This window comes from Rhizobium leucaenae USDA 9039 (assembly GCF_000426285.1).
Taxonomy (GTDB): Bacteria; Pseudomonadota; Alphaproteobacteria; order Rhizobiales; family Rhizobiaceae; genus Rhizobium; species Rhizobium leucaenae.
Genome location: NZ_AUFB01000008.1, coordinates 113,479 through 228,821, shown reverse-complemented (window position 1 = coordinate 228,821; position 115,343 = coordinate 113,479). Strand labels below are relative to the sequence as shown.

Here is a 115,343-nt window from a genome sequence, read left to right as displayed (position 1 = left end):
ATCTTAGCAGTGACGCGGAAACGCGCGCCATCGCGGATCAAGTCAACGGGATCGGTCGTATGAACGCAGTCATCCACAATGCCGGCATCTATCTTGAGAGAAACCGAGGAGACACCGCCGAAGGCCATGCGAAGACCTTGGCGGTCAATACGCTCGCCCCTTACCTGCTCACCGCATTGATCGAACGACCCGATCGCCTGATCTACTTGAGCAGCGGCATGCACCAGAGCGGCGGAGGGCCTATCGATGATATCGATTGGAAACAACGCTCCTGGAATGCAAGCCGCGCCTATTCCGAAAGCAAGCTGCATGTCGCGACCATCGCAGCCGCCGTTGCGCGACACTGGCCGGAAGTCCTCAGCAATGCGGTGGATCCCGGCTGGGTTCCCACAAAAATGGGCGGCGCCGGAGCGCCTGACGATCTTCAGATGGGTCATCAAACCCAGACCTGGCTGGCGACCAGCAACGATGAAGCCGCGAAGACCAGCGGTGCTTACTGGTACCACCGCCAACGACGCCAGCCCGCCGCGGAGGTCACCGATCCCGCGTACCAGGATAGCCTCATGAACAAGCTGGCCGACATGACGGGTGTAAAGCTCTTCGAGGCGTAGCTTGTAGAGGCGTGAGCAGTCCGCCGGCGATGGTCCGCGCAAGTTCCGCGCCTCACTTTGAGCGTCTCGACGTAGAGGTCCGAATATTTCCGATTATTCGAAAAGATCTCACTTTGTTTCAAACACGTGATCAAACTCCCACCGATTACGCCGCGACGGCCCAAGTTTGGCCGGATTCGCTCGTGCACCCTCGTAAAGTTGCTCGTTGGTTCATCGGTGCGAGGCCGCAAAGATGAACAATAGACGCAAGCGACACAGCATCGGGAGTGGCGCGTCAAAGAGAGTGTCCCACAAGACTGAAAGCGGGGGTGTCGATGGCGAACATACGCGACCGCCAATTGGACGGGCTGAGAACTGTTGCCGTCAGCATGGTGCTGTATGCACACTTTTTTGCAGCCGACAGGTCCATCTGGGGCCATCTCGGAGTTCGCCTCTTTTTCGTGCTCAGCGGCTTTCTGATAACGCGGCTGTTGCTGCAGGCGCGAGCCGATGCCCGATACCAGCCGGTCACGGCATTTAAAGCCTTCTATATCCGCCGCGTGTTACGCATATTTCCTCCCTATTTTGCCATGCTGGCCTTCGTCTATTTCCTCGACCTCGAAGGAGCTCGCGGCAACGTCAAATGGCACGCGCTCTATCTGTCGAACTATTGGTATGCGCTGCGCGGCGAATGGACGCCTTGGGTGCTCTGCCATACCTGGAGCCTCAGCATCGAGGAACAATTCTATATCGCCTGGCCGCTGGTGATCCTGCTCGCGCCGCGCCGGCTGACCGAACGAATCTGTATCGCTGTCATCGCATGCTCGCTTGCCTACCGCCTCTGTTGGCCGCTGACGTGGACTCCCTCCCTGATGCGAGACCTGCTCCCTTCGGCCTCGATGGATGCGCTGGCGGGCGGCGCCTTGCTCGCAGCCTATCGCGAACGAACGCAGGGCTGGCCGCAATGGATGCGACAGAGCTGGATGCCGCTGGCCGCCGCTGCTGCCGTGGCGCTATGGCTGCGGCCCGATCCCATCACACCGACGCTTGACTGGGTGATCTGGATAGGCTCGGAGGTTTTCCCGCTCGTGCCGCTCGTCATGCTTGTAGGCTGCGGCGCCTCGGGTTTTCGATCCCTCTTTGGCCGATTGCTCGAATCCCCCCCGATAGCGGCCACCGGCCGGATAAGCTACGGCATCTACCTCTTCCATCCAATCGTCCTTTCGCTGATCGTCAAGGCGCAAACCTGGATTCCGGTCAATGTCTCGGAACAAGGCCTTGGGCGCTTGATCGTCGGAAGCGTCGCGACACTGATGCTGGCCTCGATTTCCTGGCTGGTTTTCGAGAAGCCTTTGAACAACCTCAAACGCTACTTCCCTTATGCGGCCCGCGGCCATCAGCCCGCTGTCCCATCGATCGCAATCGCGAGCGAACCGGGGGAGCATGGACACGGCTCCAAGGCCTACAACACGGCGCTCTCCCACCGCAATGAGGGCATTCGTGGGGGCGCCGTCCAAACATCTGATTTACAATAGCTGACGAGTTGAAGAATGTCCGGCCCACTGATCTCTGTCGTGCTGCCTGTCTATAACGGCGAACCCTATCTCGCCGCCGCCATCGAGAGCATCCTGCGGCAGGATTACAAGCGCCTTGATGTCATCGCCATCGACGATGGTTCCACCGATCGCTCGCTGGACATCCTGCAACGCCACCAGGAGGCCGACGGCCGGCTCCGTATCGTCTCGCGCGAGAACCGCGGGCTTATCGCGACCCTCAACGAAGGCATTGCCATGGCGAATGGCGAGCTTGTCGCCAGGATGGATGCCGACGATATCGCCTATCCGACCCGCTTTTCCCGCCAGATCGCCCTGTTCCAAGAGCGGCCTCGATTGGCGATCTGCGGCACGGGCGTCGATCGGCTCATCGGCAATCGCGTCGTGCGTGGCACGCCCAATCCGATCCATCAATCGGCCGACTGGCATGTCTTGTCGATGTTCTACACCGTCTTCATGCATTCGACCGTAATATACAATCGCAACATCATTCCCGCGGACATGCTGGCATACGATGCGACCTATGTGCATGCGGAGGATTTCGATGTGTTCCGGCGCATCACGCGCGAATTTCCCGCCGCCATGATCGACGACAGCCTCGTTGCCTACCGGGTTCACGACGAGAGCGTCACCAACAAGCACAAATGGCCGATGCGCCGGACGCATCTGAAGATCGCGGCAGAAAATCTCCAACGGGAATCCCTGATCGACGATGCCGATGCTCTGCACGCTATCGGCGCGGCGGTGACGCCGGATACGGTTCGACGTGCTGCCGACTGTCTCCTCGCCATCGAAGAAAAGATCGCCGCGCGCGGCATGCAGACCTCTGCGAGCCATAAGGAAGGCTTCATGTGCTTCTTCTATTTCGTCTATCAGCTCATCGCCGACGAGAAGCAGCCGCAGCTTACGCATCAGTTCCTGACGCAAACCGGGAAATGGCATACAATTCGGCGCCAGGAACGGTATGGCCTGCGCGCCGCCGCCTACGCGCCCTGGTGCAGCCGCATCTGGGGCAATGCGAGCGTCCGCCTCGATGCGCTGGCGAGATACAGGCAATCGGTACCGATAAAGAACGTGCCGCCGCTGCAGGGGCTTGCCTGAGATGGCCGCGGAGCGTGCCGAAATCCTGCGCAAGTGTGCGCAGCCATCCGCAGAGCCCCCGAAGGCTTCCAGCGGTCGTGATCCCGCGGCGAGTTTCATCGTCTGCACCCGCAACCGCGCGGAAGCGCTCGAGGCGTGCATCCGATCGATCGAGGCGACCTGTCGTTCGCATGCCTCGATGACCAGCGAACTGGTGGTCGTCGACAATGGCTCGACCGATGATACCGCCGAGCGACTGGCCCGCATCGCCACAACCTCGGGCATGACGATCACACCGGTGTTGGAACATCGCCGCGGCCTTGCCGCAGCCCGCAATGCGGGGATGGAGCGATCTCGCGGGCGTATCCTGATTTTCATCGACGACGATTGCGAAGTGGGGCTGCATTACCTGCGGGATCTGGAGCGGCACTATCTGAGCGATGAAGGCTGCATCATCCGCGGCGGCCGCGTCGAACTGGGCAATGCGCTCGATCTGCCGTTTACCATCAAGCGATCGCTACAAAGGGCTCGCTTTACCCCCGACATCCATCCAGGCGGCTTCATTCTGGGCTGCAACATGACAATGCATAGGGAGGTTGCCCTGCGGGTCGGCTATTTCGACGAACGCTTCGGCGCCGGCAGCTTTCTGCAATCGGCCGAGGATACCGACTATATCGTCCGCGCCTTTCAACTCGGCATCCCCATTGAATATGTGCCCGACATGAGCGTTCTGCATTATCATGGACGCAATACACGGGAGGCCATCGAGCGGCTTCACCGCAACTACAGCCTCGGAAACGGCGGTCTTTGCCTAAAGCATCTGTTCAAGGCACCGTGGCTCCTGCGGCATTTCTACTGGACTTTTCGCTCGGCCTGTCGGGAATCGTGGGGCGGAGACCGCTTCGATCCGGAAGTCTCCTTGTCCCACTGGCCGATCGTGTCCATGAATTTGCTGGGCGCGGTCGAGTTTGCGGGCCTTGCCGTGACAGGTCGACACCGGCAGCCGGAATTGGACAAGATCAAACAGGCAACACGCTCTTTGGGGTAATCCGCCATGCTGAAACTCCTCCTGCCCGGCCTGCAGATTCTGCGCCAGGCGCTTGGCCGGCAGATGCGCCTCCTGCCCGTCGTCGTCGTTTTCGGCCTGATCGGCGCCGTGCTCGAAGGCACCGGCATCGGACTCATCATCCCGATGCTGAGCATCATCGGCGGTCAAAAGGACCAGACGGGGCTTGGCGGATTTTCGGCGCTCTTCCAGCAGGTGGGTTCGGGCCTGGATGATCAGCAGCGGCTGATGGCCATCGCCGCCTGCATCCTTGCACTGATCACGTTGAAGAACATTCTTGCCTTCACCAACACGGCGCTCACCAACTTCATCTACGGAAAGGCTGGTCATGCAATCCGCAGCGCGCTCGCCGATCAACTCCTGAAGATCGGATATCCCTTTTTCCTGAAGGAAAGTCCCGGTCGGCTGCTGAACATCATTTCGAACGAATCCTGGCGGGCGTCGGATGCGATACAGACAGTGCTTGGCGCGATCGTGAACGCATCGGCGGCGATTATCCTGCTGACATTCCTGCTGCTGCTTTCATGGCAAATGACGTTCTGCGTCACGATCGGCCTCATCCTCATTCAGATTGCGCATGCCGTCCTCTCCTCCACCCTGAGAATGCCGAGCCGCGACGTCACGTCCTTCAATAACGAGCTCGCCAGCAGAATGCTGCATCTCGTCCATGCCGGCCGGCTGATCCGCGCCTTCGGCCAGGAGGCGCGCGAAAAAGCGATCTTCGACGGGGCTTCGAACGCCGTTCGCAAAGCGAGCTTCATTCTGCAGACCCGTCAGGGCGCCCTGCCTCCGCTGACCGAGGTTATGCATTCCGCCCTTTTCCTTGCGGTCGTGGTGAGCGCATGGGCTTGGGGTGTCAGTTTTCCGATCATAGTGGCCTTCGTCGTCCTGCTCTATCGGCTGCAGCCACACGTGCGTGCCCTGCAGCAGGCATGGAGCCAGGTGTTAGGCTGGAGCGGATCGCTGGAGGAGGTGCGCTGGCTGCTGGATTCCACCGGCAAGCCGAGACCGCCGTCTGGAAATGAGCCGGCGCATGGGCTGCATGGAGAAATCAAGTTCGATGGCGTGAGCTTCAAATACCCCGGCTCGGCTTCCCGGCCCACGGTACTGCGCTCCGCCAGCTTCGAAATCCGTCACGGCCGCTCCACCGCGATCGTCGGCCGCTCCGGCGCGGGAAAAACGACGATCGTCAATCTTCTCTGCCGCTTTGTCGAACCCGACGAGGGCAACATTCTCATCGACGGGTCACTGCTCCACCGCATGGATCCCGCCCAATGGCGCAACCGGATCGCCCTCGCCAGCCAGGACCTGGAACTGGTGGACGGCACTATTCTCGAAAACATCGCCTATGGGCAGAGTGCTTCGCTCGCCGAGGCAGAACGTGCCGCCAGACTTGCCGAGGCGCATGAATTCATCGAGAAGCTGCCGGATGGATATGAAACGATTGTCGGCTATCGGGGTGCAAGCCTGTCGGCCGGGCAGCGGCAGCGGATCGCGCTAGCAAGAGCGCTTGTGCGAGATCCCGACATCCTCATCCTCGATGAAGCGACCAATGCCATGGACGGCTTATCGGAAGCGGCGATCGTCGAAACTTTGAAATCGCGAGCCGGGCGCCGAACGACGATCGTGATCAGCCATCATCGCAGCACGATCTCCTTCTGCGACGATGTCGTCATCCTCTCCGGCGGGCGGGTCCGCAATCAAACCTCCTTCGCCGCCGTCGCATCCCTCAGCATGGATCAGCTTTACGAGCATGAGGTGCTTGAAAAGCATTGAGTTCGGGCGTGCCGCTTCCCGATTTCCTCAGGCGGCGAGCGCTCGCAACAGCCTGGGGAAGTTACCCGGCCGCCGCAGCCGCGGACAGGGCTATTTAGCCGACTTCAGTGCAGCCCGAACGCATTCAACAATTGTTCGCGAAACTTGACGAAGCGTGCCTCGCTGCGGTTGCGTGGCCGCGGGAGGTCGATGTCGATCTCGCGGGTGCGACCACCCTTCTCCTTGGAAAGGATAAGAACGCGGTCAGCAAGATAGACCGCCTCCTCCAAATCGTGGGTGACGAGGATCATCGTCACATTTTCCTCGCGCCAGATGCGAGCAAGCTCTTCCTGCATGGTGATCTTGGTCATGGCGTCGAGTGCGCCGAACGGCTCGTCGAGCAGTAGGATTTCAGGCTTCACCGCGAGTGCCCTCGCAATGCCGACGCGCTGCGCCATGCCGCCCGAAAGCTGCGAGGGCAGGGCGTCGGCAAAATCTGAGAGGCCCACGAGCTGGACATAGTGGCGCGCACGCGCCCTCGCCTCGGCCTTCCTCAGGCCCTGATTTTCAAGAGGGAACGCGACGTTGTCGAGCACCGTCAGCCAGGGCAGAAGCCTCGGCTCCTGGAAGATCACCGCGCGATCCGCGCCGACCCCCCGAACGGGCTGGCCGTCGATCAACACATCGCCGCGATCCGCATCCTCAAGCCCGGCGAGCACCCTGAGCAGAGTCGTCTTGCCGGAACCCGAAGCTCCCACGATCGCCAGGCTTTCACCGGCGCGAATGTGGTTGCTGACGCCCTGCAGCACATTGAGATGGCGGCCGTTGATCGAGTAGGATTTGGAGAGGTTCTTGATCGTCACCTCTCCGCGCAAGGTCAGTTCAGCAACCGCCATTGGCCCACTCCTTCTCAGTTGCCGGCGACGGCGAAATTCGCCGGATCGTAGAGAATGTCTTCCGCCTTGAGCTGTCCCGGTTTCAGAACGCCGCCGCGAGCGAGGATATCGATCCAGAATTGCAGGTCGCGCGGCACGGCCTTGCCACCTTCGCGCACGCCATAGCCGGTGAAATATTGCGCAATGTCGGCATTTTCGCCGCGCGAGGCGAGAACCTTGGCAATGACCGCTTTGGTTTCCTCGGGATGAACACGAGCATATTCGAGCGCAACCTGCGACTTCTCAATGAAGATCTTGGCCGCCTGCGGGTGTTGCTTGATCCAATCGCGACGCAGCACCGTAAAGCCGCCGGCGATTTCGCCGAGCACGTCGGTGTCGCCGAAGATTTTCTGGAGACCACCGCTTTTCAGAGCGACGCCTTCATAGGTTTTCTGCCAGTAGCCGAAGGCTGAGACATCAACCTGCTTAGAACGCAGAACTTGCTCGAGTTGCGGACCTGGAACGACGACGAGCTTGGCCGAATTTTCCGGCAGGCCGACGGAATGCAGAGCCTCGCGCACGGTATAATCGAGATGGGCACCAAGCGTATTGACGGCGATCGTCTTGCCGGCCAGATCCTTGATCGATTTGATCGGGCTGCCGTCAAGCGAATAGAAGATACTCTCGGTTGTCTTGTCGATGCCGTTCGAAGGATAGGCTGCAACGAAATCGTTGCCGCCGGCGATCGAGTTCAGCACCGCCGCAGTGGCAGCACCTCCGACTTCGACATTGCCAGACGCCAGCGCAAAGAGAGAGGCCGGACCGCCCGGAGCATAGCCGACATCCTTTACGGTCACACCCGTATCCTTGAAATAACCGAGCGCATCGGCAAGTTCATGGGCAGAAAGCCCGCCTTGGCTTGAGAGATAGCGGATGGTGACCTGATCTGTCTCGGCAGCGAAGGTAGCGCTTGCCGGCGCAGTTAGAAGCATGCCGGCTGCGACTGCGGCGATGGCGAAAGAACGACGCGAAATCTGCATGTGAACTCCATTGATCGGATGAGATGAAAATGGTGGCGCGTTTCAGCCTTCAGTCCTTGGGGTTGGCCCAACGGCAGAGCCGGGCCTGCAATGCCGCAAGAATGAAGTTGGCCGACAATCCCAGAAGTGCGAGCAGCAGAATTGCCGCGAACATCAGCGGGATCTGGAAATTGTACTGCGCATTCATCACCTGAAACCCGACGCCGGAATTGGCGCCGATCATTTCTGCGGCGATGAGCAGCAGAAGCGCAGTGGTGGCACTCAGCCGCAAGCCAATGAATATCTGCGGCAGGGCAGCCGGCAGGACGACGCGGCGAAACACGGTAAGCGGTTTGGCACCGTAGACACGCGCCATTTCCAAGAGCTTCGGGTCCACCTGTTTGACGCCCCCGATGGTGGCGAGAAGCGTCGGAAACAGCGTTGCCCAGAAAATCACGAAGATCTTCGACGCCTCGCCGAGACCGAGCAACAAGATGAATACCGGATAGAGCGCGAGTGCGGAGGTCTGCCGGAACAGTTGCAGGATCGGATCGAGGCTGCGCTCGATAATTCGGATCTGCCCCATGAAGAGCCCGAGCGGAATGCCGACACCGACCGCTGCGCTAAATGCGATGCCGGCGCGCTGGAGGCTGATGGCGATATCGCCCAGCAGCGGGCCGCCGCTGATCCCGTTCAAGAGCGCTCGCAGGATTGCATCCGGTGGCGGCAGGACCGCGGGGTTGCTCCAACCAAGCCGCGGTGAAATTTGCCAGAGGGCAACAAAAACAATGATCAGGCCGTAGCGCGATACGAAACCGCGCAACAGCGCCCCTGCTTCCGGTACCAGCCTGCTCCGCCAGATATGCGTTTCGCGATAGCTCCCCAGGAGAGCCTGTTGTTCAGTGTCAAGCGCCATGAGCGTTTCCCCTTGCTGTCTCGGTTATTCGGCGGCTTCGGTGTAGGCAGCGCCCCACCGATTTTGCGGGAAAGGCAGGCCCAGATTTTCGCGAAGGGTCTTGCCTTCATACGCAGTGCGGAACAGGCCCCGGCGCTGCAGCTCGGGAATGACGAGGTCCACGAAATCGTTGAGGCCGGTGGGCAGCCATGGCGGCAGGATGTTGAAACCGTCAGCGCCTTCGTTTTCGAACCATTCCTGCAGGGTATCCGCGACCTGCACCGCCGAGCCGACGATAGTGAAATGGCCACGCGCGGAAGCGATCCACTGATAGAGCTGGCGAATGGAGAAGTTGTTCTCGTCCGCAATGCGCCGGATCAGTTCCTGGCGGCTCTTCATGCCCTCTGTCGGCGGCGCCGGAGGCAGCGGACCGTCGAGGTCGGCACCCCGGAGATCCAACTCGCCGCCGGTGAGCCCGCTGATCAGGGCGAGCCCGTCCTCTTCGATAATCAGGCTCGTGAGCCGCTCATATTTCTTGCGAGCCTCTGCCTCCGTCCGGCCGACGAAGGGCGACACGCCCGGCATGACGAGCACATGCGCGGGATCACGACCGAGGCTGCGCGCACGCGTCTTGATATCGCGATAGAATTCCTGGGCGGTGTCGAGCTTCTGGTGCGCCGTGAAGATCACTTCCGCACTCGCGGCGGCAAGTCCGCGCCCATCCTCTGATTGGCCAGCCTGCACGATGACGGGATGGCCCTGAGGCGAACGGGGGACATTCAATGGCCCCTCGACCCGAAAATGTTCGCCGCGATGATCGGTGCGGTGCACCTTGTTCACGTCGAAATAGACGCCGCTTGCGCGATCGCGAATGAAGACGTCATCGTCAAAGCTTTCCCAAAGCTTCTTGACGACCTCGACATGCTCGGCCGCCCGCTTGTAGCGAGTTGCATGAGGCTGCTGTCGTTCAAGATTGAAATTCCGCGCCGCAGCTTCCGTGGCGGTCGTGACAACGTTCCAGCCGGCCCGGCCGCCGGAGATCAAGTCGAGCGAGGCGAATTTGCGCGCAACGGAGTAAGGCTCCTCATAGGTCGTCGATGACGTCGCGATGAAGCCGATGTGCTTGGTGAACGGCGCCAGTGCTGAAAACAACGTGACCGGCTCGAAGCCGACCACCCTCGCATTGCCGCCCTCCACGCCGCCGCCAAAGGAGATCGCAAGCCCATCTGCCAGAAAGTAAGCATCAAAAAGGCCGCGTTCGGCTGCCTGCGCAAGCTCGATGTGGAACTTAAGATTGACGGCCCCGTCGACCGGTTGGTCCGGATGGCGCCAGGACGCAATATGCTGGCCGCCGCCGGGGAGAAATGCGCCGAGCTTGATCTGTCTTTTCATAGGTTCCTCTCCATATTGCAGGTTTTTGGCTGAGCACGATGCTGCGATAGGTAAGTATTGCGATATAATCCATGTATTTAATAGGCTATCTATTTTGCGATCGGCGGCCCGATGGAGAAAGTTTTTCCAGAAGCTGAGGTAACGGGGAATTTGTCACCCAACAGAGCGGGGAGCTATTCGTTCGCCGAGACATGAGTTAGGTCTGGAAGAGTGTCTTCAGATCTGCCAATTCCTCGTCGTGACCGAAGGTTCGATTTCTCGGCGGGCGGCGACATACCCGTGTCGGGGAGAACGTTTGCGGCAAGGCGCACGCCTCTTCCAAAGCCTGGCGGCATCTTAACTTCCGCTATCATCAGACTATATAATCTTGATAGAGCATCGTTTGCTTTTCGGAGTTTGCCTTGGCAGTCGCATTTACAAAAGAGGAAAGTGCGGAGACGGCTGCGGAGACGCAGCTTCCCGACCGCGCTATCTCACCCCATCCGAACCTGGTCACCGAAGAGGGATGGAAGGCACTCAATGCCGCGCTTCACGAGGCTCGCGAACAGTACGAAGCCGCAAGCGCGGTCGAAGACGTGAACGAGCGGCGACGGCTGGCGGCGGTCCCCCTTCGCGACCTGCGCTATTTCGTCGAGAGGGTTCGCACTGCCGAGATCGTGGCAGCCCCAGCCTCGCATGAGACCGTCGCCTTCGGCAGCACGGTGACCTTCAGCCGCGATGACGGGCGCGTACAGACCTATCGCATCGTCGGAGAAGACGAAGCCGAGCCCAAACAAGGCACGATCTCCTACGTTTCACCCGTCGCCCAGGCTCTCCTCGGAAAACTTGTCGGCGACGTCGTCCTGGTCGGTGATAATGAACTGGAGATCGTATCGATCGCTTGAGGGCGTCTCCCGCTGACTGACCGCTTAGCCTGCATGCTTCTCCGGCATCGCCGAGGAATGGTGCGACGAGATCAGCCACTTGCCGTTCTTGAACTCGTAGGTGAAGGTGTAGCGTGCCGGGACCTTCACGCCGCCCTTCAATGTGAAGGTATAGATGCCGGTATCGAGCGCGTCGTTGCAACCGATTTTGATCGTGCGGCTGTTGATCTTGCCCTGAGGATGCTTCTTCAGGAAGTCCACGAAATATTCCTTGCGCTCCGCCTGGGTCAGCCGCGGCTTATTCGACAAGGTCGGCAACAGGACGGCGTCGGGAGCGTAGTTTGCGACTACTTTTTGAGGATCGAGCGTCGCCAGAGATGCGTTCCAGCGATCAAACAACTGCTCCACCTGGGGTTTGGTGATGGGCGCGCATTCTTCGGCAAGAGCCGGCGTCGCCATAAGAGCAATTACGGAAGCGGCAAGCAGATATTTTTTCATTTTAATCTCCATCAAATGATTTTGTCTTTTCCGGCGATATTCACGCTGACTACTCAGAGATGGGTTGTCGCCCGCCATATCGGATCTGCCGAATGGCCAAAATTGCATTTGCCGAATGGCCTATACATTTTGACGGATGGCTTGCTGCTTAAGACATGTAAAACTTCAGAAGGACAAGGAATCCGTGGAAGACGTAAGGCCACGATAACATAACATTTCCCGTTGGCGAACTGCGCAGCTCTATCGCGCTGCCCCTCTGCGACCGATCACAAATGCGTCCGTCTACATCTCCGCAAAGCTGGTTCTCTCGCGCGAGATCGGGAGCGCGCGACGGCATTTTTGCCCGTTACCAACAGGTGAAACCGCCGTCGACATTCACTATGGCGCCCGTCATGAGGCTGGCGGCATCCGACGCGAGGAACAGGACTGCGCTTGCAACCTCTTCGGGAGTTCCCATCCGTCCCATCGGCGTATCGCCCAGCCAGATCGGAATCCGATCGCGATTGGCCTCGACGGCCAAAACCATAGGGGTCTCGATGTATGTCGGCGCCACGGCGTTTACCCTGATGCCGTGCTGTGCCCACTCGGCGGCCATCGAGCGCGTGAGGTGATGAACTGCGGCCTTGGATACGTTATACGGGGTCTGTGGCTGCGGCCGATTGCAGATGATCCCCGACATCGAGCCGAGATTCACGATGGAGCCCCGCTTCATCGAGATCATGTGCCGACCGAAGGCTCGCGAGCACCAGAACACGCCGTTGACATTAACGTTCATCATTCGAAGCCAGTCGGCATCCGTGACATCTTCCGACGGAATGCCGCTCTGGCCGATTCCGGCATTGTTCACCAGGATCGTGGCCGGGCGGCCTCCTTTCGCGAGTTCAGTCGCGATCGCCTCCATGCGCTCGGCATCCGTGACATCGCCGACCCGCAGTTCGACATCGTAGCCTTTGTCCCGCAATGCAAGTGCATCCTGCGCGTCGGCTTCGGTGCGCTCTATGACTACGATCGCGGCACCGGCTTCGGCCAGTGCCTGCGCGCAGCAAAGACCGATGGCACGGCCGCCGCCAGTGACGACCGCGCGTTCGCCGCTGAGACGAAATTTGTCCTGGTAACTCATGGTTCGGCTCCTCCTCACAATCAAATGCGCTTAGCGGATGACGACGTCGCGGCCCGACTCAGCTCAATCTCGAAAGACGCCGGAGCCTCTTCAAGGATTCAACAAGCAGGCGTTCATTCGCCAACATTCCCTTCAGATGGGTTCTGGCAAGGCGTTCGACCAATTCTTCTCCTTCGGGAGTGAGGCCGATGAGCACGCTTCGCTTGTCTTCTGCCGAGGGAATACGCACGGCAAATCCTGCTGTCGCGAGCCTGTCCACGAGCTGCACTGCGCCATGGTGCTGCAGAAGCATCTGGTCGGCGAGATCCCGCACCATGATCTGGCCCCCGGGCGCGACCTTGATCACCAACAGCGCCTGATATTGCTGAGATGTCACCCCTGCCTCAGTTACCGCGGCTTCGCTGAAAGAAAGAAATAGCCGCATAGCCAGCCTCACTCCGGCAAGACCTTCGTAGATACCCGGATCCAGGGGACGGCTGGTCTCAACTTCGTTTTCGTCTGATCGACTGGACCGCTTTCCTGAGGGCATGCACATTTTCCTTTATTTATATCATGGCATGATATATTTTCATGATGTCCGCACTGGGAGGACGTTCGCGGGCGCGCCACTCTGAGCGCTCAGGCTAGGTCCGTCTGCGCCAGGGTGCCACCACTGCAGCGCTCGCGAACATTATCCCAAAACTTCGTGACTGAAAGGGGCACCGTTTGGACGATCTCAATGTCAATATCGATGGGTCGATCGTATTGGATCGAGATGTGCGATTCTTTGGGTCTATTGCGGGCTCGCTAACTGTTCCTGCTGGCCGACGGTTCGAACTTCACGGAAGCATCGGGCGCGATCTCATTGTTGAAAAAGGTGCGGCCGCGATCGTTTGCGGAACGATTCATGGCAACCTGATCAACAAGGGCGGAGATGTATTGCTGAGCGGATCTGCGGGGGACATCCAAGATCTGGATGACGCCAAGTCAACCCGGAAGGAAGCCTGATCGCGCTTTGCAATCACTCGTCAGCAACGGCACGATATAAAGAGGATCTGTGTGACCGTTTATCTCTGGGCGCTCTATCGGCCACGCATTGAACCCAAAAGGGGCTTTGGCGACTTAGGATATCTCATTCGCTGGCTCGAGCGGCAGAAGCTTCCGGGAGAAGCGCCTTCGGATTGGGTGGTGATGCTGCTCAAAGTCGCCGAAAGCGATGGCCGATCTGTTTACGTTCATGACGAAGGAGGTCCGGACCAGTGGACGTTGACGCTCAGCCGGACCGGTGTCGCCGCCTTGCCAAGGTGTTGAGCAAAACAGAAGCAGGAATTATGCTGCCGAAGTTACGAGTGGACCTATCCAGGCCGTTTCGCAGCTTATCTCCAATAAGTTGCCGGGGTAGTGTGAATTCGTTTTGGGCTGCCTTGGCGATGATTTCGGTTCTGGCCACGTCGGCGCATGCACAGGCGTTGCGGCCAACTCCTTCAATGAATCGCTTGGCCGACTGCACCGAAGTGGTGGAACACGTCCTATCGAAGACCAGCGGTCGGCTGCTGTCGTTTCGTCAAGGCGCGGAGAAATGCACTGTGATCATTCTCTTGCAAAAGGATGGCGAACGTCCCGAGAAGATCGTCCTACATATCGATCGCAATCAGGCGTCGGCAGACGCTGAATGATGTTTCGATTGCTGGCCACACAGTCCAACTATAGAGGAACCGGAGAGACCAGGTGCATCAATGTCGCACCGAACTCGTAGCAGGTGGCCTTGATGCTGCTGAAACGCTCTGCGTAATGCTCGATTGGATCGATCGGAAGCGCATCGGGATTGCCATCAAGAAGCGCCGTAGCGGCCTGCGTGCCAAATACGGTACCTGGTCCGATGCCCCGGCCGGAATAGCCGAAACATGCGTAGGCATTCGGCCCGAATGCAATGATTTTCGGCACGTGATCGTCCGTCATCGCGATCCTGCCGCGCCAAACATAGTCGAAGTTGAGCTCGGAAATAGCCGGGAAAAGCTTTCGAAGCTTGCGTCTGGCCCATGCACGGTGGACAGCCGCACCCGGTCCCTCGGTGTTGCCAATGCCGCCGACGATCATTCGCCCTGCATGATCGACGCGGAAAGAGGACATTACCGGCGCCGTATCCCAGCAGCCTTCACCACCCGGTAATATCTGGCTGCGCTCTGTTTCCGACATCGGTTCCGTGGCGAACTGGCAGTAACTCACCGGAGTGTATTGCGGGCTGAAAGGCACCTTGATGCCAAGCTGATAGGCATTTGTCGCCAAGAGCAACGCTTTTGCCCGCAGCGTGTGGCCGTTGGCCTCCACGATCCAGAGATCGTTTTGCCGGCTTATTGAAGAGACCGGCGTCTTGTTGTGGATCGTCGCACCCCTTTTTTGAGCGGCACGCGCAAGTCCCCGGCAATAGGAGAGCGGCTGAATGGTGCCGGCGCGTGGATCGAGCAAAGAGCCGTAGTAGGCGGTTGTCCCTGTGCGCCGGCTCGTCTCCGCGGCATCGAGCAGCGTCAGCGGAGCGCCGTAGCGATTGCCCTGCCGATAGCGTTCCTCCAGATCCCTGAGCCCCGATTTGGAATGCGCCAGGTGCAAGGTCCCATGATGCGTTGCTTCGCAATCGATCTGTTCGCGTTCGATCAGGCTGAAGACCCTGCGCGGCGCGTCCGCCAGAATGTCGATCAGGCGACGGCCATATGCCTCCCCCATCTGGGCGATGACGGTATCAGGCGGCAACCACAATCCGGCATTGACCAATCCGACATTGCGGCCGGAACCACCGTGCCCCACGGTCTCGGCCTCGAGAACACAGACCGAAGCGCCGCGCGAGGCGGCCTCAAGTGCCGCCGCCAGTCCTGTGAAGCCGCCACCCACGATGACGAGATCAGCCGTCTGATCGCGATCCAGCGGTAGGGCGTCGCTGTGTTCGCGCGCGCTTGCACGCCAAAGAATGGATTCTGCGGTCATCTTGCCTTCTCAACGTTCTGGTCGCCCGTTTCCGGATCTAACAGGCGACCCACCTGTTTCATTGCAGTTTCGAGCAAGCCTCCGAAATCCGGCGCAAGGCTTCGGCCAACTCCGTCTCCGAGGTGGCATAGGAGATCCGGAAATAGGGGGATAATCCGAAGGCGGAGCCGGGCACTACGGCAACATGGGCGCCTTCCAGCAGATAGTCGGTGAAATCGCTGTCCGCCTCGATGCGCTTGCCCTTGGGAGTCGTCTTGCCGATCACGCCGCCGCAGCCGGCGAAGGTGTAGAAAGCGCCCTCGGGAACGCGGCAGGTGATGCCGGGAATTGCGTTGAGGGCGGAGACCACCAGGTCGCGGCGGTGCTTGAAGCTCGCCTGACGTCCCTTGAGAAAGTCTTGTGGGCCGTTCAGCGCCTCGACGGAGGCCGCCTGGCTGACAGAACAAGGGCAAGACGTCGCCTGACTCTGGATCACCGCCATCGCCTTGATCAGCGCTTTCGGACCGCCGGCATAGCCGATGCGCCAGCCGGTCATCGCGTAGGCTTTCGAAACGCCGTTGATCGTCAGTGTGCGTTCCTTCAGCCGCCGCTCGATCGCGACAGGAGTCACGAACTTGAAGCCGTCATAGACGATGTGCTCGTACATGTCGTCGACCATCAGCCAGACATGGGGATGGCGAAGCAGCACCTTGATGAGTGGCCGGTAATCGGCTTCGCTGTAAGCAGCGCCCGACGGATTGGAAGGGGAGTTGAGCAACAGCCAGCGTGTCTTCGGCGTGATCGCCTTTTCCAGTTGATCGGCCTTGAGGCGGAAACCGCCCTCGGCGTCGCACGGGATCAGCACCGGCACACCGCCGCAGACCTCCACGATGTCCGAATAGGACGTCCAGTAGGGCGTCGGAATGATGACCTCATCCCCCGGATTTATGCTTGCCATGAAGGCGTTGAACAGGATCTGCTTTGCCCCGGTCGCGACGGTAATTTCGTCGAGCGCGTAGTCGACGTCATTTTCCCGCTGGAATTTCGCGGCGATCGCCTTCTTCAGTTCCGGCGTGCCGTCGAGCGCGGTGTATTTGGTCTCACCGCGGTCGATTGCAGCCTTGGCGGCTTCTTTCACGTTATCGGGCGTGTCGAAATCCGGTTCGCCAGCGCCTAAGATGATCACAGGAAGACCGTCACGCTTCATTGCGTTGGCACGCGCGCCGATCTGGAGAATCTTCGACACACCGATCGACGCGATCCGCGAGGCCGGCCTGAAGCTGATCGCGTCGGTTTGGGTTTGTGTATTCACGGCCATGGGCTCGACCCCGCTCGTTATTCGATGTCGAAGGAGACGCCCTGGGCAAGCGGCAGAGCCTTCGAATAGTTCACCGTGTTGGTGGCGCGGCGCATGTAGGCACGCCATGCGTCTGAGCCAGATTCCCGACCGCCGCCGGTCTCCTTCTCGCCGCCGAATGCGCCGCCGATTTCCGCGCCCGAGGTGCCGATATTGACGTTGGCGATACCGCAATCCGACCCATCGGCCGAAAGGAAACGCTCGGCTTCCTGCATGTTCAGCGTGAAGATGGATGACGACAGGCCGGCCGCAACGGCATTGTGCTCTTCAAGCACCTGGTCGAAGTCGGAATATTTCATCACGTAGAGGATCGGCGCGAAGGTCTCTTCGAGCACCGGGCCCGCCTGCTTCGGCATTTCGACGATCGCCGGCTGGACGTAGTAGGCCGTGTCCCGGCTCGCAGCCGCAACACGCTCACCGCCGGTAACGGAGCCGCCTTCGTCTCTCGCTGCCAACAGCGCCTTCTGCATGTTGTCGAAGGCCGCCTTGTCGATCAGCGGACCGATGAGGGCATTGGTTTCCAGGGGATTACCCACCGAAACGCTCGCATAGGCCTTCTTCAGGCGCGGAACGAGCTGGTCATAGATGTTCTCATGAACGAAGAGACGGCGCAACGTCGTGCAGCGCTGCCCTGCCGTCCCCATGGCGCCGAAGGCGATGGCCCGCAGCGCCATGTCAAGGTCGGCAGAGGGGCAGACGATGCCGGCATTGTTGCCGCCGAGCTCGAGGATCGAGCGGGCGAAACGCTTGGCGAGACGCGGGCCGACTTCCCTGCCCATGCGCGTGGAGCCGGTTGCCGAAACAAGCGCGACCTTCTTGTGATCGACCAGCACTTCGCCGATGGCGCGATCACCGATCAGGAGCTGGCTCAGCTTCTTCGGCGCGTCGCTGAAACGGGCAAGCGCGCGATCGAGGACCGCCTGGCAGGCGAGTGCCGTCAGCGGCGTCTTTTCCGAAGGCTTCCATACGACCGGGTTGCCGCAGACGAGCGCAAGCGCGGCGTTCCATGACCAGACAGCGACCGGGAAATTGAAGGCCGATATGATGCCGACGACACCAAGCGGATGCCAGGTTTCCATCATCCGGTGGCCGGGGCGCTCGGTCGCGATCGTCAGGCCGTAGAGTTGGCGGGATAGACCGACCGCGAAATCGCAGATGTCGATCATTTCCTGGACCTCGCCCAGACCTTCCGAGATGATCTTGCCGGCTTCGATCGAGACGAGGCGGCCGAGATCAGCCTTAGCGGCACGCAATTCTTCGCCGAGGAGGCGGACGAGTTCGCCGCGCTTCGGCGCGGGCACGAGACGCCATGCCTTGAAGGCCTCGTGCGCCGCTTCGATCGCCTTGCCGGCCTCGGCAGCGGAGACGGTCTTCACCCTGGCAATCTCTTCGCCCGTGACCGGGCTATGGGACACCATGTCGCCGGTGCTCCAGGCGGCGCGATCAACACCCAGCTTGTCGAGAAGGGCTGCGGTTTCCGTTTTCACGTCGATGGTCATGATCTGTCTCCACTCTTATTGTCTTGGAATGCCGCGGACATGGCAAATTTCAGAAGGTCATTGCGCCGAGCGCGCCAGGTGAGGTGATTGCTTTCAGCCCGGATGCCAACAGGCGAATCTCGGCCGGGGTGTATTTGTCATAGAAAGCCTGGTTCTTGCGGCCGATCGCATGTTCGGCGCTGAAGCTGCCGCCGAACTCTTCGACCCCAACGGCAAAAACCCATTCCCGCAACGCCATCTCGAAGCCGGCGTCGGCAAGCCTCAGGTCGTTTTTGTCCACGACGAGATTGAAGTGTACACCGCCGTCGCCGATATGGCCGAAGTCGCAGATCGTTATCCCCGGAAAAGACTCGGGCATTTCGGCCCGCATGTGGGCGAGAAAACGCATGATGTCACCGCGGCGGAACGATAGATCGAAGGCGATCAACCGTCCCATATGCTTCACGCCTTCCGATAGGGCATGACGCAAAGACCAGATCTCATGTGGCGGGCCGACGAGAGCATCGGCAAGCGGGGCATCTTCACGCTCCCACAGGGCAGCTAGCACCTCTTCCAGCACGCCGTCGAGCGGCTGCTCACCGTCGCGCGGCGGGTTGGAGCGGGAAATCTCGGCTAGGATTACGAATTCCGGCACGATGCCGCCCTGAAACGGATTGCGCAGCGACGGCACATGATCGAGTGCTGCGCGGATCGCATTTCCCGACATGCCTTCGAAGGCGGAAAGATAGCTGCCGAGCGCTTCCTCCATCGCAACGAGAAGGGTTGGAACCTGCTCGCCGGAGGAGGGCACGAGCAAAGCCGTCGCTGTCTGCCGCGGTGCCGGTTCGAGGTTCAGCACGCATTCGGTGATCACGCCGAAAGCGCCTGATGTCCCGATGAAAAGCTGCTTCCAGTCGACGCCCGTATTGTTTTTGCGCAGGCTCGACGAAAGGTCGAGGACCGTGCCGGCCTCATCCGCAAGCACGACCGTCAGGCCGAGCGTGTTGCGACGAACGTCGCCGTAGCGCAGAAATCGCGAGCCGCCGGTGTTCGTCGCGATCATGCCTCCGAGGAGCGGGTCTGCCCCAAGATCGATCGGGAAAAAGAGGCCGCTCTCCTGCAGCTTCCCATTGAGGTCGGAAAGACGAAGACCAGCACCGACTTTCACGGTGCGGTTGACCCGATCGAGTTCGCAAATGCCGGTCAGGCGATCAAGGCTGAGGACGCCTTGGCGACCACTGTCGTCGGGCGTCGAACCAGAGACGAGCCCGGTATTGCCCGACTGCGGCACGAGGGCGATGTCGTTTCCAACGCAATAGGCAACAGCCGCGGAAACCTCTTTCGTGGAGCTGGGACGTGCGACGAATGCCGCTTTTCCGCGATCGTAGCGCGCACCGGTCTCGTAAGCCGTAAGATCGGCTGCCTCAGTGAGCAGACCCTTTTCGCCGAGCAGGCTCTTGAGTGCTTCGATGTGGCGTGCCTCGATCATTATTCGCCCGTCATTCTGCGGCGGCAGCCGTGTTGAGGACAGCCATGGACATTGTCAGGGAGGCCCGCTCGATGCCTGCATAATGCGCGAATTCGTCGAGAACCGAGGCGCCGAGATCGCGTTCGAACATCACCTGATTGGGGCTTGCAATGAATTCCTGCGCCGCGTCATCGCCGAGATTCGACTGGAAGATGCCGGCAGCGCTGACCGGCAGGAAATCCTCGTAAACGATAGGATCGAACTGAATGACGCCGTCCTCGATTGCCGTTTCGAGGTCGGCCCTTCGATTCGAGACAGCCTTTCCCTTTTCCGTCAGCGAGTAGCTGAAATAGCCGAGCCCAGCCTTGCGAATACCATTCCAATCATCGGGAAATGCATGGAAGACGTCGGTAAGTGCTGCTTCGTATTCGCCAGCGTTGGAACCATCAGCGGCGGGGCGGACCCGGGCGCGGGAGTCGTTCAAGAGCTTGTCGTAGAGCGCCCGGCCCTTCGGCGTCAACGCTATGCCGCGCTGCTCGATCTCGCCGAAACGGGCCGTGTGCGAGCCAGCTTGCCAGGTGCCCTGCTCGCCGGCGAATGAAACGGCTTCTTCCAGCGCCTTGAAAGAGGTCTGGCGCAGCAGGATCGGGCACTTGCGGGTCGGCGGCCCCTCAACGATCGCTTTCGGCGCTATTCCTTCGTCCGGCATCAACGCCTGAACCTTGTCGATATCGAGCGTACGCGGCGTCAGATGGTTGATATGCGGCCCCTTGAAGGAGACGACGTCGGCGATCAGCCGATGGGCATCATGCAGGCGCCTGTACATGCCGGCGCTGACGATGGCGCGATCATGCCAGCGGAAGGTCTCCAGCACTTCCCGCACAAACTGTGCCGCATCGGATGCATCGAGACCGCCATCCCGCTCCGCCTTATCAACCAGCCGCACCGCTTCGTCGGTAAAGATCTTGCGCGTTGAGAGCACTTCGGCCGCCTCTTTGCGCAGCGCCTCGTCAGCGATCAGATCGAGGCGGAGCAATGACGTGAAGACACGGAACGGATTGCGCTTCAAGCTTTCCTCGCCGACCGGCCGAAAAGCGGTGGAGTGGACAGGAACGCCGGCCGTCGACAAGTCGTAATAGCCGACCGGATGCATGCCCATGACAGCAAAAACACGGCGCATCATCGCGAGCTCTTGCGGCGTGCCGAGACGGATGGCGCCATGGCGCTCTTCAGAAATGCGGCTGAGAGAATCCGTTGCTTCCAGGCGCGTCTTCAACAGCGGATCGGCGGCCAAGGCTTCATCGTTCACCCGGGCCACGAGCGACATCAGGGTGCCATAGGCCGGCACTTCGTTACGATACATAGCGGACATGGCAGCAGAAAAATCCGAACGGATCGTATCGGCCTTAACGAAGCTTGCGTTTGTCATCGCGTCGCACCTTAACAGAAGGATTATTCATTCTTGATTTTCATGATATGACGAAAGCTAACCCCAATCTTGCGATGAATTTGACCTAGTTGATGCGAGTAAGGAATGAATCTAAGCCGTTCCATCATCCCCGACCTAGCCGTCCTCCAGGCATTCGAGTGCGCAGCGCGCCATGGAAGCTTCACACAAGCGGCGCTGGAGCTGAACCTCACTCAAAGCGCAGTCAGTCGTCAGATACGGACGCTTGAGAACCAACTGCATGTGAATCTATTCGAGAGGATCAGAAAACGCGTGGTTCTGTCCTCGGCCGGCAAGGCAATGCTGCCGGAAGTAAGACGGCTTTTGGCACGCACCGAAGAAATGGTGTTGCGGGCAATGGCTTCTTCGGATGGCAAGAATGTCTTGTCCATCGCCACGCTTCCGACATTTGGAAACCGCTGGCTGCTTCGGCGTCTTCCCGATTTTCTGAAAGACAATCCAAACACGGTTTTGAATATCGCCTCGCGCTCGGAGCCGTTCGATCTGACGCTGGAAGACTTCGATCTTGCTATTCATTACGGGCAACCGGTTTGGGCGCACGCAACCTGTACTTACCTTTGCAGTGAGCTCATCTTGCCCGTTGCCAGTTCGTCCCTGTTGAACTCGTTCCCCGTCACCCAAGCACAGGATTTGGAACAGGGCCCGCTTCTTCATTTGGCGACGAGGCCGAGACTGTGGGCCGAGTGGTTCCAGTTGAACGGCTGTGAGGGGTTCAGTCCGTATCATGGAAGCCGGTTCGATCAGTTCAGCATGATCATCGAGGCCGCGATACTCGGGCTCGGTTTTGCGCTGCTTCCAAAATATCTTATCGAAGAGGAGATCGCCTCGGGGCGCCTTCAAATTGCGTGGGACAAGCCAATAGCCACCACCAACAATTACTACATCGTCACACCCGAAATGAAACAACAGTCGTTGACGACAAAAAAGTTTCAGGAGTGGCTTCTCAATCAGGTCGCCTGAGAAGCCCGACAGCCGCCAAGTTCCTGGCGCTCTGATCGATTACTCCGACATTATCGATGACGACATGTTCACTCTCGCCGAATAGCCGGGCTGCCCGCTTATGTGCATTGCGACGGCAAAACCAGCGACAATCGAGCAAAGCACGATGAGAAGGGGAATGATGATCAGTCCTAAAGTTCCTCCAGCAGATCTTATAGCTTTCAGATCCTTCTTTGTGAAAATCGATGCCGCCAATGGAGTATGCGATTTCAGCAGCATGCCTTCCGGCTTGCCGTTATTGGGCTCACCTCGCCTCGAACTTAGACTGGTCATTTTGAACTGCAGCATTTCAGCCACCCGATTGCATAGAGAACCATGAGCCCGATCCCACTAGGACCGATACGCTCCGCCTTAGAACGCCGGAGCCATAGGCAATTCGTCTGACGATGGTCTTGGCAGACTTGCCTCCGAAACTTATTATATATCATGTTGTGATATAAATTAAGGGAATTACCGCTCGAATTCGGCTCGCCCCATTTCGAGGCCGCGCACGGGGAACTCTTGATCGCCCAAACCATTATTCAACAATGTCTACCCGCAACAATCATCCTGTCGTCGTCATCACCGGTGCTTCCGCCGGCGTCGGACGCGCTGTCGTGCGGCGGTTTTCCGGCGATGGAGCGAAGATAGCGTTGATCGCACGTGGTCGCGACGGCCTCGATGCCACCGCCCGCGAGGTGGAAGACGCTGGTGGGACCGCTCTCGTGTTGCCCTGCGACGTCGCGGATGCGAGCGCCATGGAACACGCGGCCGAAGCCACCGAAGATGCCCTTGGACCGATCGACATTTGGATCAATGTAGCCTTCGCCGGCATTCTTTCTCGCTTCGTCGACATCGCGCCGGAAGATTATCGGCGCGTAACGGATGTCACCTACCATGGCCAGGTCAACGGTACCCGCGCTGCGCTGAAGCGCATGCTGCCGCGCAACCGCGGTTCGATCGTGCTCACCGGCTCGGCGCTTGCCTATAGAGGCATTCCCCTACAGTCGGCCTATTGCGGCGCCAAACATGCGATCCAGGGTTTTCAGGATGCCTTGAGGGCAGAACTGTTTCACGCTCGAAGCCGCGTCCATATTTCGATGGTGCAACTGCCGGGCATCAACACGCCCCAATTCGATTGGATCAAGACCAATCTGCCCATGAAGCCAAAGCCCGCAAGTCCTCCCTACCAGCCGGAGGTCGCCGCCGAGGCAATCCATTTCGCAGCCTTTCATAAGCGTAAGCAGATCATGGTCGGCCTGCCGACCCTCGAAGCCATCTGGGGAGATCGTCTGGCCTCGCCGCTTCTCGATCATTACCTCGGCCGGACAGGGTTCAAGGGTCAGCAGGATGTGGAGCGAATAGCCTACGACCGCCAGGATAACCTGTGGCAACCGGTGCCCGGCGATCACGGTGCACATGGTCGCTTCGACGCCGAGGCTCGACGCTTCAGCCTGCAACTGCTCCTGACAATGAAACGCAACTGGCTGATTGCCGGTGTTTTGGCGGCAGGACTTGGCGTGCTTGCCTCGCGTCGAAACCGGGAACTGCAATAGAGAGTTTGGCGTCTCGACGAACAAGTTGCGGCTCTGCGACCTTTTGTCTTCGAACAGGAACATTCTCAACTTCGGACCGTTCGACGCACATTCGAATTTTCCAGGGAGCCGAAACATGGCGATGACGGTTGGCGATTTCATAGTAGGGCGCCTGCTGGAATGGGGCGTGCGTCGAATGTTCGGCTATCCCGGCGATGGCATCAACGGCATGTTCGGGGCACTGAACCGCGCAAAAGACAAGATTTCGTTCGTGCAAGCCCGGCACGAGGAAATGGCCGCATTCATGGCGTCCGCCTATGCCAAGTTTTCCGGTGAGCTCGGCGTCTGTATCGCCACCTCCGGCCCTGGCGCATCTCATCTGGTGACGGGGCTTTATGATGCCAGACTGGATCACCAACCGGTTCTGGCGATCGTCGGACAGCAAGCCCGCCGCGCCATCGGCGGTCACTATCAGCAGGAAGTCGACCTTGCCGCCCTGTTCAAGGACGTCGCGGGCGATTTCGTTCATCAAGCCGCGATGCCCGGACAGGTGCGGCATCTCGTTGACCGCGCAATAAGGATCGCTTTAGCCAACAGAACCGTCACGGCTATCATCCTGCCCAGCGACCTTCAGGAAATGCCCTACGAGGAGCCGCCTCGGAAGCATGGAACGATACATTCGGGGATCGGTTTCAGTCCGCCGCGCGTCGTCGCACACATCGAAGATCTCAAGGCTGCGGCGAATATTCTCAACCGTGGGAAAAAGGTTGCGATGCTTGTCGGCGCCGGCGCACTGAAGGCCACCGATGAGGTAATCAAGGTCGCAGACCGCCTCGGGGCCGGCGCCGCCAAGGCGCTTCTCGGAAAGGCTGTCTTGCCGGACGATCTTCCCTGGGTCACCGGGTCGATCGGCTTGCTTGGCACAAAGCCTTCCTGGGACCTGATGCGGGATTGCGACACGCTCCTAATGATCGGATCAGGCTTCCCCTACTCCGAATTTCTGCCCGAAGAAGGGCAGGCGAAAGCCGTTCAGATCGATATCGCCCCGAGCATGCTGTCACTGCGTTATCCGATGGACGTCAACCTTGTCGGCGATGCCGCCGAGACCCTCAAAGCTCTTTTGCCGCTCCTCAATCAAAAAGACGATGCGTGGCGCAAGCAAATCAAAAAGAATATCGCGGAGTGGTGGGACACGCTGAAAGAGCGCGCGCTTGTCGACGCAAATCCCGTCAATCCGCAACGCGTCACCTGGGAACTCTCCCCCCGCCTTCCCGAGCGGGTCATTCTCACCAGCGACTCAGGCTCCTGCGCCAACTGGTACGCGCGCGATCTCAAGATGAAGCGCGGCATGATGGCGTCCCTGTCGGGCGGGCTGGCATCGATGGGGGCGGCTGTACCCTATGCGATCGCCGCCAAATTTGCCCATCCTGATCGCCCGGTCATTGGTCTGGTCGGGGACGGCGCCATGCAGATGAACAACATGGCCGAATTGATCACGGCGGCAAAATACTGGCAGAACTGGACGGATCCGCGTTTCATCATCTGTGTCTTCAACAATGAAGACCTCAATCAGGTGACCTGGGAGCAGCGCGTCATGGAAGGCGATCCGAAGTTCGACGCGTCGCAGAAGATTCCGAACGTTCCTTATCACCGTTTCGCTGAGCTCATCGGCTTGAAAGGAATATATGTCGATCGCGCCGACAACGTCGGTCCTGCATGGGACGAAGCCTTGGCCGCCGAGCGTCCGGTCCTTCTCGAGGTAAAGACCGATCCGGAAGTGCCGCCGCTGCCGCCTCACATTACTTTCGAACAGATGCAGCACATCACCGAAGCTTTGATGAAGGGCGATCCGCACGAGGCCGGCATTATCAAAGGGACCGCGAAACAGCTCCTTCGTGCTCTTCTGCCCGGCGGAGAAGACAAGTGACGTCTGTTTCACCATTGATCGATCGCCTCGAATGCGCCGCTTATAAAATCCCCACCGATTTCCCGGAGGGAGACGGCACCTTCGAGTGGGATTCGACGACAATGGTCGTGGTCGAGATTTGGGCCGGCAGCCAACGCGGTATCGGATATACCTACGCAGACACTGCAGTCATCGATCTAATCGCGACGCTGAAAGACACGGTGATGGGGTCGGAATGTTTTGACATTCCCTCGATTCTCGAACGTCTGGCGATCAAGATTCGCAATTCCGGGCGATCTGGTATTGCCGCCTGCGCGATCTCGGCCATCGATACCGCATTATGGGATCTGAAGGCGCGCTGTTTGGATCTCCCGCTTTTTATGCTTTTGGGTGCTGTCCGCAAATTAATTCCCGTCTACGGGAGCGGTGGCTTCACGACATATTCGGATGAGCGCCTACGAGATCAACTTTCCGCCTGGATCGCTGAAAATGGCTGCCGCGCCGTAAAAATGAAGATCGGCGCAGACCACAAACGAGATCCCCAACGCATTACTGTCGCAAGGGATGCTATCGGCGAAGCCGAGCTTTTCATCGATGCGAACGGTGCCTTTACGCCCCAGGCGGCAGTGCGCTTCGCGTCGGTCATCAAGGGCGCTGGAGTGCGCTGGTTCGAGGAGCCCGTGAGTTCCGACGACGAAGCAGGTTTGAATTTTGTCCGCCATCGAACCCCGGCATCGATGGAAGTTGCCGCCGGCGAATATATCTACACGCTCGATGACGCTCGCCGTCTCATCGAAGCGAAAGCGGTCGATGTGTTGCAGGCGGATGTCACCCGATGCGGGGGGATCAGCGGCTTTTTGAAAATCAGCGCGTTATGTGAGGCTTTTCACACCGATTTATCCGGTCATTGTGCCCCGTCGGTTCATCTCCATGTCGCCACTTGCGCGGCTCGCTTGCGGCATCTGGAATGGTTTCACGATCATGTCCGTATCGAACAGATGCTTTTCGAGAGCGCCCCTGTAATCTCGGAAGGGACGATCGCGCCGGATCCGTCACGACCGGGAAATGGCCTCGAATTCAAGCGTCAGGACGCCGAAAAATTCAGGATCTGACGAGAGATCACCGATGAGACAACTCGTTCAATCTTTGGATGCGCCAAGTCGGCCCGCCGAATTCCCGCCGGTGCTGGCCGGCCTTGCGGAAGCTGTGGCGCGGCCGAGAGCATTGCAACACGTGCGGAAGGCACCGGCTCGTAGCAAAGATCTTGCACTCGTTGCGGGTCGACAGCTCAACGGTGCGGCCGCAATTTTGGCATTGGCGGTGTTGACGGACAGTGCCGTGGAGCACTATCGCGGCAGCTTTCAAAATAAGGTTATGTATGCGCCTCTTGCTGTTTCTTCCCTGGCGCTCCTTGCCAGCATAGCCGGCATTGCCGACCGCCAACCGAAGCGCCACCGCGCGCGTGGCATAATCTATGGAGTGGCTGGTGTCACCGGCTTAGCCGGTCTCGGCTTTCACGCCTATAATATTCTCAAACGTCCCGGCGGCCTGTCATGGCTCAACCTTTTCTATTCGGCTCCTATCGGAGCCCCCGCAGCGCTTCTATTGTCCGGCGGCTTCGGCAGGGCTGCCGAAAAGGTCCGCGACACACCCTCGGGCAAATTGCCAAGGATCATTGGTTTGCCCGCAGGTAAAATATTGACCGCCGCCGCTTTCATTGGACTGCTCGGGACCGTTTGCGAAGCTGCACTGTTGCACTTTCGAGGCGCGTTCCAAAACCGGGCAATGTATCTGCCTGTCACCATCCCGCCCACAGCGGCAATCCTGCTCAGCCGCTGTCTTTTTGCGACGGGCCGGAGCGCATCGCATTTGGCGCGCATCGCTCTGAAGATCACTGCGGCACTGGGTTTGGCTGGAGCCGGATTCCACGTCTACGGCGTTTCCCGCAACATGGGCGGATGGCGCAACTGGTCCCAGAATATTTTGAATGGGCCGCCGATCCCTGCGCCTCCGAGCTTCACCGGACTTGCCATTGCCGGGCTTGCCGCCCTGTCACTACTGGACATGGAGAGGAATCGTGAAGGATCGCTACCCCGGATATGACGTGATGCGCAAGCGAGACGGTGTGTCCTGGAACGACAAGACACGCGCGGTCGTCGAAGAGCGAATGGCCATCGATCCGGCCACGCCCAAGCATCTCAACGCGATCGAGTGGAGAACCTTGGCCGCCATCTGCGACCGCATCATTCCTCAGAATGCCCGTCGCGAAATTCCCGTGCCGATTGCCGCCATGATCGACAGCAAGCTTACCGAAGGAGCCTCCGAAGGATACAGGGACACCAAGCTGCCGCCGCTGGCAATTGCCTGGAAGCAGGGACTGGCGGCGATCGAAGATGAAGCAAAACGTCTCTCGACGCAGCCATTTGCGGATATCTCCGATCCTGAAAAAGATGCCTTGCTGAGCAATATATCCCACGGATTCGTCCGGTCGCCGCTTTGGTCAGGCGTTCCCGCTGATGCCTTCTTTTCCAAGCGCCTATTGCACGACATCGTTTCGGCCTATTACGCGTTTCCGGCGGCCTGGAATGAGATCGGTTTCGGGGGGCCGGCCAGTCCACGAGGATATGTGCGGCTTGGCTTTGACCGCCATGATCCTTGGGAGGCTTCGGAAGCAAAGCCCGGACAGGAACTTCAGGCAAGGCGCGAAAATGCCCGAATACGATGACCCGATGCAAACGCCGCGGGCGATCGGAGGCCGGGCACCGGACGTCTTCCGGCACGGCGGGTGGGTGCCGATGCGCGAATATAGCGATGACGAGCCCGTCGATTTCGCCATAGTCGGCACGGGCGCTGGCGGGGGCACCTTGGCATGTAAGCTGGCGGAATATGGTTTCTCCGTCATTGGGTTCGACGCCGGTCCCTACTTTCGGCCGCTTGAGGATTTCGCGTCCGACGAGACCCACCAGTCCAAGCTGTATTGGATGGACGAACGGCTGGTCGATGGCGAAAATCCGCTGCAACTCGGCGCCAACAATTCCGGCAAATCAGTCGGCGGATCGACGGTGCACTTCGCGATGGTCTCGCTGCGCTTTCGTCCCGAATGGTTCAAGTCGAAAACGCTGCTCGGCTACGGAGCCGATTGGCCGCTCGACTGGCGGGAAATGTGGTCCTACTACCGCGAAGTTGAGCTGGCGCTCGGCATATCCGGCCCCGTTCATTATCCCTGGGGGCCGAGCCGGCCACGCTATCCCTACCGACCCCATGAATTGAATGCTGCCGCTCTCGTCCTGGCTCAAGGCGCTGACGCCATGGGCATCAAATGGACGCCCACTCCAATAGCTACCTTGTCTGCCCCGCGGGGACCTGCGCCTCCCTGCGTCTATCGCGGAATGTGTGTGATCGGTTGTTCGACCAATGCCAAGCGCAGTGCTCTCGTCACCTGGATTCCAAGAGCACTTACGGCCGGAGCGGAGATCCGCGATCTTGCGATGGTCGGAAGGATCGAACACGACCAGGAAGGCCGGGTAACAGGCGTGCATTATCACCGCAACGGAAACTGGCGCTTTCAAAAGGCTCGCAATGTGGTCGTTGCAGGTTACGCCATCGAAACCCCGCGCCTGTTGTTGAACTCCAAGAGCTCGAAATACCCCCATGGGCTGGCAAACAGCTCCGGCCTGGTGGGAAAGAACTTGATGGTCCAGTCCAATCAGGCCGTATGGGGCACGAAAGAACAGGAAATCCGCTCGTATAAGGGCCCGCCGTCGCTCGCCATAACCGAACACTGGAACTACACGGATGAAGGAAAGGACTTCTTCGGCGGCTACTGTTACATGAGCCAGGGACCGCTTCCGATCGTCTGGGCGAACACCCTCGCGGCAAAGAGAGGGCTCTGGGGTCAGGCGCTGACCGACGAAATGGAGAAATACAACCATCAGGTCGGCCTGAAGATAGTGGGCGAATGCCTTCCGCAAGAGAGGAATCAGGTCACGTTGACCGACGCACGGGACCAATATGGCCTGCCGATCCCGCGCGTAACCTATTCCTATTGCGATAACGACAAGCGATTGATCCGCCATGCGCTGAATTTCATGGGCGCAGCCTTGTATGCAGCCGACGCGCACGACATTTGGGAGGAACTCGACGACACCTGCCATCTGCATGGCACCGCACGCATGGGAGACGATCCTCGGGCCAGTGTCGTTGACGCCGATTGCCGCTGCTGGGACATCGACAATCTTTGGATTTGCGATGGTTCGGTCTTTCCAACAGTGGGCGGCGTCAATCCTTCCCTTACAATCCAGGCCATTGCCTGCCGCACGGCAGACCGCATTCGTCTGCTGGCGAAGCGCGGCGAGCTCTAAGCGTTTTATCTGAATATTCGACCTCGCCTCTATCCATGGATCGGGCGAGCCGCACGCCAGACCAGTGGAACCAGAACCAGAGCCACGGCCGGAAGCACGATCCAGTTGATCGTTTCCCAACCTGAGCTGTGGAGAAGCGAACCGGCCGAGAACGACGCGCAGGCGACCGTCCCGAAGACGAGGAAGTCGTTTGCGCCCTGAACCTTGCTGCGCTCCGCAGGCGTGTGGGAGTCGGCCACCATGGCAGTCGCGCCGATGAAGCCGAAGTTCCAGCCGATCCCGAGCAGAACGAGCGCAATCCAAAAATGGGCAATGTCGAAGCCGGAGAGCGCGACCGCGGCCGAGCTACCGATGAGAAGGAGACCGACCGCCGCAACCCGCTCCTTGCCGAAGCGCACCATCAGGCGTCCGGTGACGAAACTCGGGGCATACATAGCAAGGATGTGCCATTGAATTCCCAACGCGGCCTGGTCGATAGAGTGACCATGCCCGACCATTGCGATCGGCGACGCAGTCATGACGAACGTCATCAGGCCATATGACACGACACCCGTTGCGATGGCGAGGAGATAGCGCGGCGATGTCAAAATCTGAAGTAGCGGCCGCTCCGCGACACCTTGCGGCCCTTGAATCTTGTGCGGCGACGATGTGCGAAGGAGCGAAAGGACCGGGAATGCCAGCGCGGCCAAGACAGCCTGGCTCACAAAGCTTCCAGCGAACGGCGTGCCGGGAAGTGCATCACGTGTCCAGATGACAAGCTGCGGACCGATGATTGCGGCGATCAAACCGCCGATCATGACTCGCGCGATCGCTTTCTGGCTCTGCGCTCCGGTCGTGTTGTCGGTCGCAGCGAACCGATAGCTCTGAACGTAGGAGGAGTAGAAGCCGGCGAGGCAGGTGCCAAGGCAGAAGATCAGGAAGCTGGAGAGAACGATCCCCATCGCCGCGATGAGGCCCGAAATCATGCCGATCGTCGAGCCCAACAGATAGCCGGTGCGTCGGCCGAAATGGCGCATGACGTAGGCCGCAGGCAGCGTGCCGAGCGCAAGGCCCAGGCTCAGCAGGCTGACGGGCAGAGTAATAAGCTCCGGATCAGGTGACAGATGCTGTCCCACCAGGCCACCAAGAGAGATGACGATCGGAGCATTGGCTCCGCCGAAGGCCTGCGCCACGGTCAAGACCCAGGAGTTGCGCCTTGCGATTCCCGGGTCTGCCGGGGCTTGATATATCAAGTTCATTGGGGATCCGTATTGGACAGGATGTCGGCGACCGCTCGACCGGCCGCGATGACCGCACCGGCGAGATAACCGGGTTCGGCAGGGCTAATTTCGCTTCCGGCCAGCCATAGGCGGCCTTTCCACGCGCCGGATACCCATGGAGAATGCCCCGACATGGGATGCCCGCCACTTACACGATCTGCGGCAGTGGCTGTCAGCGGATCGGCTGCCCAGTCCTTGAACAGAACCGCCCGCGGTTTGAGCGCATCGGAGCCGAAAAGCTTGGCAAGCTGTGCAATGCAAGCTTGTTTCAACATTTCCTCGCCGAGCGCAGCGCGCTGATCCGCACCGACACCGAGAAAGCCGAAGAGGGCCGCCTTGCCCGAGGCGGTCGTCGCATCATGGATTTCCATCAGCGGCCCCACCATGCTCTGAGCGGTGCCAGAAAGTCCAGCGGCTCGCCAGAACGGCTCATCATATATGGCGAAAAACTTCGCATGCGGAGCCATCCACGTCGGAGTATTGCGCCACCGGGCAGCGGTCGCCTGCTCTTGTTCGGGGCTGAAAGTTACGGTCGCTTCCAGCAGCCGCGGCGGGAGTGCGGCAACAACCTGCTCGGACCGGAGGCGATCGACTTGGCCATCGCTTCTTTCCAGCGTGAGCTCAATCCCGGCATCGGATAAGGCCATCGCCGTCACCTTTGCATCGAGAAGGATTCTGTCGGCCGGTATGTCCCGAGCCAGGGCGCGCACCGCCGCCGCAGCACCGCCGGAGAGCCTCATCGACGACTGTTCCTGCATTGCGGCCATATAGCGCTGTGGCTTTTCCCGAGACATCCGTTCGAACACCACGTCTCCCTCGCCGTTCTGCGGGAAGGACTGCAGGCCAAGTTCGCCGACGAGCGTCTCCATAGGCGGCTGCATCTGCGGCCAGTACCATGAAGGACCTAGGTCGAACCCGTCATCCGTCGGCGTGCCGGATTCATCGGCCGTCAGAATACGTTCGCCCAGCCGGTTTCTGGCTTCTACAACTGCCACGTCGGCGCCAGAAGCATGAAGCGCGCGTGCTACATACAATCCGGCGAGGCCCGCTCCCACGATGGCTATTCTGCAAGCTTTCATTTCACTTGTCCTTGTGCGCTTCGGAACCGTCAAAGACGCATACGTCATCATGAAGGAGAGGAGCCAACTGATACCAGACCCGCACACCGTCTTGTCCGACGCGAGCACGAAATCGTTGCCCCGGAGGGAGGCGCAGCCAAGACCAGCGCTCGAGCGCATCACCCGCTTCGGTCAAGGAGCCGTCGATCACCAATAGCTCGAGCCCCTGCGGATTGGCCAGCTCGATATCGGCGTTTGCCTGCCAGTCCTCAAGCATCACATGCTCGCCCGCGCCCTCGAAAAGAATCCTCGAAGATATGACCCCGTTGCGAAGCTCGGCTGCCCCACCTTCACCGGGCAGCCGGACAATCCCTTCGCGATCGTTTTGCTTGAACTGCCAGAGCTTCACAAGGATCACACACCCCTCCTCGCTTCCGGGTGCATGCCCGGTTCCTGGGGGATTTCGAACATAGGTGCCGGCCGGGAAGTTGCCGCTCTCGTCCTGGAATACGCCGTCCAGAACAAGAAATTCTTCGCCGCCCGGGTGCTCGTGATGCGAAAAACGGCTGCCGGCAGCGTAGCGCACGATGGAAGTGGCGCGGGCCTTCTCGCCACCGATCCGAAATAGCATCCGCCGGTCCACGCCTGCCACGGGGCTTGGCAGCCATTCGAGCCGGGCAGCATGGACGATAGCGCGCCCTGAGAGGTCGTCATTGAGTAACATGTTCAAAGCTCCGATCTGCCGCCGTCGACAACGATTTCAGTGCCGAGCATGTAACTCGACGCGTCACTGGCCAGGAAGAGGACGGCGCACGCGATTTCCTCCGGCCTGCCCATGCGCCCGATCGGCACCTGCGCGCCGACCCGGTCGGCATAAGCGCGGAACTCTTCCTCGCTCTGGTTCTTTCCGCGGTGGATCGGCGTTTCGATCGAGCCGGGACTGACGGCGTTCACCCGGATCTTGCGGTCGATCAGTTCGGCCGACATTGTCCGTGCGAAGGAACGAACGGCCGCCTTCGAAGCGGAGAGGATCGCACGTCCAGGCATACCAACCTGGTTCAGCCAGGAGGTATTGAGGACGATGGAGCCGCCGTCGCGCATGAGCGGAAGCACTGCCTGCACGGTAAAGAAGACACTTTTCACATTTGCATCCATGATCCTATGATACGTTTCCTCGTCGGCCGTCGCGAGCGGCGTAGCGAGCGCAATGCCCGCATTGGCGAACAGGATATCCAGCGATCCGAACGCCTCCTGCAGCGTCCCTCTCATCCGGCTTAGATCGTCGAGCGAGGAGACGTCGGCCTGGATCGCAAGAGCCTCACCGCCGAGTTCGGCGATTGCGCGATGAAGTTTTTCCGACGACCGGCCGGCGACAGCAACGCGCGCGCCATTGTCACGCAGCGCCTTGGCCGCCGCCAGACCAATTCCGCTCGAACCGCCCGTAACGAGCGCCGTTTTTCCATGAAGCATGAGTGCCACTCCTGTTGCTGGCCGATATATGCGACCTTCAGCATTGTCTTGACGAGGCAAACGAGCCATACCGGATAGAAAGAAAATCTCTGTCGCTCGATGAAGCGCGGAAGCGGACATCATGAGAAACCTTGCGAGACTAAAATCTCTTCAGGCTCTTGAAGCCGCGGCACGACACGGCAGTTTCGTCGGCGCGGCAACGGAGCTGGACGTCACACCCCCTGCGGTCGGCCAGCTCGTGCGCTCGCTGGAAGACTGGGTCGGCTATCCTCTGTTCCGCCGAAGCCGGTCGGGCACGGAGCGCCTGACGCCGATAGACGAGGCGCAGGATGCACTCGGGGATATCGCTCAAGGACTTGATCTTCTGGAGGCTGGGCCGAAGAAGCTCAGAGGCCGAAAGGCCCGTTCGGTCGTTGTCGTGACGGCGTCTCAGGCTTTGGTCGCCAACTGGCTTCTTGCCCGGCTCGACGAGTTTTCGACGAACTACCCGACCATCGATGTCCGCCTCGACGTCTCGGATCGCGTGATCGATCTGGCGCAAGGCGAAGCGGATATCGGAATTAGGTGCGGCCTCGGCTCCTGGAAAGGCGTGAGGTCAACCTTTCTGATGGGCGAGGAGATCATCGCGGTTTGCCATAACCGGCTGCTGCCGCAGGATCAGGACGTAACGTCCGGCTGGATCGCCGAACAGACGCTGATTCATGATGGAACGCCTCATCCGGGCGGCGACTTTCCCACATGGGCGGAGTGGCTGGCCAAAGCCGGCGCAAATCAGGCGCCGGCCGACCGCGGGCTGAAGATCAATTCCACGGCCGCCGTGATCCAGGCGGCCGTTGCCGCGAGGGGCGTCGCCCTTGTGCGCAAAGCCCTCGTAGCGCAGGAACTGGATAGTGGAAGACTGGTCCATCTCCTTCCGGAAGTCCGCTGGCCTGTGAAGTGGGCCTATTACGTCGCCGCCTCACCGAAGGCGTTGCGCCGGTATGAGGTTGCGGCCTTTCATGACTGGCTCGCAGGTCGCGAGCCCCGGCCGTAATCGCCTGGAAGTTCATTGATGTCTCCGTCGGACGGCAGGACGCGCAAGCGGCAGGACGCCGCCTGCGGGGGGTACACGTCCCGCGGCCTCGTTCCCGGGGGGAGGAACGCGACCGAAGAGGTTGCCACGAGCATTGGCAGGCATTGTCGATGCTCGGACCAATGACTTGCCGAAACGGGATCATCTGTGGCCGCGAACTTGCTTCCGATCAGACTTGAAAGCGATCGCCTCACGGTCATTGGATGCCTGCGGCGCCTGGTCATCGGCACTAGGGCTGAGCCCCACCCGCCGCAGAAACCGCTTGAGCACCTGTTCCAGATCATCGACGAAGGTGAAGATGACGGGAATGACGATCAGGCTGAGCAGCGTCGACATCAGAACGCCGCCGATCACAACGATCGCCATCGGCTGCCGGAAGCTGGAATCCCCGCCCGTCAGGCTGAGCGCGACCGGAAGCATGCCGGAGGCCATCGCTATGGTGGTCATGACGATCGGCCGCGCCCGCTTGTGGCAGGCATCGACGAGTGCATCGAACCGGGACATGCCCCGGCGAAGCGACATGATCGCATATTCGATCAGTAGGATGGAGTTCTTCGTCACAACGCCCATCAGCATGAGCAGCCCGATGACGGCCGCCATCGAGAAACTGGTTCCGGTCAGCACGAGTGGCACCAGCGCGCCGCCGAGCGAGAGCGGCAGGGCCATCAGCAGCGTGAGCGGCTGCAGGAAATCATGGAAGAGCAGGACGAGCACGGCATAGATGCAAAACACGCCGATCGCCATCGCAAGACCGAAGCTCTGAAACAGCTCGGAGCTGCGCTGCAATTCGCCCTGTTCCACAAGGGTGACGCCCGGCGGCAGGTGCTGCAATGCCGGCAGCGCCTGGGCCTCGCGGTTGACATCGCCCAGAATGCGGCCGTTGAGTTCGACCGAGACCGTGACATTGCGCATCCGGTCGATGCGGTCGATCTCCGAAGGGCTGCCGCCGATGCGGATATCGGCAATCGATCCGAGATCGACGTTGCCATTGGTGCCGGCCACCCGCATGGTCTTGATGTCATCTAGACTGGTGCGCGTTTCCGGCGAGAAGCGGACGACGATCGGGATCTGCCGCTGTGGCAGGTTGAGCTTCGGCAAATCGGAGGAATATTCTCCATTCGTCGCCACGCGCACGGCACTGGCGATGGCATTCGACGTTACCCCGAGTGCCGCGGCGCGGGCGAAGTCGGGGCTTATCTGAATTTCTGGCGCTTGCCTCGCCGCCGTCGATGTCACCGCGCCGATGCCCTGCAGCGTCCGAAGCTGCTCCTCGAGCGCCGTGCTGGCGCTGTCGAGCGCGTTGGCATCATCGCTGGCAAGGGTGATATCGAGCTTGGTGCCATTGCCACCGCTACCGACCGCCACACGCACTCCGGGGAGGACGGAAAGTACCTGCCGAATATCGTTTTCGATTTCCGACTGCTTGCGGTCGCGCCCATCAATCGGCGTCAGCACGACGACGACCGTTGCGGAGCCGACATCGCTCGTCGTGTTGCTGTCCGGCCCGCCGCCGGAGGAGGTCGAACCGACCGAGGAGAAGACATGCGTGACGTCGCGCAGCTTGCCGACGATATCCGCAGCCTTGCGGGTCATTGCATCCGTCTGCTCGATGGTGGCGCCGGGTTGCATGGTGAGCGTTACCTGGGTGCGCGCATCGTCCGAAGCAGGCAAAAAGCCCGATTTCAGCAAGGGAATGGTGGCGAGCGAAAGCGCCACGACGACGGCGGTTGCGGCAATCGTGGTCTTCCGGTGCTTCAGAGCCGCCTTGGCGATCGTCATATAGGCGCGCATGATGCGCCCATCCTTCTCCTCTTTCGGATGCGCCTTCATGAAATAGGCTGCCATCATAGGCGTCAGCAGACGCGCTACCACGAGCGAGGCAAGCACCGCGACGGAGGCGGTGATGCCGAACTGGCGGAAGATGAGGCCCGGTATGCCGCTCATGAAGGCCGTGGGCAGGAAGACGGCGACCAGCGTGAAGGTGGTCGCGATGACGGCAAGCCCGATCTCGTTGGCCGCTTCCATCGCCGCATCGATCGGCCGTTTGCCCATCTGCAGGTGGCGCGCGATGTTCTCGATCTCGACGATGGCGTCGTCGACGAGGATGCCGACCACCAGCGACAGCGCAAGCAGCGTGACGATATTCAGGCTGAAGCCGGCGAGATACATGACCAGGAAAGTCGGTATGACCGACAGAGGCAGCGCCACTGCCGAGAGAATCGTCGCGCGCCAGTCCCGAAGGAACAGCCAGACGACCACGATCGCCAGGATCGCCCCTTCGAAGAGCATGTGCATCGAGCCGTCATAATTATCGATAATCGGCCCGATCGTGCTGTAGGCCTCATCGATCTGCACATTCGGATGGGCGGCTGCGAATTGCTTGATCGCCTTGCCGACGTCAGACGCGACGCCGCTGTCCGAAAAGCCGTTCGAACGCTTGATCTCGACCGCGATCACCGGCTTGCCGTCGAGATAGGCCATCGAGGAACGATCCGCGAAGCTGTCCTTGACCGAGGCGATGTCGTCAAGGCGGGCCTGCTGGCCGTTGGCCAGGGGGATCCGTAGCCCCTTCAGTGCTTCGACCGATGGCAGGGCGCCCAGCGTGCGCAAGGTCTGGCGGTTGCCGCCGACTTCGCCAAGGCCGCCGGACGTATCGGCCTGCACGGCCTTTAGCTGCGACGACACGGTGGCCGCGGTGACGCCGACCGATGCCATGGTCTTGGGGTCGAGATCGACATGAACCTCACGGTCGACCCCGCCGATGCGATTGACCTGCCCGACGCCCTGCACCGACAGCAGCGCCTTGGTCAGATCATTGTCGACAAACCAGGAAAGTTCGGTCTCGTTGAGAGCGGTCGAGCGGATGGCATAGGTGACGAGCGCGGAGCTCTGCACCGTGACCTTGGTGACACTCGGAGACTCCATCTGCGAGGGCAGATCGGCCTTGACGCTGTCGACGGCGTTGCGAACCTCGTTGAGGGCCGTTTCGCTGTCCTTCTCCAGCTTGAAGGAAACCTTGATCGAGACAGTGCCGTCGGTGATCGTCGTGGTGATGTGGTCGAGATAGCTGAGAGCTGCGAGGCTATCCTCGATGGTGCGGGCGACCTCAGTCTCGAGCTGTGTCGGCGCTGCGCCGTCGAGTGTGGCGGTGACAGTGACGGTCGGCAGGTCCATATCGGGAAAATTCTGAACCGGCAGATGCCTGAAGGCCAACAGCCCGCCGACGGCAAGCATGACAAACAGCAGGATCGCCGGGACAGGGTTGCGGATCGAGAAGGCGGAGAAGTTCATCAGTTCGCCTCCGCAATCTTCACAAGGTCATTATCGGACAGAAAGGCGCCACCCGACGTCACGACCTTCGCCGACCGGTCGATGCCGGAGATGATCTCGACCTCGCCGTTGTTGCGTCGGCCGGTTTCTACGCGGGCCCGTCGCACCCGCTTGTCCTCGCCGGCGGTGAAGACATAGCTGATGCCATCCCGGAACACGATTGCCGTCTCGGGAACGGTGAGCGCCGGTGTGGTCTGCAGGTCGATATTGCCAGTAACATAAAGGCCAACCCGCGGACGAACGTCGGCCGGCAGCGCGACATAGACGATCGCCCGGCTGGTATCGGTGCTGACCGAGGGTCCGACAAGCCGCACTTTGCCGGCAATGGCGTGGCCGTCCGGTCCGTTGACCGCAACGCTCAGGCCTTCCGAAATGCGCGGCAGATAACGCGCCGATACTTCGGCCTGCCATTCGACACGCTGCTGGCGCACCATGCGGAACAGCTCGGTGCCGGTGGAGACGACGGCGCCGAGGTCGGCCGAACGCGAGGTTATGAGGCCATCGTCGACCGCAGTGATGGTCGTCTGCGCTAGCTTGATCTTTTCGCCGTCGAGCGCTGCTTCCTCCGATGTCAGGCTTGCCGTCGCCGTCTGCTCATCGGCGAAATATTCGGTGATTTTCTCAGCGGAGAGAGCGCCGGAGGAGCGAAGCTGCCGCGCACGATCCGCATCGGCCGTGGCTTTGGCGAGTTTCGCCTTGGCGGTGACAACAGCCGCCTCCTGTTTGCGAAGGTCTGCCAGTACGCTGTCCTGCGAAAGCCGGGCCAGCGTCTGCCCTTTCGTGACCACCGAGCCGACATCGACCAGAACTTCGGTGATGCGCAGGCCGCTCGTTTCGGAGGCGATGATTGCTTCCTGCCAGGGCTTCAACCAGCCGCTCGCGGGAACGGTCTCCGGCCAATCCCGTTGCGCCGGCGTTGTCAGAGAGACCGTGAGCGCGGGTGCGGCAGCCTGTTCCGCCGCGGCATTGCGGAGCGGGAAAAGAAGCGCAGCCGCGACGAATGCGGCGGCGAATATCATGAATGGCTTTTTCAACGATGCATTCCTTGCGAGTTCCGGCATGGGCGCAGGCTATTCCCGCCGCGCGACCGATGCCGCCACGTCGATCAGTAGCCGGGCGAACGTTAAGTGCCGTCAAGTTAGTGTTAAGCTGGGTAAAACTTCGCCCTGCCCCTGCATTTGTACGGTATGAATCGCTGATAGGAATGACAGGTAACGTGAATGAACAAGGTTCTTCTCATCGACGACGACGTCGAGCTGACGACGCTTCTTCAGGAATATCTGACCGAGGAAGGATATGAGGTCGTAACAGAGACGGATGGCCGTGCCGCCATTGCCGCTGCCGCCGGCAATACGGTCGACATCATCGTACTCGACATCATGATGCCCCGGATGAACGGGATTGAGGTTCTGCAGCGAATCCGGAAGCTGAGCCAGGTCCCCGTGCTGATGCTGACGGCGAGAGGCGATGACATCGACCGGATTTCGGGCTTGAACCTCGGCGCCGACGACTATGTCCCGAAACCTTGCTCCCCGGGTGAGCTTGCGGCACGCTTACGGGCGATCCTGCGACGGGCCGGCCAAGCTGCAACCGGCGCGTCGACCGATACGCTAAGAGCAGGCCAGCTCGTCATCCATTCGGGCAGCAGAACCGCCGAGTGGCGCGGCGAGGCTTTGGATCTGACCGGCACCGAATTCAGCCTCCTCGAAGTCCTCGCCCGCGGCGCTGGCCAGCTCGTGTCGAAGCAGGATATTTCGAAACGGGCTTTCGGAAAGCCGCTGACACCGTTCGACCGCCGCATAGACGTCCATATCAGCAGCGTTCGCCAGAAGCTCGGGTTGCGGGAGGACGGACAATCCTGGATTCAGTCCGTGCGCGGCCAGGGCTATCAACTTCTCGTGGATTGATCATGCCCCGGCTATTCTGGAAGTTTTTCGCGACGATCTGGCTGACGCTTGCAACGACGCTCACGGTCATCATCGTTATCGTCAACCTCTTTCAGATCCCGCCCCCCGGCCGCGACCGGGAGTACCAGGAGCGGGCGATCATTCTGAAGCTGACGGCTAACGTGCTCACGACGGATGGCGAGGACGCCGCCGCGCAATTCGTCCGCACAAGCGAGAATACGGTGCCGCTTGGCCTGACGCTTTCGAAAGCCGCGGATGCAAGTGTGTGCGCAGGTGAGAGTACGTCAGAAACGAGATCCGTCCTGAAGGACGGAATTTGCTACCGGATCTCGGTGGCGCCGGAAGCAAGTTTCCTTCTCAATGTTCTGGACAACCTGGCTCTGCTGGTGCCCTGGCTTTCGATCTTTGTTGCGAGCACGGTCGCCGCGGCGGCTCTCGCTAGATATCTCATTCGTCCCGTCGTGCACCTTCGCGACGGCCTGAGCGCACTTGCCCACGGCCGTTTCGATGTCCGCATCGGGAACAAGATGGCCGGCCGAAAAGACGAAGTCACTGCGCTTGCGCATGATTTCGACTCCAGCGCAGCGCGGCTCCATGAGCTTCAAGATGCGCAGCAGCGGCTGTTCCACGACGTGTCCCATGAGCTGCGTTCGCCCCTATCCCGCCTTCAGGCCGCCGTGGGTGTCCTCCGGCAGAATCCGGCGAAACTCGACGTCATGCTGGATCGCATGGACAGGGAGGTCGAACGGCTCGATATGCTAGTAGGAGAAATCCTGACACTTGCCAGACTGACCGCCGGCTCCAGCCTGCCTCTGAAAACGCAATCCGTTGACGTCATCGAGCTTTTGAACGAGATCCTGGGCGACGCAGCATTCGAAGCCCAGGCCAGAGAGGTCTCGATCACGCCCAGCGTCGGCGGCATGTTCGCCGCCGAAGTCGAAGGTGAGCTGATCTATCGGGCACTCGAAAACGTCGTTCGCAATGCCATTAAATATACGGCCCCGCATTCAAGCATCTCGGTGTCCTGTGAAACGACGGCCGATCTCCTCAAGATCCGCGTGACGGATCAAGGACCGGCGGTCGGGCGAGATGAGCTGGAACGCATTTTTCAACCATTTTCCCGCGGCAACGACGCCGTGCCGGAAGGGGGATATGGCCTCGGCCTTGCAATCACGCGGCAGGCGGTCGAGCATCACGGCGGGCGCGTCTCCGCATCGCTGCCCGCAGGCGGCGGCTTGGCCATCACTCTCGAAATTCCGCGGAGACCGGCGGCCTACGCACCGGCAAGCAGGCGCGCCTGAGCAGGCTCGGCCTTAAGCCGCATCTGAAGTTCAGCCTCGGGGCGATCCCAAGTAGGGTTTGGTCAGCGGTCGATCGGATGCCCCTACCCGGCAGGTTGCTCTCCGGCTGCTACCGAACAGAGGTTTTTTCGGTCGGCGAGAAAGTCGATGAAGGTGCGAACCTTGGCTGAAAGGTATTTCTTGCTGGGATATACGGCATGAAGAGTGGCATTGAATGTCGCGGCATTCGGAAGCACCATTTCCAGACGGCCGTCGGCAATATCATTTTGCGTCATCCATATCGGCAGAAAGACCAGCCCCATGTCTTCGAGCGCAGCCAGATGCAACATGATCTCGTTTTCGCTTTGCATGACGGGCCGGAAGTTCACCGTTTCCGGCCCGCCGGGTCCTCCAAGCGCCAAACTGCCGTTCGTGTTCATGCCGCTATAGGCCAACAATGCGTGGCCGTTGAGATCGGCAGGCTCGGCAGGACGTCCCGTTCGCGACAGATAGGCAGGAGACCCCACGAGATGAAAGGCGACCTGCATCAACGGACGTGCAACAAGGCTCGGATCGAGCCGTTCGGGCGCAGTTGCACGCAAAGCGAGATCGAAGCCTTCGTCCACCAGATTGACGATCCGGCCGCTGAGATCGATGTCGAAGCGCACGTCGGGATAGCGCTGCTGATATTCGGCAAGCGCGCGGGCGATCAGCGAATTTGCCGCCCACACCGGCGCGCTGAGCTTCAATGTTCCGCGCGGCATGACGGTGACGTTGCTCACTGCCGCCTCCACCTCGTCCAGCCCGTCGAGCATTTGCCTCGTCTGGTTGAAATAGAGGGTGCCGCTTTCGGTCATGCTGACATGCCGGCTGGTTCGGTTCAGCAACCGGGTTCCCAGCCGACCCTCCAAATGCATCACATGTTTGCTTGCCATTGCGGGCGATAGGCCAAGGCGGTCCGCCGCCACGGTGAAGCTTTTAAATTCTGCCACCGCGCAAAAGACGCGCAAACTCGTCAAGGTATCCATAGATGATCAACCAGGAGGAAATGTTTCTTCAATGTAAGCCACATTGATCAACATCAATGAAAAGTTCAAGGTCCGTCATCAACGCCGCATGCTGTTTAGCATCAGCACCGTTCGACAAGGGCAGGCCGTATGAATGAGCTTAGTCTTCCGACCTATTTCGTCAGTCATGGTGGCGGTCCCTGGCCCTATATCACCGATGGGTTCCGCCGTAACTTCGACAAACTTGAGCAATCGCTGATCGGGATGCGCGCGGAACTCGCCAGCGCGGTCAAGGCAGTCCTGGTCGTCTCGGGGCATTGGGAAGAACAGGGCTTTGCCATATCCTCAGGCGCCCAGCCGGGAATGGTCTACGACTATCACGGCTTTCCGGAATATCTTTATCACATCAAATACGGCGCGCCGGGCGCGCCCGAGCTTGCAAAGCGGGTGCAGTCTCTCCTGCAGGGGCGCGGCATCGAGGCAAAGCTCGACCCCACCCGCGGTTTTGACCACGGCACCTTCAGCATACTGAAGCCGCTCTATCCGGAGGAAAAGGTTCCTGTCGTTCAGCTCTCGCTGGACGCAAGCTACGATCCGGCACTGCACCTTGAAGCCGGGCGCGCGCTGGCGCCGTTGCGCGACGAGGGTGTGCTGATCATAGGAAGCGGCCTCAGCTATCACAATCTCAGGGCAATGCGGAGCAACGAGGGCTACGAGCCATCCCGTCAGTTCGATGCCTGGCTCCAGCAGACGCTGATCCACTCTTCCCCCTATGAGCGGGCGAAATTGCTGCTCGAATGGGAGCAAGCACCATCCGCACGCGCCGCTCATCCGCGCGAGGATCATCTCATCCCGCTGATGGTGGCCGTCGGAGCCGCAAGGGATGAACCCGGCGCCCTCACCTACCATCAGACTGATTTCGCCGGCGGGCTCACGGCATCCAGTTTCCGCTTCGGCAACGCCCCCACCGCCCAATCGGCTACGGGAGAAGCGCAATAGCGAAACAATCCGCCGACGCCTGCCGACATGAGCGCGCGCCAAAGAGCTTTACCAAAGGCGCGCCGTGATGAAGTTCCGGAAAAACTCGACCTCAACACCACAGCCGCTTGACGATTTCAACGGCCATTCAGGAGAAGTATTATGTTGAACACCACCAAATGGGCGCCTCACGTCCTCGCGATTTTGCGAATCGTGACCGCGCTGCTGTTCCTCGAACACGCGACCATGAAGTTCTTCCAGTTCCCGGCAGCAATTCCCGGCGTACCCTATCCATTGCCGGCCATCATGATCGTCGCCGGCGCAATCGAGATCGTCACGGGATTGTTGATCACCGCCGGTCTGTTCACGCGCATAGCCGCCTTCGTCGCCTCGGGCGAGATGGCAGCCGCCTATTGGATGGCGCATGCGCCGCAAGGCTTCTGGCCGGCGCTCAACATGGGCGAAGCAGCCATCATGTTCTGCTTTATCTTCCTCTATATCGCCTTTGCCGGCGCGGGCAATTGGGCGCTCGACAACGTCCTCAGACCCTCTACGAAGCAGGTGTCGCTTACCCAAGGTGCGTAGAGCCAATGCGCTCCCGTCACCAAGCGGGAGCGTATCGCCTGCTGGCGGTCTGACGGCACGTGCTCCGCTCGCCCCGCAGCCAAATTGTCGCAAACCGGTTCGAACAGCCGCGCTGTTTTGTGTGAACCGATTCATTCCCGATCCAATCAAACAACAAGCTTCCGGAGACAAGCAATGAAGGCTGCTCTTCTGAAATCCTACGGTGATATCGATCAATTCGAAATCGGAGAGATTCCGACACCGAAGGCGGGATCGGGCGAAGTCCTGATCAAGATCGAAGCTTCCGCAGTCAATCCCTTCGATCTCATCCTGCGCCAGGGCTTTATGGCCAAATACATACCGCTACCGTTGCCGGCGGTGCTGGGCGGAGACGCCGCCGGCACGATATCGGACATCGGCGAGGGCGTTATCGGCTTGGCGGTCGGCGACAGCGTCGTTGCCGACTTCCCAGCGAATGGCAAAGGGGCCCATGCGGAATTCGGCGTCGTTCCCGCAACCTCCGTTGCCAAGCTGCCGGGCGCCCTGTCTTTCGAACAGGGAGCCGCGTTGGTAAAGGCCGGCCTTACCGGTCGGCAGACGGTGGACGCTTTGGAGATCAAGGCGGGGGATCGTATATTGATTTCGGGCGGGCTCGGCGCCGTTGGCCGCGCCGCCATCCAATATCTCCAGCAGATCGGTGCCAAACCCGTCGCCGGCGTTCGTCCCGAGCGGTTGAACGAGGCCCGCGAGCTAGCAGGAGAAGCGCTGGATATCACCGTACCAGCGGGAAGCCCCACCTTTGACTACGCGATCAGCGCTGCGGCGCCCGTGGCCGTAAACCTCATTGGACATGTAAATAATGGTGGCCAAGTCGCCAGCATCGTTCCCGTACCTGAGGGCGCCAATACGGACAACCGCGTGATCATCCACGAACTCTACCATCGAACCGATGCAGCGACGCTAGACGCGGTGCTGGATGCAGCCGCGCGGGGATTGCTCGTGATCCCCATATCGCACACCTTTCTGCTGGAAGAGATCGGTGCGGCTCAAAACGCGGTCGCCCAAGGAGCTCGAGGGAAGGTCGTGTTGAAACACGCATCGTAGAGAAACCCTCAAGCCGCGGGCACAAGCACGCGGCTTCATGAGGTGCAAATCGATCAAAACGCCCGATCGTTGCGAATGTCACTTTGAATGCGCGCGACACAACCTTCGATTTTTGCCAGCAAAATCTCAAAATCGATGGGTTTGGTCAGATAATCGGCCGCACCTGCTCGCAAGCCCATGACCACATTCTGCTTATCGGTCATCGCGGTTAGGAAGATGAAAGGGACATTGGCAAGTTCGGGATAGTTGATCTGAATTTCCGCCAGCAATTGATGACCATCCATTTCCGGCATGGTGATGTCACAAATGACGATATCCGGCCATTTCGATATCAGGAGTTCCAAGCCCTCACGGCCATTCGATGCTTCGAGCGTCGTAAAGCCTGCCTCCGCCAATTCTTCGACGATCAGGCCCCTGATTTCTGCCTCGTCATCAATGCATAGAACAGTCGTCATTATTAGCTTACCCTTGTGATGATTGCGCAACGTTGGTGCGGTCCACAGATATCGGAGAGGCATTCTTCGAAATCGGAAGTGTGATGATCAGGGAAGTGCCTTTCCCTTTTTTGCTGTCGATCTCGATCGACCCGCCGTGCAAGTCTACGATCTGCTTGACCAGATATAGACCAAGGCCTGTGCCGGGAATCCCCGTGGACGTCCGTGCGCGAAAATATCGCTGAAAGATCTTGGGCACATCCTCGGCGTCGATACCGACACCATTGTCTCGCACGACAATTTTGACCGCCTCGCCCTCTTGCCATCCGGAAACGTAGATGTCCGGTTGATGGGGAGCATACTTGGCGGCATTCGACAGCAGATTCGAGAAAACCTGCTCAAGAGCAAATTTGTCGGCCTCAATATATTCAGGCAAGGAATCGATATCGCTTATGATGCGGTGTGACTTGGTGATCGTCGACTGACGATGACAGCAGGACTCAATCATCGCTCTTAGCGGAAATCGCTCATGCCGGATTTGAATGGTGCCGTTGTCCATGCGACTTGCCGCTAGGATGCTTTCCATCAAATCGACGATCCTCAGCACGGACGACCGTATTTGCTCCGCCTTGTCTCGAACGAACTGAAGCGAGACCTCGCCTTTTGCGCGCAACAGGCGTTGAGCCGCCCCATCGATAATGGCCAAAGGCGTGCGAAATTCGTGCGACGCCAGCGCGACGAATTGGCGCTGCAACTCATTGATATTTCGCTCCTGCAGCAGAAGCCGTTCCAGTTCACGCGTCTGTTCTTCGACTTCCTGCGTTCTCAAAGCCACCGTCGCTTCAAGCGTTTCCTTATTTTTGAAGAGGGCTTCGGCGTTTCTGACGCTCTCGGTAATATCTTCGTGGGTGGCAACATAACGGCCGTCCTCCATGGAACTATGGGTGATGCGCACCACCCGCCCGTCCTGAAGTGTAATGTCCTGACTAGCCCTGCCGCCCTTCTGGGCCGCCAGTCCAACCACGTCGAAATATGTGGCTGCATGAAGTGGTCCGTTACCGACGCCGGCCCGATAGTCGAGTATGGCTGGAAGCGGCGTCCCTGCAAGCGTCAGATCTTCGGGCAAATCGTACATCTGTGCGTAAGAAAAATTGCACAAAATCAGTTTCTTATCGGCAGAAAACATGCAAAGCCCATGGGGCATATTGTCCAGTGCAATATCGAGAAGGCCATCCCGCTGCCTGGTGACCCATGTTTGCGCATCCATCACGACGAACTCCCCAACGAGTTCGGTCAAGATAGATTTATAATACTAATTTTATCTTGCACTTCAGAGTGGTTCATCCACAGCCACAACTCGCCTGATTGCGAGTTGTTTCAAAGCATGACCGACACGCGGTGTTCCGTAAAAGAGCTTAAGCCATGCAAGCCACTGGCCATTACAGCGCGGCGTCCTCAGCTATAGGCAGCATAGGCCGCAATGATTGCCTCGACTTGCGCCGAGTCCAATGCCGCCGCCTGGGCTGTCGTAATAGCGTACAATTGGGCGCTGGACAGAATGGAAATATCATAGGTGGACAGTCCCGCCAGGCCTCGGGTGCCAATCGCTTCGATTTGACCAGTCGATAACGTCTCAATGTCCTTCGACGACAAGGCACCGATCTCTGAGGAGGTCAGCGCCGCGATCTGCGTCGTGGTCAATGAACCGATTTGCGCCGTCGATAGCGCGGCAATCTGGCTGGTGGTCAGCGCCGCGATCGAGGTGGTCTTCAGCGAAGCAAGTTGCGTGGTCGAGAGTGCGGCCACGGCGACGGTGCTCAGAGCCGCAACCTGCTTCAGACTCAAAGCGGCGATCTGCGTGGAACTCAAAACGTCGATCTGACCGGTCGTCAGCGCAGTAATCTGGCTGGTCGTCAGCGCCGCGATCTGCGCCGTCTTGAAAGCGGCGATCGTGCCGGTGGTGAGCAATGCGACATTAGCAGTGGAAAGCTTCGACAGGGCCGACGCGCTGAGTGCTCCGATTTGGCTGCTCGACAGTGCCGCAATATCCGCCGTCGACAGGGCACCGACCTCTATAGCAGAGAGCGCTGCGATCTGCGTCGTCGTCAACGCGGCGACCTGCGTTGTCGACAGGGCCGCGATCTCACCGGTGGTCAGGCCGGCGATCGAGGCGGTCTTCAGCGCAGCGATTTGCGCGGTTGAAAGCGTAGCCACGCCGTCGGTGCTCAGAGCCGCAACCTGCTTCAAGCTCAGAGCGGCCATCTGCGCGGAGCTCAGGACATCAATCTGATTAGTGGTGAGCGCCGCGATCTGGCTGGTCGTCAGCGCCGCGATCTGCGCCGTCGTCAAGCCGGCGATCGTGCCGGTGGTGAGCAATGCGACATTGTCGGTGGAAAGCTTCGATAGAACCGACGCGCTGATGGCTCCCATTTGGCTGCTCGACAGCGCAGCAATATCCTTCGACGACAGGGCACCGACCTCTATGGCAGAAAGAGCGGCGATCTGCGTCGTCGTCAATGCACTGATCTGTGTTGTGGATAGTGCCGCGATCTCAGCGGTTGTCAACCCGGCGATCGAGGCGGTCTTTAGCGCAGCGATTTGCGCGGTCGAAAGCGTCGCCACGGCATCGGTGCCCAAAGCCGCAACCTGCTTCGCGCTCAAAGCACTGATTTGCGTGGAACTTAAGACATCGATCTGACCGGTCGTGAGCGCAGCGATCTGACTGGTCGTCAGAACCGCGATCTGCGCCGTCTTCAAAGCGGCGATCGCGCCAGTGGTGAGCAACGCGACATTATCGGTGGAAAGCTTCGAGAGGGCAGTCGCGCTGATGGCGCCGATTTGGCTGGTCGACAGCGCCGCAATCTCTTCCGACGAAAGAGCACCGACCTCTGCGGCAGAGAGCGCGGCGATCTGTGCGGTCGACAGCGACGCGATCTGCGTCGTCGACAGCGCCGCGATCTCAGCGCTGGTCAGCCCGGCGATCGAGGCGGTCTTCAGCGCAGCGATTTGCGCGGTCGAAAGTGCGACCACGCCGTCCGCGCCCAAAGCCGCAACCTGCTTCATGCTCAGAGCAGCCATCTGCGTGGAACTCAAAACGCCGATCTGACCGGTCGTGAGCGCAGCGATCTGACTGGTCGTCAGAGCCGCGATCTGCGCCGTCTTGAAAGCAGCGATCGTGCTGGTGGTGAGCGCCGCGACATTCGCAGTGGAAAGCTTCGACAAGACCGACGCACTGATGGCTCCGATTTGGGTACTTGACAGCGCTTGGATGTCTTCCGACGAAAGGGCACCGATCTCCGTTGCAGAAAGAGCGGCGATCTGCGCCGTCGACAGCGACGCGATCTGAGTCGTCGACAGTGCCGCGATCTCACCGGTGGTGAACCCGGCGATCGAGGCGGTCTTCAGCGCAGCGATTTGCGCGGTCGAAAGTGCGGCCACGCCGTCGGCGCCTAGAGCCGCAACCTGCTTCATGCTCAGAGCAGCCATCTGCGTGGAACTCAAAACGTCGATCTGACCGGTCGTGAGCGCAGCGATCTGACTGGTCGTCAGAGCCGCGATCTGTGCGGTCGTCAAGCCGGCGATCGTGCTGGTGGTGAGCAACGCGACATTATCTGTGGAAAGCTTCGATAAGACTGACGCACTGATGGCTCCGATTTGGCTGCTCGACAGCGTCTCGATATCCGCGGTCGACAGGGCACCGACCTCTGCGGCAGAGAGAGCGGCGATCTGCGTCGTCGTCAAGGCACTGATCTGCGCCGTCGACAGCCCCGCGATCTGAGTGGTGGTCAGCCGCTTCACGTCGACCGTGGAGAGCCCCCCAATCTGGACCGACGACAGAACGGCCAATTGGTCTAGCCCCAAGCCAACAATGGCGCTCGCCGATATGGCGTTGATTTGCTTAGAGCTAAGGACAGCAACGTCCTCGGTATCCAACGCGGCGATCTGGACTGAGGTCAGCGCATTGACTGCGCTCGTGCTCAGCGCCGCGACCTCGTCTGTGCTCAGAGACGCTATGGTGGCGGTGGAAAGAGCTTTGATCGCACTGGCGGACAGAGAAGAAATGATTGTCATAGGCGAGCGTTCCAAATGTTAGCTTGATCAGGCCTTACCGGATGAGGCCGCCATGGCGCTTCGGACGGCTGGCGACAGCGGCAGAGGCGTCGGAATAAACGCGATGCGAACTAGCTGACTGCTTTTGTTTTCATAGTGCCCGCGCTACTCGCTAGGATGTTTCTTGTTAACACCCGTAACAGTGGCACCTGATCCGAAGCTTGCGCGTCTTGGCTTTCTGCCGCGGTGACCTGCCATGGGTGGCGTTCTGCAAAATGGCTTCGGAAAACCCTTGTCATCACCAATAAAGATCGACGCGACATGCTCAGCTAAGAAGAAGCCGGGCGACCGCCCGGCTCGTTCCATGCCAGAAATCTCATCCTTGTTGTCGGATGTGAAACGCGAGGGCGCACGCCTGCCCGTCACGGCTGTTTTCGAACTGTGCCGACCACCAGTCGACCGGCGCTTCCATCGGAAAGCTTTACCTTCCCCGAGGCTGACATGAGATCCGGCGCTCTCGTAACCTCGGCTTGCCCGGTACGACCGTCTGAGCATTTGACCGGAAGAGTAACTGTCGGGCGCCGATCCTTCAGGTCGTAGGTGCCGGAGCATTTCACCGAATGCCGTGACGACTGGACCGAGAAGTGGCCGTCGCCGTGCGACGCGATCGTCGAGCCTTTGAACGTCTCGCCGGAATCCATTTTCGCCGAAACCGGAAGAACTATGTCGCCTTTTCCACGACCCTGCGGCTTCGGCAGGCTCGAAGCGGAGATCCTCAAAGCCCTCGAAATGCTGGGATTCATGACGTGACCTTGGACAAACTGAACATAGTCGTCGTAGGGGATGGCGCCTTTCGCGTAAGCGGTGAGGATCCGGCGGCAAAACTCAAGGCGGACATTGGCCTCCGAAACGCCCATCAGCTTCGCAAGCTTCTTTTGCGCGTCCGGCTCGATGCCACTGTGGCTGCATGCCTGGATGTTCCAGTTAAGAACCGTGGCATCGCTCAGTTGATTCCTATCGTATTCATACCCGCCCTTGCTCGTGACCGACGCGGCGTTCGCCGACATGGAAAAAGCCGCTACAGCGACGGCTACCAAAACCATAAGCTTTTTCATTCCGCCCCATTTCTCTTCGGATGTTTGGTGCTCGTGCACCGCCTCGGATCAGATTTCGGCGACTGGTCTCGCAAAGAGAATTGCCCGCAGAGGCTGAGCTTTTCGATTCGCGCGGCCGCCTTCTTTCACTTAACCCGGTAACTTAAGGCAATTCAGCCGTATGAGCTTCCTCATCTTGTTCTTTTGCACGATTAATACACGGAAAAATTTTAAATTAAGATAGTACACGCTTCTTTGCCATTTTGACGGCCAACTCAATTGGGCTGCGTTGGCCCGCTAACTTCGTTCAAGCTCACACAGAGTGACAGGAGGAAAAAGGCCCAGCATCCATCCTTCCGCAGGAACAAAGATACCTTCGGCTCCGTTCTAGCAGCAGAGGTAGATCATGTTGACGCATGAAACATGGCAGGAGCCCGTAAGTCTTGAGCTACACCGGATCGGCGTATTTCGAACGATCAGGAGCAGTTCCGAAGCACTCGACTGTCTGGTGGCAGATTGGCCCGCCGAAGAAGACCAGGCTTATGAGGATGCGCTGATGATCTGTCGCGCCGCAATCGAGGGCAAATCCGACCCCGAGCTTGCGAGAGATGCCTTCATCGTGGCAGCTTACGAAGCCCGCATCTATATGAGGCTCGGATATTTCATCCCGGATTTTGTTACCCTCGAGCTACCGAACGCGCCGTTCTGAGATCCTGAGCGGATTTGGCGGCGGATGTCAGCATCGATATTGCACCTGCATTGGCCCGACTGCGAGCGGATCTATTTGAGGCGAAAAGGACGCCCAATGTGCAATGATTATCGGCTGTTGGTGGACGTCGCCTCTATCGTGAGGGAGTTCTCCCATCTGAAGATCAATATCCGTTTCGGGGAAGGGACGCCGAACCTCGAAGCGCGGGAGGACATCAAGATCACCGATGTCGGACCGATCGTCCGGACCGTCGACGGGGTCCGAAATGGGGGCGAGCTCGTGCAGAGGCGCTGGAGTTGGCCTGGGCCGAGCAAGCGGCCGGTGTATAATTTCCGATCGGAGGGGCGGGAATTCAATTCCAATCGCTGCCTGATCGTTGCGGACGGCTTTTACGAGTTCACTGATCCAAGCGACCCTAAAAAGAAGCGCAAGGACAAGTGGCTGTTCACCAAGAAGGACGAACCGATCTTCTGCATTGCCGGCATATGGCGCGAAACGCCGGATGTTGGCCAAGCCTTCACCATGCTGACGATGGAGCCGGGACCCGACATCGCTGCATACCACGACCGGCAGATAGCCATCCTCGAGCGCAATGCATGGGCCGATTGGCTCGATCCAACCGTATCGGCGAAGTCGCTGATAAAACCGCTTCCTGCGGGCATGCTCGTGGTGAATCAGGTCGGCTAGGAGACCACGCCGGAAGAGCCAGCGGCATTTGCCATTCCGGCGTTCGACCTCCCGGCAGCGGATAATAGTAAGCCATAGTCCGAAGATCAGCGGCGTTCCTGCAATTTGGCAAAAATCGTGGCGCGTGGCGGGAACAATGATAATGCCGGCAAGTTCGATGCGCCGCCGGAGACACGCCTGGCCGCTCTTGTGCCTAGGTCGCGTCCTGTTGCCGTTGGCAGGATCCCGTCCCTGCTAACGGCTTTTTTGCCCGCACTATCGAAAAATTTGCGCAATCGTTCCGCAGCGAAACGCCGCCTTGCCCTCACCAAGCCTCCAGGACTGCGCTGCCGGAACTTTGCCGAATCATAGGCGTTCTACGGCTCATGTTCACGAAACAATTAATTCAGCCTCGATCCGGTACCATACGCCTCCTTGGTGATCAGCAGGTTCATATTCTAGAAAGCGGTAAGCAAAACGGGAACCCGGTCGTCCTTCTTCACGGTTGCGGCAGCCTTGCGGAAGAGGTGCTGTTCCCTTTTGAGAACAGCGAGTTTCGGCTGATTGCCCCTGATCGCCCGGGATATGGTTTCAGCACATCGCTCCCGCCGGCGGATCGGGGGCCGCTCGGCCAATCGTTTTGGTTGGAGCGCTTTCTCGTTGCCTATGGTCTCGCGTCCGTCTGGATCGTCGCGCACTCGATCGGCAGCGCTACAGCACTGCACCTCGCCGCGCGAAGGGCCGATCTGGTAAAGGCGCTTCTTCTCATCTCTCCTTGCTGCAGTCCGGTTCGGCCAAAGCCCTTGATCGTCCTGAGGGCTGCGTCGGCTCCGCTCGTCGGGCCACTGATCCGCCGCCACGTCATCAGTCGGCTGGCAACATTCTTCCTGGATCGCGGCCTTCGAGCATCATCGTTTCCCGACCCTTTGCCGCCACACCTCGCAGCGTTGCCGGCCAGCCATATGGTCAATCCGATTGCAATTGAAACAATGGCCGATGAACTACGGGCCTTCAACCGGGATATGGCATTGCTGCCGAAGCTGCCGGCGGACATCCCCATGCATGTCCTTTTCGGTTCTGAAGATCGCATTGTTGACCCGGCTGTGCACATCGACTGGCTTCGTCAGAAACATTCTGCGATCGTTGTCAAACTGCTCGACGGCGTCGGGCATCTGCCGCATCACGTTGCCCCTAGCGTAGCGCAGCGGATGTTGAGTGATCTTGCCAGAACGCAAGCGTCGCAAATCACGGAGCAGCCCTTTATCGATGTCGCATGAACTCCGGTAACCCAGCCAATTCTTGCCGATCCCTTCGCTTCTTTTACCAAGCAACGATCCAGAGATAGTTGGGGTTTCTCCAGCAAAATTTGATCCACGCGCCTATATCCGTCAGCTTCTAAAGATCTGATCCAGTTAAAAATCACTCACAGAAGGAACTATGTGAGAATTCGGCAGTTGGGAGCAACTGGAGACTCTTATGATGCAGTATCTTCCATTGCCGTTGATCGCCGAGCCGATAGTAGGCACGAGTTTGACATCTTGGATCAAGCAGACGTGCACTGCGCTGGAATTGGATATCTTCACATCGCCGGAGCCTACGGTTGCGAAAAGCATTTACCGGCGAGGATGCGTTAGCCTCCACATGAACGAGATGCCTCGCTTCGAGAGAGGCTGCCCGCCAATCACCCGAATGACCTGTGGAATAGCCAACGGCTGAAGAGGATATTCATATGACCGCAGCGCAACTCGCCATCATGTTCGGCTCTCTCACACTCACAAGCTGGTTCCTGGCCGGGCTTATATCCGTTTCCGCCGACTCCCGTTTCGGAAGGCGCCATTTGGGCAACGAAGGTCGAGCAGGCATGATCGCCTTGTCGCTCAACCTTCTCGGGCTGCTAGCTGCCGCCATGGCCATTGCGTCCGCCGGGTTCTAGGAATTCGAGACAGGCACAAGACGGTATTTTTCGCAGCTCACTATCGTGATAACCGGCCCTATTGAGACCGCCAACAAACTGGTTGGGAATTCAGGCAGCAGCCGGCCGACGAATCGACGGCGTTGGACGCGATGGTCGTTGGCCTGTCCGTAAGATGGGCTGCAATCAATCCCCAATCGACAGGCTTGGAAAATTTCGGTGTCGAGCGATAGAACGCAGGTATTTGCCTGTCATCGCGACCTGACACGAAGGCGAACGGAATACGCTTCATTTTGAGAAATGCAGCGACAGGGTAAACCGTCTGTCCGTCCAAAACGATGTCAAGGAGAGCTGCGTCGACCCGAACATGCGGCGACTCGACGATTTCGAAAGCGTCGCTGACATTTCCCACCGGACCGACAACTTTTGCGCCCAACTCAGTCAGCCTTTGGGCTGCTTCTCGAGCGATCATGTATTCGTCTTCGACCACGAGAAAGTGGCGTCCCCTGATGTCGTGATGGAGTTTCACGGTGGCGAAGCGATTTCTGGCCGCTACCCGGCACAGCTCTTCCAACCGCTCTTGCAAGACCAGACCCCGCGAATACATCCGCAGGACATAACGGGCAAACTCCTCCCGCTGGTCTGGCGCGGAGGTAAACCAGGGCTCAGAGCTCACGCGATCGAACACGCGCTGCGGAACAACAAGATCTTCCGGCTGAAAAATGCCATGGGAGAGAGCGAGCAAGAGCATGCAAGCGGTTCCTTGTGCCAATTCGGGCCGGCGGGAAAGTGATCGTGTCATGCACAGATGCACTAATCAATGGTTGATAGAGCGAGAGCGTGCGTTCGTACGGTAGCAGTCAAACGCAGAGATCTGCGGATGTGCCAGCGTTACCGCACGGAGGGAGGCTCGATATCTCCACGCAAGAGAGCTTAAATCTCTGAAATGAGACGACGATATTCTGCTTCGGGAAGTCCATAGGCTTCGCCTGCGAGAGCCTCGAGACCCTTACGATCTCTGATCGAAATCAGGCTGCGTTCCGCTTTGATGAGCCGCTGTCCTTCGAGGATATGAAGCGCGTCCGTCACGCTTGGACGCCTGACGCCCAGCATCAGAGCCAAGAATTCGTGGGTTAGAGGAAGCTCATTGCCAATCCTGTCATTGCACATCAGGAGCCAGCGAGCGAGCCGCTGCTCGACGTTGTAGCGCCCGTCTGCAAGGGCAGTAGAGGCGATCTGGATCATGAAGACATGCGCATACCGAAGCAGAAGCTGCCGCAAAGGGCGACTGACATCCATGACGCGCTGTAGATCGTCGGAGCGTATTTTCAGCGCGACCCCACCGGCTTCCATAAAGCTCCGGTGAGGTGTCGTATCCACCCCGAGCACCACCGGCGCTCCCGAAAAGCCCTCACGCCCCACACATCCAACTTCGATCTGTTTGGAGCCGGCATTGATCGCAATCTCGGAGGAAAGACCACTCTCGAAGAAGTAGACATGCTCGATGGGCTGCAACGGCTCAAACAGCACATCTTTCTGCTTCAGGGTCACCGCATCGAGAAGCGGGCGCAGGAGCTGCATGTCCTCCGGCGAAAGCGTCGCAAGAAGGAGGTTCTGGATATCACGATGATCATCCACGCTCAAATCTGCTCCTCCGGAGCCGCTCCCGGTGGCTTGCAAGAGCTTTGCTTCGTTTGCGGTCGGACTGCATCCAGCCCGCACGCTTTGCGCCGGCGAAAGCCTTCGTTGCGACAGAACACGATAGTCGTCCGGTTTGTTCCCGGCGATTCATCTGCCTGAAAGACAAGTGTTTTCGTCTATTAAAGGAACGTTCGGAGTCGCCCTCTGAGCTCGCTCGACCAGGATCGTCATCCACGCCTCCTTCGTATCCGCGTTCGTCTTACGCGCCTCGCATTCCCCTTCCGATTTCTGGCTCAAGAACATTCATTTTCGCGAGCTTTCTTTGTTGGGTCCGGCTTCGTACGTTTGCGACCCATTGATCGAACCGATCGACATCACCATCTATCGGGAAACGCTCAACAAAAAAGACGATACGATGGTTAGCAGGATCAGAAAGACGCTGACCGTGCAACAACGCATGGCCGCGTTCGAACATACAAACAAGGTGGCAATGGAAGCTGCGGACGAAGAGCGCAGGAACCGCGAGGAGAAAACGGAGCGGCTGCGCAGATTGCGCTTGTCGACCACGGGCGAAGGTCGGAAAAGATAGGCTCATCCGTTAGGGAACCGCCATCAGCCGGAAGCATTCTCTTCTCCGACAGGAGATTCCCATGCCGAAATTCTTTTTCCAAATCATCGACCGGACGAGCGCGGAACCGATCGAGGTGGAACACGACTTTGCGACCGCAGAGGAAGCCAAGCGCCAAGCTCGAACGGCCTTGGCCGAGATGGCGCGCGACGGCCTTCCCGAAGAACCGCTGAATATGCTGACGGTCGAAGTGTTCGATGCGGAACGCAAGCCGATCATCGAACTTCGGCTCGTGCTTGAGGAAATCCCCAAATAGATCACCATGACGCGAAGCGGCGTCCCCTTCCGTCAGGCAAATCGCTAAAAAGCCCTTGGTTTCCCATCGAAGTCCGCCATCTTGCCCGAATGATCTATTTTACGAGCGATACCCATTTTGCCGATCCACGCGTGCTGAGGATCGACCGCCGTCCCTTCCCGGACATGGCATTCCATGATGTCGCCCTGATCAAGAACTGGAACGAGATCGTCGGAACCGAAGACGATGTCTGGCACCTTGGCGACTTCATGTCGTCTCGCGGCGACTGCGATCAGCTTCTCTCGATGCTGAATGGCCGTAAGCATCTTATCATCGGGAACAACGACCCCGAAGCCACGGTCAAGGCGAGCGGCTGGAAAAGCGTCCAGCACTACAGCGAAATGATCCTTGACGACCACCTGCTGATCCTCTGTCACTATCCTTTTCGAACCTGGAACCGGATGGGCAGGAAGTCGATCAATCTCCACGGCCACTCCCATGGAAGGCTAAAACCGCTTCCTCGCCAGTACGATGTCGGCGTCGACGCTCAGGGCCTGCGCCCGGTATCACTTGCAACCCTGCTGAATTCGATCGAAAGGGCTGCCCCCGCGAAGACGTAGACGTTCGCCTCCCGAGCATGCCGAACGCACGGCCATTTCGGATCTGTGCCGGTCCCCGGCCCCGAAATTCGATGGGGCCGAAGCTCTGTAGCAAGCGAGAGCCGGGGCCGGACCGCGCTAATCGGCCAAGGAACTGCGGGCCTCTTCCCGCAGGTCGGCCCGATCATCAGCGGCATCTCCAATACATTCGGCCTTGCGCGTAAGTGCCTCGCTCATTTCGCGGAGCTGCTGTTCGTCGAGCTTCTCAATGCCGACAAATCTGTTTTGGGCCTGCGATGTCAGAATGAGCTCATCGAGCTTTGCCTGCAGGGCCTTACCGTCACGGTTCTGGGAGTTCTGAAGCACGAATACCATCAGGAAGGTAATAATCGTCGTTCCGGTGTTGATGACAAGCTGCCAAGTTTCGGAAAAGGCGAAGAAAGGTCCGGAAATCGCCCAGACAAGGATAAGCCCTGCCGCTAGGACGAAAGTAGCAGGCTTTCCGCAGAGATCTGCGATCGTGGCGGCGAATTTGGAGAACAATTTGGAGGCGGAAATTTCGGTCATGATCACCCTCGCGTTACAACGGCGGGGAATAACGCAAAGATGAATGCCCCAGTTCCGGCACAAGATACTTAAGACGCCAAGAGGTTAAGCAGAATCGCTGCCGCTTATGCCTCGACCGGCGAAGGATAAGTTGCTTCAAGGATTGGTGACTGGAAACTTTGGAACATGCCAGGCCGGTATTTGTTCGACGTCGGCAAACAAAGAACATCGAAGGAGAAAATCATGTTCTTAAAGATCATGGCAGTATCGGTTCTTTCCATTGGCCTTGCAACGTCGGCATTGGCCCAGCAGTCCGGCAGCAGCGGTAGCGGATCGAGTTCGGGAAGCGGTTCCGGGGCATCGACATCTTCAGGCTCCGGAGACACCGGCACCAACAGCACCAATGGCTCCAAGACCAACAGCGGCAGCACCACTAGCGGCACCAGCAGCGGCGCCAGCAACGACGCCGGAAAGGCCAGCGACTGCAACGCAATGTCGACATCGAAGAACACGACGACGATGAAGCAGGACCAGGCGGCCAATCCTGCAGCCTCGTCAAACTGCCCATAACCGAAGTAGGCAGTAGCTGATACCTGCTGCCTCACTTTCCTTTCGGAAATTGCTATGTCCGGTCCAGATTTGGGCCCGGCAGATCCGGTCGCCCAATGATCGCGAGCGACCGGAAAACACTAGCCGGATACGGTTGCCTTCGGCTTGGAACGTCCGAACAGGCCACGCGCACTCTCGACCATGACCTTCAGATGGGAGGCATCGCGCACGCCTTGCCGATAGAGCTCAATTACGATGGCCGCAATGCGTTCGGCCTCTTCCGAGTTCCTGGCTACCGCGATCTCCTTCAGCAGTTCGTCGAAAACGGACTGGCAGGCGGCGAGATCGCGGGCATCGAGAAAAGCCGATTTTTGAACGTCGATTGTTTCCATTTCGAGGTACCCAACTGAGAGATGCCGCCCGGGGTCGAGCGGCATCCGCTGCTTTTAGGCCACCTGTTTTTCGGCATCGATCTGAAGCGGCGTCGCCTGGGGCTGGCTGCCACCGATCGCGATCTTACGCGGCTTCATCGCGTCCGGGATTTCGCGCTTTAGCTCGATGCTGAGAAGGCCATGCGTCAGCGAGGCATTCTCGACCCTCACATGGTCGGCGAGTTCGAAGCGCCGTTCGAAGGCGCGGCCGGCAATACCGCGGTGCAGATACTCCCCTTCCTTCTGCTCGGCCTTTTGGCCCTTCACGATAAGGACGTTGCGCTCCTGCGTGATGTCTAAATCGGCGTCGGCGAAACCGGCCACTGCCATCTGAATGCGGTAGTCGTTCTCACCCGTCTTGACGATATCGTAGGGCGGCCAGGTATCAAGGGCCTGCAAGCGCTGGGCGTTGTTGAGGAGATTGAACACACGGTCGAAGCCGATGCTGGACCGGTACAGCGGTGCGAAGTCGAATTCGTTTCTCATAACCAAATCCTCCGTAAAGCGAGATGGAAAGGAGACGCGTCGGAAACCTGCGTCTCCGGCTCTCCGGCCCCCTTTGGGCTGCCGGTGAACATCGATTTGGTTTGTGCTTTTTTCATATTCAAGACGGCGTCAAAAAAATTTTTAACAATAGGCAAGGGGACATCTGAAGCCTGCTGGCACTGGTCACCGTCCGGCGATTTCCGATGTGTGAATGGCTCGCAACACTTGGATCAGCAGACTTATCGTGTCTTGCGCCACTCGCCAGGCGTAACTCCGCATTCCACCTTGAATGCCTTCGTAAAATGGCTTTGAGAGGCAAAGCCGCAAGCCAAGGCCACATCGGCAAGGGTGAGATTGTCGTCGCGCAGGAGCTGCTTGGCACGCTCCCCCCGCCTTTCCATGAGGTAGCGGTGTGGAGAAACACCAAAACTCACGCGAAACATCTTCGCAAAATGAAACTTGCTCAGACGTGCTTCCAAAGCCAGTCGATCCAGTGTCAGTGGAAGCTCGAGGCTTGCCTCGATGAAATCACAAATCCGGCGCCGCACACGCGGTGATAGGCCGCCATGGTCGATTTTGCTTCTTACGTCCCCGACATGACGTTTGATGATGTGATGGATCAGCAGGTGGCAGGCAGAGTCCAGAGCCAGACGATCGCTCCTGTCGCGCCAGTCGAACGGTAATATCCCGCCGCGCATAATCATCGCAATCGAGGCATCATCCAGGAAAGTCAGATCCTTGAGTTCGAAAGCGCCCTGCCTGATGCCGAAACAATCGAGAGCTTGATGCTCAACGATCGCCGGTGCGATATAGAGATGCAACATCCGTACCGGCGCTCCGACACTCCATCGGCTCAGATGTCCGGCGGGCAGAAGGCAAATCTTACCGGGGGCGCCACCCGAGAGCTTCCTGTCCTCCCGCACCACCCTATCGCCGCCGGACAGATACAGGCTCAAAGTGTGATGATCGGGCCACTCATAATCGGTGGGATAACCGTCGTTTTTCCAAACGGCTAATGAGAGCCCTTGGGAAAGGAAACCCGCCCGCTCAAGATAGGCCCCGGTGCCGGTAAGGGCCTCGCTCACGCTGGAGTTATTCCGCTGCATGCAAAACCGTTCATTTGGGGCGCACATCCGAGTTCCATGATCTGCGCGGGTAAGCCTCAGAAATACCCAAGATCTTATAACATCGAGCCAAGATCGTGAAAGACCGACTCCTCATGACATGGGAAATGCAGCTTCCAGCAGTCTTCAGGAGAAAGTCAGAATGACCGCATTCTATTATGTCTTGACCGTCTTCATTTGGGGAACAACCTGGATCGCCATCAAGCACCAGGTCGGCATCGTATCGGTCGAGGCATCGATAGCCTACAGATTCACACTTGCCAGCATCGTTTTGATTTGCCTCCTCCTTGCGAGGTGCAAGCTGCGGTGGATTCCACTCCGGCAGCAACCATACCTCCTGTTACAGGCGCTATGCCTTTTTTCATGTAATTTCATATGCCTGTATATCGCAAGTATTTATATCCCGAGCGGAATTGTCTCCGTCGTGTTTTCCTCCGCAACCATATTCAATATTCTGAACGCGTTCGCCTTTTACGGCCGTAGGCCGGCGAAAAACATTCTAGCCGGCGCCATCTTCGGCGTTGCCGGCATTGCGATCTTGTTCTGGGGTAGCATCGTAAACACGGAGATGAACAGGGACATGATCATCGGGCTGTTTCTGGCGTTGTTGGGTACCTGGTTTTTCTCCGTTGGAAACCTCGTCTCAGCCCGCAATCAGAAACAGGGTTTGCCGACCGCCTCCGTCAATGCCTGGGCAATGCTATACGGCGCAATCATCGTTTCGACATTTGCGCTGCTCCGCGGAGCCTCGTTCACCCTTGATCTGTCACCGGCCTATTTGATTTCTCTACTGTATTTGGCAATCGGCGGCTCAGTCATCGGCTTCACTGCATATCTCACGGTGCTGCACCGCGTCGGACCGGAAAAAGCGGCCTATATGACTGTGCTGTTTCCCGTCGTCGCGCTGACGATTTCCGTGTTTCTGGAGGCATATGTATTGACGCCTATGATTGGCGTCGGTCTCGCATTGGTTCTATGCGGGAATCTGCTTGTCCTCAAAAGAAGGCCGCCAAAATCGATGGAAGCGGTTTTCGAGATCAAGCCTCCTGCTGCAACTCATCCGCCAGGAAATCGATAAGGGCTCGAACGCGATGACTGGCTGCGGTGCCATTCGTGACCGCATACAGATTGGCGCTCTCCGGCAGGAACCTTTCGAGCGCTGTCACCAGTGCACCGGATGCCAGTTCTTCGCGGACATCCCAGACGAGGCTCAAACAGACGCCATAGCCCTTCAAAGCCCACCGCTTCAAAACGGAGCCGTCGTTCGCTACGCGATTTCCAGAGACTCGCGTCGAAATTTTCCTGCCGTCATCCACGAAATGCCAAGTCGAAAACGTCGTTGCCGGCCTTGAGACGACTAGGCAGTTGTGGCCCGAAAGCTCGTCGGGATGCGCCGGCAGGCCACGTGAGTCCCAATAGGAAGGAGCCGCACAAACGACCCGCTGACCGCGCAAGATCATGCGGGCTTTCAGCGAAGAGTCTCGCAAAGGTCCGTTTCGTATCGCGAGATCGATGTTTTGCTCGACGAGATCGACAACCGCATCCGACAGATGCAGATCTATCGAAACGCCCGAGTGTCGTTCCATGAAGCGGTCGATGGCCGGAACGATTTTGCTCCTGCCGAAGTCAACGGTCGAAGTCATCCTGATAGGCCCACGCAAGGGACCGCCTCTCACGCCTTCGATGGAGGCATCCCAATCGGCGAGCAATCGCCGGGCATTCGACAAGAACTGCAGGCCTTCATATGTGAACGAAAGGCGCCGCGTTGATCGTCTGATCAATGTCGTGCCTGCCTGCTCCTCCAGTTGTTGCAACGCCACCGTAGCGGTCGACGTGGCGACCGAACTCTGTCGTGCCGCCGCTGACAGGCTACCCGCCTCCGCGATGCTGACGAAGAGACGGAGCGCGTCCAAAGTATCCATTTCTCGAAAACTCCGAAAGGTGCTGTCGGAAGCTACCCGATTATCAGACGAACCGAAATGATCGATATCTCTTTGGACATCAACTTTGGGCGCTGCCACTCGATGAAAGTGGCGCCAGGAAAGGAATCGACATGCCGGTCAAAGCACGAGCAGCGCGCATCTATCAGTACGGTGCCCCAGAAGTTTTAACGTTCGAGGACATCCTCGTTCCGGAACCGGGCGATGGTGAGGTTCTCGTCCGCAGCACGATGATTGGTCTCAACTTTGTCGACGTCTATTTCAGGCGGGGCACGATGCAGGTGTCGTCATTCCCCGCAACTATCGGCAATGAGGCGGCGGGCGTCGTGGAAGCTATCGGGCCTGGCGTTACTTCGGTGAAAGTGGGTGACCGCGTGGTTTTTGGCCATAGCACGGGCGCTTATGCGACCGCCGGCCTCCATCCCGCTGATCGGCTGGCGCTTATTCCGGACGGAGTCTCCGATGCGCAGGCCGCCGGCAGTTTCCTCAAGGGCCTGACGGCGAGATATCTGATCAAGGACGTCGTGCCGTTAAAGCGCCGAGACACCATCCTTTATCATGCCGCAGCAGGTGGCGTAGGCCAGATCTTTGTGCAGTGGGCAAAGTCCCTTGGGTATCGGGTTATTGGCACAGTATCGAATGACAGCAAGGCAAAGGTTGCCCGCCAAGCAGGGTGCGATCACGTCATCAACTACCGTACCGAAGATTTCGTAGCGCGAACCTTCGAACTGACCGACGGTCTCGGCGTAGAGGCTGTCTTCGATTCCGTCGGCGAAGATACTTTTCGCGGCTCTCTTGCAGTCCTCAAAGTTCGCGGCACGCTGGTTCAGTTCGGTAAGGCGTCCGGCGAGATCACTCCCATCGATCCCTACGAACTTGGTCCACGAGGTCTTCACCTGACATGGCCTATGCTGCAGCATTACGTCACAACACCAGCTCAGACCGCCGAAGCTGCCGCCGACCTATTCGCTGCAATCCAATCCGGCATTCTGCACGTCGATCCTTCGCGCATTTATTCATTCGATGATGTTATTCAGGCTCATCACGATCTGGAAGAGCGGCGCACGACGGGCTCCGCGGTCCTTCGCGTAACTCCATAGCGAGCGCCCCTATCGGCTGGCGACCGTGCGCAACGGTGAAACCGATCGACACTGCGGCGCCAATTGCCATGAAAACGCCGATCTACTTCCGGCGCTCACGCCTCAAATCAACTGAGGGCAGGATTCCGAAGGCCTCCCTGTATTGCAGGGAAAAGCGCCCGAGGTGGGTAAAGCCCCAACGGCCGGCGATCTCCGCAATGGTCGCATTGGGCGGCGCGTCTCTTATGTCGCTTCGTGCGCCTTCGAGCCGCAGTCGTCGCAGATAAGCCATCGGCGTCTCGTCAAAGAAATGACGGAAGTTGAGTTGTAATGCTCGAACGCTCACGTCGGCTGCCGCGGCCATGTCTGCAATGGTTATCGGTGCACCGGCGTGTGTTCGGGCAAATTCGATCGCTCGTTTGATCTGTTTTGGGGCGATCGATCTTGCCACCGGCTTTCGATTGAAAAGCGAATGGGGCAGGTTCTGCACCATCAGCAACGACAAGGTTTCCTGGAAGCTGGCGAGCGCGATCGGCGACGCCTCCAGAGTATGGTTCGTGCAGATCTCATCCCTGAAAAATTGCATCAGCGTCAGAAGTTTTGGCATCGCCCCTTCGGTCAGGGAATGCTCCGGCTTAAATTCGAAATTTGCCGGTGCAAAACACTCAAATGTGCCGGCAAGTGCCGCCATCACCGATTTGCGGCTGATCGTGAATCCCTCGCCGATCGACTTCTCGCCGATTTCTATTCCGGAATACCGATCGGCCGTCGTCAGCACGGCCGAACCGGGACTGACGATGTGGCGAATGTTGCCCGTCGCCAGTTGGCAATAGGATGATTGTTCGAAAAAGAACATGAAGTCATCGCGCTCGACCGCAACGGAAAACGCGCGTCTCGATGCACTCGATCCACCCCATCCCACAAAGCCGTCAACACCATACATGGTGAAGCCGAAAAGCTCTCGCGACTCGCGATTGAGAGGAATGTGGCTGTCTCGCTTTTTGTTTGTGGATAGCCATTGCGCGATTTCTTCGCCTGTCAGTGGTGCCTCTTCAAGCGTCGCGGTGAAAATCTCAGCCAATTCGAATCCCTGATTTTGCGAACTGCATTGCGATGCGTCCGTGCCTGAATTCACGCCGACCGAAGCGAAAACGGCGCCGCAGTGGATTCGGTGATGACGCTACGGAAGTAACTTTATTACCCAGTCTAAAGGCGCTTGAAGGAGCGTTTTAGATTAAGAAGCTTTCGCCATGAGCCATCGGCAGCCATTTGGTCAAGCCCCTCGTGAGAGGCGAAAAGATTTGCGCTTCAGAAGCGAGGAAAACTGGCTGACGAAGTATCCACTTTGCGCAATTTTATCCGAAGTACGCAGCCTTCGATCGGCATTTGCCAACGGAACGTTCTGCACATTCGGCCAGATGCGCCCTTAGTGTTGCAGTCGGAATATTGCTGGGGCGGCGGCGCAACCGCCTGGTCCACGTAAAAAACTATCTGGAGGCGCTGTGCGCGCAAACGCTTCGCAAGACCCATGGCATTACGAAGGCGTCGCCGGTTTTAGAGTTGTTTAAGTGTTACTGCAGTTCAAGCTTAACGACCGTTCCGTCGATGAGATCGGCTTTCGCAATTCCCATTAAAATATAGCCTTCATAGGCAACGGGCCTTGGATGCGGCCAGTCTCTATACGCGGTGGCTTCAACGACCGCTCTGCCTGGAGCATAGATCTCGGCACGAAGCTCTTTTCCAATGGGAAGGTCGGACCTTCCTTCCAAGATTACAGTCGTTCCAAATTTACTGTTGATCGAAAAAAAGCCCAATATCCTTCGCATTTTATCCTCGAGAATTTCACAACCTACTTTTGCATTTGGCAGTAACAGTCTCGCAGAAAAGTTTAGATCGAAATCGTTCAACAACGATTGCGGTTAAAGCACGCATTTGAACCAATCCCCTCTCGCTGTGACGTTTTTGACCAATTCGCCCGATGCCGAAGGCCACCTGGGCGCTGGACGGCCGGTGAGTTGCTTGATCGTTGTCGGATCACACTTGACGGCGCCAACGGAAACTTTGTCCTGACACGTGAGGCGCGCCCCTGCGAATGTTTGGGGATCAAGCTCACAGACGATGCGGTGCCGAGCCAGTCGGCTTTCGTCGCCGCTCCAGCGCGCGCGCAGCTTTCCTCGCCACGCGCAATTCCTCAAGTGACGACTGTCGCCAGAGGGCGCCGCTGTCGCTCGTCTGCGAGCCAGGCCGAGACGGCCAGGTTTTCACGAGTTCATCGAAGGTGGCCGGACGCCAGCGCCCCCAGATATAATCGTCATCCGGAAGGAAGCCGCCGTAGAGGGAACGAAGGGTTTCCGGCTCAACGAGCTCCCCGTCGAAGCCGGTGAAGACGACGATACCGTAGCTTCGTGTCATCACGGGGCGGCCAAGGGGCGGAAGTTCATCCGGCAGCAAAGGATAGCGCCGCCGGCGCCGTTCGGCCGCGCGGGCACGCGATGCCTGCTCCTCCTCTGATCCACGTCTTTCCGCCTGCCGCTTCCTGCGCTCCTCAGGTTCGTTGCGCCTCGCGGCAGCCTCGATCCGGTCCCAGCGTCGACGCAAGTCTTCGTAGGATCGGTAAGGAATGGTCCAGACCCTGTTATCCGCATCCCACCAGGCGAATGGTACGTCCCGCATCTCATTGACGACCGTACGGGAATAAGGCGTTTTCACCTCCAGGCGATCGTCGTGGACGACGAGATAGTTCGAAAGGATCGGATCGAAAGCGTAGGCGTCACGGCCTTTGATGTCGGCATAGGCATCCGCGGCAGCAGCCTCGCGCTCCAGCCAACGGTCGAAGCGCCGTGCTGCCGTCTTTCCCGGCACGAACCAGGCTTTGAGATCCTCACTCCAGCGGGCGCGCGGAAAGCTTTTGCGGAACCTTTCGACCGTCATCCGGTCATACGGAAAGGTCGCCGCCGCGCCGGGCCGATCATCCGCTTTGGTGTTTTTCTCTTCGCCGCTCTTCATCTTCGTCGCGCTGCAATCGTCCGTTCAACAATGAACGCCTCGGAACCGGCTGCGGTTCAAGAAACCGCCGCCTTGGTCAGCCGATTTCCCGGAAGGTGATCGAATAGCGAAGCTGCTCCGCGGGCGGGATCGAATGCTCCCATTCGCTCCGGGCCGCGCCCGACAGCATGTAGATGGAGCCGGGCTCGGCAATCACCGAGGCGCGCTCCCACTTTGCGCCGGCACGGCGCCTCAGTCTGAAGATGCAGGGGGAGAGCAGCGAAACGCCGACCACTCTGCCGAACACTCTTTTATCCTTATGCCAGCCGATGGGTGCACCAGGCGCATATTCGGTGATCAGAGCCTGTTGCAGCCTATCGGGCTGGATATCGGCGAACGTTGCCGCGATATCGCGGACCGGCAAAAGAAAGGACGGCATGCTCTCGATGCGCGTCACCTGCTCAGTATCGAAATCATATTTCCAGCCATAGGAGACGACCCGCCGCTTGCCCTCGAAACCATGAAAGTCGAAAGGCTTCAACGGCAGTTGCCTAATCTCGCGAAGCAGTTCGGACTGCATAACTTCTGGAACGACATCGGGTTGGTAGCGGAAGCCCTCGGGCAGTCGCGGCTCCGCTTCAGCAAACAAATCTCCCTGTCGCGACATGCTCATGATCAGTTCCTCGCCGGCGCATCCGTGGATGGCTGGCACTTGGCGGGAGCGATGAAATCGTCTGCCACCATTTCTCTGATCCCAATTAGGACGTCTTCGACCGAATGCAACAGGGGCGTTCACGAGGCCTTTCTGTCAGCATCTTCCCCTTCAGTACCAGCCATCGGCCATCGACGACTTGCGTCTGTTTACGAACTCACAAAGGGCCTCATCAAGGGCGCTGTCGAGAGGTGGTGCTTCGTAGTCTTCGAGTGTCCTTTTCCATTGGCGATTGGCGCGGGTCGCAATGTCAGTCGATCCGCCCTCCTCGCTCCACTTCTCGAAAGGTTCGTTGTCCGACAGCGTCGTTTGCCAGAACGCGGTCTGGTAGTTTCGCATTGTATGGGCGGAGCCGAGGAAATGGCTGCCGGGCCCTACCTCTTCGAACGCATCGAAGGCCAGCGTGTTGTCGTCCACCGTGACGCCGGCGAGATAGGAATGGAGCGCTCCGCAGAGGTCCGCATCCATCACGAATTTTTCATAGGACATGGACAGCAAACCATCGAGGAAGCCGGCGGAATGCAGGATGAAGTTCGCGCCGCAGTGGATGGCCGACAGCATGGACATCAGCCCCTCCTGCATGGCCTGGCCGTCTGGCAGTTTGGAGTTGGAGAAGTTGCCGGCACACCGCAAAGGCAGCTTCAGCCGCCGTGCGAGCTGCCCGATGACCATCGAGCCAATGGCGGGCTCGGGGGTACCGAAGGTAGGCGATCCCGACCGCAGCGACATCGAAGACAGGAAGTTGCCGAAAATGACCGGCGCCCCTTTCCGCTCAAGCTGTGTCAGAGCGCAGCCGGCGAGCGTTTCCGCATAGGATTGGGCGATGGCTCCCGCGTTCGTGACCGGCCCCATGGCACCCCCGAGGATGAACGGTACGATGACGGCGGCTTGGTTGGCGCGGGCATAGGCGCGCAGCGACTTCGTCATGGTGCCGTCCCAGACAAGGGGAGAGTTCACATTGACATTGCCGAGGATGACGCAATTTTGGTCGACGAAATCAGCGCCGAAAAGAATCCGTGTCATCTCGATCGAATCCTCGGCGCGCTCCTCCGCCGTCACCGAGCCCATGAACGCGCGATCGGAATATTTTATGTGGCTGTAGACCATATCGAGATGGCGCTTGTTCACCGGCACGTCCACCGGCTCGCAGATCGTGCCGCCGGAATGATGCAGCCACGGGCTTGCCTGAGCGAGCTTGATGAAATTGCGAAAGTCTTCGATGGTGCCGTACCGACGGCCTTTGTCCAGGTCCATAACGAAGGGCGAACCATAGGCTGGCGAGAAGACTACATTGCCTCCCCCGATCTGCACGCCGTTCGCCGGATTGCGGGCGTGCTGTGTGAACACGCTCGGGGCGGTAGAGACAATCTCACGAAGCATTCCGGGTTCGAAGCGAACGCGCACACCGTCCACATTGGCCCCAGCCTTCTTCCAGTGTTCGACGGAAACCGGATCGTCGCGAAACTCTATTCCGATTTCCGCCAGGATCCGGTCTGCCGTCCGCTCGATCTTTTGTAAGCTTTCTTCCGAGAGAATGTCGTAGGTCGGGATGTTGCGGATGATATAGGGAACATGAAGCTTTTCCGCGCCATCGCGCCGGGCGGATCGCCCGCTTCGTCCACGTCTGCCAACTCTCTCTTCAATTGCCGCCTCGGTCATCGCCACCTCCATAATCCAAGTGGAGGCTAAACGACTTTGACGCTTTGTAACGCTGGAAAAAACTTGGTCTTTGTATAAGCTCCATTTATGGAAACTTTCAGAAGACTTTTGCCGTCCGCCTCCAGCCTGATCATTTTCGAGGCAGCGGGAAGGCATCAGAATTTTAGTCGTGCCGCCGAAGAACTCGGAATGACCCAGGCTGCCGTGTCGTTTGCGGTGCGAAAGCTCGAGGACCAGCTCGGCGTGCCCCTCTTTCATCGCGAGCATCGCAGTGTCGAATTGACCGAAGTCGGCGAGCGTTTCCATGCGGATGTCACCGTCGGTCTTTCGCGCATCCACAAGTCGGCAGAGGACATTCGAACGAAAGGCCGGGAATTCAATGTTACTCTGGCAGCCTCGACCGCCTTCGGTTCCATGTGGATGCTGCCGCGTCTGACCCGTTTCCGGGCCGACCTGCCAGACATCGATCTGCGCATCCAAACCAGCATGCGGGACCTCGATCTGGACGAGGAGCCGATCCCGCTCGGCGTTCGGGGCGGCGATCCGGCAAGTTGGCCGCGCTATCATTCCGTCATGCTTGCGCCGGAAGTTGTCTTCCCCGTCGCGAGCGCCGGCTTCGTCGAACGGCGCGGTCTTCCCGAGCGGCCAGAGGACCTCCTGACGTTGCCTCTCATCCATCTGGAAGAACCCGTCAGAGCTGCCTGCGATTGGTCGGAGTGGTTTGCAAGTGCGGGAGTGCGATATTCCGCTCAAGCGCGGCGGCTGGCGATCAACGACTATGTGCTCGTCATACAGGCCGTTCTGGCAGGCGAAGGCGTCGCTCTCGGCTGGCAGCATCTCATCGAGGAGCAGATCCGATCGAGAGCGCTCGTTCCGGTGGGCAGGCATGTTCTTTACACCAATGCGGCCTTCCACGTCGTCTGGCCGCGATCGAGAGAACTCAATGCCCAGGCAAGGCGGGTGCGTGACTGGCTGGTCGAAGAAGGACGACGCAACCGCCAGGAAGAGCAGGTTCTCAACAGCGACCCAGCCGGTCGCCCGGATCACCTCCAGTGATTCTGCTGCAGACCCGGCAGGTTAGGAGCCCAAAGTACGCCCTGAACAGACCTCAATCAGGCGATTGGTGGCCTACTGAAATCAATGTCCGGGACTTTGTGAAACGCGCTTTTAGACCGAGCGCATTCGTTTATTGCTAAAAAACCATAATTGTTCCACGAACATCACACATTAAAGACTCGACGTTGACAATTGGATCAAAGCTTAATGCATATACGATACGGTTTCCTCTGGGTGTTCCTGGCAATTGCCCCTTCGGCATATGCGCTGGAAACCGGCTCACCGCCCGTTTTGGCGCCGCTGGAGCAGCAGGCGCAAGCGGCTCATCTGAGCGCGCAATTTCTCACGCGTTTCCACTATAAGCCCGTTCCACTTGATGATGCCCTATCGGCTAAGATCATGAACCGGTTTATCAAATCTCTGGATCCGGATCGTGTCCTTTTCCTTCAGGCCGATATCGACAAGTTCATGGCGGACAGCGCCAAGATCGACGACGCCATCAATCAGGAAGACTTGCAGATCCCGTTTTCGATTTTCAACGTTTATGAGCAGCGGGTCGTCGATCGCATGAGTTATGCGCGCGGTCTGCTCAACCAAAAGATCGACTTCAGTGTGCAGGAAGACTATCCCCTCGTCCGCGACAAGGAGCCCTGGCCGCAATCGGAAGCGGAAAGCAATGACTTGTGGCGCAAGCGCGTCAAGAACGATTGGCTGCGTTTGAAGCTTGCCGGCAAAGACGATGCTGCCATTCGCGACACGCTCGACAAACGCTATGAAAATTCCCTGGAACGCGCCTACAAATATAAAAGCGATGATGTTTTCCAGACGTTCATGGACGCCTATACGACATCGATAGATCCGCATACCGACTATTTCGGCGCCGCCGCTTCGGCCGAATTCGATATTTCAATGAAGCTCTCGCTGGTTGGTATCGGCGCCGTGCTGCAGGAACGGGATGACTATACAACAATCCGCGAGCTCGTGGCTGGCGGCCCGGCACAACTGTCCGGCAAGCTTGCCGTCGGGGACCGTATCACCGGCGTCGGTCAGGGTGCGGACGGTCCGATCAAGGAAGTGGTCGGTACGCGCCTCGACGAAATCGTGCAGATGATCCGCGGCGCAAAGGGTTCGGTCGTGCGCCTGGACATCTTGCCGGCGGACGCCGGACCGGATGGCAAGCACCGCATCATCAGCCTAGTGCGAGACAAGATCAGCCTCGACAAACAAGCGGCGAAGAAAACGATCCTGCCGGTAAAGGATGGCGATGCCACGCGCAAGATAGGCGTGATTACGCTGCCCGCTTTCTACGAGGACTTCGAAGCACGACGAAAAGGCGACAAGGATTACCGAAGCGCCAGCCGCGACGTTGCCAAACTCCTCGGCGAACTGAAGCAAGACAAGGTCGACGGGGTCCTGATCGACCTGCGTGACAATGGCGGCGGTTCGTTGTCCGAAGCGATTGATATGACTGGCCTGTTTGTTGGCAAGGGTCCAGTCGTCCAGCAGCGCAATGCAGATGGTGACTTGGAGGTGGAGAAAGATGATCTCTCAGCTCCCGTATGGACCGGTCCGCTCAGCGTGCTGATCAATCGCGGCTCGGCGTCGGCTTCGGAGATTTTTGCCGCGGCAATACAGGACTACGGCCGAGGCGTGATCGTCGGCGAACCGAGTTTCGGCAAAGGTACCGTGCAGACCGTCGTCAATCTCGATCAGGTGGCTCATAATCTCAAACCGAAATTCGGCGAGCTGAAAGTGACGATCGCCCAGTTTTTCCGGGTGAATGGCGGCACGACGCAGCTACGCGGTGTGGTGCCCGATATCAGCCTGCCGGGTCTTTCGGATCTCAAGACCTTTGGCGAGTCGAGTTTCGACAACGCTCTGCCTTGGACCCAAGTCAAACCCGCGAACTACAAGCCTTCGGGTGATATAAAGGCGCTTCTACCTGAGCTGCAAAGCCGCCACGACGCCCGGGTGCAGGACAATCCGGATTTCCAACGCTTTGTAGCGGACATCACAGACCTGAAGGCGCAGCGCGACAAACGGGTTGTCTCGCTCAACGAGACTGAGCGTCGCAACGAACTGACTGCCCAGGCAAATCGTCACAAATCGGGCGACAAAATCAACGATGGCGTGGACGCTGGTGACGACGACGGCCTGCAGGCTAATGAGCGTAGCCTGAGTGCTGATCTCGCCATTGAAAATGCCCGCAAGAACGTCAAGGACGTCTTGCTGAACGAGGCCGCCTCTATTCTTGCCGATGAGGCGGATCTGCAGAAAGGTGCGCTGAAGACCGCCATACGACAATCGGGAAACGCTGACGGAAAGCAGTAATTCCGGACGGCACAACCGACGTACTCTTCATCGCTACGCGCCGGCAGTCCTCGTCGCTGCCGGTAAAGGCGGCGGCCGGCAGGGCATCGACAGGAGCAGAGCCGACGCCCGCTGAACTTGATCGCGTTCGATCCTGCCACCTCGGTTTCGCAGGCAATTTTGGCTGCGGAGCTTGAGGCTTGGGCAGAGAAATTCGGCTTAGCGTTGCTTTAAAGAAACTGTGCAAAGATGCCGGCCTGTCCTCTATACCGGCAACCTGATGAAGTTTCGAAGAAAACCTAAAATATTAGGCGACTTGGCGAGCTCTGCGATAGGGCACACCAGCGCATTTGCTCCAGCAATATTTGCGGCGACCATTGCAATAATCGTCGTCTATGTCGCAACCAACTGGCGACTGGAGCGATCGCTGGCCGATGAACGGGCAATTGTTGCCGGTGAGCTCGCCACCATATCATCTCGGCTCCAGACAAACCTCAATAGCAATGTGAAGCTGTTGCAAGGCTTGGCGGCCGGAATTGCGGTCAATCCGGCGATGGAGCAAGACGCTTTTTCCAAACTTGCCGAGCAGATTTTGCAGCCCGATTCACAATTGCGAAGTTTCGCCGCTGCACCTGGCATGGTGGTCAAATGGGTCTATCCGGAAAAAGGAAACGAAAAGGCGGTCGGACTGGACTATCGAACGAACGAAAAGCAGCGGGATAGCGCGATGCTGGCGCGCAACACCCACAATATCGTTCTGACCGGCCCTGTGGAACTTGTCCAGGGCGGAACTGCTTTCGTGATCAGATGCCCGGTTTATGTCAACGACGGAACAAGCCAGGTCTTTTGGGGCCTTCTTTCGGGAGTCGTGGACATACCAAGACTTTACCAAGATAGCGGCCTTGGATCGGCCGACCTTGAGATTGCCATCAGCACGGTTCCGGAGCCGAGCTCGCCTAAACAGGTTTTTCTCGGCAGCCTGGATACTTTTTCGAAGCGACCCGTCGTGGCATCGGTCGATATGACCTATGGCCGGTGGACCCTTGGCGCGGTGCCGAAGGGCGGATGGGGGCAAAATAGCGGCATTGCCACTTTCGAGTTCTATGCCGGCCTTTTGTCATTTTGCGTCGTTGCACCGATTGTCTGGGTTGGCTTTCTGACCAAATCACGCCAGAAAACCATTGAGAAGCTTCGCCTTCACAAGAAAAAGCTCGTCCGGGCACGGCAAAGGCTGGAGTACCTGTCATTACATGACGCACTGACGGGGCTTCCTAACAGACGATTTGTTGACCAAATGATCTCGCAACCGCCGAGACCCGGTCCGGAAGATTGTCTGATCCTCATTCATATCGACCTCGATCGATTTAAGGAGATCAACGACACGAGAGGGCATGCCGGAGGCGACGCAGTCCTGCAGACAACGGCTTTGCGCCTTGCCAATTTGGCAGGCCCGAATGACGTAGCGGCTCGGATCGGTGGAGATGAGTTCATCTTCGCGAGCTGGAGCATCAGTCCCGACTCTAAAGCAAACAGATTGGCCCAACAGATTGTCGCCACGCTCGAGCAGCCCCTCTCCATTGAGGGTGCTGAATGCGTTGTCGGTGCAAGCGTCGGTGTCGCCTGGGAGAACGAACGCACGCGCGGGCGGGACCTTAGTCAATTGCTTCTAAATGCCGATTTGGCGCTGTACGAGGCAAAGCAGACGGGCCGCGGCCGGGCGGCTATTTTCACCGAAGAGCTTCGAAGCGCCGCAATCCATTCGAAGGAATTGGCGAACGAATTCAATCATGCGCTCGATCGCGATGAACTCGTTGCATTCTTCCAGCCGCAGTTTAACGCCAACACGTTGGAAATTGCCGGCGTCGAGACACTTGCCCGTTGGGATCATCCGCGAAAAGGTCTGCTCGGCCCTGACAAATTCCTTGCCGTCGCGGAGAATCTGGGACGTTCCGGCGACATGGACAGGCTGATTCTGCAAAAGGCGCTATTCGAGCTTACGAGATGGGACAGCCTGGGAATGCACATCCCGCGCGTCTCCGTCAATATCTCAGCGCGGCGGCTGGCGCAGGCAAATCTGCTTGCCGAGCTGTCGGCGCTTCCCATGGCGAAGGGCCGCCTGTGTTTCGAGCTGCTTGAGACCATCTCGTTCGATGATTTCCAACCTGTTCTCAATGAGATAATTCCCGCGATCAAAGAGCTGGGCATTGAGATCGAGATCGATGATTTCGGCACCGGACATGCCAGTATCGTTAGCTTGCTCAGATTCGAGCCAAGAAGGCTCAAGATTGATCGGGAAATTATCAACCCGATTGTCACGTCTCCGTCTCAACGCCGTCTGGTCTCCTCGATTATCGAAATCGGCCGCTCACAAAACATCGACATTGTTGCCGAGGGCGTGGAGACAATGGAGCATGCCAATATCCTGAAAGATCTTGGCTGCCATTTGCTGCAAGGCTATGCCCTGGCACGACCAATGACCTCGAAGCAGCTGATCGAATTTTGCCGTGCGAAGGGCAAGGAATTTTCGGAAGCTGGCTAAGCAGCGCCCTGCTTCCCGGCCGCACTTCACACAGCCGCTATGACCGGAGCCCCGAACATTGAAGGGCTAGACGCGGATCGCGGCAATCGCGGACCGATAGCTTCTTCAGCAACAGCGTGGGCGCCTATATCGTCTTCTGCGAAGGATTGCTCAACCTGGTCGCCAGGGCGCGGGCCGACGGAGCAATCGACGCGCTCGCCAAGCGCGAAGCGCTGATCCGCGATCTTCATATCGAAATCGATCGCGATTGAGACTCTCTGTTCCGGGTAGCGGTCGCACGCTCGGCGACCGAATGGTCACGCTCGGTGTTATCAGGCCGAGTCGCTGCAAAAAAACCGTCAGAAATCCGGTCAATCGTCGAAGGGAGGCTCATATGTCTGGCAATTATAAAGCCTGCAGCTTCTGTCTTTCGCCGGGACCCAGTCATCCGTGGCCACCGTACTCGGATCGCAATAGCTGCTGTCGCGCACGTAGCGATCATACAGCGTGCCCGACTGGCGCGACCCGGGATGGGTCAGAATGATTGCTCCCCGACTGTCGATGATTTGCCGCAGCGCGGCGCAAGTGTGACTGGTCGAGTTGACGCGGGAGATTGCCGAAGCGGGATGAGCAGAGACGACGATAATGCTTAAAAAGAGAGCGATGCCCTCAGCGCATGAGGTTAATCGTGACATAGCAGGAATCCAACCTAATTCATCCGGTCATCTAACCGACTGAACGTGCCTCAGGTTCCAAGGTGGGTCGGGCTCCCGTCTTTCGCGGGACATGAACGCGGCGCCGAGCAAAGTGTTGCACTCATCCTGCAGGTCTTCAGGTCGAATGCGCATTACCATTCTCCAGTAGGAACTCGGCGCTTACGGTGCGGAGGATGTGGACAGAAGCAGGAGGCAGCGTTGCCGCTGCCTCCTGCTTCTCACGAATCTCGATGATTTAGCATCCTGAACTTAAGATGCTGGCTTCGTCAGAATTCCTCCCAATGGCCCATGCTCGTATCGAGCGCCGCATTGCCGGAGAAGGCGGACGCGATCTTCCGTCCGAGTGCGCGGACCGGGGAGGCGCCGGGACTGTTTCCACCGCTGACGGCGCGAACCGGCGTTGAGCTATGCTTGGGGTAACCATCCTGCGAAAGCTTGAACTGCGCCAGAAGCTGGTTCAGCGAAGCGACCTCATTTGCCAGGCTGTGGCTGGCGGCGGTGCTCTCTTCGACCATCGCGGCATTCTTTTGGGTGTCCTGGTCCATCTGGTTGACGGCAGTGTTGATCTGCTGGAGGCCAACGGATTGCTCCTGAGCCGACTCGACGATTGCAGACACATGCCGGTTGATGACCTGAACTTCGGCAACGATCGTCTCGAGCGCCTTGCCCGTGTCGCCGACAAGCTGAACGCCCTCTTGAACCTGGCCATTCGATGTCGTGATCAACGCCTTGATCTCTTTGGCCGCCTTGGCGGAACGCTGCGCCAGTTCACGCACCTCCTGTGCGACGACCGCAAAACCCTTGCCGGCCTAACCTGCGCGAGCTGCCTCTACACCGGCATTCAGCGCCAACAGGTTCGTCTGAAAGGCAATCTCGTCAATAACGCCGATGATATTGGAAATCTCGTTTGCAGACTGGGCGATCTGCTCCATCGCTCGCACGGCGCGGCGCACGATCTCGCCGGACTGCTCTGCACCAGTCTTCGTGCGGCTGACGAACTGTCCTGCTTCCTGGGCACGTTTGGCCGAGTCTTGAACCGTCGTCGTGATCTCCTCCAGTGCCGCAGCGGTTTCCTCAACGGCTGCCGCTTGCTGCTCGGTGCGTTTGGCCAGCCCGCTCGCGGCCGATTTGATCTCGCTGGCGCCTGCATCGATGCCACGCGCATTCTCTGCTACCCTGCGCAGAGCAATCTGTAGCTTCTCGGCCGAGTTGTTGAAATCACCGCGGACAGCATCCAGCTTTGCCGCGAACGGCTGTTCGATGCGATGGGAGACGTCGCCCTCCGAGAGTTTCGACAGCCCGGTCGCCAGGCTCTCGACGGCAAATTGCACGTCGGCGGCTTCCTGTGCTTTCTGATGCTCGCGTTCGATCCGATCCTTTTCGCTCATGGAGCGGTTGGCTTCCGTCTCCTGCTCAAGGCGAATGCGTTCGATCGCATTCTCGCGGAACACCTGCACCGCCTTCGCCATCTGACCCACTTCGTCCTTGCGCGTCATACCCTCGATCGGGGCCTCGGTCTGGCTGTCAGCGAGAGACGCCATCCGCTCCCGAAGTCGCGCGATGGGCGTAGTAATTCCTTGCGACACCACCAAAAGCGCAGCGACGATCGCGAGCACGAAAACAAAACCGACGCCGACATCCGTGTAGAAGATCGTGCCGTTCGTGTTCTCGCTCAGCACATCGCTCTTGTCGCGGATGGTCTGCATGCTTGTTTCTATCCAGGGCCGGAACCGACCGATGGCAGTGGCGATCTTGTCATCTGCGATCGCTGCTTGCTCGTAAGCCTGATCGTCAAGATCCTGTCTTCCGAACTCCACCCCCTTGTCTGTCATTGCGAGGATATCGACGGCCTGCTTCCTGAACCCCTCCAGTTCGGTCGCCCGATCGGGGATGAGCTTAATCGCATCGTCAAGAATGGTAAGAAGCCGCGAGGCACTCTCCTTATAATCTGCCTGCGCACGCTTGAAGTCGTCGGTTCCTGGCTTGTATTTGATGACTTGATATAGATCGTATCCAAGTGCCATCAGCCGCTGGCTGGCTTGCGCCGCCTTTATAGATGCGAAGTTGTCGCTGGCGATAAAATCGGAGTATCTATTGTCCGCGTCCTTGTAATTGACGGACATCATTGCAAGTCCGGCAATCCCCGCCGCGCATAATGGCAGAACGACAGAAAGTATTTTGGTTCTAATATTCAGGTTGGCGAGAAAAAGCATATTGTCACCCGGCTATTCCTGATCTGCGCCGCCGGCTTTCGCCACATTGGCCAAATAATTTTCAGGACATAATTTACGCTCTCATAGCTGCAGGCCCCATTTGTGCAACCAGCAATTGATAATTCTTAAACCAAGATATCAGCGTGCATTTTTCATGCGCTTTGTGGATAGTCACTCGTGAAATGTATAGCGCCCGGCCTCGGGCGGTTGAACCTCCTATTCAAGCCGGCATTCGGTACTCGGATGAAATGCGCTTTGGATCAGGCGCCGGACGTGCACGGAGTTGCGAACACGCCATTCGGGCACGCGTGAACGCCTCCTCGGCTATGTTTCAGTGGTGATCTCGAGCCTCACATCAGCTTCATCCCTGGATAGCCGCCGCTACCGCCAACTCGGCCATAGCGAGCGCGGCCTCGCGGGTTTTGGCGGCGGCGATGAAGCGGCCGCTATGGCAGAAGGTCGCGCCCTCTATGCCGCAAACCGCGGCGAGATCATGGTCGGTCAGGCCTGCCCAGGCGGCCGGTAGGTCTGCCCTGAGCTCGAAACCCTCATCCGCGCCGCGGATACCGGTCAGGCACCAATCATTTTCGCGCGGGTGAACGACAAACAGCAGGTGATCGGCGCCTGCCTTGACGATGGCTGGGCGGAACGGCATCCCCCTTGGCAGTTCCAGAATGCGGCCGTCGCCTGCATCAATGATGGCCTGATGCACGAGCGCCTCGGCCCGCAATTTGGCGGCGCTTTGAGCTATCCTCGCCTCAACGAGGCTCCGGGCAATGGCAAGGGCGTTTTGAAAGCCGCGATCCTCGGCCTCGGGGTCCGGCTCGTCGAAAACCGGTTTTAAGGTTTCCAGCAGAGCGGGCAGCGTGAGCCCAGCCAGCGGTCCTGCAACGGAGGGGCTAAGCGCGCCATTGTCAACCAGGTCGATCGGCAGCACGAAACTGGCATCGAAAGAGGCGTGAAGCGCCTCGATATTCCCTTCGGGAAGGCCCGACGCAGCAAGATAGTCATGACCATAATGCCTCCAGATCAATCCGAACGAACTGTAGGGTTGGCCATTCTCCCGCAGCGGTGCGCCGCGTTGATGGTGATCGAATATCCGCTCGGCCGCGTCATATCGGCCGCCGACATCGTAGATGATGCGGTCTGCGCCGGGGCTCGTCCATTCCGGCGCCCTGCTGCGGATCAGGCGAGCGTTCGGAAAAAGCCGCGTCAGGATGACACTGGACAGCAGTTCGTCGGCATGGAAGCCGCCGGAATGGGTGACGAGGAAATCTGGGATCATGCGGGAAATGGGCCTTGTGGTTCGCGAGGTGTCTTTGGGGTTAGCAGCAGATAGCCTTTGCTGCCGTCGTTCTCAACCCGCCATCTGCTCGTTGCGTATGCTGATCTCGTCCTGCGCAGAGGGCCTTCAATCGTGGAACACCGCAGGGTTATTCGGCAGGGAAGGTTTGATGGTCCACCCGGGCGATCCATGCTAATCTCGCCAGCCATCGAACGCATAGTGGGTGTGAGCGATGTTGGAAACGGACAAGGTGTTCGCGGGCTCGATTCCGGAAAACTACGACCGCTATATGGTTCCATTGATTTTCGAGGCCTTCGCCGCGGATCTGGCGCAACGCGCAGCGGCCTTGGCGCCAGACGCCCTATTGGAAATTGCTGCGGGAACCGGGGTCGTAACCCGCGCGCTGGCGCCCAAGCTATCTTCCGGCGCACGCTATGTCGTAACCGACCTTAACCAGCCGATGATCGATTACGCCGCTTCGCGACAAGCTCCCGACAATCGTATCGAATGGCGCCAGGCCGACGCTCTGGCGCTACCATTTGAAGATGAGACCTTCGATCTCGTCTGTTGTCAGTTTGGCGCGATGTTCTTTCCCGACCGCTCGTCTGCCTATCGCGAAGCAAGGCGGACCCTGAAGCCCGGAGGACATTTTTTGTTCAACGTATGGGATCGCATCGAGGAGAATGTATTTGCGGATGATGTGACCAATGCTCTTGCCGAGATTTTTCCGAACAATCCGCCGCGCTTTCTGGCGCGCACGCCGCACGGCTACCATAACCGCGAGCTGATCCGCGCCGAGCTGGAGGATGCGGGTTTTTCGCATGTGGTGATCGAAACGAGAGCCGAACAAAGCCAAGCATCATCGCCCCGCCTTCCGGCTGTCGCCTATTGTCAGGGGACTCTTCTTCGCAACGAAATCGAGGCCAGAGAAGCGGGAAGCCTGGAGGCCGCGACCGACTATGTTGCATCCGCGATCGCAGCGAAACATGGGAGCAGCGATATTGCTGCCAAAATTCAGGCCCACATCATCATGGCGGTGGCCTAAAGCGCATCGCGATCTCCGCGATTCGCTTCTTGCGCTTTAGGTCCTTCGTTTCCGCATGTCGTCATCGCAAAACCGCTGCACGCTTGCGCGACATACCTTAGCTAAGGGCGTCGAAATGCTAGCGGCGCTTACTCAGCGACCGCATTGACCACGCGGCAGAGATTGTCACTCATGCTGGGAGCAATCTGCCCCTGCGGCACTATAAAAACGGCATCCACACGGCTGCCCTTGCCGCTCTTCCGGACGACAACACGCAAAGTCTGCGGGCGGCCCGATCCAGTCGTTTCCTGTTGCGCTGTCAGCGTGCCGAGCTGCTTTTCAACATTCACGTCTACAAAACCTTCGGCAAGAACGGCTCTCGACACCCTATCGAACGCAGCGGCTGGAGCGACAGAGGGAAACTCCATCCAAGTTTTGTAGGTCACACCAGTGACCAAGGGAACGCCGCTGCTTTGATAGTGCTGTGAACATATGCTGGCTGCGGCAGGCGTGAATGAGAGGGCCACAAATGCAAAACAGCAAATTACTTTACGCAAGAGAATTTCCTTTGTTTAACGAATTACCGATCCATACTTCCGTGATTGCTGACGCTGTAGTCACGGCCAAACTCTGCAAAAGCGCGGCGATCCGTGACGAGGCCGGCCACCTATTCGCATATTCTTGTGCACCATGCTGCTATTGCAGGTTTGAAAACGAAGTGCCGGGCCCGCTGATTTCCGATCCATTTCATGAAGATAGCAGCAAAGCTTTCCGGAGCAATCGCAGCAACTCGGCCATCTCGTGCAAGCTTGTCCATAACAGGTGCACATGAGTTTTGGATCTGTGTGGGAATTCCATTGCCGATCTCACCTAGTTGGGCACGCCGAAGGGCAACGTCCAACCTGCCGGACTGTTGGCTTCGTGCCGGTCGCAGTGGAGAACTCCAGGTTCGGGCCGTAGGCTGTGAAGGGGAATATTCTCCAGCGTTTCCTTCGGAGTGTGGCCGAACTCAGCCTTGAATAGCCGATAGAAGTATTTCTCATTCGAGAAGCCATGGTTCCAGGCAATCTCGGCGACATGGCGCCGCGCGCGGTTGGGATCTGCCAGCGTATGATAAGCGCGCCACAATCTCCGGCGCTGTATCTGCCGCATGACGCCGCCATCGCTTTCGAAAAGCTGATAGAGTTTCGCTCGTGACACTCCGACATCCCGGCAAATTCGATCGGGCGTAAGATCGGCTTCCAGCAAATGCCCGTCGATATAGCGCCGGATTCGGCCAAGCAGCAGATCGCGCGTGGCATTACCCGCCTCGTGCAGGACGTCCGAGGTCGAGGACACTGCGGCGGTCACAAGCTGCATAGTCGATTGAACGACAAATGGAATTTCATGCTGCTTCAGATTGGAAAGATTTCGGTACACCGAGATCATATGATCGCCTAAAAGGCGCGCCGCGCCACTCGACAGCGTGTGCCCGTGCAGGCGCTCCGTTCGTCCCGGGAGGAGATTCCTTGGCACCAGAAGGGAAATCACGTCATCCGCTTCGACCAGGCTTTCATTGACTTGCGCAGCATCGACGACGAACAGATCGCCGGCGACTTTGGCGGGGTTTTGGCTTGTCGACCAGCAAATCAACCGGCCCCTCAGCATCAGGCCGAACCGGAAGAAGTCATGGCCGTCAGTACGGGCAAGTCTTTCGGTTCGGCGGATTTCATATGCGGGAGCCCGGCCCTGATTGAGCCACTTCCTGCCCGATATGATAAGAGGACCGAGAGGAGCGCCGGTTGCCTCCGCGTTGAAGGCGATTGGATTCTCGTCCCGCAACCTGCAGTCACAATGATTGTCCCGCACCCAAGCGTGAAACCGATCCTTTTCCGGAAATGTCAGGGTGGAAAAATTGAAAATCGATATCGAAGAGGTCTGCATCATAGGACTATATGCGTCGTAGCCACCCGGTTGTTTGAGGGTGCACATACGACAACCGAAAAATGTGTCATTAGATTGACGCTTATCGTTTTAATTGTGGAATCCCGGCGCCATCGTCTTTGCGATACCCGCTATCGGTAAGGGTCAATGGTTCGTGTAACATGCCTGCGCTGTCAAATCGGTTCCACCAACCATCGAAGACAAAAGATTGGGGAGCACGGTCGCAAACTGATAGGCTATTTTCACCTGCGAAAAACCTTCCAGACCGTAGCAGCTCGCATCCTTGTCAAGCGTGATCGAAGAAGCATCGAGATTTATGAGCCAGCCCGATGCTTTGGTCTGCGCAAAGGCGATTGCCATGGAAGCGTTGTAGACCCCTCCGTCTTCGCATTCGAGCTGCGGGATGCCCATGCATCGGGCAGTCGCGATCGCTGTCTCATGAAGGGCGTGGCTCGTCCAGAACATTCGGCCAAACTCTACAATGCCGAATAGCATCAGGAAGAACAGCGGCGCTACCAGAGCGAATTCCACGGCGCTCGCGCCGGCGCGGGCGAGCCAAAGTCTGCGCAGGTCGCGGATCATTTCGTCTGCACCACCGCGCTCGCATAGATATAATCGCCGTCGGCGAGACCATAGCCAGAAAACATCGGAGCATATGCCTGTTTCGCTGTCATCACGACGTACTTGCCGGCAACCGCGCCATCGGGACAGGAGGACCCGCAGGTCTGTTGAGAGCCCCAGTCAAAAGAGGACGCCACCCCTTTCGGGCAATAGCAGGCACCCGTCGGGCCCGGCGTGCCGTCGATCTTGATAATTGCGCCGTCGTAGCTGGCCTGCGCGCCGTCATTGACGACGACCGAAGCACTTGCGTCACCTGAGGTGAATTGGCCCGCGATCATAAGGGCGAGACTCTTGGCCAATTGATTGTCGCTCTTGCCGTCGATCTGGTCGGAATGGACTATGGCATAGCTCGCGTTGTTGGAGATCGCAGCTTCCAACTGAAAGCGGGCGAAAATGAGCGCGCCTATGTCGAAGCTCACCGCCAGGATCAGCGTAAAGATCGGAGCCAGGATCGCAAACTCGATGGCCGCGTTGCCATTTCTGTCCTGCCTCAGGGCATTCGCCCGACGAATTGTCTGGAGGGTGAGTTTCTGCATGATGAACCGAACACGTCTCATTGGATCAGGGCCACTTTCCCGTTGCCCGAGGACAAGGCGCATTCCGACATGGCCTGGGAACCGCCGGACAATGAAATGCTGGCGCCGATCAACTGAAGGCAGCCGCCTGGAACATTGCCCAACGAGCCACCGCCGCCGAAGTCGATCATTCCGTTCGGAAAATAAAATGCGCCGGAAATCTTGCCGACACCGCCCGAGGTGATCTCTGCGCCTTTGGTGTTGCTCGACGATTGCGGGCCGATCACCGCCAAGTTTGCGTTGGAGCCGGATTGAGGTGCGGTAAGAGTGACGGCATTGCCGCCGGTCAGACAGAATGCCTTTCCGTTGCATTCCCAATCCGAAGGCGTGGCTGTGCCTGAAATGACGATCGTGATGTCGGTTCCGGAAACAGCGACAGAATTGCCGCAACTAGCGCCGCCCGTATTGACGGAAAAATAGCCATCGACCGTGTAAATACCGGCGCCAAGTTTGGCACCGCCCGCCAAATTAACGCTGCCGGAAATGTCGTGCTGGGCGCTGGCGGGAATGGTGATGCAACTGCCGCCTCCCCCGCCGTTGATGCCGCCGTTGACACGGAAGCTTCCTGTTCCTGCGTTGGCGTCGGCCATGAAAGTGACAGACCCGCCACCCAATCCAATTCCGTTGCTGCCGCTGGACTTGCCAATCGTATAGCTGTTGGTCGCACCCGCACCGAGCTTCAAGGTGGCACCGTCGCCAGTATAGAAGCCAGCGTCCAAGATGAAGGTGCTCGGCCCGTCGATGGTCAGTTTCCCGGAGCTGCAGAGGCTGTAACGCGCGTCTCCGCAATTCTGATCGCCCATGCCGAAATGGAAGGTACCGGCTCCGAACGTCAGGTCTGCTCCATAGACACCCCTGGCAACATTGAAGGTGCCATTGCCAAAGATCAGCTTTGTGCCGAAATCATTCTGGACACTGCCTGAGAAGTTGTAGGACGTGTTCTTGTTTCCGGACGTATTGAAATTGACCTGCAGGTTGCCGTGTACGAGAAGCGAACCGATGCTGATCTTCGAGCCGGAGCAGCTAATGTCCCATTTCGTCGTCCAATATTGATTGTAGTTGGCCGGGTCATAGGTGCACCCGACGGCTTCGATCGCCGCCGCAGTATCTCTCGGAGAGGAATTGCCGCCAAACTCGATGTCCTGGCCATTGCCTGCCGTGGCCTTGCCAGGCCATGAAGCGCCGCGAATTGTATCAAAACGGTCAGTCAGTTCGCTGACCCCATCGTTACCCTCGAGAGGATCGCTGGTGTATTGCTTGGTGACCGGGGCCGAGTTGCCGTCCGGCTGAACGATGTTTGCCGTCCAGGGACAAGGCTGCGAAGAACCCTCGTCGTAGGTCGCACTTTTTGCGGTGATCTTCGTGCCACAGGGGGCAACCAGATTGCTGTTGGACGCCACATCGCAGTTGCTTGCGTTGACCTGCACCCCACCCGACAGGGCCACGCCCGATGCAGACTTGTCCAGGGCGATGATGCAGCCACTCTCGGCAGTACCCAGAGAAGAATAGGCTTCGGTTGCGATGTCGAGTTTCGAACTGACACCCAGAATAGGCGCCAGGAAAAGCGTGTCCGTGGTGGTCACGTTGACATGCACGGCTTGAGCGCGCGCATCCTTAGGGGAACTCGTCAGCGATACCGTAACGTTTGCAGAGTCGATGCCATTGAGTTCCGCCACCCGAAGGGCGGCGTCCTTCATCTGATCTTCCGAATTCGTATCGCTATAGGCAAGTGCGCCGGCATAGGAAGCGAGATCCGCCGTGCGCTGGTTCTGGTCACGCACCAAAAGTCCGTAACCATATTCGATTGAAAGTGCTGCGAAGCCGAGGACGACCGGCAGGCAAATGGCAGTCATGATGGCGATGCTGCCTTTGCGATCGCCGCCAAGCGAACAGAAATAACCCAGGACAACTTTAATTGATCGCTTCACCGTCTTACTCTTAAAAGGCGTCGGGGCGGGAGATCGATTAGCCCCGCTTTCGAACGCTCAAATGCATGTGTCCGATCTGTGCTCACGGAGACGTCGGCCTCCCGGACGAGCCCCCGAGGTGGATAACTCCGCGCGTCGTACAGTTCAGAGATTTGAGCGGGATCATCCCGCGGCTGCGCACCGCGAGGAACGCAATTGCCCGACCGGGTCCTTGCTACGGCAAGCTGAGCCCGCCGCATCGGGACGAAAGTCAATCATAGCGCGTTTGACAGGACCGCCGGGCGGTCAACAAATTCTTAAAAATAAAAACGATGCGTCTCTATGCTGCGTTGTGCGGACAACACAGACGCAATCGGGATAGTCCGAATCGCATGCCGGGCGATCAATCAATCAAGCGTTTTCTTATCGCTTCCGCGACTGCCTCGACCCGATTGGACGCGCCGAGCTTCCGGGTCGCCGATTTGAGATAGCTGTTGATCGTTTCCAATGTGTAGCAGGATTGATCGGCGATTCCCTCGCTCGTCAAACCGCGGCTGGCGAGTTTCAAGCAAAGCAGTTCGCCCCTGGTCAGACGAAGATGATCGGCGGCAAATCTATCCATGATGGGTTTGGTGACGGCGCTGTGCAGCGGTTCGACCATCATTGATAAGAACTCGCGCTCGCCCTGCGTGAATAGCCGCTCATTTGTGAAACAAACCGCACCATAGACGACCTCGTTCCTGCACAAGGGGAACAAGATCCTGTTTCGCACGCCGTGGGCGCGCAAAAGATAAAGAAGCCTTTGCGATGGGGATGCCAGATCGAAGGCTTCTTCGTCGGTATAGACCGTCTTCTTTGTCTTGCCAGCCACAATCAATGGGTCCTCGGGACTCATCTTTTCGGCAAAGTAGATTTCCGTGTAGAGCGGCGGCATATCGGTATCGATCGACTGGCTGCAGCCGAATTCGTAGCCTTCCAGATCCAGCCCAGCTATAGTCAGGTATTCAAACGGAACGGCCTTTCGCAGGCTTTCGAATAGCGCGTTTTTACCCAGCCTGCGGACAGCCGGAACAGACGAAAGGTCGACATAGCTCGTGAGGTCGCACGTGCGATCATCGGAGGCCACCGCAATCCCCTTTTTTGAAAAGCCTACCGATTCGCGAGTCTGGCTGCCCACAATTAACACATAACCGTCGTGGAAAGAGAATATTGCACCTGCGGTCAACCGTCAGGTTGCGCGACTTTGGCAGAACCTTTGAACTCGACGGCTCTCATCTGACCGCAGGCACATTCTCCATCAGCGCCCTTGGCACTTGGCAATGGTATTGATTAAATTTAATCATACTTATCGTGATCCTTAACCAATCATTCATTCCCTCATCCCAATTTGGGGGTAGCGATGAGGCTTGATCGACCCGGTTCCGATCCGGAAAACGGCTTTAAGATGAAGTTTGAGGTACGTACCTTGTTGACAAAGGCATATTCTTTTCGAGGTCGTGAATGTCGGTAAATTCTCCTGTTGGTGCCAATCGTGGCGGTATTTCGTTTGGAACGGAAACCGTGCACAGCGGAACTGATCCGGATGAACTCTCGGAAATATTGTCGACGCCAAGATCGCCGATCAAGGTTGCGGCGCTGGACAACAGTCCGATAGCGTTTCACTGCAACTTTCAATCCGCAGGACCTGTAACCGTTGCCGATTGCGCTTATGAAGGGACAGTCGCCCTCAAGCGGGAGGCGCCCAGCGACAAGATGATCATCTTTCTGGCAAAGCAAGGGAATGCGGTCTTCAATTACCCGCGCAAGCCCATAGAATCGGCTCCCGGGTATGGCGCCATTCTGGAAGGAGAGCCCTCTACTGGCAGCCTCCTATTCGGCCCACGGCGTCATATGGCTTTATTCATCGATAAGGCGAAGATCAACGGCCACCTGAGCCATATGCTTGATAAGACAGTCCGCGGCAGGATCGACATCCATCCCCATTTCGATTTGACCTCGGATGCGGGGCGAGCATTGTTGCATCTGGTCGAGCAGCTTCATCATGGTCTTCGCGAGAGCGGATCTCTGCGGCAATCGCCCCTGGCCCTGGCCTCTCTGTCCGACGCCGTGACTTATCTCATCCTTGAAAACTGTCAGCATCGCTACTCCACCGAACTGGCAAAATCTGCGCCGGCTCCGGCCCCGCGTCACGTAAAGTGGGCAATCGACTTCATGCAGGAGCATATTGCCGCGCCCATATCTCTTAACGACATCGCGACCGCCGCCAATGTTAGCGTTCGAACCTTGCAACAGGGTTTCAAGCAGTTCAGGAACACCAGCCCCATGACTTATCTGCAGGAAATGCGGATGGCCGCCGTTCATCACGACTTGCTCGTGGCCGATACCAAGCGGACCGTCGCGGATGTTGCTGCCAAATGGGGGTTTACGCATCTCGGCCGATTTGCAGCCGAATACAAAAAGCGTTTTGGACACCTGCCGTCACAAACATTGAAGGCTTAGAATTTTCATCAAGCTGTGATTGGCCATCAGGGCGCAGTGGTGGATGAAGCTTTGCGGCGGCTGGCTGAGGCCGTCATATCCAGCTTGCATCACAATATCCAGAATGAGCAGCAAAGTTCCTTCGCAACAGGGATGCTCAAGGCAAACCTGCAAAAATCCAGTTTTTGTTAACACTTGGCGTCAATTCATCGACCCAGGCACAATTGCCGCGACGTTCTGCGTCACGCGGTCGAAAGCCTTCCACGCCGCACAAATGATTTGAGTCGGCTTTTTTCTACCAATCCCCAAAGAGCCCGATAGCGGAGCCTCTGTGTTTTCATTTCTGGAATGCCATGCAGAATCTTATTCCGTTTCCATCCCCAAAGCGCAATCGACCGGATGCCTCCACCCTGGATATTCCGGCGACGCCCGAAGAACTTGAATTCCTTTTGACGAACAAACGTGAGCTTCTCATCAGCGCAACGAACTACCTGGAAGCGCTTTGCACGTCGCTGAAGCACGACATCGAAGCCGTGGCGGACCATGCCATGAACACCGACGGGCGAGCAGTGCAGAAGGCGTGAGGGCTTACGGGCTCTTTCAAACAATTCAAGGCGCACGGCTGCAGGAGGAGGCTGCCGACGCTCAAAAGCAAAAGGATTTCAACTTGCCCAGCGCTCGGCGCAGGCGGCCAAGGAGATCAAGGGCCTGGTCGGCGGCATAGCGGTTCCGTTTTTGCGGGGCGGCAAATCTTGTTCCCGGCGAAGCCGCAAAGCTCCCCGTAAAATCGGCCGGCTTAGTTTCCTCCGTGGGTTGACGGTTAAGTCTCACCCGGGCCGCGCCGCATTGCGCTCGGACACGGCCTGCATGCCGCCGTTGGTTGCTTTCACTTCCACGAAAACCGCGTCGTAGCCGCCTTTATCGAGACCGCGTTGATAGAGATTTTCCTGTCCGCAATCGGGCGATGTACCGCTTCACCAGTCCGCCAAGAGGAAAATGCTGCAACTGCGAGCAGATTATTTTGCGCTAAGCGTATAGCCTATACGCAGTACGTATATCGGATTGCTGTACGAAACGGCACTCAATCCCACATATGCGGAACCGGATTCGCTGGCGCGCAATCCTTTTATCTATGGATAGGTCACGGCCATTTCCAATCCCGCAGGCAATCTGAGGTACGAAAATCATGCCGATTTCGAGATCAAATTCGACAAAGGGTCCAAGCTCGCTGCATGGGCCGTGACGCCATTGAAGATGGAAGCGTCACACCAAGCCCCATGGATCTCTGTCGAAGAGCGGCATTACCACCTGGGGCACTACAGAATCTGGAACGGAAGACGTCATTCCGAAATAAGAGCGCAACTTTCGGACGGACCGGATGTCTTTGTACTCTACATCCCATTTGCGGATACGAGAGCAATAGGAACCAGCGAGAGACAGGACACTTCGAAGCCGACGAGCGTTCTATTGGGCGATATGTCAAGCTTCGAGACGCTGACACCCCATGTAGACCTCAGCCATATCGGCATAGCATGCGAAAAGTCCGCGATGATCCGGCAACTGAGCACATTGCTGGACGCCCCCGTTGTCAACGATATCAGTTTTACAGGTGAAATTAGTCTGGCGACCGCAAGAGGCGCCCGGATAAGGATGCTGGGAACCCTCATTTGGAGTTGTCTGGACACAAGCCTTTTTGCCCATCCCCCATCGATGCTCATCGAACATCTGTTGAATGCAATGATGATCATGTTGCTGGAAACGGTCCCGAACAACTATTCGGGCCGGCTGGCAAAATTAGCGTCGCCGGCGATACCTAAGCATTTGAAGAGAGCAATCGAATATATGCATGCTAATGTCGCATTGCCGATGAACACCGCCGATATCGCCGAGGCGGCCGGCACAAGCATTCGATCGCTGCAGGCTGCCTTTCAGCAATTCAAAGGCACGACGCCCCTCAATTATCTGCGGACAATCCGCTTGGAGGGCGCTCGCAATGCGCTGATGGATCCCACCACATCTCTGTCGATTGCAAAAATCGCACAGAGTTGGGGCTTCTCCCATATGGGGCGCTTCGCAGCGCTTTATCGCAGATCCTTCGGCGAAATGCCCTCCACCGCAACAAAGCAGCGCAAACCCTTCAGCGAATAAGGCAGTCGCTGAGCGATAGCGACGGCTAACCGACCTGCTGTCTCGGCATTTTGCTCGTCAGCCCTCCTGCCAAGCTCGGGCTCTGGGCATCAACCGCTCACGAACAGACCGGCATACTGCTCGCGCAGCACATTTTTCTGGACCTTTCCCATCGTGTTGCGTGGGAGTTCGTCGACGAACATCACCCGCTTCGGCTGCTTGTAGCGTGCGAGGCGTTCGGCGAGGGCCTTCAGCACTGCGGCTTCGTCAACCGATGCTCCAGGCCGGCGCACGACGACAGCCGTTACGCCCTCGCCAAAGTCCGGATGCGGGACACCGATGACAGCGCTTTCGAGCACGCCCTCGATCTGATCGATCTCCCCCTCGACCTCCTTGGGATAGATGTTGTATCCGCCGGAGATCACGAGATCCTTGCCGCGCCCGACAATGTGGACGTAGCCCCGCTCGTCGATCTTTCCAAGGTCCCCGGTGATGAAGAAGCCATCCCGCGTGAACTCGGCGGCCGTCTTTTCCGGCATGCGCCAGTAGCCTTTGAACACGTTCGGCCCCTTGATTTCGATCATGCCCGTCTCATTGGCAGGCAACGGCTTTCCGGTCGCCGTATCGACCACGCGAACCGTCACGCCCGGCAACGGGAAACCGACCGTGCCAGCAACACGCTCGCCATCGTAGGGATTGGAAGTGTTCATGTTCGTTTCCGTCATTCCATAGCGCTCCAGGATCGCATGGCCGGTGCGGCTGCGGAAATCCGCGTGGGTTTCGGCAAGCAGCGGGGCCGAGCCCGATATGAAAAGGCGCATGTCTGCGGCTGCATCCTTATTGAGACGCGGATTTTGCAGGAGCCGCGTGTAGAAGGTCGGAACCCCCATGAGCACCGTCGATCGCGACATCAGCGAAAGGACTTCCTCGGGATCGAACTTCGGAAGCAGGAACATCGAGGCGCCGGCCAGCAGCGTTACATTCGTCGCGACGAAAAGACCATGGGTATGGAAGATCGGCAAGGCGTGTATGAGCCGGTCAGCCGACGTGAAGTGCCAATAGTCGCGCAAGGTCGATGCATTGGAGAGCAGGTTTCCATGCGTGAGCATAGCGCCTTTCGAACGACCGGTGGTTCCGGATGTATATAGGATTGCCGCCAGGTCGTCAGCGCCACGATCGGCCTCGGCAAAATCGTCCGGCCGGCCGTTGGCGATGTCGATCAGGGATCCGCCGCCGTCGGCGTCCAGAGTTTCCACGACCGCGCCGTAAGCCGCAGCTATTAAGGAAACAGCCTCCTTCGCCGCAGGGGCGACAATCAAGAGCCGAGGTTCGGCGTCGCCGACAAAGTATTCCAGTTCTGCCAGCGTATAGGCGGTATTTAGCGGAAGGTAGATGGCCCCGCACCGAATGCAGGCGAGGTAAAGGATCAGGGCTTCGGCACTTTTTTCGACCTGTACGGCGACCCTGTCTCCTGCCTGCACGCCGAGCGACGAGATCGCATGCGCCAGGCGAGCAGAAAAGGACAGGACCTGTCGATAGGTCCATGTCCGTCCATCGGCCAACTCCATGAAAACCGAGTCGCCGCGCGCAGCATTCCGGATGGCTTCGAACAAATGATTGCTCATGATCTCTTCCTCATCTGTTCAGAATCGCGCCGACATATCGGCGTTTATCGGGCAAGGCGATTTGAGCAGCGGGCGGATGAGCGGAGCAGCAACCACCACGCCCCATCGCGCCAGCGTCTCTTGGTTCGCAACTATATCGTCGACTTTCCAAAGGCGCATCCACCGTCTTCCTTCTTGACCAGTTTTCCAGGAGGCAGCCACCGAATGCGGGCCCGCCTTTACGTGCGGTCTCGGCGAATATCCAGAGGAACGTTCAGGCCCACCTTCACCCTGTCCATCGTGACGAAGCTGCGGAAGCGTTTCACGTTATTGTTGGCGAAGAACAGACGTCTGGTCATGGCCTCGTAGTCCGCCATCGTCCGGACGACGACCAAGAGAATGAAGTCCACCTCCCCGGTGACGTAGTAGCACTGCTGCACCTCGGGCGCTTCGCTGAAGGCCTTCTTGGCCTGATCATGCATGTCCTGATATTCGTTATTCATCTCCACTTCGACGAACACCGTAATTTCCTGGCGAACGTGTAAAGGGTTCACGACCGCGACATTGGCCATGATCGTCCCGGTCTCCTCCATCCGTTTCACGCGCCGCTGGACCGCCGGGGCGGAAAGACCGATCACCTCCGCAATCGACCGCTGCGGCGTCTTGTTGTCGCGCTGCAGAACGTCGAGGATCGCAAGATCGAAGCGATCGAGCTCGACCGTTTCGGCAGGCATCTTTTTCGGCATGTTTCATTCCTTGGCCGATTATCGAGATTTCATCTCAGGGCGAATCAAATTCATTTTTCACCTCCATAGCGAGCGAATGTTGCATACGTAGCATCAAAATGGAGCGCCTTTCTCATTCGAGATGAAGTAATTGTCATTCACCATCAATTCAAAGAGGACGTGCCGACAATGTTCATCCTGAACGATCAAGCCGATCATCACATGCCCTTGGAGACCGGAGATGCCGAAATTCTGAGCGTCGCGGCAGCAAAAGAGGTCGAACGCTTCCTGCGGCATCGCGAGGACCACAAGGTCACTCCCCTCATGTCTTTGCCGGCACTCGCCCGCGAGATCGGCGTTGGATCGATTTTCATCAAGGACGAAGGTCACCGGCTCGGCCTTGGAAGCTTCAAGGCGCTTGGCGGCTCCTATGCCGTAATCCGGCTTGTTCTTGAGGAAGCCTCGAAAGAGCTTGGCCGAGAAGTGGACATCTGCGAACTACAGAACGACGACGTGAAGGCCGTGGCCGCCAGGATGACATTCGCTTGCGCAACCGACGGCAACCACGGCCGCTCGGTGGCCATGGGTGCGCAGCTTGTCGGTGCGAAATGCTCGATCTTCGTTCATTCGGGTGTCAGCGAGCAACGTGTCGCCGCGATCGCGCGCTACGGGGCCGACATGGTCCGCGTGGATGGCAACTACGACGACTCGGTTCGCGAGGCCACGCGCATCGCCGAAGAGAAGGGCTGGATCACCGTCTCAGACACGTCCTGGCCGGGCTACGAGCGCATCCCCGGCCTTGTCATGCAGGGATACACCGCCCTCCTCAGCGAAGCGCTTCGGCAAATGCCGGAGACACCGACCCATGTGTTCGTTCAGGCCGGCGTCGGAGGTATCGCCGCGACCGTGGCCGGCCATTTCTCCGTCCTCTTCGGGGACGCTCGCCCCTCTTTCATCGTCGTCGATCCGGCTCGCGCAGCCTGCCTTTTCGAGACGGCCCGCGCCGGCCATCCGGTGAGGGTCGAGCATGGCGAAGCTACGGTGATGGCGATGCTCGAGTGCTATGAGCCATCCTTGGTCGCCTGGCGTATCCTTTCGCGTGCCGCCGACGCGTTCATGACCGTCGAAGATTCCGAAGCTATCGCGGCCATGAAGCTCCTTGCCAATCCCAAAGGTTTCGACCCTGCAATGGTTGCGGGCGAAAGCGGCGGCGTAGGGCTTGCCGCCCTTCTGAATTTGGCCGCGGACAAGGCGCTGGGCAACAAGATCGGTCTCGGCGCGAAGTCGCGCGTATTCCTGATCAACACCGAAGGCGCGACCGATCCGAACCTTTATCAAAAGTTCGTCGGAGCAACTCCGTCGAAAGTGCTGTCGAGGAATGCAGAAAGGATCGCGGGATGAGCAACAACTCCATCAATCCCGAACGGCTGCTTGGCCGTCTGACAGAACTCGGCAACATCGGCCGCGATGGCGGTGGTCAACTCGTCCGTCTCGCCGCGACGGACTCCGAAAAGCTGGGTCGCGACAAGTTCGTCTCGTGGATCGAGCAAGCAGGGCTGGAACTTGCCGTCGACCGGATCGGCAATATTTTCGGGATATGGAAGCCCATCGGCGTTGCCGATGAGGCTCCGCTCATGCTCGGCTCTCACATCGACACCGTCATCAACGCGGGCATTTATGACGGATGCTACGGCGTGCTGTCGGGACTTGAGGTGATAGAGACACTTCTGGAAGCTGGATTCGAGCCGTCGCGGCCAATTGTGGTGGCGGCATTCACCAACGAGGAAGGCGTCCGTTACGCTCCGGATATGATGGGATCGCTCGTCTATGCGGGCGGGCTCGATGTCGAGATCGCGCTGGCGACGGTCGGCACTGACGGCAGCGCCCTTGGCAGCGAACTGCAACGCATCGGCTATGATGGAAAGCATGAACCGGGCTTCATGCGTCCACACGCCTATATCGAGCTGCACATAGAGCAGGGGCCGGTGCTCGAACGCGAAGGCGTCCAGATCGGTGCCGTCGAAAATCTGCAGGGCATATCCTGGCAGAGGGTGACGATCGAGGGCGATGCGAACCACGCCGGAACGACGCCGATTTCGATGCGACGCGACGCAGGCTATGTTGCCGCACGGGTGATTATCTTCCTTCGGGACCGGGCGAAGAATTCCAACACGCCGACAGTCGCCACGGTCGGGTGTATGGAGTTTCAGCCGAACGCCATCAACGTCATTCCGTCACGCGCTGCGTTCACCGTCGATCTGCGCGATCCGGACGAAAGCCGGCTGCGGCAAGAAGAGGCCGCGCTGGCGTCCTTTCTGGAAGAGCTTGAGCAGCAGGAAGGCGTCTCGATCAAGGTCGAACGCCTCGCCCGTTTCGAGCCGGTGCAGTTCGATCGCAATATCGTCGAGATGATCGAAGGCGCTGCGAAAAGCGGCGGTCACTCATGCCGACGCATGACATCCGGTGCCGGGCACGATGCGCAGATGATTGCGAGGATAGCGCCGGCCGCGATGATCTTCGTTCCGAGCATCGGCGGCATCAGCCACAATCCAAGGGAAAACACACCCGATGCGGACTTGATTGCCGGAGCGAACATGCTCCTGGATGTTGTCCGGCAGCTTACGGCAAAGGCGCGCTGAAGCTCGATGGTGACAAGATCGCCGATGCAGACGGCAAGGAAGGAGCTGGTGAAGCGCAGCTGGATGGTTGGCGAACCCTCGGCGCAATTGTGATCGCGATTGATTGATGAAGACCTCATGTGTGAGGCCTTCGCGCTCGGTCGCACGCAAGCTGGTCGTCTATCACAGACGACTAGGGGAACAGTCGCAGTTCTCCGAGCTTCTTGATCTCGCACCAAGATCCGATCGCATTCAGCGTGCGCTGACCTATGCACGGCGCAACCTGCAGACGGAACTGTCCGTGACCGCATTGGCAAAGGTGGCAAGCCTCAGTCCACGCCAGTTCAGCCGGGCGTTTCTGGCGGAGATCGGACAGCCGCCGCAGGCGATCAGACGGAGCGGACGAAGCGATCCGATCGATATCGCTGCGAGCGTTGTCTAGGCCTAGGAATTGGACGGCTTTATGCCTGTCGCTTCGAAAACCATTCGAAGAATGCATGGGCAAACAGAGGTCTACCGGCGCACTCAAGCTTGACCTGGTCATCGTTCCACCACAAACTTCTAACAGACGCTGCGGGGCCTTCAACGTCCGGCTTCATCGGAACGTGCAATCAGGATTGTCAAAATCGATCGAATGGATAACGACATCAGCCGACTGTTTGAACTGTTCGAGACCACTCCTGTTCTCGTAGCTGCCTACGATGAGTTCGACCGATTGCGCTATGCAAATAAGGCATTTCGGACGGCCTTTTTCATAGAGCCGGATGCAACGCCGTTCTGGCCAGATCTGATGCGGCGGAATTTCAATGCGAAACGCGGGACCGTCATCCACGCCGCGGACTTTGAAGAATGGCTGATCTCCACTCAGTCTCGCCGCGGGAAGACTGGCTTCAGAGCCTTTGAGACCGATCTTGTCGACGGACGCTGGCTGTGGATGACGGAGATGGTTCAAAAAGATGGCTGGATGCTTTGTGTCGCCAGCGATGTGACGGCTTTGAAGGCAAAGTCGCGCACCGTCCGGCAGGACCGGGATCTGGCGATAAAGGCGTCCTATACCGATGAACTGACCGGTATTGCCAATCGCCGCTTCGTCACCGCCCGCATCGAAGACATGTTGCAGCCACGAGGAGATGCTGAGCCATTGCTTGGCTGCCTCTGCGTCCTCGATATCGACCGCTTCAAGAGCATCAATGACCAATTTGGCCATCAGATCGGCGACCTGGTGCTCAGAGACTTCGCAAAGCGGGTTCACAGCCTGGTCCGGCGCACCGACTGCTTTGGACGGATAGGCGGGGAAGAGTTCGTGCTCACACTTCCATCCACTCCCGTCGCCCAGGCACGCTTGATCGTCGAACGGATGCTCGTTTCCGTTCGCAAAGCCAGGCCGCTGCCGGAGCATCCAGATTTTCAGTACACATTTTCGGCGGGTCTAGCCTGCGCCCAGTCGGGCGACACAGCCCTCAGTCTTTATGCCCGCGCGGACCGAGCACTTTACATGGCAAAGCTTGGGGGCCGCGATCGAATTCACGCCGATGATTCATCTGACGATCGATCCGCCAATGCGGGATGACGCAATAACCTCTTCCGAAAGCGTCCTTTGACGCAGCCATAGAGCCTTCACCGCGCCCGCTGGAGATCTGAAAGAAAGTTCCGGTATCCGAAAGGCCGTCATTCTGTGCGGTGTTTCGCGCATTCGATGCTTTGTCACATCCATGTCATGAAATGCGTCGACACCTCGTGCCAAATCAAGAGCGGGTACCCAGATGGATTATTTCAGACGTTTCAACTTTCTGTTCGCAACGCCAGCCTTTGACAGCGAGGATCTGGAGGGCGCCCGCTACAACCAGATCATCGAGGAGATCGAACGCTCCGGCTTTGAAGTGGTGCGTGCGCGCAATCTCGAGGATGCGGAGATCGCGGTCCAGACGGACGCCGCCATCGGCTGCATGCTGGTCGACTGGGGCAAGAAGGGGCTCGAGGGCAAGACGGCGTCTCTCATCAACTTGATGCGTCGGCGCGGCCTCGAATTCCCGATCATCCTGCTGATCCGGCGCAAGCGCTTCGAGGATGTACCGGTCGAGGTTCTCGATTTCATCGACGGCTATGTCTTCCTGTCCGAAGAAACGCCCGCCTTCATCGCCAAGAGCCTCATCAGCCGGCTGAAGCAATATGCCGAGACGCTGAAGACGCCGTTCTTTGGTGCGCTGGTCGATTATGCCGAGGAAGGCAACCACCTCTGGACCTGCCCCGGGCACAATGGCGGCATCTTCTATAGCCGCAGCCCGATCGGCCGGGTCTTCATGGAGCATCTCGGCGAAGCGGTGTTCCGCGACGATCTCGACAATTCCGTGCTCGATCTCGGCGACCTCTTGACCCACGAGGGGCCCGCGCTTGCCGCACAGAAGGAAGCCGCCAAGATCTTTGGCGCCGAGAAGACCTATTTCGTCCTGAACGGCACCTCCACTTCCAACAAGGTCGCACTCTCCGCGCTCGTCACCGATGGCGACCTCGTGCTGTTCGACCGCAACAATCACAAGGCCGCCCACCACGGCGCCTTGATGATCTCCGGCGGCATTCCGGTCTACCTGCCGACCATACGCAACCTCTATGGCCTGATCGGTCCGATCGATTTCGCGACCATGGACGAGGAGGCCTTGCGAGAGCGCATCCGCACCCATCCGCTGGTGAAAGATCCTGAAGCCTACAAAAAGCCCCGCCCCTTCCGCGTCGCGGTGGTGGAGCAGTGCACCTATGACGGCACAATTCACAATGCCGAGATGATCCTGAAGCGCATCGGGCATTTGTGCGACTACATCCTCTTCGACGAGGCGTGGGCTGGCTTCATGAAGTTCCATCCGCTCTATGCGGGGCGTTTTGCCATGGGTCTTTCCGATCTCGGCCCAGACGCACCGGGCATCATCGCCACCCAATCCACCCACAAGCAGCTCGCAAGCTTCTCGCAGGCTTCGCAGATCCACATGAAAGACCGGCATATCACCGGCCAGAAGCGCCGTGTTGAGCATCGTCGCTTCAACGAAAGCTTCATGCAGCACGCCTCGACCTCGCCTTTCTATCCGCTGTTTGCCTCGCTGGATGTGGGCGCACAGATGATGAAGGGCCGCTCGGGCGAAGTGCTCTGGGACGACACAATCCGGCTTGGCATCGAGCTGCGCAAGAAAATCCGCGCGGTACGCCGCGAATTCGAGGAGAAGGAGCATCGCCCTGAGCGCCGCTGGTTCTTCGAGCCCTTCGTGCCGGACCGTGTGGCGATCCCGGATGTGTCGAGCTCCGGCGCGGTACATGATGTGCCGTGGGAGAGCGTCGCCACCGACCAGCTCGCCACCAATCCCGCATTCTGGCATCTGACGCCCGGCGCGGCATGGCACGGCTTTTCCGCAATGGAGCCGGGCTTCGCCATGACCGATCCGAACAAGCTCACGCTGCTCACCCCCGGCTTCGACCGGAAAAGCGGAAAATACACCGAGCACGGCATACCGGCGCCCGTCGTTGCGCAATATCTGCGTGAAAACCGCATCGTTGCGGAAAAGAACGACCTCAATTCGCTGCTATTCCTCCTCACTCCGGGCGTGGAAGCCAGCAAAGCCGGCACCTTGATCAGCGGCCTCGTCGCCTTCAAAAAACTCCACGACGACAATGCGCTGCTGGAGGAGGCAATCCCGGAATTCTATCGTCGCCGGCCAGGCCGCTATGCCGGAGTGCGGCTGCGCGATCTCTGCACCGACATGCACAATTTCTTCCGCCAAGCCGACGTCAGCGCGCTGCAGACAAAGCAGTTTTCCGCTGACCACCTGCCCCCGATGGCCATGTCGCCTCATGATGCGGCGCGCTGCCTCGTACGCAACGATGTGGAGTATCTGCCGATCGACGCCATTTCCGGCCGCATCGCAACAACGCCGTTCGTCGTCTATCCTCCGGGTATCGCGACCATCGTGCCCGGCGAGCGCTTGACGGAACAGGCCAACCCCATGATCGACTATCTCAAGATGTTCGAAACCTGCTTCAACACCTTCCCCGGCTTTGAGGTGGAGATTCAGGGCCTCTATCGCGAAATCGATTCATCCGGCCGCATTCGGCTCTACACTTACGTCGTCGCGGAATAGGCTGGGAAATTCAGGTCAGTGATGAAGCGGGATAAAACTATCGTCATTCGCCCTTCCCGGGAAACCGACGTCGATGCCATGTTGGCAATCTATCGCCGCCACATACACCGCGGCGTCGAGGCTGGGGTAGACGACAGCGACACGCCGCAACCGGACGATCTGCGGGAACGGCGCAAGAATTTGAAGAACCGCCGCTTCCCGCATGTCGTTGCGATCGAAGGTGAAAACGTCGTGGGCTATGCCTATGTCGTGCTGTTTCGCAAACGCCCGGCCTATCGTTACACCGTCAAGCACTCGATCTATGTGCATCACGACCATATCGGCCAGGGCATCGGGAGCCTGCTCATGCGCGGGCTGATCGACGCCTGCGCAGCGGCCGGCTTCCGGCAGATGATCGGCTATATCGCCGCCGATAACGCTGCTTCGCTCGCCCTGCACGAACGCTTCGGCTTCGTTCGCGTCGGCCTGTTGCCGGGAGTTGCCTATCGTTATGGCCGTTGGGCGGACAGCGTGATGGTCCAGCGCTCACTCGCCTCAGGCTCGACCACTCCACCGCCGCCGCCGCCGCTCTCCACCCGCTGAAACCAACGGGATTTGCGATCACGGCTCATTGCGATACGGGAAGCGGCAATTTCTTGGTCCGGCCGCAATCGATCCCTTCGATTTGAAAAGCATACCAAACGAACGAAGCCGGCAACACGATGCCGCCGTCTTGATCCTGCCTTGGTAAGAAGATCACGCCAACCATATGCAATCCGCAGCCTGTCACCAAGGCGCGAAGCATTCGGCGATCGGCGGACGCCGCATGGCACCGATTAGGCGATACGGCTGAAGCTTAATTCAAGATGTTGCCTGTCGCGGGCGATGACACGGCAATTGGTCTCGAATGCATCCTCCTTGATCATCAGGATGAACTCCGCAGGTATGTCGACGGAGTTCGAGACCGTAAGGCCTGCGCCTTCCGCACCAAGCGTTTTGATGGTGCAGTCGATCATGGAGCGTCTGTTATCGAAGATGATTGATCCGGCTTTCAGCACTCGTCTCCGGGACGTCGAACCATCGACCTCCAACGTGGGCCAAGCAATGCAGCGATTACGGCCCGTCTGCTTGGCCTTGTACATTGCCGCATCGGCCTGTGCCAGCAGCGTCTCGATGTTCTCGCCCGCCGCCGAAAGAGATGAGACGCCAATGCTCGCCGTGACGTTGATCGGCGTATTGTTCGTCACGATTGACTGCGAGGATATCGCCGCTCTCAGCCGCTGTGCGGCTGCCAATGCCGCGTCGCTATCGACGTTAGGAAGCAGTATGGCAAACTCCTCACCGCCAAGCCGGCCGAACGGATCACCGCGTCTGATTTCGGCCTGACAGGCAGAGGCAACGCGCTGGAGCACCTGGTCACCGCAGGCATGCCCGAAGGTGTCATTGACCCTTTTGAAATGATCTATATCGAGAACCAGACAAGAGAGATCGTGCCGATGCCGGGTTGCAAGCGTGATCAGGCGGTCAGCCTCTTCGTTAAACGCTCGTCGAGTGAGAGCGCCCGTGAGGCTATCGGTGGCGGCGTGTTGAATGAGTTCTATGCGATCCATCGCTGCTCCGGCCAATTGTTCGAGGATCGAAAGATCCCGCTCGTCGAAGGACCTCGGGCTACGGTCGATGGCGCAAACCGTTCCGATGATATGCCCTTGCCGTGTTATCAATGGAACACCAGCATAGAACCTGATGTGAGCCTCGCCTGTTACAGCCGAATTTTGAGCGAAGCGCGGATCCTTGGTGGCGTCCTGAACGATAATTGGCGTTTCATGGTCGAGAACGAACCGACAAAAGGTGTCCTGCCGTGGAACTTCGTCAACGGCCATGCCCGAACTGGCTTTATACCACTGGCGATGGGCATCGATTAACGAGACGATGCCAATCTCGACGGCGAAGATTTCTTTGATCAGTCGGACGAGCCGTTCGAAGCCTTCGTCCCGAGGTGTCTCAAGCAGGTCGAGTTCTTCAAGTGCGGCGAGCCTTACCATTTCTTGCTGTAAACGGTCCGCAGAAGCTCCGCCAAATGCTTGAATGGTCGCCATTCCAAACCCTTAAAATCAGCGGATGCCCATCATCATCCGTCGCATGGTGTTAATGAAAAATCACACGATCACAAGGGGAAACCGTCAACCAAGGCGCGCTTCGTTGCGCATTCAATCTCAGCGTTCATCAGCTCGTGACTTTCTGGCACCAACGGTTTATTTGTTAGAGACATAACAGTGCCATGCACGGTGAAATGATGGGAGGGCGGCATGTATAACCTGATCGTCTCCGGCAGAGAGGCACCGTGGGATGGAACGCCATTGGACATCGATCTCAGTCGTTGCGTCAGCATATTTGAATATACAGAGCAGGCGATAGCCGACAAATTTGACGTGACGGCCGAGGCGTCACAACTGCCACTCATGCGGTTGCCGACCATATTTGCGCACGAAACCTTCCGCGAGCGTTCCCCGCAATTCGGCGTTATCCGAGATATCGCCATTCGCGAAAGGCGTGTTCACGTCGACTACGAGATTCAGCCCCTTCCAAAGTTTCTCACATGGCACGATATGGTGGACAAGCAATTTGTCCTCGGTCTTGGCGATTGGGAAATGAACCGCACGCATTGGGCGGTAAAGGACGTAAACTTACCCAAAGAACTGCAGCTCTTGGGGTTCACACTGCCCTCTTGGACGAATCCCGTGGGCCGTGCGGTGAACATAAACTCTCATCGCTTCGACGTTGGTTTGTCGTTCCCTGCTGAAGCAGCAAGCTTTGTTGCAAAAGTTGCCGCTCAACTTGAAAAGCACATCGGCCCTCATTCCTATTTTTACGATTATAATTACCAAGGACAACTAGCGCGGCCAACAGCCGACCTCCTGCTGCAGGATATTTATCAGAACCGCTCCAAGCTGATTGTCATGTTTGTCGGCTCCGATCATCAGTCCAAGACATGGTGCGGCATGGAATGGAGCACCATCCGCCAAATCACAGCGCAACGGCAGCAAGATCGCATCATGTATATTCTGCTGGACCATGGCGACTTTCAAGGTGTTTTAGGGACTGATGGATACCTAGACGCGCGCGACTTCAGTCCCGGCGAAATAGCCGATGCAATCACGGCGAGAGTTCAGTTTCTTTAGATTGTGGACAGGTCCGCCCGATCAGCGCATGTGGCGCCCCCCAGCGTAACGCTCTTTGTTGAGAGCGTTACGGATTGTCTGGAGATAATTGGGCACGACAATGCTTTTCGGGAGATCAGCTCGGATCGTTCCGGTGAACGTCGTGCACGGTCATGCCGATCGATTCCGGCGGCTTTTCCAACCAGCGGCGATGCTTCAGGGTCTTGCGCGTGTCCTGATAGCCGGAATCCCAGTGCTCGCGCATCGAGGTGCCCGAGAATTCGTAGTCCTTGGCATCGCTTTCGTAGATCTTCTGCTGATAGATGAGATGGACGATGTTGATCTGCGGCACGTCCTCCATGGCGAGCAGGAATCGCCGGTCGTCGTCTGTCAGCGCTTCCGGCGGCACGCGCATCAGCGCTTGCCGCAGCTTCAGCCGCAGATTATGCATGCGGCGGAACGTATCCGTATTATTGCGTGTTCGGCTGGAATACATGATGTCCTTATGCCGGGCGAGCACATCCGCCATGTCGCGGGGCAGTATGCCGCGTGCGCTGAAGAGGTCGACCTGGAAAACCAGTGTGTCGCGCACCTCCTCCTGCTCCAGCAGATACTGCAGAGGCGTGTTCGAGACGATGCCGCCGTCCCAATAATATTCGTTCTCGATGCGAACGGAGGGGAAGGCCGGCGGCAGCGCACCGGAAGCCATGACATGCTCGGCGCCGAGCACCTCGAGATGGCTGTCGAAATAGCGGTAGTTGCCGGTGCGCACATTAACCGCACCGACACTAAGCCTCTGTCGGCGATCGTTCAGAACGTTCCAGTCGATCAGGCGGTTGAGCGTCTCCTTCAGTTCCGAGGTGTTGTAGAAGCTAGTCGCGCCTACGGCGCCCGGAGGCTGGAACCAGGGATTGATCTGATGGGGCGAGAAGAAGCCGGGCAGGCCCGACATCATCGTCAGCATTGAACTCGTCTGATTGCGCATCTTGCGAAAGACATCGCCTTCCGGCGTGAAATGCCAGATCTTGCGGTGAGAAATCGTCTCCCAGAAATCACGCAGCCGGTCGAGCCGGTTGCCACGCGTATTCCCGGCAATGATCGCGGCGTTAACCGCACCGATCGAGACGCCGGAAAGCCAATTGGCCTCGATGCCAGCTTCATGGAGTGCCTGGAAGACACCGGCCTGGTAGGCGCCAAGCGCGCCGCCACCCTGAAAAACGAGGCCGATGGACTGATAGGCCGCAAGAAGATCGGCGATATCGGGCGTTTCGGATTTAAGCTCGGGCTGGAGCTTGATCTGTTCGTCCATGATCCTGCTCCTCAGGCCGGTTCGCGCATGTAGTCATGCACGACCTCGCCAAGACCCAGCGTCAGGTCGGCGATAAAATGAGTGGCCGAGACAATCTTCACGACCGGCAGACGGTCGACGTCGGCGATGACGTGCCGGAAGAGCTGCAGGTCGGCAGGTCCCGTCCAGGCGCCTTTCACGGTGATGTCTTCGAGATGATAGCGCACCAGCTCGCAGATGCGCGGCGTCGCGTCGACATGCGGGATGATCTTGACGAGGAAATTCGGCTTGGCAAGCGAATGGGCAACCTCGGCAGCGTTGAGCGTGCGGTGTTTGTAGCCCATGCTGGCGGTAGCGCAGAGCACGGAACCGTAGTGCAGCGTGCCGACGATCACCTCACCCTCGTGGACGAGCTTGGGATAGGCGAGCTTTTTCGGAAAGCCCCAGATTTCCCGCCCGCCGGCGATCGGCGCATCGTCGTCGAGATACATGGCGTGCACATAAACGCCCTCTTCGCCCCGGAAGCGGACAGGGATCACCTGTCCGGACTCCGTGTAGTCGCCGAAGCCGGTGGAATCTGGCATTTTGATGAACTCGTATTTCACGATGGGATCGACGATCTCCAGCGGCTGCGGCACGATGGCCCTAAGCGCGTCGGGATCCGTGCGATAACTGATGATGACGTATTCCCGGTCGATGAAGCGATAGGGACCTCGCGGGTAGGCAGGGTTCGTCAGCGGCATGGCATAGGCGTTGCGTACGTCGGCGGCTTTCATGTCGGTCGTTCCTCATCGCAAGAAAATTGGACGGATCGGCGGTCAGTGCGCAGTCCAGCCGCCGTCGATGGGAAGGATCGTGCCGGTCATGGAGGCGGCTTCCTCGCTGGCAAGGAAAAGGGCCAGGCCAGCGACCTGATCGACCGTGACGAATTGCTTGGTCGGCTGTGCCTCGAGGAGCACATCGTGGATGACCTGCTCCTTGGTGAGGCCGCGCGCCGCCATTGTGTCGGGAATCTGCCTTTCGACCAGCGGCGTCCAGACATAGCCGGGGCAAATTGCGTTAACCGTGACGCCGTTTGTGGCGGCTTCAAGCGCGACGGTCTTGGTGAGGCCGGCAATGCCGTGCTTGGCCGCCACATAGGCGGACTTGTAGGGAGATGCCACGAGAGCATGGGCGGAGGCGATGTTGATGATGCGGCCGAAGCCACGCTGTTTCATGCCAGGCAGCGCCGCCTTGATGGAGTGGAAGGCGGCGATCAGATTGATCTCGATGATTGCCTGCCATTTCTCATCCGGAAACTCGTCGATCGGCGCGACGTGCTGGATGCCAGCATTGTTGACGAGAATGTCGCAGCTACCGAAACTGTCGAGCGCCAGCTTGATCATCTCACCGATTTCGGCGCCGGAGAGCATGTTTGCCGGCGAATAGAGGCAACGAACATCGAAATCCCTTTCGATCCCAGCGCGCTCTGCCTCGATGGCGCTGGCATCGCCCAAGCCGTTGATGACGATATTCGCGCCCGCGGCGGCAAAGCGTCGGGCAATGGCAAGCCCGATGCCGCTCGTGGAGCCGGTGACGACGGCGGTTCGGTTGGCAAGGGCTTTCGGCTGGGTCGCGTCGTTCATCGGGTTCTCCAGTGTCGCTTTGGCGAAGGGCATCTTCGCGTAGCTTTGGATCACGCCGACATGTCGCTGGTATGACTAGCCCGGCACAGCACTTAAAAGTTGCCGTGAAATGGAGACCTATAGGAAGTCTGGATCGCTTGATCCGATGTAGGCTGGGCGCAAATACATCGCAAATCTGGATCAAATCACCGGTGCGGACCCCCAAATGCGCTGTTTCACATGCCGAGACGTAACATCTATTTGATCGGTCGCTGACGACCAACGTCTATCGAACTTTACCTCCGTCACGCGGATTCCCGAAGCATCAGATCGCCAGACAACAAGAAGCGGCCCGTGGGGCTGAAGTTTTCCCTCTCGGAATCGGCCTCGCCAAGCATGGCAAGAAGCATATTCACGGCGCGTTCGCCGATCTCGCTGACATTTTGGGCGACCGTCGTTATCGGCGGACAGGCGTATCGCGATAACGGATGATCGTCGTGACCGGCTATTCTGATGTTCGCGTTGCTCCCATGCCCGACCTTCAGCCCCAATTTGTAGGCAGCCGCGATGGCACCGAATGCAATACGATCGTTGGCGCAGAGGATGGTCTTGGTGGGCAGGCCGTTTGGACCCCCTGCAAGGCGCATGGTTTCCTCGAAGCCAAACCGCTCGAAGTCCCAGGTGCGGACCTTCGGCACCGGCAGCACGTGCGGAGTCATTCCAAACTGAGCCATTGCATCGAGGTACGCGTTCTCGCGTGTCCTCGCATTGGTATTGACGTCCGGCATGCCAAGATAGCTTGGGGGCTCTCCGGAACGACACAGGTAGTCGACTATAAGCCGGAAGCTCTGCTCATTGTCAGTTCCGACGAATGCGGATGTGTCATCCAACGGCGAGTCGACGTAAACAAGAGGAACACTCCGCCCATACTCGGCCAGAGTTCGCTGGTGAGACTCCACGCCAAGCGGCGCAATAATCGCTCCGGCCACATTCAACGATTTGAGGGTGCGGATCGCCCTATCCTCAAGATCGGACTGACCATCCGTCGACAAGACAAGCGGGAAAAAGCCCGCTTCCGTCGCCAGCGCCTCAATCCGGCGCGTCAGAGCCATGTAAAAAGGGTCGATCGAGCTCGGAATGATGATGCCGACGATATTCGTGCGTCGGCGATTGAGATTGACCGCGAAAAGGTTCGGCCGGAAGCCGGACTTTTTCAGTGCGACCTCAATGGTTTCCCGCGTCTTCTTTCGAACGGAGCTCGGATCGTTGAAATACTTGGATACCGTAGGACGGGATAGACCGACAAACTCTGAAAAGTCCTCCATCGTTTTGATCGGTTTCGGCACGACCCATGTCTCCTGACGTTACCATAGAGTGTCTATCCGACTCTCTTCTGATGGAAAAGAGTGTTCCCCGATCGGGAGAAACCGAAGATCAATCCGCCACACAGGCAGCATCTCCGATGACGGAAGGCGATGCGATATCAGCCGCGCCCCGCCGCCCTGACGCGCACCGGTGCGTGCCCGTGGTGAGTGAGGGAAGCGGCGCGTTCGCAAGTGCCGCGGTCCTTTCTCTAAAAAGATATGGTCTTCATCGTCGTTCTCTCAGCTCATCCAGTTGCCGCCGTCGACGTTGTAAGTCTGCGCGAGGATGTAGTCGCTGTCAGACGATGCCAGGAAGACCGCAAGCCCCTTGAGGTCGTCCGGAGTTGCGAACCTGCCGATCGGCACGGACTTCGCGACGGCGGCCTTCTTCTCGCCCGGCTTCAATCCTTCCCATTTGGCAAAGTGAGCATCGACGATATCCCAATGCTCGCCATCCACCACTCCGGGAGCGATTGCGTTGACATTGATGCCATACTTGACCAGGCCCAATGCCGCGGACTGTGTCGCTGAGATGATTGCGGCCTTCGAGGCGCAATAGAGCAGCACGAGCGCCTCGCCTCTACGGCCCGCCTGGCTCGCCATGTTGATGATCTTTCCTCCCCGAGCGCGCGCGATCATGACATTCGAAACGGCCTTCATTATGAAGAGCGGGCCCTTTAGATTGATCGCGAAGACCTTTTCGTAGCTGGCTTCGCTGATTTCGTTGATGGGAGCCATATCGAAGATCGCGGCGTTGTTCACCAGGATGTCGATGCCGCCATACTTCTGATCGATCTCGCTCACGACCGCGTCGATGGCGGCGAGATCGGTCACGTCAAGCTTCATGGCGGAGACGTTAGGCCCCAGCTCATGGGCGGCCTGCCTCGCGCGGTCGATGTTGATATCGGCAATCACCACCTTTGCGCCTTCCTTGACGAAGGCCTCGGCAAAGCCGAGGCCGATTCCGCGCGCACCGCCCGTGATGAGCGCAATTTTGTCTTTCAGTTTCATGGTTCTTCTCCCTAAGTGAGCGTCCTAGTGGGACGCATGGATAGTGTTGTATTCCAGTTGGCACCGCTCTCTTCGCAATGCGTCGGCCACCGGCCGGCAGCGATCAACGGAGCGATTGGAGAGAAGAGAAAACCGGAGTTCCGGCGGCTGACGCAGCCGGAACCCTCCGGGAGGAGCCCGCAGTTGCGACACCGCGGGCGAAGCCGCTGTCTCACTTGACGTAGCCGGCCTTTTTCATCTCGCGCTCGACCTGCTTCTGGGCATTGTCGAGGGCGGCATCGACAGTTTGCTGACCCGCGAGAGCCGAGGCGATCTGCTGACCGACGAGCGTGCCGATGCCCTGGAATTCAGGGATCGCGACGAACTGGACGCCGGTGTAGGGAACCGGATCCTTGGTCGGGTGCGCTGGATCGGCCGAAAGAATGGCCTTCTCCACGGTGGCAGCAAAAGGCGCAGCCTTCTGATATTCGGGCAGTTCATAGGTCGATTTGCGGGTGCCGGGCGGAACCGCAACCCAGCCCTCCTTCTCGCCCACCATCTTCACGTACTGTTTGGACGTGGCCCACTTGATGAAGGATTTCGCTGCTTCTTCCTTCGTGGACGATGTCGGGATTGCGAGGTTCCACGACCACGACCAGCTTGATCCATTCGGCGTCACGTTCACCGGAGCGCGCGTGAAGGCAATCTTGTCCGCGACTTGGCTTTGCTTGGGGTCGTAAACACGGCCGGCTGCCGAGGTGGCGTCGATCCACATCGCGCAATGACCAGTCGAGAACAGCGCCTGGTTCTCGTTGAAGCCGTTCGAGGTCACGCCGGGAGGACCGTCCTTCTTCATGAGGTCGACGTAGTCGGTGATGGCTTTCTTCCATGGTTCGGAATTGATCTGGGGCTTCCAGTCCATGTTGAACCAACGGCCGCCATAGGTATTGATCATGGTTCCGAGGAAAGCCATGTTTTCGCCCCAACCCGGCTTGCCGCGCAGGCAAAGACCGTACTGCTCCTTGGACTTGTCGGTGAGCTTGTCTGCGAATTCCTTGATCTGATCGTAGGTTGGCTGATCGGGCATCTTGAGCCCCGCAGCGTCGAACAGATCCTTGCGGTACAGGGTAAACGAGCTTTCGGTGTAGAACGGTATCGCGTAGAGCTTACCGTCAACGGTCAGACCGGATTTGATGGGCGCGAGCAAATCGCCGTAGTCGTAGTCGTCGCCAAGGTCGTCGATCGGCTGAAGCCAGCCCTTCTTGCCCCAGATCGGTGCCTCATAGCCGCCGATCGTCATAATATCGTACTGGCCACCCCTTGTTGCGATATCCGTCGTCAGCTTCTGGCGAAGCACGTTTTCTTCCAAGATGACCCAGTTCAGCTTGTTGCCGGTTTCCTTTTCCCATTCCGGCGACAACTTCTGCATGATGATCATATCGCCGTTGTTGACGGTCGCGATTGTCAACTCTTCAGCTTGAGCAAGACCCGCGGCGAGCACGCACCCAGCGGCAGACGATAGCAATATCTTCAGCAAATTCCCCATTGTCTCGATCCTCCTTACGAGCGTTAGCGCACAAACTTACATGCGTAAATATTAAATCCATCAAATGTTATGTTCTTGTCAACACAAAGTTTCCTATGCGAACTGACAAGGCCCGGCATCTTTCGCGGAGCTATTTGAAATACATTATGAAATCTTTTTGTTTTTATGAGCGCCGCTACAATCGCGTCGGCGGAAACTTGTGCGCTCGCAAACTTTTCGCGCGTCAATTTTATTGACATTACCCCCTGCGATGATTATTCAAAGCCGATAGCGTGGAGGACGAACATGGCTAAGCCTGCCGCAAGACTGGCCCCCGAAAAACTAGGGCCGACGATCACCGTCGGTGAAATCCTCGTGGAAGTCATGGCGACCACGACAGGCTTTGGCTTCAAAGAAGCGCAGAGCCTGTATGGCCCGTTTCCCAGCGGAGCCCCCGCAATCTTCATCGATCAAGTTGCGCGTCTGGGCGGCGCGGCGGGAATCATCGCAAGCGTCGGCAATGACGATTTCGGTGCCCTGAACGTCGAGCGGCTTCAAAACGACGGTGTCGATACTTCGGCGATTTCCGTGTCGACGGATCGTCCGACGGGCAGCGCCTTCGTCCGTTATCGAGACGACGGATCGCGAGACTTCATCTTCAACATCATACATTCGGCCGCCGGCGCAATTGAATTGAGCACTCAGGCAAAGGTGCTTATCGCGCGGGCCGGCCATGTTCACGTCATGGGATCGGCTTTTGCGATACCTGGAGCGGATGTTGCTATCCGGACTGCCATTGAAGCCGTGCATCAACGAGGCGGATCGGTCTCATTCGATCCGAATGTCAGGAAAGAGCTTCTCGGAAGTGGCAACCTTCGGCAACAGTTCGAATACATGCTTAGGAATGCCGACCTGCTTCTGCCGTCGGGCGAGGAACTTTTCGTTGCTGCCGGTACCGAGAACGAGGCCGCCGCTATAACACGCCTGCAGGATCTCGGCATCGATGAGATTGTTCTCAAGCGTGGCAAAGACGGCGCGACCTACTTCGGCGCCGCAGGCGCGCGATATGATTTCCATGGTTTTATCGTTGAGGAAGTTGATCCTACCGGGGCAGGTGACGCTTTTGGAGCAACCTATCTCACATCCCGGCGTCAGGGACTTGGGCCAGAGGTCTCCCTTGAGCGGGCAGCGGCGGCCGGAGCCCGCAATGTGACCCTGCAGGGACCAATGACAGGTCTCCCCAACATTGCCGAGCTGGACGCATTCATCGCGTCTACCCCACGGAGAACAAAATGAGCGCTTTTCTTCGAAACCTCGCCGACGCGCGGCGGGCAGGGCAACCGGTTGGAATAACCTCCGTATGTTCGGCTCATCCGTGGGTCCTCGACGCCACTATGTCTCTGGCCCGCAAAAAGCCAGGGCCGGTGCTCATCGAGGCCACCTGTAATCAAGTCAACCAGTATGGTGGATACACCGGCAAAAATCCCGCTGACTTCGCAAAAGAGGTCCTCGAATTGGCAGGGGCCAGAGGTGTTCCGGTATCCGACATCATCCTCGGCGGCGATCATCTCGGACCAAACCCGTGGCGCAAGGAGACCGCTGCAGCCGCTATGGCGAAGGCCGAGGAAATGGTCGCTGCCTATGTGAAGGCTGGCTTCACAAAAATACACCTCGATGCGTCCATGCCATGCAGCGACGATCCTAAGGTACTCGGTGATGCCATAGTCGCCGAGAGAGCGGCAAAACTTGCAGCCGTCGCCGAGCGTGCTGCGAAGGAGATCGGAGCGCGGCCGCTCTACGTTCTCGGAACCGAAGTCCCCGTGCCAGGCGGTGCGAACCACGCCCTTGATATCGTGGAGCCAACGACGGCTTCGGACGCGCAAGCAACGATAGACATCCACCGCGAGATTTTCACGCGGAATGGTCTTTCCGAGGCGTTCGATCGCTGCATCGCCTTTGTCGTCCAGCCCGGCGTCGAATTCGGCAATGAAAATGTTGTGCCCTACAAGCCCGAACTTGCGCGCGAACTCACCAAGGTTCTCGACAAGGAAGACAAGCTAAATTTCGAGGCCCACTCGACGGACTATCAAACCGAAGCGTCGTTGGCCGCTTTGGTTCGGGACGGTTTTCCGATTCTGAAGGTCGGACCAGGCCTCACATTCGCGCTGCGTGAGGGCCTGTTCGCCCTCGATTTGATCGCGACAGAATTGAACCGTGGGTACTCAAGACGCCTTGCCTCCACGATGGAGAAGCTCATGTTGGAGAACAAGAGCGACTGGCAAGGTCATTACCACGGCAGCGACACCGAAATCGCTTTGCAGCTCCTTTATAGCTATAGCGACCGCATCCGCTACTATTGGGGTCTGCCGGCGGCAGTGGACGCAGTCCAAGAATTGGAAGACACGCTGCGGGGTCGCTTCATTCCGGCGACGCTGGCAAGTCAGTTTCTTGGACGTATTGCCGACAAGATTCGTCCAGGCGATAACGTTCCGACTATTGTACAGCTCTATGTGTCTGATGTTCTCGAAACGTATGGCCGCGCGTGTCGCTCGGCAACTTGATCTTCGCTCGGCGGCTTCTTCTGCTGACTGCGAAGTCCACGCGTGCCGCCCGTCCTCGCCGAGATGGGCAAGCGGAACCGCAATCATTTTGTCGTCGTGATCGCCTGCACCTTCGATCGAACATCCGCGACATCCGAAGCAGGGACCGCGGCAGCATGGTTGCCCCAGGCGTTTCTGACATAGGTTGAAAGGGCAGCGATCTGCTGGTCGTTCAGCTTCCAGCCGAAGGACGGCATGGCGGTATTGTTCGGATTTTCTGTCGTCGATGCTGCCCTTCCGCCATTGAGGATCAGGCGAAGCATGGTGAGCGGATCCCGCGATTGAACGACGGAACTGCCCTTCAGCGACGGGAACAATTTCGGTATGCCCTGGCCGTTCGCCTGGTGGCAGGCCGAGCACGAATCCTTGTAGATCGCCTCCCCTGCCTTGCTCGCAGCACGATCGTCACCAGTTGACGAGGGTGAGGCGGGCAGCGTCTTCAGATAGACGGCAATGTCCCTCAGATCCGCATCGGTCATTTTAGACGTCGAATCCTCCACGACTTCGGACATTGCCCCATAGGCAACGGTGCGGCTGTTGTGGCCGGTTTTCAAAAAGGAAACGATATCGTCGAGGCTCCATCGGCCGAGGCCGGCAGTCTCGTTCGAGGTGAGATCGGGCGCAAACCAGGTCTCGATCTCTGAACCTTTGAAGCGGTCGGATGTCTTGACCGCGCCGAGCACATTCTTGGGACTATGGCAGGCACCGCAATGGCCAAGACCCTCGACAAGATAGGCGCCCCTGTTCCATTCCGCAGATTGTTTACCGTCGGGCTGGAACGTGCCGGGAGAAAAGAAGAGTGTGTTCCATCCGGTCATCGAAAAGGAATGATTGAGCGGCCAGACGAGCTGATTGTCCGGACGCTTGTTCCTGACCGGCGCGACCGTCCGCAGATAAGCGCGGATCGCGTCGACATCCTCTCGCTTGACCTTCGTAAACCATGGATAGGGAAAGGCGGGGTAGAGATGCGTGCCATCCGCCGCGACGCCCTCATGCATGGCTCTATAGAACTGATCGCCGGTCCATGCGCCGATACCGGTTTCCGGGTCCGGTGTGATATTGGGCGTATAGATGACACCGAATGGCGTCTCCAACGGCCTGCCGCCTGCGAAAGGCTGGCCGCCCTCCTCGGTATGACAGGCGACACAGTCACCGATGTTCACCAGATACTGCCCCCGCTGCTCCAGCGCGAAATCGCCGACCTGTGCCCTCGCCGAGGGCCAGACGACGATGCTCGCAATGGCAGCCAAGCCGATCGTTGCGGCGGAGATCGCTATGGTTCCTCGACGGGTCATGCCTGCACCAACGGGCCTGGATTTTTGAGATACCGGCTCTTTATCGCGTCGGCGGACCAGAGCGCCAATGCGCTCACCGTCCCCGTCGGATTGTAGCCGCTGTTGTGCGCGAAGGCGCTTGCGCCGACGACGAACAGGTTCGGCACCTCCCAGTGTTGCAGATAGCGGTTGACGACGCTCTGCTGCGGATTGGCACCCATAATGGCGCCGCCGGTATTATGCGTGGTCTGATAGGGATCTATGTCGTAGTGAGGGCCTCGCGGCGCGGCGTTGATCTCGCGCGGCTGCATCGCCTTGGCGATGTCTGTCATCTTGCCCATGGCGAAATCCTGCATGTTCAGCTCGTTGGCCTTGAAGTCGTAGGTCATGCGCATCAGGGGCCGGCCATGGATGTCTCTATAGGAAGGATCGAGATCGAGATGGTTGGCGCGGTTGGGCATGACGGCTCCCATCAGGCTGATCGACATCGACGTCAGATAATTCCTGACGAAAGCCTGCTTCCACTTGGCGCCCCATTTCGGCGTGCCCTTCGGAAGCAGTTCCGTCTCGATCGGCCGTCCCGTCGTGACGTAGCCCGCGATATAGCCGCCATGGATGAAGCCCAGCCCCGTATGGTCGAAATTATCGCCGTTCCAGTCATCGGCGATCATCCCGAGCGCGCCGGCTCCGATGAAGGGATTGAGTAGCTTGTCCTCGAAGAAGACGTTGACGCTCGGATTGATCTGGTAGCAGTAGTTCTTACCCAGCGTGCCTTTACCCGTCTGGGAGTCATAGACCTCGCCGATGCCGGAGATCAGCAGAAGCCGGACATTGTGCGTGATATAGGCGCAGACGATCACGAGTTCGGCGGGCTGCTCGTATTCCTCGCCCTGTCTGTCGACATAAGTAACGCCGGTGGCGCGCTTGCCGCTGCTATCCCGGTTGATGAGAAGAACCTCGCTGTCGGTTCTGAGCGTGAAGTTCTCCTTCTTCATGAGAACGGGAAGGATCGTCGTCTGGGCACTGGCCTTCGAATAATTGCCGCAGCCGAATTTCTCGCAGAAGCCGCAATAGGTGCATGGCGCCATCGTGACGCCGAGCGCGTTAGTATAGGCCTGCGACATGTTTCCCGAGGGACAGGGAAAAGGATGCAAACCGAGGGATTGAGCCGCTTTCGCAAACAGTGTCGGGCCGTATGTCTGCTGCATCGGTGGCGTGGGATAGGATTTGGAGCGCCTGCCTTCGAAGGGATTGCCGCCCGCTTGCCTGACACCATCGACGTTGCCGGCCTGGCCCGAAATGCCGCATAGCTCTTCGAACCTCGTATAGTAGGGTTCGAGCTCATCATAGGTGACACCCCAATCCTGCAGCGTCATGTCCTGCGGGATCATCTCGGCGCCGTAGCGAGCCTCGGTCCGGGTGCGTATCTCGAAGTCGTACGGCAGAAAACGCCAGACCTGGCCGTTCCAATGGATGATCGACCCGCCCACGCCGGTGCCCGGCAGGAATGAGCCGAGCCGACGCATGGGAAGTGCCGTCTGGTCCGGCGAATTGCGGAAGGTCAGCGTCTCCCGCGCCGTCTGCTCGAAAAGATGCCCCTGATACCGGTAGCGCAATTCGTCCTGGATGAAGGTCGGCGCAAAATCGGTCGCTGTATCGCGCCAGCTACCGCGCTCCAGTGCCACCACGTTGAGGCCCGCTTCGGTCAATTCCTGCGCCATCAATGCGCCGGTCCAGCCGAAACCGACGAGAACGACATCTGTCTGTGGAAGCTTCCTTGCCATGGTCAGCTCTGCTGGTTCCAGTCGGGCCGTCCGGCAATTCCAACCGGTGGCTCACTATAGCGTTCGCCGTGACGTCCCACCCAATCGCGGTAATCGTAACGCGCACCGGGAAAGCCGATCATCTTCCAGCCGGCCATGTCCTTGTTGCCACCATAGATCGGATCGCAAAACATGCCCTCCTTGGTATTGAGCAGCAGCATCTTGAAGAACGTCTTGGCATCGGCGCCTTCCAGTTCCGCCTTGCCGGATTCGATCTCCTGGAGGATTGCGTCCTGGTCATCCGGCGAAAGGGCGGCGAACGATTGTCCGCCATGCCTTGCCGCCGTCACCTTCTCGATCGCAGCAATGGCGGTCCGATACATGTCGGACGGAGAGAGCCGGGATTGGTAGCCTTGAGTTTCCTGCCCTTTCGACCAAGGGCCTTGCATATACCAGCTATCGGCACGCCCGTAGCCGCCGGCGAGCTGATGGTCGATGAACAAAGCCACCCGGCATTCTTTTGCCCCTGGGCCGAGTTCGTCATGCGGACAGATGCGCTCCGTCGCTGCTTCCATGAACTCAACTTCCTTGGGAGAAAAAAAGCGATAGGTGGGGCTATCGTTAGCCGAGGGTTTGTCGGCCTGATGCGGCAGCCAAGGCTCGTGGCCTTTGATTGTCTCGGCTACAGACTGGGTTCCGGCTGCGATAGATACGACACCGCCGCCAAGAAACAATCGCCGCGTGAGCTGAGTCTTTTCCATGACGCCGCCGCTAAATTGATCAGCTTTTACCAAACGCCACAGCCCGATGGGTGTTCCAGCCCCGGCCCTCAATTTGGTGGAGAGATCAATTTGGGAGCGCCGGGGAATTCGGCGCTCCGTTGTTAAAACCGGCCTCAACGCCTACGCGCCGGGCCGCTATCCCACCTTTGCCCGCGCGACCGGCGTGAGCTGGATGCTGGGCATCGGACGGCTGGGCAGCATTCTGGGTTCATCGATTGGCGGTCTACTGCTCGGGTTCGGCTGGGACTTCCGCGGCATCTTCTGTGCGCTCGCGGTACCCGCGGCGGATCGGCGCGGCGGTAATCCTGATCAACGAACTGCAATTGACGCCGCAACTTCAACAACGAGCGACGAGATAATTGCCCATGCGGCTCCCATCGGAGCCGCATGTTTTCTCTGCAATGACGTTGACGCTAGCAATACCCGGAGAGCCCTTCCGACGCCGGATGCAGGTGCAATCGAACCTTGCCCGCTTTGCGTCGTTATCTAGTCA

The 115,343-nt window shown here is 58.5% G+C and carries 104 protein-coding genes and 2 pseudogenes (1 of these 106 running past the window's edge); 48 read left to right on the top strand and 58 right to left on the bottom strand.

Going from position 1 to position 115,343, the window contains the following annotated elements; all coding sequences use genetic code 11:
• The 5 genes from K290_RS0114995 to K290_RS0114975 form a co-directional block, all read left to right on the top strand.
• On the top strand, positions 1–611 hold the 3' portion of the coding sequence (locus K290_RS0114995) for an SDR family NAD(P)-dependent oxidoreductase (RefSeq protein WP_028752674.1). It extends 163 nt beyond the left edge of the window; the window shows 611 of its 774 coding nt (coding positions 164–774); the start codon falls outside the window, past its left edge; its stop codon occupies positions 609–611.
• A 314-nt stretch (positions 612–925) separates the two neighbouring features.
• Positions 926–2,125, top strand: coding sequence for an acyltransferase family protein (locus tag K290_RS0114990; protein ID WP_028752673.1), 1,200 nt, complete (start codon positions 926–928; stop codon positions 2,123–2,125).
• Between the two features lie 15 nt (positions 2,126–2,140).
• Positions 2,141–3,244, top strand: a complete 1,104-nt coding sequence (locus K290_RS0114985) for a glycosyltransferase family 2 protein (protein ID WP_028752672.1) — start codon at positions 2,141–2,143, stop codon at positions 3,242–3,244.
• Between the two features lies 1 nt (position 3,245).
• Positions 3,246–4,271: a glycosyltransferase family 2 protein gene (locus K290_RS0114980; RefSeq protein WP_028752671.1), complete on the top strand. Its 1,026-nt coding sequence runs from the start codon at positions 3,246–3,248 to the stop codon at positions 4,269–4,271.
• A gap of 6 nt (positions 4,272–4,277) precedes the next feature.
• Positions 4,278–6,065, top strand: a complete 1,788-nt coding sequence (locus tag K290_RS0114975) for an ABC transporter ATP-binding protein (protein ID WP_028752670.1) — start codon at positions 4,278–4,280, stop codon at positions 6,063–6,065.
• A 104-nt stretch (positions 6,066–6,169) separates the two neighbouring features.
• Here the strand turns inward: K290_RS0114975 and K290_RS0114970 are convergent, their stop codons facing one another.
• From K290_RS0114970 to K290_RS0114955, 4 genes are read right to left on the bottom strand one after another with little or no spacing between them, the layout of a single operon-like run.
• The gene (locus K290_RS0114970; protein ID WP_028752669.1) at positions 6,170–6,940 is read right to left on the bottom strand and encodes an ABC transporter ATP-binding protein; all 771 of its coding nucleotides are present in this window, start codon (positions 6,938–6,940) and stop codon (positions 6,170–6,172) included.
• A 14-nt stretch (positions 6,941–6,954) separates the two neighbouring features.
• Positions 6,955–7,959 carry an ABC transporter substrate-binding protein gene (locus K290_RS0114965; RefSeq protein WP_028752668.1) on the bottom strand — a complete coding sequence of 335 codons (1,005 nt, stop codon included), beginning with the start codon at positions 7,957–7,959 and terminating at the stop codon, positions 6,955–6,957.
• 49 nt (positions 7,960–8,008) lie between these two features.
• The gene (locus tag K290_RS0114960; protein WP_028752667.1) at positions 8,009–8,854 is read right to left on the bottom strand and encodes an ABC transporter permease; all 846 of its coding nucleotides are present in this window, start codon (positions 8,852–8,854) and stop codon (positions 8,009–8,011) included.
• 24 nt (positions 8,855–8,878) lie between these two features.
• Positions 8,879–10,225: an LLM class flavin-dependent oxidoreductase gene (locus K290_RS0114955; protein WP_028752666.1), complete on the bottom strand. Its 1,347-nt coding sequence runs from the start codon at positions 10,223–10,225 to the stop codon at positions 8,879–8,881.
• Positions 10,226–10,626: 401 nt separating this feature from the next.
• On the opposite strand from K290_RS0114955, the gene greA reads away from it, so the two are divergent.
• Positions 10,627–11,109: a transcription elongation factor GreA gene (greA, locus tag K290_RS0114950; RefSeq protein ID WP_028752665.1), complete on the top strand. Its 483-nt coding sequence runs from the start codon at positions 10,627–10,629 to the stop codon at positions 11,107–11,109.
• Positions 11,110–11,133: 24 nt separating this feature from the next.
• On the opposite strand, the gene K290_RS0114945 is transcribed toward greA, so the two are convergent.
• From K290_RS0114945 to K290_RS0114935, 3 genes are all read right to left on the bottom strand, one after another.
• The gene (locus K290_RS0114945) at positions 11,134–11,547 is read right to left on the bottom strand and encodes an SgcJ/EcaC family oxidoreductase (protein ID WP_425337596.1); all 414 of its coding nucleotides are present in this window, start codon (positions 11,545–11,547) and stop codon (positions 11,134–11,136) included.
• A 385-nt stretch (positions 11,548–11,932) separates the two neighbouring features.
• Entirely contained in the window at positions 11,933–12,706 is a 774-nt protein-coding gene (locus K290_RS0114940; RefSeq protein WP_028752663.1) for an SDR family NAD(P)-dependent oxidoreductase, read from the bottom strand.
• Between the two features lie 58 nt (positions 12,707–12,764).
• On the bottom strand, positions 12,765–13,235 hold the full coding sequence (locus K290_RS0114935; protein ID WP_028752662.1) for a MarR family winged helix-turn-helix transcriptional regulator: 471 nt from the start codon (positions 13,233–13,235) through the stop codon (positions 12,765–12,767).
• A 176-nt stretch (positions 13,236–13,411) separates the two neighbouring features.
• Between K290_RS0114935 and K290_RS0114930 the strand changes: the two genes are divergently transcribed.
• Both K290_RS0114930 and K290_RS37310 read left to right on the top strand, forming a co-directional pair.
• Positions 13,412–13,693 carry a hypothetical protein gene (locus K290_RS0114930; protein WP_028752661.1) on the top strand — a complete coding sequence of 94 codons (282 nt, stop codon included), beginning with the start codon at positions 13,412–13,414 and terminating at the stop codon, positions 13,691–13,693.
• A 251-nt stretch (positions 13,694–13,944) separates the two neighbouring features.
• The gene (locus K290_RS37310) at positions 13,945–14,361 is read left to right on the top strand and encodes a hypothetical protein (RefSeq protein WP_154668610.1); all 417 of its coding nucleotides are present in this window, start codon (positions 13,945–13,947) and stop codon (positions 14,359–14,361) included.
• A gap of 28 nt (positions 14,362–14,389) precedes the next feature.
• On the opposite strand, the gene K290_RS0114915 is transcribed toward K290_RS37310, so the two are convergent.
• The 5 genes from K290_RS0114915 to hglS are packed head-to-tail and all read right to left on the bottom strand — an operon-like array spanning position 14,390 to position 21,375.
• Positions 14,390–15,664, bottom strand: coding sequence for an NAD(P)/FAD-dependent oxidoreductase (locus K290_RS0114915; protein ID WP_028752659.1), 1,275 nt, complete (start codon positions 15,662–15,664; stop codon positions 14,390–14,392).
• Positions 15,665–15,722: 58 nt separating this feature from the next.
• Positions 15,723–16,961, bottom strand: a complete 1,239-nt coding sequence (locus K290_RS0114910; protein WP_028752658.1) for a pyridoxal phosphate-dependent aminotransferase — start codon at positions 16,959–16,961, stop codon at positions 15,723–15,725.
• Positions 16,962–16,978: 17 nt separating this feature from the next.
• The gene (amaB, locus tag K290_RS0114905; protein ID WP_028752657.1) at positions 16,979–18,499 is read right to left on the bottom strand and encodes an L-piperidine-6-carboxylate dehydrogenase; all 1,521 of its coding nucleotides are present in this window, start codon (positions 18,497–18,499) and stop codon (positions 16,979–16,981) included.
• Positions 18,500–18,548: 49 nt separating this feature from the next.
• The gene (locus K290_RS0114900) at positions 18,549–19,967 is read right to left on the bottom strand and encodes an FAD-binding oxidoreductase (RefSeq protein WP_028752656.1); all 1,419 of its coding nucleotides are present in this window, start codon (positions 19,965–19,967) and stop codon (positions 18,549–18,551) included.
• A gap of 10 nt (positions 19,968–19,977) precedes the next feature.
• Positions 19,978–21,375, bottom strand: a complete 1,398-nt coding sequence (hglS, locus tag K290_RS0114895) for a 2-oxoadipate dioxygenase/decarboxylase HglS (RefSeq protein ID WP_028752655.1) — start codon at positions 21,373–21,375, stop codon at positions 19,978–19,980.
• 105 nt (positions 21,376–21,480) lie between these two features.
• Here hglS and K290_RS0114890 point away from each other — a divergent pair, with 105 nt between their 5' ends.
• On the top strand, positions 21,481–22,374 hold the full coding sequence (locus tag K290_RS0114890; protein WP_028752654.1) for a LysR substrate-binding domain-containing protein: 894 nt from the start codon (positions 21,481–21,483) through the stop codon (positions 22,372–22,374).
• Between the two features lie 39 nt (positions 22,375–22,413).
• Here K290_RS0114890 and K290_RS0114885 read toward each other — a convergent pair whose 3' ends face one another.
• A complete protein-coding gene (locus tag K290_RS0114885) occupies positions 22,414–22,701 on the bottom strand; it encodes a hypothetical protein (RefSeq protein WP_028752653.1) in 288 nt (95 codons plus the stop codon).
• Between the two features lie 239 nt (positions 22,702–22,940).
• On the opposite strand from K290_RS0114885, the gene K290_RS0114880 reads away from it, so the two are divergent.
• The 6 genes from K290_RS0114880 to K290_RS0114855 all read left to right on the top strand — a co-directional run bounded on the left by K290_RS0114880 (position 22,941) and on the right by K290_RS0114855 (position 30,194).
• Positions 22,941–23,948: an SDR family oxidoreductase gene (locus tag K290_RS0114880; protein WP_028752652.1), complete on the top strand. Its 1,008-nt coding sequence runs from the start codon at positions 22,941–22,943 to the stop codon at positions 23,946–23,948.
• Positions 23,949–24,063: 115 nt separating this feature from the next.
• The gene (locus K290_RS0114875; protein ID WP_028752651.1) at positions 24,064–25,854 is read left to right on the top strand and encodes a thiamine pyrophosphate-requiring protein; all 1,791 of its coding nucleotides are present in this window, start codon (positions 24,064–24,066) and stop codon (positions 25,852–25,854) included.
• A 14-nt stretch (positions 25,855–25,868) separates the two neighbouring features.
• Positions 25,869–26,945: an enolase C-terminal domain-like protein gene (locus K290_RS0114870; protein ID WP_245276547.1), complete on the top strand. Its 1,077-nt coding sequence runs from the start codon at positions 25,869–25,871 to the stop codon at positions 26,943–26,945.
• 13 nt (positions 26,946–26,958) lie between these two features.
• Entirely contained in the window at positions 26,959–27,936 is a 978-nt protein-coding gene (locus tag K290_RS34355; RefSeq protein ID WP_202595629.1) for a hypothetical protein, read from the top strand.
• Complete coding sequence (locus K290_RS0114860) at positions 27,911–28,558, top strand: gluconate 2-dehydrogenase subunit 3 family protein (RefSeq protein WP_028752649.1); 648 nt, start codon at positions 27,911–27,913, stop codon at positions 28,556–28,558. The genes K290_RS34355 and K290_RS0114860 overlap by 26 nt, the downstream gene beginning before the upstream one ends.
• Entirely contained in the window at positions 28,542–30,194 is a 1,653-nt protein-coding gene (locus tag K290_RS0114855; protein WP_028752648.1) for a GMC family oxidoreductase, read from the top strand. The genes K290_RS0114860 and K290_RS0114855 overlap by 17 nt, the downstream gene beginning before the upstream one ends.
• Positions 30,195–30,223: 29 nt before the next feature.
• Here K290_RS0114855 and K290_RS0114850 read toward each other — a convergent pair whose 3' ends face one another.
• From K290_RS0114850 to K290_RS0114835, 4 genes are read right to left on the bottom strand one after another with little or no spacing between them, the layout of a single operon-like run.
• A complete protein-coding gene (locus tag K290_RS0114850; RefSeq protein ID WP_028752647.1) occupies positions 30,224–31,432 on the bottom strand; it encodes an MFS transporter in 1,209 nt (402 codons plus the stop codon).
• Positions 31,429–32,532 carry a flavin monoamine oxidase family protein gene (locus K290_RS0114845; protein WP_028752646.1) on the bottom strand — a complete coding sequence of 368 codons (1,104 nt, stop codon included), beginning with the start codon at positions 32,530–32,532 and terminating at the stop codon, positions 31,429–31,431. The genes K290_RS0114850 and K290_RS0114845 overlap by 4 nt, the downstream gene beginning before the upstream one ends.
• A gap of 1 nt (position 32,533) precedes the next feature.
• Positions 32,534–33,235, bottom strand: a complete 702-nt coding sequence (locus K290_RS0114840) for a cupin domain-containing protein (RefSeq protein ID WP_028752645.1) — start codon at positions 33,233–33,235, stop codon at positions 32,534–32,536.
• A 2-nt stretch (positions 33,236–33,237) separates the two neighbouring features.
• The gene (locus K290_RS0114835; RefSeq protein ID WP_028752644.1) at positions 33,238–33,981 is read right to left on the bottom strand and encodes a glucose 1-dehydrogenase; all 744 of its coding nucleotides are present in this window, start codon (positions 33,979–33,981) and stop codon (positions 33,238–33,240) included.
• A gap of 121 nt (positions 33,982–34,102) precedes the next feature.
• Here K290_RS0114835 and K290_RS0114830 point away from each other — a divergent pair, with 121 nt between their 5' ends.
• Positions 34,103–35,014, top strand: coding sequence for a LysR substrate-binding domain-containing protein (locus K290_RS0114830; protein WP_028752643.1), 912 nt, complete (start codon positions 34,103–34,105; stop codon positions 35,012–35,014).
• A gap of 180 nt (positions 35,015–35,194) precedes the next feature.
• Here the strand turns inward: K290_RS0114830 and K290_RS0114825 are convergent, their stop codons facing one another.
• Positions 35,195–38,344 (bottom strand): efflux RND transporter permease subunit, encoded by a 3,150-nt coding sequence (locus K290_RS0114825; protein WP_028752642.1) that lies wholly within the window; start codon positions 38,342–38,344, stop codon positions 35,195–35,197.
• A complete protein-coding gene (locus K290_RS0114820; protein WP_172831007.1) occupies positions 38,344–39,444 on the bottom strand; it encodes an efflux RND transporter periplasmic adaptor subunit in 1,101 nt (366 codons plus the stop codon). The genes K290_RS0114825 and K290_RS0114820 overlap by 1 nt, the downstream gene beginning before the upstream one ends.
• Before the next feature lie 159 nt (positions 39,445–39,603).
• Here K290_RS0114820 and K290_RS0114815 point away from each other — a divergent pair, with 159 nt between their 5' ends.
• Positions 39,604–40,290, top strand: a complete 687-nt coding sequence (locus K290_RS0114815) for a response regulator (protein WP_028752640.1) — start codon at positions 39,604–39,606, stop codon at positions 40,288–40,290.
• 2 nt (positions 40,291–40,292) lie between these two features.
• On the top strand, positions 40,293–41,591 hold the full coding sequence (locus K290_RS0114810) for a HAMP domain-containing sensor histidine kinase (protein WP_028752639.1): 1,299 nt from the start codon (positions 40,293–40,295) through the stop codon (positions 41,589–41,591).
• Positions 41,592–41,674: 83 nt separating this feature from the next.
• Here K290_RS0114810 and K290_RS0114805 read toward each other — a convergent pair whose 3' ends face one another.
• Positions 41,675–42,598: a LysR family transcriptional regulator gene (locus K290_RS0114805; RefSeq protein WP_028752638.1), complete on the bottom strand. Its 924-nt coding sequence runs from the start codon at positions 42,596–42,598 to the stop codon at positions 41,675–41,677.
• A gap of 129 nt (positions 42,599–42,727) precedes the next feature.
• Here K290_RS0114805 and K290_RS0114795 point away from each other — a divergent pair, with 129 nt between their 5' ends.
• The 3 genes from K290_RS0114795 (at position 42,728) to K290_RS0114785 (ending at position 45,223) form a co-directional block, all read left to right on the top strand.
• Positions 42,728–43,576 (top strand): DODA-type extradiol aromatic ring-opening family dioxygenase, encoded by an 849-nt coding sequence (locus K290_RS0114795; protein ID WP_028752637.1) that lies wholly within the window; start codon positions 42,728–42,730, stop codon positions 43,574–43,576.
• Positions 43,577–43,717: 141 nt separating this feature from the next.
• Complete coding sequence (locus K290_RS0114790) at positions 43,718–44,140, top strand: DoxX family protein (RefSeq protein WP_028752636.1); 423 nt, start codon at positions 43,718–43,720, stop codon at positions 44,138–44,140.
• A gap of 174 nt (positions 44,141–44,314) precedes the next feature.
• On the top strand, positions 44,315–45,223 hold the full coding sequence (locus K290_RS0114785) for an NADP-dependent oxidoreductase (RefSeq protein WP_028752635.1): 909 nt from the start codon (positions 44,315–44,317) through the stop codon (positions 45,221–45,223).
• A gap of 53 nt (positions 45,224–45,276) precedes the next feature.
• Here K290_RS0114785 and K290_RS0114780 read toward each other — a convergent pair whose 3' ends face one another.
• The 4 genes from K290_RS0114780 to K290_RS0114765 all read right to left on the bottom strand — a co-directional run bounded on the left by K290_RS0114780 (position 45,277) and on the right by K290_RS0114765 (position 50,822).
• Positions 45,277–45,678 carry a response regulator gene (locus tag K290_RS0114780; RefSeq protein WP_028752634.1) on the bottom strand — a complete coding sequence of 134 codons (402 nt, stop codon included), beginning with the start codon at positions 45,676–45,678 and terminating at the stop codon, positions 45,277–45,279.
• A gap of 7 nt (positions 45,679–45,685) precedes the next feature.
• Positions 45,686–46,924 carry a sensor histidine kinase gene (locus tag K290_RS34350; RefSeq protein ID WP_051264090.1) on the bottom strand — a complete coding sequence of 413 codons (1,239 nt, stop codon included), beginning with the start codon at positions 46,922–46,924 and terminating at the stop codon, positions 45,686–45,688.
• Between the two features lie 188 nt (positions 46,925–47,112).
• Positions 47,113–49,728 carry a beta strand repeat-containing protein gene (locus K290_RS34345; protein WP_051264089.1) on the bottom strand — a complete coding sequence of 872 codons (2,616 nt, stop codon included), beginning with the start codon at positions 49,726–49,728 and terminating at the stop codon, positions 47,113–47,115.
• A 401-nt stretch (positions 49,729–50,129) separates the two neighbouring features.
• Positions 50,130–50,822, bottom strand: a complete 693-nt coding sequence (locus K290_RS0114765) for a hypothetical protein (RefSeq protein WP_028752633.1) — start codon at positions 50,820–50,822, stop codon at positions 50,130–50,132.
• A gap of 385 nt (positions 50,823–51,207) precedes the next feature.
• Between K290_RS0114765 and K290_RS35880 the strand changes: the two genes are divergently transcribed.
• The 4 genes from K290_RS35880 to K290_RS0114740 all read left to right on the top strand — a co-directional run bounded on the left by K290_RS35880 (position 51,208) and on the right by K290_RS0114740 (position 54,109).
• The gene (locus K290_RS35880) at positions 51,208–51,510 is read left to right on the top strand and encodes a DUF982 domain-containing protein (protein ID WP_065091438.1); all 303 of its coding nucleotides are present in this window, start codon (positions 51,208–51,210) and stop codon (positions 51,508–51,510) included.
• A gap of 96 nt (positions 51,511–51,606) precedes the next feature.
• Complete coding sequence (locus K290_RS0114755) at positions 51,607–52,197, top strand: SOS response-associated peptidase (RefSeq protein ID WP_028752632.1); 591 nt, start codon at positions 51,607–51,609, stop codon at positions 52,195–52,197.
• Between the two features lie 365 nt (positions 52,198–52,562).
• Positions 52,563–53,453, top strand: coding sequence for an alpha/beta fold hydrolase (locus tag K290_RS34335; protein WP_051264085.1), 891 nt, complete (start codon positions 52,563–52,565; stop codon positions 53,451–53,453).
• Between the two features lie 452 nt (positions 53,454–53,905).
• Entirely contained in the window at positions 53,906–54,109 is a 204-nt protein-coding gene (locus K290_RS0114740) for a hypothetical protein (RefSeq protein WP_028752630.1), read from the top strand.
• A gap of 58 nt (positions 54,110–54,167) precedes the next feature.
• On the opposite strand, the gene K290_RS35875 is transcribed toward K290_RS0114740, so the two are convergent.
• Together K290_RS35875 and K290_RS0114730 are read right to left on the bottom strand one after the other, a co-directional pair.
• Complete coding sequence (locus K290_RS35875; protein WP_051264083.1) at positions 54,168–54,839, bottom strand: response regulator; 672 nt, start codon at positions 54,837–54,839, stop codon at positions 54,168–54,170.
• Positions 54,840–55,021: 182 nt separating this feature from the next.
• Positions 55,022–55,726, bottom strand: coding sequence for a Crp/Fnr family transcriptional regulator (locus K290_RS0114730; RefSeq protein WP_245276546.1), 705 nt, complete (start codon positions 55,724–55,726; stop codon positions 55,022–55,024).
• A 358-nt stretch (positions 55,727–56,084) separates the two neighbouring features.
• On the opposite strand from K290_RS0114730, the gene K290_RS37930 reads away from it, so the two are divergent.
• From K290_RS37930 to K290_RS34320, 3 genes are all read left to right on the top strand, one after another.
• Positions 56,085–56,318 (top strand): hypothetical protein, encoded by a 234-nt coding sequence (locus tag K290_RS37930; protein ID WP_037135445.1) that lies wholly within the window; start codon positions 56,085–56,087, stop codon positions 56,316–56,318.
• A 61-nt stretch (positions 56,319–56,379) separates the two neighbouring features.
• Positions 56,380–56,613, top strand: coding sequence for a DUF6894 family protein (locus K290_RS0114715; protein WP_028752628.1), 234 nt, complete (start codon positions 56,380–56,382; stop codon positions 56,611–56,613).
• An 89-nt stretch (positions 56,614–56,702) separates the two neighbouring features.
• Positions 56,703–57,212: a metallophosphoesterase family protein gene (locus K290_RS34320; RefSeq protein ID WP_037135443.1), complete on the top strand. Its 510-nt coding sequence runs from the start codon at positions 56,703–56,705 to the stop codon at positions 57,210–57,212.
• Between the two features lie 117 nt (positions 57,213–57,329).
• Here K290_RS34320 and K290_RS0114705 read toward each other — a convergent pair whose 3' ends face one another.
• The 5 genes from K290_RS0114705 to K290_RS0114685 form a co-directional block, all read right to left on the bottom strand.
• Positions 57,330–57,758 (bottom strand): low affinity iron permease family protein, encoded by a 429-nt coding sequence (locus K290_RS0114705; protein ID WP_028752627.1) that lies wholly within the window; start codon positions 57,756–57,758, stop codon positions 57,330–57,332.
• Positions 57,759–57,862: 104 nt separating this feature from the next.
• Positions 57,863–58,342 (bottom strand): hypothetical protein, encoded by a 480-nt coding sequence (locus K290_RS0114700; protein ID WP_154668609.1) that lies wholly within the window; start codon positions 58,340–58,342, stop codon positions 57,863–57,865.
• Between the two features lie 84 nt (positions 58,343–58,426).
• Positions 58,427–58,678: a hypothetical protein gene (locus tag K290_RS0114695; protein WP_028752625.1), complete on the bottom strand. Its 252-nt coding sequence runs from the start codon at positions 58,676–58,678 to the stop codon at positions 58,427–58,429.
• A gap of 54 nt (positions 58,679–58,732) precedes the next feature.
• Positions 58,733–59,203, bottom strand: a complete 471-nt coding sequence (locus K290_RS0114690; protein ID WP_028752624.1) for an Hsp20 family protein — start codon at positions 59,201–59,203, stop codon at positions 58,733–58,735.
• A 239-nt stretch (positions 59,204–59,442) separates the two neighbouring features.
• The gene (locus tag K290_RS0114685) at positions 59,443–60,288 is read right to left on the bottom strand and encodes a helix-turn-helix transcriptional regulator (protein ID WP_028752623.1); all 846 of its coding nucleotides are present in this window, start codon (positions 60,286–60,288) and stop codon (positions 59,443–59,445) included.
• A 181-nt stretch (positions 60,289–60,469) separates the two neighbouring features.
• Here K290_RS0114685 and K290_RS34315 point away from each other — a divergent pair, with 181 nt between their 5' ends.
• Positions 60,470–61,405: a DMT family transporter gene (locus tag K290_RS34315; RefSeq protein ID WP_051264080.1), complete on the top strand. Its 936-nt coding sequence runs from the start codon at positions 60,470–60,472 to the stop codon at positions 61,403–61,405.
• On the opposite strand, the gene K290_RS0114675 is transcribed toward K290_RS34315, so the two are convergent.
• Complete coding sequence (locus K290_RS0114675; protein WP_028752622.1) at positions 61,365–62,249, bottom strand: LysR family transcriptional regulator; 885 nt, start codon at positions 62,247–62,249, stop codon at positions 61,365–61,367. The two genes, K290_RS34315 and K290_RS0114675, sit on opposite strands and share 41 nt — an antisense overlap.
• 131 nt (positions 62,250–62,380) lie before the next feature.
• Between K290_RS0114675 and K290_RS0114670 the strand changes: the two genes are divergently transcribed.
• Positions 62,381–63,367 (top strand): quinone oxidoreductase family protein, encoded by a 987-nt coding sequence (locus K290_RS0114670; protein WP_028752621.1) that lies wholly within the window; start codon positions 62,381–62,383, stop codon positions 63,365–63,367.
• Between the two features lie 82 nt (positions 63,368–63,449).
• Here the strand turns inward: K290_RS0114670 and K290_RS0114665 are convergent, their stop codons facing one another.
• From K290_RS0114665 to K290_RS0114645, 5 genes are all read right to left on the bottom strand, one after another.
• Positions 63,450–64,124, bottom strand: a complete 675-nt coding sequence (locus K290_RS0114665; RefSeq protein WP_245276545.1) for a helix-turn-helix transcriptional regulator — start codon at positions 64,122–64,124, stop codon at positions 63,450–63,452.
• 793 nt (positions 64,125–64,917) lie between these two features.
• Positions 64,918–65,253 carry a hypothetical protein gene (locus K290_RS0114660; protein ID WP_154668608.1) on the bottom strand — a complete coding sequence of 112 codons (336 nt, stop codon included), beginning with the start codon at positions 65,251–65,253 and terminating at the stop codon, positions 64,918–64,920.
• A 202-nt stretch (positions 65,254–65,455) separates the two neighbouring features.
• A complete protein-coding gene (locus K290_RS0114655) occupies positions 65,456–66,352 on the bottom strand; it encodes a hypothetical protein (protein ID WP_028752618.1) in 897 nt (298 codons plus the stop codon).
• Positions 66,353–66,428: 76 nt separating this feature from the next.
• The gene (locus K290_RS0114650) at positions 66,429–67,004 is read right to left on the bottom strand and encodes an alpha-ketoglutarate-dependent dioxygenase AlkB (protein ID WP_028752617.1); all 576 of its coding nucleotides are present in this window, start codon (positions 67,002–67,004) and stop codon (positions 66,429–66,431) included.
• Between the two features lie 150 nt (positions 67,005–67,154).
• Positions 67,155–68,702: a trimethylamine methyltransferase family protein gene (locus tag K290_RS0114645; protein ID WP_028752616.1), complete on the bottom strand. Its 1,548-nt coding sequence runs from the start codon at positions 68,700–68,702 to the stop codon at positions 67,155–67,157.
• Positions 68,703–68,789: 87 nt separating this feature from the next.
• Between K290_RS0114645 and K290_RS34310 the strand changes: the two genes are divergently transcribed.
• The 4 genes from K290_RS34310 (at position 68,790) to K290_RS38750 (ending at position 74,858) form a co-directional block, all read left to right on the top strand.
• Positions 68,790–69,758 (top strand): LysR substrate-binding domain-containing protein, encoded by a 969-nt coding sequence (locus K290_RS34310; RefSeq protein ID WP_051264076.1) that lies wholly within the window; start codon positions 68,790–68,792, stop codon positions 69,756–69,758.
• A 207-nt stretch (positions 69,759–69,965) separates the two neighbouring features.
• Entirely contained in the window at positions 69,966–72,089 is a 2,124-nt protein-coding gene (locus tag K290_RS0114635) for a carboxy terminal-processing peptidase (protein WP_028752615.1), read from the top strand.
• Between the two features lie 259 nt (positions 72,090–72,348).
• On the top strand, positions 72,349–74,607 hold the full coding sequence (locus tag K290_RS0114630; protein ID WP_028752614.1) for a bifunctional diguanylate cyclase/phosphodiesterase: 2,259 nt from the start codon (positions 72,349–72,351) through the stop codon (positions 74,605–74,607).
• Positions 74,608–74,723: 116 nt separating this feature from the next.
• Positions 74,724–74,858, top strand: coding sequence for a hypothetical protein (locus K290_RS38750; RefSeq protein WP_280749440.1), 135 nt, complete (start codon positions 74,724–74,726; stop codon positions 74,856–74,858).
• A 99-nt stretch (positions 74,859–74,957) separates the two neighbouring features.
• On the opposite strand, the gene K290_RS36235 is transcribed toward K290_RS38750, so the two are convergent.
• From K290_RS36235 to K290_RS0114610, 3 genes and pseudogenes are all read right to left on the bottom strand, one after another.
• Positions 74,958–75,281 (bottom strand): hypothetical protein, encoded by a 324-nt coding sequence (locus tag K290_RS36235; RefSeq protein ID WP_081670322.1) that lies wholly within the window; start codon positions 75,279–75,281, stop codon positions 74,958–74,960.
• A 287-nt stretch (positions 75,282–75,568) separates the two neighbouring features.
• Positions 75,569–77,515: pseudogene (locus K290_RS34305) on the bottom strand (methyl-accepting chemotaxis protein).
• 361 nt (positions 77,516–77,876) lie between these two features.
• Positions 77,877–78,800, bottom strand: a complete 924-nt coding sequence (locus tag K290_RS0114610) for an MYG1 family protein (protein WP_028752613.1) — start codon at positions 78,798–78,800, stop codon at positions 77,877–77,879.
• A 232-nt stretch (positions 78,801–79,032) separates the two neighbouring features.
• Here K290_RS0114610 and K290_RS0114605 point away from each other — a divergent pair, with 232 nt between their 5' ends.
• Positions 79,033–79,845 carry a class I SAM-dependent methyltransferase gene (locus K290_RS0114605; RefSeq protein ID WP_028752612.1) on the top strand — a complete coding sequence of 271 codons (813 nt, stop codon included), beginning with the start codon at positions 79,033–79,035 and terminating at the stop codon, positions 79,843–79,845.
• 128 nt (positions 79,846–79,973) lie between these two features.
• Here K290_RS0114605 and K290_RS0114600 read toward each other — a convergent pair whose 3' ends face one another.
• From K290_RS0114600 to K290_RS0114575, 6 genes are all read right to left on the bottom strand, one after another.
• Entirely contained in the window at positions 79,974–80,381 is a 408-nt protein-coding gene (locus K290_RS0114600; RefSeq protein WP_028752611.1) for a hypothetical protein, read from the bottom strand.
• Between the two features lie 313 nt (positions 80,382–80,694).
• Complete coding sequence (locus tag K290_RS0114595) at positions 80,695–81,750, bottom strand: helix-turn-helix domain-containing protein (RefSeq protein ID WP_028752610.1); 1,056 nt, start codon at positions 81,748–81,750, stop codon at positions 80,695–80,697.
• Positions 81,751–81,891: 141 nt separating this feature from the next.
• Positions 81,892–82,329: a TadE/TadG family type IV pilus assembly protein gene (locus tag K290_RS0114590; RefSeq protein ID WP_028752609.1), complete on the bottom strand. Its 438-nt coding sequence runs from the start codon at positions 82,327–82,329 to the stop codon at positions 81,892–81,894.
• Positions 82,326–82,967 carry a TadE/TadG family type IV pilus assembly protein gene (locus K290_RS0114585; protein ID WP_245276544.1) on the bottom strand — a complete coding sequence of 214 codons (642 nt, stop codon included), beginning with the start codon at positions 82,965–82,967 and terminating at the stop codon, positions 82,326–82,328. Before K290_RS0114585 ends, K290_RS0114590 begins: the two co-directional genes overlap by 4 nt.
• Positions 82,922–84,871, bottom strand: a complete 1,950-nt coding sequence (locus K290_RS0114580; protein WP_245276543.1) for a TadE/TadG family type IV pilus assembly protein — start codon at positions 84,869–84,871, stop codon at positions 82,922–82,924. Before K290_RS0114580 ends, K290_RS0114585 begins: the two co-directional genes overlap by 46 nt.
• A 382-nt stretch (positions 84,872–85,253) precedes the next feature.
• Positions 85,254–86,075, bottom strand: coding sequence for a helix-turn-helix transcriptional regulator (locus K290_RS0114575; RefSeq protein ID WP_210311508.1), 822 nt, complete (start codon positions 86,073–86,075; stop codon positions 85,254–85,256).
• A gap of 275 nt (positions 86,076–86,350) precedes the next feature.
• Here K290_RS0114575 and K290_RS0114570 point away from each other — a divergent pair, with 275 nt between their 5' ends.
• The 3 genes from K290_RS0114570 to K290_RS0114560 all read left to right on the top strand — a co-directional run bounded on the left by K290_RS0114570 (position 86,351) and on the right by K290_RS0114560 (position 89,476).
• Positions 86,351–87,349 (top strand): AraC family transcriptional regulator, encoded by a 999-nt coding sequence (locus tag K290_RS0114570; protein ID WP_028752605.1) that lies wholly within the window; start codon positions 86,351–86,353, stop codon positions 87,347–87,349.
• A gap of 332 nt (positions 87,350–87,681) precedes the next feature.
• Positions 87,682–87,912 (top strand): hypothetical protein, encoded by a 231-nt coding sequence (locus K290_RS0114565; RefSeq protein ID WP_028752604.1) that lies wholly within the window; start codon positions 87,682–87,684, stop codon positions 87,910–87,912.
• 670 nt (positions 87,913–88,582) lie between these two features.
• Positions 88,583–89,476 carry an AraC family transcriptional regulator gene (locus K290_RS0114560; protein ID WP_154668612.1) on the top strand — a complete coding sequence of 298 codons (894 nt, stop codon included), beginning with the start codon at positions 88,583–88,585 and terminating at the stop codon, positions 89,474–89,476.
• An 89-nt stretch (positions 89,477–89,565) separates the two neighbouring features.
• On the opposite strand, the gene K290_RS0114555 is transcribed toward K290_RS0114560, so the two are convergent.
• Both K290_RS0114555 and K290_RS0114545 read right to left on the bottom strand, forming a co-directional pair.
• Positions 89,566–91,080: a malonate--CoA ligase gene (locus K290_RS0114555; protein WP_028752602.1), complete on the bottom strand. Its 1,515-nt coding sequence runs from the start codon at positions 91,078–91,080 to the stop codon at positions 89,566–89,568.
• A gap of 218 nt (positions 91,081–91,298) precedes the next feature.
• A complete protein-coding gene (locus tag K290_RS0114545) occupies positions 91,299–91,805 on the bottom strand; it encodes an Lrp/AsnC family transcriptional regulator (protein WP_028752601.1) in 507 nt (168 codons plus the stop codon).
• A 168-nt stretch (positions 91,806–91,973) separates the two neighbouring features.
• Here K290_RS0114545 and K290_RS0114540 point away from each other — a divergent pair, with 168 nt between their 5' ends.
• The 6 genes and pseudogenes from K290_RS0114540 to K290_RS0114515 all read left to right on the top strand — a co-directional run bounded on the left by K290_RS0114540 (position 91,974) and on the right by K290_RS0114515 (position 99,105).
• Entirely contained in the window at positions 91,974–93,185 is a 1,212-nt protein-coding gene (locus K290_RS0114540; RefSeq protein ID WP_028752600.1) for a diaminopropionate ammonia-lyase, read from the top strand.
• On the top strand, positions 93,182–94,423 hold the full coding sequence (locus K290_RS0114535; RefSeq protein ID WP_028752599.1) for a Zn-dependent hydrolase: 1,242 nt from the start codon (positions 93,182–93,184) through the stop codon (positions 94,421–94,423). Before K290_RS0114540 ends, K290_RS0114535 begins: the two co-directional genes overlap by 4 nt.
• 130 nt (positions 94,424–94,553) lie before the next feature.
• A pseudogene (locus K290_RS35870) lies at positions 94,554–94,784 on the top strand (GlxA family transcriptional regulator); the annotation flags it as partial.
• A 252-nt stretch (positions 94,785–95,036) separates the two neighbouring features.
• Complete coding sequence (locus tag K290_RS0114525; protein WP_028752597.1) at positions 95,037–95,972, top strand: sensor domain-containing diguanylate cyclase; 936 nt, start codon at positions 95,037–95,039, stop codon at positions 95,970–95,972.
• Positions 95,973–96,165: 193 nt separating this feature from the next.
• Entirely contained in the window at positions 96,166–98,523 is a 2,358-nt protein-coding gene (locus K290_RS0114520) for an Orn/Lys/Arg family decarboxylase (protein WP_028752596.1), read from the top strand.
• Positions 98,524–98,544: 21 nt separating this feature from the next.
• A complete protein-coding gene (locus K290_RS0114515; RefSeq protein ID WP_028752595.1) occupies positions 98,545–99,105 on the top strand; it encodes a GNAT family N-acetyltransferase in 561 nt (186 codons plus the stop codon).
• 233 nt (positions 99,106–99,338) lie between these two features.
• Here the strand turns inward: K290_RS0114515 and K290_RS0114505 are convergent, their stop codons facing one another.
• Entirely contained in the window at positions 99,339–100,598 is a 1,260-nt protein-coding gene (locus K290_RS0114505; RefSeq protein ID WP_028752594.1) for a sensor domain-containing diguanylate cyclase, read from the bottom strand.
• Positions 100,599–100,808: 210 nt separating this feature from the next.
• On the opposite strand from K290_RS0114505, the gene K290_RS0114500 reads away from it, so the two are divergent.
• The gene (locus tag K290_RS0114500) at positions 100,809–101,681 is read left to right on the top strand and encodes a TIR domain-containing protein (RefSeq protein WP_028752593.1); all 873 of its coding nucleotides are present in this window, start codon (positions 100,809–100,811) and stop codon (positions 101,679–101,681) included.
• 115 nt (positions 101,682–101,796) lie between these two features.
• Here K290_RS0114500 and K290_RS0114495 read toward each other — a convergent pair whose 3' ends face one another.
• The 6 genes from K290_RS0114495 to K290_RS0114470 all read right to left on the bottom strand — a co-directional run bounded on the left by K290_RS0114495 (position 101,797) and on the right by K290_RS0114470 (position 108,452).
• Positions 101,797–102,969, bottom strand: a complete 1,173-nt coding sequence (locus K290_RS0114495; RefSeq protein ID WP_028752592.1) for a patatin-like phospholipase family protein — start codon at positions 102,967–102,969, stop codon at positions 101,797–101,799.
• An 11-nt stretch (positions 102,970–102,980) separates the two neighbouring features.
• Positions 102,981–103,724, bottom strand: a complete 744-nt coding sequence (locus K290_RS0114490) for an acetoacetate decarboxylase (RefSeq protein WP_028752591.1) — start codon at positions 103,722–103,724, stop codon at positions 102,981–102,983.
• A gap of 42 nt (positions 103,725–103,766) precedes the next feature.
• Positions 103,767–104,573 carry a 3-hydroxybutyrate dehydrogenase gene (locus K290_RS0114485; RefSeq protein ID WP_028752590.1) on the bottom strand — a complete coding sequence of 269 codons (807 nt, stop codon included), beginning with the start codon at positions 104,571–104,573 and terminating at the stop codon, positions 103,767–103,769.
• Between the two features lie 284 nt (positions 104,574–104,857).
• Complete coding sequence (locus K290_RS0114480; RefSeq protein ID WP_028752589.1) at positions 104,858–105,877, bottom strand: LacI family DNA-binding transcriptional regulator; 1,020 nt, start codon at positions 105,875–105,877, stop codon at positions 104,858–104,860.
• Positions 105,878–106,156: 279 nt separating this feature from the next.
• Positions 106,157–106,927, bottom strand: a complete 771-nt coding sequence (locus K290_RS0114475; protein ID WP_028752588.1) for an L-iditol 2-dehydrogenase — start codon at positions 106,925–106,927, stop codon at positions 106,157–106,159.
• A gap of 211 nt (positions 106,928–107,138) precedes the next feature.
• Complete coding sequence (locus tag K290_RS0114470; protein WP_028752587.1) at positions 107,139–108,452, bottom strand: ABC transporter substrate-binding protein; 1,314 nt, start codon at positions 108,450–108,452, stop codon at positions 107,139–107,141.
• Positions 108,453–108,737: 285 nt separating this feature from the next.
• Between K290_RS0114470 and K290_RS0114465 the strand changes: the two genes are divergently transcribed.
• Positions 108,738–109,727: a tagatose kinase gene (locus K290_RS0114465; protein ID WP_028752586.1), complete on the top strand. Its 990-nt coding sequence runs from the start codon at positions 108,738–108,740 to the stop codon at positions 109,725–109,727.
• Positions 109,724–110,992 carry a class II D-tagatose-bisphosphate aldolase, non-catalytic subunit gene (locus K290_RS0114460; protein WP_028752585.1) on the top strand — a complete coding sequence of 423 codons (1,269 nt, stop codon included), beginning with the start codon at positions 109,724–109,726 and terminating at the stop codon, positions 110,990–110,992. The genes K290_RS0114465 and K290_RS0114460 overlap by 4 nt, the downstream gene beginning before the upstream one ends.
• A gap of 83 nt (positions 110,993–111,075) precedes the next feature.
• Here the strand turns inward: K290_RS0114460 and K290_RS0114455 are convergent, their stop codons facing one another.
• The 3 genes from K290_RS0114455 to K290_RS0114445 are packed head-to-tail and all read right to left on the bottom strand — an operon-like array spanning position 111,076 to position 114,829.
• Positions 111,076–112,326 (bottom strand): c-type cytochrome, encoded by a 1,251-nt coding sequence (locus K290_RS0114455; RefSeq protein WP_037135434.1) that lies wholly within the window; start codon positions 112,324–112,326, stop codon positions 111,076–111,078.
• On the bottom strand, positions 112,323–114,089 hold the full coding sequence (locus K290_RS0114450; protein ID WP_028752583.1) for a GMC family oxidoreductase: 1,767 nt from the start codon (positions 114,087–114,089) through the stop codon (positions 112,323–112,325). Before K290_RS0114450 ends, K290_RS0114455 begins: the two co-directional genes overlap by 4 nt.
• A gap of 2 nt (positions 114,090–114,091) precedes the next feature.
• The gene (locus tag K290_RS0114445) at positions 114,092–114,829 is read right to left on the bottom strand and encodes a gluconate 2-dehydrogenase subunit 3 family protein (protein WP_028752582.1); all 738 of its coding nucleotides are present in this window, start codon (positions 114,827–114,829) and stop codon (positions 114,092–114,094) included.
• A 46-nt stretch (positions 114,830–114,875) separates the two neighbouring features.
• Here K290_RS0114445 and K290_RS38180 point away from each other — a divergent pair, with 46 nt between their 5' ends.
• Positions 114,876–115,340, top strand: a complete 465-nt coding sequence (locus tag K290_RS38180) for a hypothetical protein (protein WP_028752581.1) — start codon at positions 114,876–114,878, stop codon at positions 115,338–115,340.
• The last annotated feature ends 3 nt before the right edge of the window (positions 115,341–115,343 follow it).

Coding starts and splice junctions, on each gene's coding strand:
- K290_RS0114990 (WP_028752673.1), top strand. CDS start 926: ATGGCGAACATACGCGACCGCCAATTGGACGGGCTGAGAACTGTTGCC.
- K290_RS0114985 (WP_028752672.1), top strand. CDS start 2,141: ATGTCCGGCCCACTGATCTCTGTCGTGCTGCCTGTCTATAACGGCGAA.
- K290_RS0114980 (WP_028752671.1), top strand. CDS start 3,246: ATGGCCGCGGAGCGTGCCGAAATCCTGCGCAAGTGTGCGCAGCCATCC.
- K290_RS0114975 (WP_028752670.1), top strand. CDS start 4,278: ATGCTGAAACTCCTCCTGCCCGGCCTGCAGATTCTGCGCCAGGCGCTT.
- K290_RS0114970 (WP_028752669.1), bottom strand. CDS start 6,940: ATGGCGGTTGCTGAACTGACCTTGCGCGGAGAGGTGACGATCAAGAAC.
- K290_RS0114965 (WP_028752668.1), bottom strand. CDS start 7,959: ATGCAGATTTCGCGTCGTTCTTTCGCCATCGCCGCAGTCGCAGCCGGC.
- K290_RS0114960 (WP_028752667.1), bottom strand. CDS start 8,854: ATGGCGCTTGACACTGAACAACAGGCTCTCCTGGGGAGCTATCGCGAA.
- K290_RS0114955 (WP_028752666.1), bottom strand. CDS start 10,225: ATGAAAAGACAGATCAAGCTCGGCGCATTTCTCCCCGGCGGCGGCCAG.
- K290_RS0114945 (WP_425337596.1), bottom strand. CDS start 11,547: ATGGCGACGCCGGCTCTTGCCGAAGAATGCGCGCCCATCACCAAACCC.
- K290_RS0114940 (WP_028752663.1), bottom strand. CDS start 12,706: ATGAGTTACCAGGACAAATTTCGTCTCAGCGGCGAACGCGCGGTCGTC.
- K290_RS0114935 (WP_028752662.1), bottom strand. CDS start 13,235: ATGCCCTCAGGAAAGCGGTCCAGTCGATCAGACGAAAACGAAGTTGAG.
- K290_RS0114915 (WP_028752659.1), bottom strand. CDS start 15,664: ATGACCGCAGAATCCATTCTTTGGCGTGCAAGCGCGCGCGAACACAGC.
- K290_RS0114910 (WP_028752658.1), bottom strand. CDS start 16,961: ATGGCCGTGAATACACAAACCCAAACCGACGCGATCAGCTTCAGGCCG.
- amaB (WP_028752657.1), bottom strand. CDS start 18,499: ATGACCATCGACGTGAAAACGGAAACCGCAGCCCTTCTCGACAAGCTG.
- K290_RS0114900 (WP_028752656.1), bottom strand. CDS start 19,967: ATGATCGAGGCACGCCACATCGAAGCACTCAAGAGCCTGCTCGGCGAA.
- hglS (WP_028752655.1), bottom strand. CDS start 21,375: ATGACAAACGCAAGCTTCGTTAAGGCCGATACGATCCGTTCGGATTTT.
- K290_RS0114890 (WP_028752654.1), top strand. CDS start 21,481: ATGAATCTAAGCCGTTCCATCATCCCCGACCTAGCCGTCCTCCAGGCA.
- K290_RS0114885 (WP_028752653.1), bottom strand. CDS start 22,701: ATGCTGCAGTTCAAAATGACCAGTCTAAGTTCGAGGCGAGGTGAGCCC.
- K290_RS0114880 (WP_028752652.1), top strand. CDS start 22,941: ATGTCTACCCGCAACAATCATCCTGTCGTCGTCATCACCGGTGCTTCC.
- K290_RS0114875 (WP_028752651.1), top strand. CDS start 24,064: ATGGCGATGACGGTTGGCGATTTCATAGTAGGGCGCCTGCTGGAATGG.
- K290_RS34355 (WP_202595629.1), top strand. CDS start 26,959: ATGAGACAACTCGTTCAATCTTTGGATGCGCCAAGTCGGCCCGCCGAA.
- K290_RS0114855 (WP_028752648.1), top strand. CDS start 28,542: ATGCCCGAATACGATGACCCGATGCAAACGCCGCGGGCGATCGGAGGC.
- K290_RS0114850 (WP_028752647.1), bottom strand. CDS start 31,432: ATGAACTTGATATATCAAGCCCCGGCAGACCCGGGAATCGCAAGGCGC.
- K290_RS0114845 (WP_028752646.1), bottom strand. CDS start 32,532: ATGAAAGCTTGCAGAATAGCCATCGTGGGAGCGGGCCTCGCCGGATTG.
- K290_RS0114840 (WP_028752645.1), bottom strand. CDS start 33,235: ATGTTACTCAATGACGACCTCTCAGGGCGCGCTATCGTCCATGCTGCC.
- K290_RS0114835 (WP_028752644.1), bottom strand. CDS start 33,981: ATGCTTCATGGAAAAACGGCGCTCGTTACGGGCGGTTCGAGCGGAATT.
- K290_RS0114830 (WP_028752643.1), top strand. CDS start 34,103: ATGAGAAACCTTGCGAGACTAAAATCTCTTCAGGCTCTTGAAGCCGCG.
- K290_RS0114825 (WP_028752642.1), bottom strand. CDS start 38,344: ATGAACTTCTCCGCCTTCTCGATCCGCAACCCTGTCCCGGCGATCCTG.
- K290_RS0114820 (WP_172831007.1), bottom strand. CDS start 39,444: ATGCCGGAACTCGCAAGGAATGCATCGTTGAAAAAGCCATTCATGATA.
- K290_RS0114815 (WP_028752640.1), top strand. CDS start 39,604: ATGAACAAGGTTCTTCTCATCGACGACGACGTCGAGCTGACGACGCTT.
- K290_RS0114810 (WP_028752639.1), top strand. CDS start 40,293: ATGCCCCGGCTATTCTGGAAGTTTTTCGCGACGATCTGGCTGACGCTT.
- K290_RS0114805 (WP_028752638.1), bottom strand. CDS start 42,598: ATGGATACCTTGACGAGTTTGCGCGTCTTTTGCGCGGTGGCAGAATTT.
- K290_RS0114795 (WP_028752637.1), top strand. CDS start 42,728: ATGAATGAGCTTAGTCTTCCGACCTATTTCGTCAGTCATGGTGGCGGT.
- K290_RS0114790 (WP_028752636.1), top strand. CDS start 43,718: ATGTTGAACACCACCAAATGGGCGCCTCACGTCCTCGCGATTTTGCGA.
- K290_RS0114785 (WP_028752635.1), top strand. CDS start 44,315: ATGAAGGCTGCTCTTCTGAAATCCTACGGTGATATCGATCAATTCGAA.
- K290_RS0114780 (WP_028752634.1), bottom strand. CDS start 45,678: ATGACGACTGTTCTATGCATTGATGACGAGGCAGAAATCAGGGGCCTG.
- K290_RS34350 (WP_051264090.1), bottom strand. CDS start 46,924: ATGGATGCGCAAACATGGGTCACCAGGCAGCGGGATGGCCTTCTCGAT.
- K290_RS34345 (WP_051264089.1), bottom strand. CDS start 49,728: ATGACAATCATTTCTTCTCTGTCCGCCAGTGCGATCAAAGCTCTTTCC.
- K290_RS0114765 (WP_028752633.1), bottom strand. CDS start 50,822: ATGAAAAAGCTTATGGTTTTGGTAGCCGTCGCTGTAGCGGCTTTTTCC.
- K290_RS35880 (WP_065091438.1), top strand. CDS start 51,208: ATGTTGACGCATGAAACATGGCAGGAGCCCGTAAGTCTTGAGCTACAC.
- K290_RS0114755 (WP_028752632.1), top strand. CDS start 51,607: ATGTGCAATGATTATCGGCTGTTGGTGGACGTCGCCTCTATCGTGAGG.
- K290_RS34335 (WP_051264085.1), top strand. CDS start 52,563: ATGTTCACGAAACAATTAATTCAGCCTCGATCCGGTACCATACGCCTC.
- K290_RS0114740 (WP_028752630.1), top strand. CDS start 53,906: ATGACCGCAGCGCAACTCGCCATCATGTTCGGCTCTCTCACACTCACA.
- K290_RS35875 (WP_051264083.1), bottom strand. CDS start 54,839: ATGCTCTTGCTCGCTCTCTCCCATGGCATTTTTCAGCCGGAAGATCTT.
- K290_RS0114715 (WP_028752628.1), top strand. CDS start 56,380: ATGCCGAAATTCTTTTTCCAAATCATCGACCGGACGAGCGCGGAACCG.
- K290_RS34320 (WP_037135443.1), top strand. CDS start 56,703: ATGATCTATTTTACGAGCGATACCCATTTTGCCGATCCACGCGTGCTG.
- K290_RS0114705 (WP_028752627.1), bottom strand. CDS start 57,758: ATGACCGAAATTTCCGCCTCCAAATTGTTCTCCAAATTCGCCGCCACG.
- K290_RS0114695 (WP_028752625.1), bottom strand. CDS start 58,678: ATGGAAACAATCGACGTTCAAAAATCGGCTTTTCTCGATGCCCGCGAT.
- K290_RS0114690 (WP_028752624.1), bottom strand. CDS start 59,203: ATGAGAAACGAATTCGACTTCGCACCGCTGTACCGGTCCAGCATCGGC.
- K290_RS34315 (WP_051264080.1), top strand. CDS start 60,470: ATGACCGCATTCTATTATGTCTTGACCGTCTTCATTTGGGGAACAACC.
- K290_RS0114675 (WP_028752622.1), bottom strand. CDS start 62,249: ATGGATACTTTGGACGCGCTCCGTCTCTTCGTCAGCATCGCGGAGGCG.
- K290_RS0114670 (WP_028752621.1), top strand. CDS start 62,381: ATGCCGGTCAAAGCACGAGCAGCGCGCATCTATCAGTACGGTGCCCCA.
- K290_RS0114655 (WP_028752618.1), bottom strand. CDS start 66,352: ATGAAGAGCGGCGAAGAGAAAAACACCAAAGCGGATGATCGGCCCGGC.
- K290_RS0114650 (WP_028752617.1), bottom strand. CDS start 67,004: ATGAGCATGTCGCGACAGGGAGATTTGTTTGCTGAAGCGGAGCCGCGA.
- K290_RS0114645 (WP_028752616.1), bottom strand. CDS start 68,702: ATGACCGAGGCGGCAATTGAAGAGAGAGTTGGCAGACGTGGACGAAGC.
- K290_RS34310 (WP_051264076.1), top strand. CDS start 68,790: ATGGAAACTTTCAGAAGACTTTTGCCGTCCGCCTCCAGCCTGATCATT.
- K290_RS0114635 (WP_028752615.1), top strand. CDS start 69,966: ATGCATATACGATACGGTTTCCTCTGGGTGTTCCTGGCAATTGCCCCT.
- K290_RS0114630 (WP_028752614.1), top strand. CDS start 72,349: ATGAAGTTTCGAAGAAAACCTAAAATATTAGGCGACTTGGCGAGCTCT.
- K290_RS36235 (WP_081670322.1), bottom strand. CDS start 75,281: ATGTCACGATTAACCTCATGCGCTGAGGGCATCGCTCTCTTTTTAAGC.
- K290_RS0114610 (WP_028752613.1), bottom strand. CDS start 78,800: ATGATCCCAGATTTCCTCGTCACCCATTCCGGCGGCTTCCATGCCGAC.
- K290_RS0114605 (WP_028752612.1), top strand. CDS start 79,033: ATGTTGGAAACGGACAAGGTGTTCGCGGGCTCGATTCCGGAAAACTAC.
- K290_RS0114595 (WP_028752610.1), bottom strand. CDS start 81,750: ATGATGCAGACCTCTTCGATATCGATTTTCAATTTTTCCACCCTGACA.
- K290_RS0114590 (WP_028752609.1), bottom strand. CDS start 82,329: ATGATCCGCGACCTGCGCAGACTTTGGCTCGCCCGCGCCGGCGCGAGC.
- K290_RS0114585 (WP_245276544.1), bottom strand. CDS start 82,967: ATGCGCCTTGTCCTCGGGCAACGGGAAAGTGGCCCTGATCCAATGAGA.
- K290_RS0114570 (WP_028752605.1), top strand. CDS start 86,351: ATGTCGGTAAATTCTCCTGTTGGTGCCAATCGTGGCGGTATTTCGTTT.
- K290_RS0114565 (WP_028752604.1), top strand. CDS start 87,682: ATGCAGAATCTTATTCCGTTTCCATCCCCAAAGCGCAATCGACCGGAT.
- K290_RS0114560 (WP_154668612.1), top strand. CDS start 88,583: ATGGAAGCGTCACACCAAGCCCCATGGATCTCTGTCGAAGAGCGGCAT.
- K290_RS0114555 (WP_028752602.1), bottom strand. CDS start 91,080: ATGAGCAATCATTTGTTCGAAGCCATCCGGAATGCTGCGCGCGGCGAC.
- K290_RS0114545 (WP_028752601.1), bottom strand. CDS start 91,805: ATGCCGAAAAAGATGCCTGCCGAAACGGTCGAGCTCGATCGCTTCGAT.
- K290_RS0114540 (WP_028752600.1), top strand. CDS start 91,974: ATGTTCATCCTGAACGATCAAGCCGATCATCACATGCCCTTGGAGACC.
- K290_RS0114535 (WP_028752599.1), top strand. CDS start 93,182: ATGAGCAACAACTCCATCAATCCCGAACGGCTGCTTGGCCGTCTGACA.
- K290_RS0114525 (WP_028752597.1), top strand. CDS start 95,037: ATGGATAACGACATCAGCCGACTGTTTGAACTGTTCGAGACCACTCCT.
- K290_RS0114520 (WP_028752596.1), top strand. CDS start 96,166: ATGGATTATTTCAGACGTTTCAACTTTCTGTTCGCAACGCCAGCCTTT.
- K290_RS0114515 (WP_028752595.1), top strand. CDS start 98,545: ATGAAGCGGGATAAAACTATCGTCATTCGCCCTTCCCGGGAAACCGAC.
- K290_RS0114505 (WP_028752594.1), bottom strand. CDS start 100,598: ATGGCGACCATTCAAGCATTTGGCGGAGCTTCTGCGGACCGTTTACAG.
- K290_RS0114500 (WP_028752593.1), top strand. CDS start 100,809: ATGTATAACCTGATCGTCTCCGGCAGAGAGGCACCGTGGGATGGAACG.
- K290_RS0114495 (WP_028752592.1), bottom strand. CDS start 102,969: ATGGACGAACAGATCAAGCTCCAGCCCGAGCTTAAATCCGAAACGCCC.
- K290_RS0114490 (WP_028752591.1), bottom strand. CDS start 103,724: ATGAAAGCCGCCGACGTACGCAACGCCTATGCCATGCCGCTGACGAAC.
- K290_RS0114485 (WP_028752590.1), bottom strand. CDS start 104,573: ATGAACGACGCGACCCAGCCGAAAGCCCTTGCCAACCGAACCGCCGTC.
- K290_RS0114480 (WP_028752589.1), bottom strand. CDS start 105,877: ATGGAGGACTTTTCAGAGTTTGTCGGTCTATCCCGTCCTACGGTATCC.
- K290_RS0114475 (WP_028752588.1), bottom strand. CDS start 106,927: ATGAAACTGAAAGACAAAATTGCGCTCATCACGGGCGGTGCGCGCGGA.
- K290_RS0114470 (WP_028752587.1), bottom strand. CDS start 108,452: ATGGGGAATTTGCTGAAGATATTGCTATCGTCTGCCGCTGGGTGCGTG.
- K290_RS0114465 (WP_028752586.1), top strand. CDS start 108,738: ATGGCTAAGCCTGCCGCAAGACTGGCCCCCGAAAAACTAGGGCCGACG.
- K290_RS0114460 (WP_028752585.1), top strand. CDS start 109,724: ATGAGCGCTTTTCTTCGAAACCTCGCCGACGCGCGGCGGGCAGGGCAA.
- K290_RS0114455 (WP_037135434.1), bottom strand. CDS start 112,326: ATGACCCGTCGAGGAACCATAGCGATCTCCGCCGCAACGATCGGCTTG.
- K290_RS0114450 (WP_028752583.1), bottom strand. CDS start 114,089: ATGGCAAGGAAGCTTCCACAGACAGATGTCGTTCTCGTCGGTTTCGGC.
- K290_RS0114445 (WP_028752582.1), bottom strand. CDS start 114,829: ATGGAAAAGACTCAGCTCACGCGGCGATTGTTTCTTGGCGGCGGTGTC.
- K290_RS38180 (WP_028752581.1), top strand. CDS start 114,876: ATGGGTGTTCCAGCCCCGGCCCTCAATTTGGTGGAGAGATCAATTTGG.